The organism is Campylobacter concisus, from assembly GCF_902460705.1.
Classification (GTDB): Bacteria; Campylobacterota; Campylobacteria; order Campylobacterales; family Campylobacteraceae; genus Campylobacter_A; species Campylobacter_A concisus_Z.
Genome location: NZ_CABPUP010000004.1, coordinates 133728 through 222036, shown reverse-complemented (window position 1 = coordinate 222036; position 88309 = coordinate 133728). Strand labels below are relative to the sequence as shown.

The following is an 88309-nucleotide window of genomic DNA, read 5'->3' as shown; positions in this document are numbered from 1 at the left end:
ACGTATTTTAAGCATTTTTAACTAAAATTTGATTATTTTTAATTAAACAATTATTTTAATTTTAGTTTTTAAAAATATAGTTTTAAAAATAATGAAACCCTAAGGTAGACTTAACGATATAAATTTTAAAATCATCTTAATCATATACCAATAAATGATATTTTTTAAAGGTAGCATACATGGTTGTTGGGCTTTATTTAAGACATATAAAAGCATATGAGGGCATAAACTTTATTCCTATAGGGTATAAATTAGATTTTAACTTTATAAGTTATGTTGGTAAAAATGGAATAGGCAAAAGTTCTATTCTTGAAGGATTTGATAGTTTCTTTAATGAAAAAATCTACAACATTAATAAAAATGCAACTTCAGGAGAAAGAAATAAACCATTTTTTGTTCCAATTTTTTTAATTAAAAAATCTGATTGTATTTTTCCTGCTCATTGTATAAAAGATATAGATAAACTTAATGATTTTTTCTGGAATATAAAATCGTTATCCGGAAGTGCTGATATTAAAGGCTTTAAAAATATTAGGGATGATTTATTAAAACAAGGTATAACTAAAGAAGAGTATTATCTTCTAATGATCGGTGAAGAATTTATATCAAACAGTAGCCCAAAAATATCTTTTGGAACCTTCACTATAGCGCAAGAATTTCTCAGTAAGGTACTTGATAATAAGAATATAAACATAACAACATCAATATAAACAGAAGAAATTCAAGAGTACAAGAGTGAGCTCGCCAAAAAATATAATAAAATTCTACAAATCATAAAAGATCATTACTCATATATATATTTTCCGGTCGAACTTAATATAGAAAATTTTACAAAAATAGAAACAACAGAAATGCAAAAAGTTTTTGGAAAAAAACTAAAAAAAGAAATAGAAGGTATGCTATCCGGCATTAACCTAGAAGGTGCAAATGGAATTAATACAAGATTAAAGAATTTTATTAAAGAAATACAAAATAGCCTGCGTAATAATTATGAGTATAAAACGGGACGGCAAAGAAACAATAAAATAACAAAAAATGACATAGTAAATAAAATAATTGAAGCATATTTTCAAAAAAGAATTTTGTATAAAAATAATAAAAAAATTAGTGAACTAAGTGCAGGAGAAAAAAGACAAGCCCTGATAGACATAATATCCGCATTTTTAATAAAAACAGATAGAGATTCAGCAACAATTATAGCAATAGATGAACCAGAAAATTCACTCCATACTTCTGTTTGTTATGAGCAATTTGATAGATTAAATAAAGTTTCAAAAAAATTGTCAAGTGTTCATTACTACTCATTGGTATGGATTCTTGCCTATCCTAAATGAAGGCTTTGGTCATTTTTTAACAGAAAAAGAAACAAAAACTAAAAAGGAAATTCTTTTTGACACCTATGATTTATATGACTATAAGGCAAGAGTAAAAAACGATATACAAAAAAGCAAAAATGAAATTCCTCATGATTTTAATTTAAAAAGTATAAATGATTTAGTTCAAGCCATATATTACTCGCTATACTGTGAAAAACCGTATAACTGGCTTTTAGTAGAAGGCGTGAGTGAAAAAATATACTTTGAATATTTTTTTGAGGATGAGGTGAAAAATAATTTAAGAATTTTACCTCTTGGCGGAAATGCAAAAGTTTCAGAAATTTATGAACACTTAGAGCTACCTTTAAAAAAAGAAGATGACAGATTAATAGGCAAAGTTTTTGTCTAATTGATACAGATAAAATAAGACATAAAGAGTATATTAAAGATGGAAATAAACACTTAAAAATTAGAAGATTATGCAATATTGGAAACGATGAAACACGATTATATACACTTGAAAATTTAGATACTACTCAAACTGATATAGAACAATCTTTAAATCCTATAATTTTCAAAGAAACAATGGAAAGATTGGATAAATCAAACAAATATCAGATAAATATACAAAAAAATAATGGAAATACAAGTTTTATTGATAATTTAAAAAGTATTGATTTAAAAAATTATTTTGAAGAAAACGAAGGATCAAATAAAATTAAATTTGCTGAAAAATATGTAGAAATATCTAAAGAGAAGGAAAATAATAAAAAATTTATTCCAACCTGGATATTAGAAATAAAAGTTTTTTATAAAAAGTAAAGCATCAGTTGGAGCACTGATGCTTTATTAGCATTACTGACAACCTTCGCATTCGATCGAGCGGTCAGCCACGTCGTTTAGTTTTTCGCTATCTGGTGACTCAGAGCGTAGATAGTAGGTTGATTTTAGTCCAAGCTCCCATGCAAGTGTGTAAATTTCACTTAGATATCCGCCGCTTGCTTTGTCTAGGCTCATAAATATATTTAGACTTTGACCTTGATCGATCCATTTTTGGCGGATCGCGCCTGCTTTTATAAGAATTCTCTGATCAAGCTCATAAGCTGGCGTGTAAAACTGCCAAGTATCAGGGCTTAAATTTGGCACAACATTTGGGATCATACCGCTTAGGTTGTGCTCAAACCACTTGCGTTTATAGACTGGCTCGATGGTCTGAGTAGTGCCAACAAGGATCGAGATCGAGCTAGTTGGAGCGATCGCCATTAGGTAGCCGTTTCTCATGCCGTCACGCTTGACCTTCTCTCTTAGCCTGTCCCAGTCGCAGACATTTTCGTCAAATAGCCCACCTTTGTCGTTTAAAAGAGCTTTTGCGTTTTCGTTTGCAGTGTCTATCGGCATGATGCCTTTGCTCCATTTTGAGCCTTCAAATTTTGGATAGACGCCCTTTTCTACAGCTAAATTTGAGCTAGCGTAGATCGCGTTATAGCTTATATTTTCCATTATGCTATCAATGAGCGCCAAATGCTCATAGCTGCCCCATTTTACGTTTTTCTCAGCTAGCATTTGCGCCTCACCCATGACACCAAGGCCGATCGAGCGGGAAGCTAGGTTTGTGTGCTTTACCTTTTTATGTGGGTAGAAATTGAGATCTATAACATTATCAAGCATCCTAATGGCTATCGGCACGACACGCTCGATGTCTTCTTTGCTGTTTATTTTGCTTAAATTTATACTTGCAAGGTTGCAAACCGCCGTTTTGCCCTCGATGCTCTCTTTTTCTACGATAAAAATTTGCTTGCCTTTTAGGCTATCAAGTGCGCTAAGCTTTTTGGCTTTTTTAGTTATGCCACTATCAACGGTGATGTCTTCTTCTTCGTCAAATAGCTCTTCGCCGCCGTCTTCATAAGTGATCTTGATCTTATAGTAGTTTGGCGCTGTGTTTTGGAAAATTTCGGTGCACAAATTTGAGCTTCTGATGATGCCCTCGTGGTCGTTTGGATTTGTTTTGTTGGCATTGTCTTTAAAGCATAAAAATGGCATGCCAGTTTCAAAATAGCTAGTTAAAATTTTCTTCCAAAGCTCTTTTGCAAGAATGGTGTTTTTCTGGATATTTTCGTCGTTTTCATACTCTAAGTATCTCTTCTCAAACGCTTCGCCATAAAGGTCGCAAAGGTCGCTTACTTGAGCTGGGTCAAAGAGACTCCAGCGGCCATTTTCTTTGACACGCTTCATAAATAGGTCGTTTATCCAAAGCGCAGGGAAAAGCTCGTGTGCACGGCGTCTCTCTTCACCTGAGTTTTTACGAAGATCGAGAAAATCGCTCACGTCCATGTGCCAAGGCTCGATATAAACAGCGATCGCGCCCTTTCTAGTGCCTAGCTGATCAACCGCTACTGCGATGTCGTTTGTCACTTTTAAAAATGGTATGATACCGCCAGCTGCGTTTTTGTGTCCGTCGATACTGCCGCCCATCGCACGCACCTTGCTCCAGTCCCAGCCGATGCCACCACCAAATTTTGAAAGTAGCGCCATCTCTTTGTAGCTATCAAAAATGCCCTCGATATTATCAGGCGTGCTGCCTACGTAACAGCTACTTAGCTGGTGGCGTGTAGTCCTTGCGTTTGAGAGTGTTGGGGTGGCCAGCATCACTTCAAATTTAGAGATGAGGTCATAAAATTTCTTAGCCCAGCCTTGACTGTCTAGCTCATTTTGCGCAAGGAACATAGCAATCGCCATAAACATATGCTGTGGCAGTTCGATCGGCATGCCATTTTTGTCTTTGATAAGATAGCGGTCATAAAGCGTTTTGATACCAAGGTATGCAAACTGAAGGTCACGCTCAGGCTTGATGTAAGCGTTTAGATCCTCAAGATCGTACTTCTCTTTTAGCCCAGGGATGATGCGGCCTACCTTTTCGCCTTTTACTAGGTAGTCTTTTAGGTGATTGTAGCCGTTAAAGCCAGATACTTTGTGATAAAGATCGTATAAAAATAGCCTTGCAGCAACAAATGTCCAGTTTGGGCGGTCGATGTCGATCTTATCGACTGCTGTTTTTATAAGAGTCTGCTGAATTTCCTCAGTCGTTATCATATCTCTAAACTGGATTTTCGCGTCTACTTCAAGTTCACTAAGGCTTACATTGCTTAGTCCAAGAACTGCTTCGTTTGTATATTTTTTAATCTTACTTATATCAAGCTCTTCGGTTCTGCCATTACGTTTTATAACTTTCAAAAATATCTCTCCATGTTAAATTTTAATTTGGGATTTTATCCAAAAGGAGATAAAAACTCTCTTTGTTAAAAAAGTGATTTTAGATATAAAATTTAATTCGAAAAATAATATTTTATTTTTAAAAAATTAAAAAATTTGATCTTATTTTAAAATGATTGTAAAAATTTTTGAAGTGATATTTTGAAGCAAGAAGCATAAATTTGCTTCTTACATTTAAATTTACTTACCAAAGACTCTGGCGAAAATTTTATCTACGTTTTTTGTGTAGTAGTTGTAGTCAAAGCACTCTTTGATCTCATCTTTGCTAAGGCTCTTGGTTAGATCCTCATCGTTTAGCAAATTTTGTAAAAATAGGCTGTGACCTTGCTCATCTATCGCTTTTTTACCCTCTTGCAAATCCGCCCAGACCTTCATAGCATTGCGCTGAACGATCTTGTAGGCATCCTCTCTAGAGATTCCACGCTGTGGTAGCCGCAAAAGCACGCGCTGTGAAAAGACTAGTCCGCCTGTTAAATTTAAATTTTTCATCATATTTTCTGGATATACGACCAAATTTGCTATCAAATTTTTAATGCGAACCAGCATAAAGTCAGCCGTGATAAACATATCTGGCAGGATAAATCTCTCAACCGAGCTATGGCTGATGTCGCGCTCGTGCCAAAGAGCTACGTTTTCAAGTGCAGGCGTGACGTATGAGCGTAGCACCCTGCAAAGGCCGGTGATGTTTTCGCTAAGGACTGGATTGCGTTTATGTGGCATAGCGCTTGAGCCCTTTTGTCCTGGGCTAAAATACTCCTCTGCCTCATAAACCTCGGTCCTTTGGTAGTGCCTAATGGCAACTGCGATCTTCTCGCAAGTAGAGGCAAGAACTGCGATGGCGCTTACCACATGTGCATAGCGGTCGCGCTGGATCACTTGGTTAGATGCTGGAGCTGCTTTAAGACCTAGCTCCTCGCATGTTAGCTCTTCAAATTCCATCGGAGCGTGGGCTAAATTTCCCATAGCGCCTGAGAGTTTGCCGTAGCTGATCGTATCTTTTGCGTCTTTGATGAGCTTTAGTGCCCTTGCGATCTCGTCGTACCAGATGGCAAGCACAAGGCCAAAAGTTATCGGCTCGCCGTGGATGCCGTGGCTTCTGCCGACCATGAGCGTGTGCTTGTGCTCGTTCGCTCTGTTTTTGACCGCCTGCATGAACTCCTCTACGTCGCTGATGATAAGCTCTAGGCTCTCTTTCATCTGAAGTGCGACGGCTGTATCGATGCAGTCGCTTGAGGTCATGCCGTAGTGTACGAACCTGCTCTCCTCGCCAAGGCTCTCGCTGACGCTTGTTAAAAACGCGATGACGTCGTGCTTTGTCGTCTTTTCTATCTCGTCGATACGAGCCACTTCAAATTTAGCGTTTTTGCAAATTTTCTCGCAGTCGCCATCACTTATGAAGCCAAGCTTATTCCAAGCTTTAACAGCAGCTTTTTCTACCTTGAGCCAAGCGTCGTATTTTGCTTGCATACTCCACTTATCAGCCATCTCTTTGCGTGAGTATCTTTCGACCATTGTTGAACCTTTTTGTATTAGTTTTTCTTTATCATAAAAGTAAATTTTAGCCTTGAAAGCCAAAAATCACATCGTATAATTTTATAAAATTTAAGTTTGGATTATATAAAATCCGTGCTGAAATGTCGGTTATATACTTATAAATTTGTGCTTAAGATAGCTCACTCGTTTTTAAAAGGATTACCTTGCCATATGTAAATAAATTTATTGCCACTGCAAACAAACAAAAAGCGTATGAAATTTTAATGAAAACTGGCTTTAGTATGAGAGAGGCGCAACGACTAATAGATAAAGGTAGGCTGATATGTGGCGGCAGTGTCGTGAGTGAGAAAAATGCCATTTTGAGTGGCGATATTTTTTTGATCGACTATGAGGCTGAGCCAAAGGGACTTAAGCCGATCTTTGAGTGCGAAAGCTTTGCGGTATTTGACAAGCCAAGCGGGGTGCTGAGCCATCCAAATGGTAGACACTGCGAATACTCACTAAATGATGAAATTTACACGCTTTTTGGACGAGATGCGAGCGTGGCACATAGGCTAGACTTTGAGACGAGTGGCGTGATAGTCGTTGGAAAAGACAGAAATTCTACGATAAAACTAAAGAAAATCTTTGAAAATAGAGAGGTTTTTAAAAGCTACGTCGCGATGGTACAAGGTAAGATCAAGCGAGAATTTACGATCGATGCCAAAATGGATCTAGCAAATAACTACGACGATGTGAAAATGCGAATGCAAATTTGTGAGAACGGCAAGAGTGCTGTGACTAAAATTTTGCCGATCAGATATTTTGACGATATCGATACGACTTTACTTCGGGCTATCCCACTCACTGGAAGACAACATCAAATTCGCTTACATTTGTTTCATGTGAAACACAAGATACTTGGCGAACCACTTTATGGCTTGTCACGTCCGCAGATCGAGAAAATTTTAGATAAAGAGATGAGCGAGCATGAACGGATAAATTTAACTGGAGCAAAAAGACTCTTACTCCACTCAGATGAAATTTCTTTTAAATTTGATAATTTTTTTTATAACATAAAAAGTAAATTTGATGCTGAAAGCGAGTTTTATAGGTATGCAAAAGAGAGCTTACTTTAGTCTAAAATTTTTTAATAAATTTCTATTTCTCATAAACCTTTACCTACGTTTTGCCAAAGTTTATCGCTTTTAAATACCACAATGATAATTTTATAGTTTATGTAATTAGTGTTCTATTTTATTTCTTTATGAGAGCTAGGCTTTATCTTGATGTTAGGGCTTAGAATTTATGCCCATCTTTTTCATCTTTTAAAACTTTTAAAATAAGCCCTAATCCAAGTAAAACCACAACAGCAACAAAGACTATCTCGGCTATATCAAGTGCACTCATTCTAACTCACACTGGCTTTACTATTATCTTCAAGTGAATGTTTTTTTAAATTTTTATCGCTGGAAATAGCTTTAAATTTTGCATTTTCATTGCGTTGTTTTAATTGTCCACAAGCTGCACTTATATCAAGTCCTTTACTCTGTCTGATCGTGCAAGTAACACCGTGATCTCTTAGATATTCTTGAAATTTTAGCATGTTGGTAAGCTCAGGTCGTCCAAATTCACTGCCCTCATGTGGGTTAAAATATATAAGATTTACCTTCGCTTTTATACCATGAAGTAGTTTTACCAACTTTTTAGCATCGCTCACGCTATCGTTTAAATCCTTGATAACGAGGTATTCAAACATCACGCGTTTGCGCATATCGATAGGAAATCCCCTAACAGCATCCATAACAGCCTCAATATTATACGCCTTATTTATCGGCATTAGACGGCTTCTAAGCTCATTAGTAACAGCATGAAGCGATATGGCCAATAACACACCAAGATCCATCTCACCAAGCTTTTTTATCTGGCTGCCAAGGCCACTAGTTGAAACGGTTTGACGACGTGGAGATATGGCTAGACCCTCGTTAAGAGCTAAAATTTTGATCGCTTTACTAACGTTAGCAAGATTATCAAGTGGCTCACCCATACCCATATAAACGACATTTATGCGTCTTTCATAAGGTATCTTATTCTCTCTTTTTATCCATAAAATTTGCCCCACAATCTCGCCTGCAGTCAAATTTCTAACAAGCCCGCCCTTTGCTGTTAGACAAAAAGCACATCCCATTTTACAGCCAACCTGTGAGCTAACACAAACTGTATAACGAGCATGGCGACTAATCTTTCCATTCTCATCACTAATCTCCTCTTTCATCGGGAGTAAGACACTCTCTATCTTTAGCCCATCTTTTAGCTCAAAAAGATACTTGATCGAACCATCACTACTTTGCTCAAATTTTACACATTTTAAAGGATCGATATAAAATTTTTCAGCCAGATCTTGACGCATATCTTTAGGTAAATTTAGCATTTGGCTGAAATCGGTTGCATTTTTCTTATATATCCACTCGTAGATTTGTATTGCTCTAAATGGTGGAGAAACTAACTCTTTTAGCTCATCGATACTAAGATCAAGCAAATTTATCACATATTTTCCTTTATATATTTTGTTAGAATTTTCTTAGCCTCTGCGTGATTTTTTATAAAATCAGCATGTGCATTTTTATCACAAAAATTTGTTGCTACGAAAATTCCATAAGCTGGAATTTTAAAAATTTGAGCTACTTTTAGAACAGAAAAAAACTCCATATTTTCTAAAAAGTAGCCTTTTTCAAACATTTTATGAGCCAAATTTTTGTCTGTTGTTATGAAATTTGATGAATTTGTTTTGATAGTTCCACGTGAAACGATAGAAGGAATTTCACACTCGATAGGCGAGTAAGATCTATTTTCTACGCTAGAAATTTCTATATTTGCCCCAACCGAACTTTCATAAATTTGTAAAATTTCACCATCTTTATAAAGACCAGCTGAGCCAACGAAAACTATTTTTTCTGGCATCTGATATAAATTTCGTTCAGGATTTTTTGACAAATTTTGGCTTATATTTTTTAGCTCTGGATTTGATGAGTTTGCAAATTTAGCCTCGATCTTTGCAAGATATTGCGGATCGATATTTTTTAAATTTATACCCTTTTCATCCGCTCCAATACATGCTCGTTTCTGCAAAAATTTTGTCAAATTTATCGCCATATCAACTAGGCCCACACCCATTGGCAAAGCAAAGTCAAAAATTTCGTTTTTTCCAGCAGAGATAACTAACATCAGAGCCTAACCTCAACGCCATTTGCCTTGAGATACTCTTTTAGTTTTTTTATCTCGATTTCGCCAAAGTGAAATATCGAAGCAGCCAAACACGCATCAGCCCCGGCTTCAAAAGCCTCTTTAAAGTGCTCCATCTTACCAGCGCCGCCACTTGCGATAGTTGGTATAGAAAGCGTGCTAAATACCTTTGTTAGCTCAAGATTAAAGCCTTGTTTGACACCGTCATTATCCATGGACGTTAGTAATATCTCCCCCGCTCCGCGTAACTCAACCTCTTTAGCCCAAGAAAAGGCATCTTTTTTGGTATCAATCCTGCCACCATTTATAAAAACACTATAACCATTTTCAATCTTTTTAGCATCGATCGCCACTACAACACATTGCGAGCCAAATTTCTTAGCTGCCTCATTGATCAAATTTGGATCTTGTATAGCTGATGAATTTAAGCTTACTTTATCGCAGCCAGCATTTAAAAGGCGAGAGATATCATCGATCGTGCGTATGCCTCCGCCAACTGTTAGTGGGATAAAAAGCTTACTTGCGACCTTTTTTACGACATCAACTATCGTATCACGCCCAAGATGAGAGGCAGTGATATCCAAAAAGCAAAGCTCATCAGCGCCCTCATCATTGTATCTTTTAGCTATCTCGACAGGATCTCCAGCATCGACAAGCCCTACGAAATTTATACCCTTTACAACTCTGCCATCTTTTACATCAAGGCATGGGATTATGCGTTTTGCAAAATGATTCAAATCTGTCCTTTATCTATTTTTCTAGCAGCTACCTCGAAATATGGCAAATTAGACCAATTTTCTCGGTTACCAACTATATAAACAACCTCTTTTGCTCTTGTTAGTGCTACATTTAGTAAATTTGGCGTACTAGCAGCCCATGCTCTAGCACCTTTTGTAGCACCACCAAGGATAAAGATAACAACATCAGCTTCTTTGCCTTGCATGGTGTGAATGGTACCAGCCCCTTTTAAATTTTTACAAACATCTTTAAAAGGTGTTATTATTTTAACACTATCTTTTAGCTTGGCTAGCTTACCATCTAAAAGCCCTTTAACGATCATGCCTTCGGCTTTATTATAATTACCTATCCATTCATCACTACTAACATCAATCCATTCTGTTTTGATGTTAGGGTCACTAAGCTTACTTTCACTATCTCTGCCAAGTATCATCATATCATCATATGTTGTCTCGTTTGAAATTTTAAACATAGGGTTGGCGCACCTTCTATGAACGATAAGTGGCGAACCAACCCAAATGGACTTACCCTCTCCTTTTATATATGTACCAATATTTCGTACTTTATCGGCTCGAAGTTGAACTGATGATTTTAGTAGATTAAACTCATCTTTTGCATCACAGTAGCGTAAAATAGCATTATTTAAAGCTGGTGGTAATGTTACAACAGGCTCAAGTTGAAGTGGATCACCAACTACAACAGCCATGTTTGAGCGAAGCAGTGCGCCTAATGCGTTAGTTAAATTTGCCTGCCCTGCTTCATCTATTAAGAGCAAACCTATATCGCCATTTAGTAGCTCTTTAAAGGTATTATTAAAAGATGCGAAAGTAGAACTAACAACTGGTATTAGCAAAAACAATCCTTTTATTATTTCACGTCTATCTTTAGATTCAAGTCCGTTTTTCTCAGCCATTTTTTCATCATTAAATATAACGCTAAGAGCTCGTAAATTTGTTCTAACAGCTTCTTTGCAAGCAAAGATAGTGGCTTTATGCAGATTAAGCGCTTCTTTAAAAAGCTTGATTCTTGCGTTAAAAAGCTTTGTCTTATAAAATTTCTCATCAAGGCCAAGCTCCATCATAAATGGCATACTCTTTTGCATTTCTTCATTACTCTGATTAAAACTACCATTTAAAAAGTTATCAAGCTCTTCACTTCTGCCAATTAATTTTTGACGTCTAATAAAGTCATCATTAAGCTTGCTTAGATGGTCTATCTTGGTGTTAAGTTCTAAAATTTTCTCTTCAAGCTGAGTTATTTGAGCTTTTAGTTCATTTAATTTTGCTTCACTCTTCTCTTTGTTTTCACTATTTTGTTTGCTTGCTTTCAAATTTTGCTCAGCTATTTGGCGATTTATTTCACTAACTTTTTGCGCTTCATTGTTATATTTTTCAAAAGCTTGTGTCTTTAAAATTTGCTGGAAAATAAAAAATGATGGCTTTGGAGGCGCACTCAGATACTCTTGTAAAATTTCATTTTGTCCGATAAGCTTTGTTAGCTCGTTAGCTTCCGTAGCCTTTTGCTCTAGCTCATTTTTGCTCAAATCTAGCTCATCTATTAGTGGCCTTAAGAGCTCATCTATTTGCTTTGCTGAATTATAGTTATCAAGTCTTTTATCGATATTTATAAGCTCGCTATTTATACTTTTTAGCTCCTCTTCTTTGATCCTGATCTCACTAAAAAGTAGATTTACTTCGTGTAGGGCTTGATTAAATTTCTCCTTTGCCTCGTCGTAATCATCAACTCCTTCGCCAGTAGCCAAGTATTTGCCAAGCCCCATTAAAAAGCCATCTTGTTCTATAAATTCTTTAAATTCTTTTGAAATATCTTCAAACTGACTATGCGTTTTTTCGATCTTTACGCCATTAATCGCGTTAAAAACAAAATTTGACTTATTTTGCTTTGAGCCAAGAGGTATGCAAAAAAGCCCCCATGCAGGTTTTGAGATAAAAGATTTTTCTCCAAAATTTGTCTTTTCATCAGCCGAGAGAAGCCTTGTAGCTATAAATTTAAAATAATCAATCTCGCCTGCGTAGCTACCGATGCTTTTTAGTTGGCTAAGCTCTTTACTTAAAATTTCAACCGCACCGTTATTACAAGAGCTAACAACCATCTCATAGCCCTGAAGTTCTTTATTTAGAGTGAAATAAAGCACCTTATCGCTACTATCTCGAACTGGTGCAAAGATATCATGTCTACTCATTTGTGCGAGCTTTATCGCTCTAAGCGTAACGACTTCAGCCATTACGTCTTTTAAAAGCGTTGTTTTGCCAGTACCTGGAGCACCATTTACGCTATAAATTCCACCACTTTTTTCTTTAAATTTTTTAATGATGTTATTAACAGCAATTTGCTGCGAGAAATTTAAAGCAAAGTCGCTAGCAAAGGCCGATCTTGGATATTCTTCTGCTTTAAAAAAATCTCTAACAAGCCTTTTATTTTGCTCATCTCTTACATCAAGTCTTTCAAATTTATTCTCACTGCCCTCGTCCAAAAACTGATCCGTTAGCTCGTGCGTCCTACCTGACTCGTAAAATTTTATAAGCAAATTTATATCATCTATGAAAAAGCTATTTAAAAGGCTATCATTTTCTTTAAAATTTGGATCAGCGATCCTTACTTCAAGCCTTAAGAAATCATTACAAAATGGTGTTTTAAGCGCACTTTTTAGCTCATCGTTTATAAGCTTTATGTATTTACCAAATTCCATTTTTTCTTTATAGATAGATAGCTTATCTTTTATGTGCTCACACTCTTTGCTAAAGTCGCTTTGGCTTATCTCTTTTAGATGATCTAGGCGAGCCATTGCCCAAGGAGCTGTTGAGATGAAAAGATCATCAGACGAGTTTGGTGTAAAAAACGGAGTTAAATCATCATCTAAATCTACATCTTTTAAAGCAAAATTTTGATCATCTTTACAAAATACCAAATTACCAGCGAGCTTAAGCTTATAACAAAATGCCTTTTCAAAGCTCGTTTGCTCAGATCGTAGCTCATCTAAAATTTGCTCTTTTTCAAATTTTGAATTTGCTAGTTTTGAGATATAAATGGCAAGCAAGTCAGTCTCAAAAATACCGCCATAAATAGAAATTTCTATACCATTTTTTAAAAGCGACCTATCAAATACCCTTAAAATTTGTAGAAATTTCTCATCAAAATTTGCGATCTCAAGGTCTATTGATTTTTTAAATTTGGTATTTGTCTTTTTTGGCTCGTCTAAGGTTTTTGGCTCTAAATATTGTGATAATAAAAAGTATTTTAAGGTATTTGCTTTGCTCAAATTTATGCCCTATTTCGTTATTGTTTAGTGATTATAATCCATTTTATATATGATTAAACTAAACTTGTAATCATTGTATAAGTAATTTTTGGCTAATATCGCGGCTATGATAAAGGCAAAAAAGTACTTTGGACAGAATTTTTTACAGGACAAAGCGACACTAGATAAGATCATCCAAGCGATACCCAATGACGTAGAAAACGTTGTTGAGATTGGGCCTGGCTTAGGTGATTTGACATTTAGACTTTTGCAAATTTACAAGACGACCTGTTTTGAGATAGATTGTGAGCTGTTTCAAATTTTAAAGGCCAAATTTGCAAATGAGATCCAAAATGGACAATTAAAACTTTTTTGTAAAGATGCATTAGAGCAGTGGCAACAAGAGGGCGGACTAAGTAGCGAGAACTACTTTTTAGTCGCAAATTTACCCTATTACGTTGCTACGAAGATGATACTAAATGCAGTAGATGACGAAAAATGCCTTGGGCTTATCGTGATGGTACAAAAAGAAGTTGCTCTTAAATTTAGTGCAAAGAGCAAGGATAAAGAATTTAGCGCTTTATCGATCCTTGCTTCACTTCAAGGCAGGTGTGAGCTTTTGTTCGATGTGGATGCAAAGCTTTTTAATCCACCTCCAAAGGTAACATCTTCAGTCATCAAACTACAAAAAACAAAAAAGATTTTTGGCAAAGACGGGATTTTCAAAGATGCAAAACAATACGAGGCTTTTAAAGTATTTTTAAGAGCTGCGTTTGCTTCTCCAAGAAAGACGCTTTTGAAAAATTTATCTACAAATTTCGAGAAAAAAGCGTTAGAAGAAATTTTTGAAAGCCTGACCTTAAACCAAAATTTACGTCCACACGAGCTAGATGTCGATTCTTATCTAAAAGTATTTGAAAGATTAAAGGAAGATAATGAACGACAAAAACGAAGAGAAAGTTGTAACTAACCAAAGTAAAAACAACAAAAGACGAAGATTTAGACCAAAAAATAAACCAAAACAAGAGGGCGAAACTACTGGGCAAGCTTTACTAGCAAGTAAAAGTGTGATAGATAACTTCTTTGCAGCAGAGCAGGCTGAAACTGAAACGCACGCCAAGCCAAAGAGCCAAAATTCTCGCCCAAAAAAGCCAAAAAATAACAAAAATCAAAACAAAAATGGCGAAAACAATAAGCCAAAAGAGCAAAAACAAGAATCACAAGAAACAAAAACCACAACACAAGAACAAAAAGAAAAGCCAAAAAAGGCTAAAAAGCCAAAGAAAAATTTACCAGCTAAGCTAAACGGCAATGAACAATGGCAGCAAGATATCGCAAGTGCAATGGTAGCAAACAAGGCCGTTCACGAGCTTCGTCTGGAGCCGATGAAGTATCTAAACTCAAGCGAGCATAAAATTCGCATAACTCCACTTGGCGGTCTTGGCGAGATCGGCGGTAATATGACGATATTTGAGACCGATACGAGTGCTATCATCGTTGACATCGGCATGAGTTTTCCAGGCGAGAGTATGCACGGCGTGGATATACTAATCCCTGACTTTGACTACGTTCGCAAGATAAAAGACAAGATAAAAGGTGTCATCATCACTCACGCGCACGAAGATCATATCGGTGCAGTACCATATTTTTACAAAGAGTTTAAATTTCCGATTTACGCTACACCTTTGCCACTTGGTATGATAAACAATAAATTCGAAGAGCACGGCTTAAAGCAGGAGCGCTCACTTTTCCGCTCTGTCGAAAAAAGAAAGCCATATCTAATAGGCGACTTTGAGGTTGAGTGGATACACATAACTCACTCTATCATCGATGCTAGCGCTCTAGCCATCACGACAAAGGCGGGCACCATCATCCACACGGGCGACTTTAAGATTGACCATACGCCGATAGATGGCTATCCAACTGACCTTGGCAGACTTGCATACTACGGTGAAAGAGGTGTATTATGTCTAATGAGCGATAGCACGAACAGCTACCGCGAAGGATTTACCAAAAGCGAAAGCAGTGTTGGCAAAACCTTTGATGCGATTTTCTCAAAGGCCAAAGGACGCGTCATTATGAGCACATTTAGCTCAAACATTCACCGCGTCTATCAAGCGATCGAGTGGGGGCTAAAATACAACCGCAAAGTCTGTGTCATCGGTAGATCAATGGAGAGAAATTTATATACTGCAATGGAGCTTGGCTACATCAAGCTTGATAAGAAAATTTTCATCGATGCAAACGAGGTTGGCAAATTTAAAGATAACGAAGTGCTGATCGTTACCACAGGCTCTCAGGGTGAGACGATGAGCGCACTCTACCGAATGGCTACCGACGAGCACAAATACATCAAAATAAAGCCGACCGATCAGATAATAATCAGCTCAAAGGCGATCCCTGGTAATGAAAGCAGTATCTCAACTGTATTAAATTTCCTAATAAAATCAGGTGCAAGCGTCGCTTATCAAGACTTTAGCGAGATCCACGTCAGCGGTCACGCAGCACAAGAAGAGCAAAAGCTGATGCTACGTCTTATAAAACCAAAATTTTTCTTGCCAGTTCACGGCGAGTACAATCACATCGCAAAGCACAAAGAGACAGCTATAAGCTGCGGCGTAGACGAGAGAAATATCTATCTAATGAGCGATGGCGATCAAATGGAGATCTGTCAAAAATACTTAAAACGTGTAAAAACGGTAAAAACCGGCAAAGTCTTCATAGACAATCAAATAAATAAACAAATCTCAGACGATGTCGTCATCGATAGACAAAACCTTGCTGAAGCAGGTGTCGTCATGATAATCGCTCAAATTTCACGTCATGGCGCAAAGCTTATAAACAAGCCTCGTGTCATTAGCTACGGCCTTGTGGGCAATAAACAAGATGCGGAGTTTAGCAAGGAGATGCAAGAAATTTTGACGCAGTTTTTAAGCAACGTCAAAGAGGAGCTTTTGAAAGATGGCAGACTGCTCGAGTCACAAGTACGTCAAGTGATTAGAAAGCATATCTTTAGAAAGGTCAAAAAGTACCCAACTATCGTGCCGATCATCTATCTAATGTAAGGGAAATTTATGCAAACAATCAACCAAATCGCAGCCGAAGTTTTAAAGATAGAAGCAAACGAGCTTTTAAGACATGCTAAAAACTTAGAGATAGAAGATGCTGTAAATTTGATATTTAATACAAAAGGTAAGGTCATAGTCACAGGCGTGGGCAAGAGCGGTCATGTAGGCGCAAAGATCGCTGCCACGCTTGCAAGCACCGGCACGCCAAGCTTTTTCTTGCATCCAACAGAGGCTATGCACGGCGACCTTGGCATGATAGAAAAAGATGATGTTTTGTTAGCCATTAGCTTTAGTGGCGAAAGCGATGAGCTTATCAAAATTTTACCTCACGTAAAGCGCTTTGGCGTAAAAATCGTCGCCATGGCAAGGAGTAAAACAAGCTCGCTTGGTAAATTTAGTGATGCATTTATTAGCATAGATGTAAAGAAAGAGGCCTGCCCATTAAACGCTGCTCCAACAGCATCAACTACGCTAACGTTAGCTCTTGGCGATGCATTGGCTGTTTGTTTGATGAAAAAAAGGGGCTTTAAAAAAGAGGACTTTGCAAATTTTCATCCAGGTGGTAGCCTTGGCAAGAGGCTATTTTTAAAGGTAAAAGATGTGATGAGAAGCGAAAATTTACCGATAGTTCGCTGGAATGCAACCCTGAAAAGCGCGATCGATACGATGACGCATGGCAAGCTTGGCACGGTTTTAATAGTCGATAAAGATGGTGTGTTAGACGCCCTTTTAAGTGACGGCGATCTTAGGCGTGCGCTTATGAGAGAGGACTTTGATTTAGACGAGCCAGCGATGAAATTTGCAACCTTGCATCCAAAAGAGATAGATAACAAAGAGATGTTAGCTGTAGATGCGTTAGCCCTTATAGAAAAGTATAAAATTCAGCTTCTAGCCGTCGTAGAAAATGGCGTGCCTGTAGGCGTTTTACACATCCACGACCTTGCAAATTTAGGACTATAAAATGGAAAAAACAAGATTAAATAAATTTATCTCACATAACACAAACTACTCACGCCGTGAGGCTGATGAGCTGATAAAAGCTGGCAAGGTTAGCATAGCAGGACGTGTGGTGAGCGACCTTGCTACAAGCGTAGATGAAGATGACAAAGTGCGTATAAATGGCCGTTTGATAAAGCTAAAGAAGGAATTTACCGTTATCGTTTACCACAAACAAAAGGGTGAGCTAGTTAGCAAGAAAGATGACCGCGGACGAAAGACGATCTACGACACGTTAGATAAGAAATTTGCCAAATTTGTTAGCGTGGGACGCCTAGACTACGCAAGCGAGGGGCTACTTTTACTAACTGACGCCCCAGCGATCGCCACAGCGCTAATGAATAGCGACTTGGAGCGCGAATACTATCTAAAGGTAAAAGGCGAGGTGACAAAAGAGGTGATAGAAGCGATGACAAATGGCTTTTTCGCCAAGGACGCCACCAAAGGCGCTCACGCAAAAACAACTATAAAATCAATGGAATTTAAGCCATTTCTAGCCTATAAAGTCTTTGGCTCAAGCGGTGGTTACACAAAACTAAAAGTCATCATCAACGAGGGTCAAAATAGGGAGCTTCGTCGCTTCTTTGGCTACTTTGACCTTGAAGTGATGGATCTAAAACGTGTTAGTTTTGGGCGTGTTAGCCTTGATATGCTAAAGCCTGGCAAATGGCGCTACTTCGAAAATAGCGAATACGAAGACCTAAGAGACTTTTTAAAAGTTAATAACGTTAGATACTAACTTTTAGTTTGCCTTCTCTAATAAAGAGAGGCAAGCTAAATATATTTTTAAAACACACACCAGAATTACAAAAACTAATAAAATAATATATAAATTCATTTTACATATTAACCAAAAGATAAATAGATAATTAACAATAATCTAAGTTTTAAAAGGACAAAATATCGTTTAAGAATTTTGTAAAAGATGGAGTAAAAATGAAAAAAATTATCTTTTTGTTTGTAGTTTTGCTATCTACTGGTTTTTCCAAAGATCTTTTGCGGCTTGGAGCTGAAGCTTATATTAGAGGAGACTATAAGACAGCAGTCGAGCAGTTTGAAAAAACTTGTGATAGCGGTTATGTCGATAGTTGTGGTGTTTTAGGAATGCTATATATGAATGGTCAAGGAACAAAGCAAGACTATAACAAAGCAGCAGAACTATTTGAAAAAGCCTGCAATGGTAAGAATATTGAAAGTTGTAGTATTTTAGGAGTTTTTTATGAGAGTGGACAAGGAGTAAAACAGGATTACCTTAAAGCAGCAGAACTGTATAAAAAAGCTTGTGACAACAATTTTCCCGAGAGTTGTCACAATTTAGGAGTTTTGTATATAAATGGTCAAGGAGTAAAAAAAGATTACCTTAAAGCAGCAAAGTTACTTGAAAAAGCTTGCGATGGAGAATATGCTAAAAGTTGTCATAATTTAGGTTTCTTATATACAAATGGTCAAGGAGTAAAGCAAGACTATCACAAGGCAGCTAAACTATTTGAAAAAGCTTGCAATATTGACTTTGTTGAGAGTTGTCATAATTTAGGTTTCTTATATACAAATGGTCAAGGAGTAAAGCAAGACTATCACAAGGCAGCTAAACTATTTGAAAAAGCTTGCAATGGGAAAAATGCTCAAGGTTGCTATAATTTAGGATTTTTGTATGTAAAAGGACAAGGAGTAAGGCAAGATTATCGCATTGCAAAAGAATATTTTGGTGAATCTTGTGATCTGGGGCATCAAAATGGATGTGACGCCTATAAAAAACTAAATGAAAAAGGCTTTTAATACCAAAAACAACCTAGCGAGCTCTAACAAATTTAGAGCTTCGCAAATTTATATCTTATTTTCTGAAAGTAGGATGTTTATATATGGATTTAGTAGCGTCTCACCACGTGCTGCGTATAGTAAGACCTCTTTAAAATAGTTGTCATTTATGCCATATGTGTGAAACTCGTACGCCCCTATGCCATATCCCATAGGCGTGATATCAACCCTTGAATACCACGCATTTTGCGCTAGGATGTAGCGATTCGTATCTCTTGAATAGACATATAGCTTGATCTTATCTTTGCTCTTTTGCGCCATATACCAGATAAAAGAATTTGTGATGTCGTTAAAAAAGTAGATGTCGCCATTTGGCATGATGGCTTGGGCTGTGTCGTTGTTATCAGCGATAAGTGTCCTACTCTCATAACATATAAATTTATTTGGCATAAGTTGCTCGATCGGCTCTGATTTGCTGTTATTTAAAACTAAAATTTTATCATCACTTATGTCGGCATTATAGGCAAGTACGGCTAAAACTAGAGCCAATAAACACAAAGAAAAAATTTGTTTTATCAAAATAAAAATCCTCTTAGCAAATAGTATTTGAGTACATAAAGCGAGCATATCAGCACGCAAACGCCTAGCCAGATCGATGAAAATTTAAGCTTGTGCGAGTAGTTTGTCTTTGTGATGATCTCAACAAGATATGGCATAAGACCGTAAAAAACGCCCAGAAACAAACTGCCCCAAATGAGATAGCCAACATAAAAATAGTCACCTTTTAGCATGCAGTATGGACATTTATGGTTTGGTTGCTCGTAAACGTAAAGGCCAAAAAAGTAGGTGATGGCATAGTAGCTAAGCACCAAAAACAACAAATTTGCCACAAAGCTAGCCATACTTTGCTTTAAAAAATTTAGCACCAAAATGACAAAAAATAGTACATAAAATACGCTTACTAAGCCAAAATTTGTATAGCCAAATGGTAGCTTTGGAGCTTGAAAAGTGACAGAGCAGCAAAAGACCGGCACTTTTAGTGGAATATTGTAAAAAAACGAAATTTCTATACCAAGCTCAAGTAGTATCATGACAAAAAGGCAGATAAAAATGGCGTATTTTTTCTTTAGATAGGGGAAATTTAGAGCCTGCAAGTCAAGCTTATTTATAACTAACCAAATACCAAGCCCAAAGATCAGCAAAATTTTAGTGAGCATCAATATACCACCAAATTTATTTGAGCCGATCACGCCAGCTGAACACATAGCACCAGGCACAATATCAGAGAGTTCATTTAGGCAAAGTGCAAAGAATATAAACAATACGATCTTGATACAGACGCAAAAAAGCAAGATCGTATTTACAAGGTAGTTTTGCTTTTCAAGTGAGTATTGAAGCGATGTTAGTGCGTTATAGTCCCACGACCTCACGATCCTAACGACATAAAAGAGCGAAATACTCATCAAAACTAAAAGTACAAACTCCGCTAACAAAAAGGCAATAACGGCGTTTGATAAAAAGACACTCATACTATCTCTCCATTTTGCAAGCTGACAACCCTATCTGTTGCACTTAGCTCATCAAAAATGCTATCGTGAGTAGCAACGATAACACTCTTTTTTAGAGCTTTAAAAGACTCTAGTAAGCCCAAAAATGCACGTGCGTTTTGTCTATCTAAATTTGCCGTTGGCTCATCAGCCAAGATGATGTTAGCATCCATAGATAAAGCCCTAGCTACTGCACATCTTTGACGCTCGCCACCACTTAAATTTGATACGTTCTCATCTTTTTTATGAGCAATATTTGCGAGACTTAGAGCCTTTTTTATCATCTCATCTCGCACATTTGCCTTGAAATTTGTTAGAGCAAATGGAGCTAGTAAATTTTCATAGACACTTAGTCCCTCGATGAGGTTAAAATTTTGAAAGACAAGTCCAAGCCTTTTGTGCCTAAGCTCAGAGCAAAAGGCATCAGGTAGCTTTGCGATGTTAGTGCCATCTATCAAAATTTCTCCACTAGTTGGCTTTTGAAGTAGGGCGATAAGAGAAAGTAGGGTACTTTTACCGCTTCCACTAATGCCTTTTAGTATCACTAGCTCGCCGTCATTAATATCTAAATTTATATTTTTTAAAGCACAAAACTCATTTTGTTTGTTTTGGTTATAAACTAGGCTAACACCTCTTATATTTATCATTTTAGCCCCTCATTTATGTCACTACTTGCTACTCTCCATGAAGGTATGAGCACAAACGCTAAAAATGGTATCACACCAAAAACAAAGATCAAAAAGAGCTTATCAAACTCTAAAATAGGCGTGAAATTTGTAAAATTTAAAAGCTCATCACCTAAAAATATCCCTTTTAAAAGTGGAGCGTTTAATACAAAAATAAAGAGATAAGCCAGCATAACACCGAGTAAAAAAGCACTAACACTAACGATGAAATTTTGTATAAATTTTAAAAATATAATATCTTTTATACAAAAACCAATGCTCCTTAAAATAGCTATTTCACGCTTCTTACTACCATAAGCGAGTGAAATTTGGTTTTTAAGCAAGACAAAGAATATAAGCATAACGCTAACGTAAATGCTCATAAAAATTCCACCTTTATAATAGTAAAGGTGCCTAACCTTAGCCACCTCATCTTCTATACTAAGAGCGAAAGAATTTGGATATAAATTCTCTATCTTTAAAGCTACTTCACTGATCTCATCGGTATTTGGCACCTCAACGTAGAGCTTTGTATACTCTTCATCTTTTAAATTCAAAATAGCCCTTAGCGTATTTGGATGCAAAAATATAGCGTTATTTGAGATTAAACCACTTTGTACCGGCATAGTCTTTAATATCTTTACTGGTATCATGCGCTCTTCAGTTAGAAAATTAAAGCTCTCGTCGTAGTAAAGCTCATTCATCGCCGCCTTTACACCTTCTCCGACGATCATCTCATCCTCTTTTAAGCTATCATCTTCATATAGATGAAACCAAACATGCTTTTGAACGAAGTAGTACTCTCCATCAACTACACCCTTTACATCACTTACGCCATCAATCTTCGAGATATCGTAGATATAGCCAGGGTGCATGAGATCATTTTTGCCAGCACGAAATGCGCTCACTACGATACTTGATCTATCTTTTACTAGATTTATAAGATCATGTTGGATCGATCCAGAGATGAAAAGTACCGAGCTTAGCACAAAGATAATGAGTGCAAAGAGGCAAAAGCTAAAAAGGTGATCCTTTCTATCTTTAAAAAGCAGAACCACAGCATAGTTTATAAAATTTTTACCTATCATAGACAAAGCCTTTTTGTCCCTTTTGGTTAAAACTAAAAGCAGCATTTGCTCTTGTTATCTTAGAAATTTCTCTTAGCTCATCTTGCTTTGCTTTATGATCAAAGCTAAGATAGTGTGCCGCTAAAAGTGTATAAGAAAGTCCAAAAAATAACGCCAAAAAAACTAGAAATTTCACACTATTTACCGATAAAATTCTTTATCTCGTCAAATCTTATGACACCTTTGCCAGCATGATCTTTTAAAAAGCTCTCTGCCTTTGCTTCATCTTTAAATGGGATAAACTCATCACCCATTGGTCCATAAACGTTTGAGCCGTGAACATAAAACGCATATTTTGCATCAAGCTTTTCTAGCGTGTAATAATCGCTCACATAAGCATCTTTCATTTTGCCATCCGCAAAGTAAAATTGTGCCATATCTTTTACGCCATCAAAATAATAATCCTTGCCATCTGCTTTGATGAGTGTCGCCCATGGAGAATTTTTGACAAGCATGCCACATACCGCACATCTTGCGCCCTTTGGCACGACTATTCTCTCAGGTTTTTTTATTTCTTGTTTAGCTTTTGAAGCTTGGTTGCTAGTACCTAAATTTGCTGGAGCGTCCCATAGATAAAGAGCAGCGGCTTGCAAGTGCTTGTCGTACTCTGGAGCTTTGTTAGCCTCTTTTGCGTCGCATACTTTTTTAAGATGAGCTTTTAGCTCAGAGATAGCTTTAAAGCTTTTTGGATCTGTTTTTTCGCAGTTTGCTTCATAAAATTCTTTACCATGCGCATAAACGCCGTCCTCGCGCTTAGCTTTTATCATTTTATTATCGCCCTCGAAATCCTGTCCAGCGATCTCGTAAGCTTTAGCAAAATTCATTATCTCGCCGCCATTTTCTGCTTGAAATTCTTTTGCGTCAGCCTCAGTTGAGAAGGCATATTTGCTATTTCTAGTCATTGTGCCTTTAACACTACTACCAACTACGTAAAATGCCTTGTTTACATCGATCAAATTTAAATTTTTAGTATCTACAACTTGTGCGTCGCTTGGGATCTTACCTTCTGTTAGCTCGTATAAGCAGTGCAGAGATGCTACTTGCTTGCCGTTATATACGTGATTGGTCTTATAAAATTTAACCAAATTCATTCCACAAACAGCACAATACTCCTTACCCTCGCCACTTCCTACTAGTGTAGCCTTGCTAGGATCCACGCTTTGAAACATCGGTTTCATTTTGACAGTTTGCTCATTTGCCGAAGCACCAAAAATCAAGGTTGCTAGTAGTGCTGAACCCAAGATAGAACGTAAAATCATATTATCTCCTTTAGTATTTTTTATATTTATAAGCTTTAAATGCCACTAGGCTAGCTTTATCAAGCATCAATGCTTTCCTAAAATTTCTAAATTCTCACACGCTTCTTTTAAGCCATTTTTGCAGCTTCTAGTAAAAATTTCACGCGCTTTCTCCACGTCTTCTTTTACACCTTTGCCTTCAGCTAGCATGATAGCGTAATTATTGCAGCCCTTTTCATATCCATATATGCATGCTTGCTCGTAAAGCTTCGTGGCTTTTGTAAGGTTTTGATCAACGCCTTGTGCATATACATATAAAAAGCCGAGATTATCACACCCTATGCCAGCTTCGTTTGCACAAGCCATTTCGTAGTTTGCTTTGGCTTTTGCATAGTCTTTTTCTACACCTTCGCCCTGCGCGTATAGATAGCCAAGGTTACTACATCCTATGCCGTCCCCTGCTTTGCAAGCCTTTTCGTAAAGCTCTTTTGCCTTTTTAATATCCTTTGTTACGCCGGTGCCATTTGCATAAAGCAAGCCAAGCTCCGTGCAACCCTCATTATCCTTGCAAGCCTTTTCATAAAATTTAACTGCTTTTTCTAGGTCTTTTTCCACGCCTTCACCTTTTTCATAGACGTAGCCAAGGTTGCTGCAAGCCATAGAGAAATTTTGATCACAAGCTTTTTCATAAAGCATTGCTGCCTTTGCTTCGTCCTTTTTGACATTGCCGTCGCCCCTGCTGTAAAGCACAGCTAGATTGTAGCAGCCCGATGCTTTTTTCTCTTTATCGCAAGCATCTTCATAAATTTGTGCTAGCTTGTTGTGATCATCTTTTGCGCTTAAAGCCTCTTTGATATATCCAGCATTTAATAGCCCCAAACAAGCAAACAATAAAACCAAACTCTTTTTCATCATATCTCCTAAATCTCTTTTATATCCTTACCTCTATAAGCAAAGGCGATTAGCAAAGCCAAGAGTATTAAAAGTAAATAAAGCAAATTTGAAACGCTAAATCCATCGCCATTTGCGTATGAGTGAAGTCCGCTTAGATAGAAATTTACACCAAAATAGGTAAAAATAACTGAACCAAAAGAGAGCACGCTAGCTACTAAAAAGGTAAAAATATTTTTTAATCTTGGGACAAATCTTAAATGAAGCACAATGGCATAAATAATTATCGTAATGTACGACCAGCTCTCTTTGCTGTCCCAGCCCCAGTATCTACCCCAGCTCTCATTCGCCCAGACGCCACCAAGGAAATTTCCAATAGTTAGCAAGCTAAGTCCTATGATGAGGCTTAGCTCATTAGTTGCAGCAAGGTATCTTATCTGCTCGCTGAGCTTTTGCTCGTTTTTTTGATTTTTTATAGCCATTAAAAGAAGCCCAAGAAGCCCAAGCGCAAAGCCAAAGCCTAAAAAGCCGTAGCTTGCCGTAATAACACTTACATGCACACTAAGCCAAAATGACTTTAAAACTGGGACTAGATTTGTTATTTGTGGATTTATAAAATTTAGATGAGCGACAAGCAAGCTCACACTTGCAAAAAGTGAAGCAGCTCCAAGAGCAAAGCTTTGATGTTTAAAAAATAAAACTCCAGCTAGTACGCTCGCAAGCGAGATATATACTAAGCTCTCATAAGCATCACTCCAAGGTGCATGCCCTGAGATATAAGCACGAAGAGCTAAATTTAGCAAATGCACCGTAAAACCAAAATAAAATGCAAGGCTTAATGCGCTCTCAAATCTAAATTTCTTTCCAGAAAATAGCCTATAAAAGCCAAGAACGAGCGAAACTAGCCCAAGAATCATGTAAAAATATATAAGAAATTTAAAAATTTCCATTTGGTTATAAAGCACCTCAAGCTCAACCTTTGCCTCGCTTGGCGCAAGAGAGCCTAGAGTGTTTCTTTGATAATTTGAAATTTTCTCCAAGCTCCTATCAGCCTCTTTGCACTCACCACTTTTTACGCAAAGGCTTAAATTTTCTATATAAGCGCCCAAAATGCTTTTAAGCTCGTTTGAAATTTCACTTGAACCAAAGGCTTCATTTACGCCTAGCCACGTTAATTTATCACCATTTTTAGCTGGGATAAATTTTAAAATTTCTCCCTTTAATGCAAGGTATAAGACATTTAGTCTCTCATCAAATTTGATCACGTCATTATCAAATTTATCTCTTTTTGAGGCGGATTTTTCATTTGCAGCTTCTACAAATTTAGCCAGCTTATACTCGCCATTTTCGTTAAAGACATCGTTAAAACTAGCAAATTTCTCGCTAACTCCCAAAAGCTCGCCTACGCGCTCGCTTGTGATCTTTACTATCCTTTTGTCCATCCACTCTTTTGGCGAGATGGCAAAAGAGAGCATTAGCTCCTCGCTGCTAAGCCCAAATAGCGTAGTTTTGGTTGAAATTTTACTTATCACAGCTCTTGAGTAAGAGCCAGCTGGAGCGATTCTGCTATCAGCTTGAGTCAAAATTTTGGCAAATTTGCTTGCATGAGCGTCTAAATTTTTATTATTTTCATTAGCAAAATTTGGAGTAGCATTTAAAAGTAAAATCGCCAAAAATGCGATTTGCGAACCTTTTATAAAATTTAGCAGCCTAAAAAATCGGCTCTTTTTGCTAAATAAATTTGCCACAAAGCCAAGACAAAGCAAAAAATATCCGATATAAGTTGGGATTTTGCCAGGATCACGGCTGATCTCAAAAGCGCTTCCAAGCTCGTCAGGATCGTATGAAGACTGAAAAATTTTATAGCCATCAATCGTTAGTGGATTATTTAGTGAGATGTCGTACTTGCCGCCAGTGACACTTACTTTACTTGTATAAGATGATGGACTATTTAGCCCTGCATATCGCTCCAAAATGAACTCGTCAAGCTTTAATGAAAATGGCAAATTTAAGGCCTTTGAGCTAAAGTAAAATTTCGCCTCTTGCCCACCAAAACTTAGCACACTAGGCTCTAGCTCATATCCGGCTCCGCCTTTTAGCTTAACACTCTTTTTTTCGCCGTTAAAACTTATCTCTAAACTAAGCGTAGCAGGAGCGTTTTTCTCATCTTTTTTATACCCAAGCAAGTTAATTATAAATTCCTTGCCGTCTATAAAATTTTTAAACTCAAAGTCGTTTTTACCAAATAAGCTTAATTTTAATGGATAACTAAAATTTTCTCCAAGCATTTCGACTCTAAGATAAGGCTTAACGCTTTGCATTACATTTGAGCTTTGCAAGGTTCTAAGATGCATAACGCCCTCTTCGCCAAAATACCTTGTAAGCGCAGCCCCGATGAAGATAACAATAAAAGCAAGATGTATCAAAAATGCGCCAAATTTTTTATACATCTTGGTTTTTACGATACTAATGGCTAAACAAATGGTGCAAGCAAACATAACACACTCGTACCAAAGCGCTTCATAGACAAGCACTCTGGCCGTTTGTGTGTCATAAAAATTTTCTAAAAAAGTCGCAAGCCCTGCACCAAAAGCAAGAATAAATAATAATATCAAAGACAAGCGGTAGATATTTAAAATTCTCATCGCTCGCCTCTGCTTTAAATGCTATAAGTTTGTCCCGCATAAAGTATAAACACCCTAAGCAGTAAAACACCAATAACAGCCGCTAATGAACTGATATAAAAGCTAAATTTTAGACTAGCTACTTTTTTACTAAATGCAAAATTTAAAACAAAAGGCACAATAAAGCCAACTAGCACAACACCAAGCCAAAAGAAATTTGCCCAAACGCCACTATAAAAAGCAACAGCTGCATTTTGCTGATAACTTGAGCCGAGTAAAAGCGATACAAAAAGCATTAAAATGAGTAAAATTTCAGCTCCCAAAACGCTAAATTCTACGCTATGAAGCGAATGAAGGTCGCTTGAATGTGGATCTTCTTTAAATAAAGCTGCTGCGACCAAACTACTGCCACTTATGCCAGCACTTAGTCCTGAAGCTATAAATAAAGCTGGAAGCACAGCTGTGTTTAAGAGCGGGAATCTAATCAAAACTGAGATCAAAAATCCAGTATAAGCACAAATTATTACAGCAAAAATAAGACAAATACGACTTAAAAATGGATAAAGCGGTATTAAAATTTTCATTATTAGTGCAAAAAGAGCGCTAAAGGATTTTAAACTTTTGGCTAAGAAATTTGAAATCTCATCATTAAATGCATAAAGGCACATCAAAAAGCTAAGCGGTATAAATACACAAAGTCCAGCAACACCGATAGACATAACTGATGTGAAATTATAATTAATCAAAATTTTCCAAAACAAAAGTGGCTTTTCAAGATCAGCTATCAAGCAAACCATACCAAGCATGATGCTAACAAATGCTAAAAGCGAAGCAGCCTTGAAAAATGAGCTAAAGCTCTCTTGCTTTTTATAGTGTTTTAAAAGTATAGCAGCAATTAGCGCTCCACCACTCATACCAGCTAGCAAAAGATAAACAGCGATCGGCCAGCCCCACTCTACTCCATGCGAAAATGTTGCAGTAAAATTTAATGCACCATCCATCTTACACCCCCATTTTTACTTTAGGAATATATCTAAGGCTTGGTTTTGTGCCAAGCTCTGCTCTTAGCCTTATGCTATCTTTTACGGCTAGTAGCTTACTGATGTGCGAATCTTCATCGTTAAGATCACCAAAAACGATCGCTTCATATCTACAAGCTTCTACGCAGGCCGGCTCTTTTTCGTCCTTTAAATTTGTATCTACGCAAAAGTTACAGCTTTGAGCTGAATGAGTAACCTTATCGATATATCTCACGTCATATGGACAGGCTACGATGCAGTATTTACAGGCGATACAATCATCTATGTTTGTAGTTTGTATGCCCGTTTTTTCGTCTTTATGGCAAGCCTTGGTCGGGCAAACAGCTACACAAGGCGCATCGACGCACTGCTGACAAGATACTCTTACAAATCTTTTATCTAGTAAATTTTTAGGATTAGTCTTATCTTCTATAAAAAGTCTCATCTGTCCTTTTGGGACTAAATTTACCTTTCTACAAGCTATCTCACAGTCCGTACAGCCAACACATTTATTTTGGTCAAATATCATACCAAAGTGTGGTTTTTTTACACTTTCTTCACTCTTAAAAGCAAAACCACTACTTGCCGCACCAGCACCAGCAGCCGCAACTACTATGCTTTTTAAAAAGGCTCTTCTATTTTTTTGATTTTGCATTTTTAACTCCATTTTATATCTTAATGAGGCTTTTTAATGCCCTCATTTAGTTCTTTCTCGTGAATTTTCTTTGCAGCCTCGGCTAACTCACCTGGCTTTAAGACCTTAACAAGCTCTATCTCAAAAACAATAGTCTCGCCTCCAGGTATGCCCTCCATGCCGCTATTGCCATACGCAAGTTCTGGCGGGATAACAAATTTAAACTTATCGCCCTCTTTCATGAGCATTAAGCCCTCTTCAAGACCTGGGATCAAATTTAGCATAGAAAGATGAGCTGGAGCCTCTTTTGTCTCATCAAAGACCTTACCATCGATAAAGCTAGCTTTGTAGTTTGCTATGATGATACTCTCTTGTTTTGGAGTCGCTCCTTTTTTGCTTGATTTTAAAATTTCATATTGCAATTTTGATTTTGTCGTTTTTACATTTTTATTTTTTGCATTTTTATCCATAAAAGCCTTGCCTTGCTTTAAATTCTCTTTAAGTATAGCGGCTTCTTTTTCTTTTACTATCTTGTCTAAATTTTCAGCTCTTTTGTTTAGTAGCTTTGCTATCTCATCATCGCTTAGTTTTAGCTCTCCTTTTAGTGCATCACTAAAACCTTTGATAACGGCCTCAGCATCGTAGCTAATGCCTATTTGTTTTTGTTCAAGTAACCCTTTTAAAACATATCCACCACTTGTTGCTCCCATAGCATAAGACTCATTTGAATCTACATTTGCAAGCAAACCAGAAGTACTTAAGCTAAGAAGTAGTGTAAATTTTAAAACCTTATTTTTCATATCAAACCCTTAAGATTAAAGGGGCTAAAACTAGCCCCTAAATGCTATAAATTTTTATTCAAAATTCTTTGAGCTTCTTTTATATACTCTTTTGATGCATCGAGTTTTTGTTTAGTAAATTTAAATCCGTGCATACCCCACGAACCATCTTTTTCAACCATATCGATGATCTCTTGAGCATTTTGGATAAGCTCATAAACTCTTACTTTATCACTTGCATCAAGTTTTTTAGTCTCAAGTAGTGAGTAAAGTCCTTCAATACCAATCTTAACTTCAGAGAATTCATTCTTAACTGGAGTTTGCCAGCCCATAACTTCATCATAAACTTGTTTTTGGTTTTTGAAGTGAAGTGTTGGTTTTAGCTCAGATAGTACTGGGCTGTGGCAGCCTTTGGTATCTTTCATATCTTTATCAGCCCAAGATGTTCTAGCGCACGCCCACATCAAGTCAACGTAGTTATGGCCATTTTTATCTCTTTCAAAGTGCCAATCTTTAGCATCTCTTGGACCTTTAGCAGCATCGCCTGGTACTAGAGATTTCTCTTTTGGATCAACCATGATCTTCCAGATGTGAGATCTTCTTTGAGTATCAAAGCCAGCGTTGTCTTGGAACTGAACAGCGTAGAAATTCTCACAACTCATCATAAATGGCATGTGGCAAGATGCACAAGTGTTATCTTTGTGAGTATCTGCTTTAGATGCGATATATGCTTGAGTTTCGTGGCAATCTTTACACTCTTTTCTAATTTTTGGTTTAGTATAGAATGAGCTTAGATAGCCTTGCTCTGAGTTATAGTTCATACCTGTTACGCTCTTATCGCCTACAACTGGACCTGTGTTATCGTGTGGATCGTGGCAAGTAACACATCTCATACCTTTGTCATAGTGAGCTGTAAAGTATGATTGAGAACCTTCAGAACCACATCCTGGTCCCATTGATTTAAATTTAGAGCTAAGCGAGAGATCAAGCTTACCGTTATTAAGCGGATTAGCACGAGCTAGATCTGGGCTAAAGTTAAACCTTTGGTGGCAGCGTTCGCAGTTTGATGTTCTAAAATTTGTAGCCCCATCAAGGTGACCGCCAGCTCCGTGGCACTCCTCACAGCTTACACCTTTTGAGATGGTGTGTTTTTGAAGCTCTTTGGCATTACCAAGTGCTGCGTAAAATTCTGCTTTTGATTTGAAATCAAATTTAACTGGGTGACAAACTTCACAATATGATGAGTTTGCTTGGAAAAACATTGATTTTTTATGTTTTGCGGCGTATGAGGCAAGACCTCTAACATATCCGCCATTGTCGCCATACTCTTCAAGAGTGCCAGGAAATTCTGGGACAAGCTCTTTTATCTTTTTAACAGTTGCGTCATCTAAATTTAACGCCCATGTTCTTTGCCATTGGTTACCACCAGCTACGATCTGACCTGTACCATCTCTTAGCAAACCACCCTCAACATAGTAAGTACCACGAAGTAGCCACGCATCAACGTAGCCCATCTTGGTTCTTAAGTGACCAACAGTTGCATAAATAACATCTGGAGTAATACCTTTTGGAAGGATAGAAGCGGTATCTTTGTCAAATACTGGCTCAGTTAGGTTGTTATTAACCTCTGGGTGCTCACCAGGAAAACGCATAGTAGTTGCGTGGCGAGATCTGCTCCACACTTCATACTGAGCTGGGTGACACTCACCGCACTTTTCTGGTCCTACAAATTTGTTAGGAAATTGAAGTGATGAAGTGGCTGGAATTCTATACATCATAGAGCTATAGCCCTTACCGCCATCTCTTTTACTAAGCTTTGACATATCAAAGCCATGTCCCTCGGCAAGCCATTCTAAGCCACGGTCGTGAACGACCATTTTACCGACGGTTTTACCACCATACTTTGTAAAAATAGGGTGGTTTTTAAATAACCAGTTATACATCTCTTGCTCTTCTACAACGTAGTCTTGCAAGGAGATAACACCTCTACTTTGCAGTGTGCCTTTAGGATTTGCGATAACATCACGTGCTTTATCGGACATCTGCATATTATGCTCTTCGCAACAGGCTTGTGAAGCGAAGATGCTAACACCCATGAGCAAACCAGCTAAGGCTTTTTGTAGATTTCTCATGTGCCCTCCTTTAAATTTTTTATCCTAAAATCAAAATGATTTCATACTGATAATACTAACACCAAAAAAGGGTAGAAAAGGGGGAATTTTAATAAATTATAAATTTTCGAAACTAATTGTAAATGTAATACTATTTTCATCTACATTTCTAGCAAAGATTAGGGCGTTATTTTTGCTAGCGATTAGCCGGCTCATATATAAACCAAGCCCACTGCCAGACTCTTTCGTGCTAAAGTGTGGCTCAAAGATAACCTTTAAAAACGAAGCTTTTATCGCTCCTGCATTATTTTGCACGCATAAATTTTTACGATTATCTTTTATGAAAGTATAAATTTTTATTACTCTTGGCTTTACATAGCTTTGTTTAAATGCATCTTTTGCGTTGTTTATAATATTTATTAAAATTTGGATTATTTCATTAAAATTCGCAAAAATCGTAAAATTTTCTCTTATATCGATTTCTATTTCGATTTGATATTTCTTAAGTGAGGCGTTTAGAATTTTTATAGTCTGATTTACCACTTCCTCTACGCTAAACTCCCTTTTTAAAGTATTTGGTTTAAAAAAGTTTTTAAAATCATCAACCGTTTCAGACATAAAATTTATCTGTTTGCTAGTCTCTTCTATAAACTCATAAATTTTTGCTTCATCAAGCTTTTTTCGCTCCTGATAGAGTTCTAAATTTATTAAAGCTGAGCTGATTTGAGCTAAGGGCTGCTTCCACTGATGTGAGATATTGCCTATCATCTCGCCCATTGAGGCTAGGCGGCTTTGATGTATCATTAGCTGCTCAGTCTGTCTTTTACTCTCTTCTCCGCGCCTATGCATCTTATAAACAAGTAGTAAAAATATCCCAAATACAAAGGCTATCGCGCTCATTATGATGACAACCTCTTTTAAATGGTAAGAGAAAATGGCACGTAGTGGGATTTTAAAAGATAGCATTGCCATCATCTCACTTGCTTCAGAAATTTTTCCATTTGAAATTTCATAACGATCCAACATCTGTTTTGGAGCACTTTCGCTATTGTGACAGGCTAAGCAAGATGTATTTTGACTTTTTATAGGAAGTCCTACAAAAAATTGTGAGCCATTTTCATCTTTTATAATCTTTGAAAACTCACTAAATTTATTCTCTTTAAAGCCTCTTAACACCTGCGCTTCAAATTCATTTGGCTCATGAGCTTTATTTAAAGGTGCCATGGCGACTAGTTTGTAGTCAAAGTCAAGATTGTATTTTTTCTTTTGGATATTATAAATTTCACGGCTTATATATGAAGATGAGAGCAATCTCTCGTCAAAAAAATCCTCTTTTATAATGCCATCATGCTTTAGCTGCTCTATTAGCGGACGCTGAACGCCTGCAATGTACTCTCTTACAGAATTTATACTCTCAAGCACATAATACGCCTCTTTTTTGGCATCTTTCATTGCAAGATTATTATAAAAATTTAAAACAAGTGCGGATATTAAGAGATAAACAAAGATAAAAACACTAACGATTAGCTGAAATTTATATTTCACAAAGATAACCTACACCGTATAAATTTTTAATCACATCTTTGCCAAGCTTCCTTCTAAGCTCTTTTACGATCGTCTTTATCGCCTCTTTGCTTGGCTGCTCATACTCCCAAATATAATCAAAAATTTGTTCATAAGTTATAGTTTGATTTTTGTTGTTTAAAAAATACTCTAAAAGCCTACTTTCACTCTTACTTAGATGAGAAATTTCACCATTTATATAAAGTACTTTTTTGCCAAAATCGTATTCTAATTCATCATTTAGCCTAAGAGTCGGCTTGCGTCCAACAAGCTCTAAAGCAACGTCTTCTAGGGCTTTTATAAATGACTTTTTATCATATGGCTTTGCAAGATACCTTGTAATCTTTAGCTCAACTGCTCTCCACAAATACTCTTGCTCGATGTGGCTTGATAAGATCACGATAGGAATTTTTTGATTTATAGTTCTTACTTTTTTAGCGATCTCTAGGCCATCGATATTTGGCACGCTTATATCAAGCACCAAAACATCATAAGCATCGCTCATCGCTAGCTCAAGTGCATCATAGCCATCTGTTACGCCATTTACCTCGGCAAAAAATAACTCCAAAGAAGCACAAATATTTTTTAAAATCGCCTCTTCATCTTCAAGGCAAAGGACCTTTTTGTTTGATAAAACGTCTAAAATATCATATTCTTGCATAGCTTCATCTCGCTTTTTGAGCAGATATTATCACTTGGTAGCTTAAAAAATAAGATTATCTAAAAAATAATTCATACCAATATAAAAGACATATTACTTTTAAAAATTAAACTATAAATTTTTGCTGAAGTGATTTGAAGTCTTGATTAAAATTTTTCTATAAGTACTATTTTTGGATTTTTCTAAAAATTTTAGCTATCGATCAATTTAAAAAAGAAAGATAGCTATATTTAATAGTATAAATTTTAGTTGCCTCTGCTTCCAGGTTTGATCGCTTTGCTTCCATTTTTACAAAGTGGGCAATGCTCAGGCTCATAAATTTCAAACTCAAAATTTCCTAAAGCAAAAAATGGCTTATCGCTTGGTAGTTTTGCATTTGGCTTAGCCTTATTGTCTAAATTTGTAACCTTACAAAAGCCACGGTTCGCAAGTGCTGCAAAACCAACTACCTCGCCGCCAAGGCTCTCTATCACGTGCGCTGCTTCAAGTGCCGAGCCGCCAGTCGTGATGATATCCTCACAAACGATAAATTTCTCACCTTTTTTCACTTCAAAGCCACGCCTTAAGCTCATTACCTTTTCAACTCGCTCTGTAAATATAAAACGCTTCTTTGCTGAGCGAGCTAGCTCATAACCAGCTAAAATTCCTCCAAGTGCAGGAGAGCAAACGCTATCAAATTTAATGTCAAATTTCTCTATCACACGAGCAAGCTCGTCAGCTAGCTTTCCAGCCAAAGCTGGGTCTTCAAGCACCTTTGCACTTTGGAGATAAAACTGCGAGTGATTGCCACTGCTTAGTAAAAAATGTCCCTCTAAATATGCCCCAGCCTCTTTATAAATTTTCTCTAAATCCATCGTTTTTTCCTTTTAAAATTTACTCAAAATCTTAACACAAGCCCACTTAAGCCACTCTTTTTAAAATTTAATAAGCCACACATTTGTATAATCTCTCAACACTCACAAAAAGGACGCTCATGCTTATATTTAACCCTGTTGTTTTTAGCATTTTGGTAATGACGATACTTTGTCTATTGCGTTTTAACATTTTGCTTTCTATCCTTATATCTGCTCTTGTTGCGGGAGTAATGTATAAGCATGGATTTAGTGGATTTGAAAGTGGCATTGCAGATGGGATAGATAGCCTCTTTACAGCCCTAAAAGAGACTACACAAAGCCTCATAAGTGGCATGCAAGGCAATCTTGAGACATCGCTTAGTTATATTTTGCTTGGTGCTTTAGCAGCTGCCATCGCAAATACAAATTTAACTGCTATCTTGATAAATGCTTTGAGTAAATTCCTTAGCTCAAATAAAGTGATTTTTATACTAACTATTGCATTTATAGCATGCTTATCTCAAAATTTAATCCCAGTTCACATAGCTTTTATACCTATTTTGATCCCGCCACTTCTTGCTATTATGAACAAAATGGGAATAGATAGACGTGCCGTGGCTTGTGCTTTGACATTTGGTCTTCAAGCACCTTATGTAAGCCTTAGCGTTGGCTTTGGTCTGCTTTTTCACAATATCTTAAAAAAAGAGTTAGCAAATAACGGCATAACCGCATCTATTTCTGATATCTCTTCTGTTATGTGGATAGGCGGTGCTTCGATGCTTATTGGACTTATCCTTGCCATACTTTTTTATGGTAAAAAAAGAGCTTATAAAACTTCAAAATTTGAAAAAGAAGAGCTTGATGAGATCGAGCGCGCAAAAAGCCTTGAGATGACTAAAAAAGAGTGGGCGGTTTTAGCTGGTGCAGTTGTAGCTTTTGGTGTGCAAATTTATACTGAGCTGCTACCTCTTGGCGCATTACTTGGACTTTTGGTTATGGTCGTTTTTGGCGGTATCGAGTATAAAAAAGTAGATAGGATCATGGACAATGGCCTTGCTATGATGGGATTTATCGCTTTTATCATGCTAGTTGCTGCAGGTTATGGCACTATCTTAAGAGAGAGTGGCGGCATAGACGAGCTTGTAAAATACGCTAGCTTGGTATCTGGCGGCAAGATAGGCGGAGCATTTTTGATGCTTCTTATTGGTTTACTTGTAACAATGGGTATAGGCACTAGCTTTGGTACGATACCTATCTTAGCTTCTATCTATGTTCCACTATGCGTTAGCCTTGGCTTTGGCGTCCCAGCCATCATCTTGTTAGTTGGCATAGCTGCAGCTCTAGGAGATGCTGGAAGCCCAGCAAGCGATAGCACACTTGGGCCGACAAGCGGTCTAAATGCTGATGGCGAACATAACCACATATATGATACTTGTGTGCCTACATTTGTATTTTTTAATATCCCACTTATCATCGGTGGTATCGTAGGTGCAATGATACTTGGATAAAATTTGGCGTTAATTACGCCAAATTTCTTTTTTATTTTTCTTCTTTTTATCAATATAAATTTTTTGGAACATCTTTTGCTTTTGAAAAATATAAAAATTTAAAATGCAAAAAGGATAAGTCAATGATGAGATCACTTTGGTCTGGTGTTTCAGGCCTACAAGCCCACCAGATAGCCATGGACGTAGAAGGCAATAATATCGCAAACGTCAATACTTATGGTTATAAATACAACCGTGCAAACTTTGCTGATATACTAAGCCAAACTCCAAGAGTCGCTACTGCTCCACAAGGTCAGCTAGGCGGTCAAAATGCTATGCAAATAGGTCTAGGAACGACTATAAACTCAACTACGAGAATTTTCTCACAAGGCACACTAACATCTACTGATAAGCAAACAGACCTTGCACTTCAAGGAAATGGTTTCTTTGTCGTATCTCCAGATGGTGGAACTACAAGATACTATACAAGAAATGGTGACTTTGTCCGTGACAAAGCTGGAAATTTTGTAAACAATAGTGGCTATGTCGTTCAAGGCTGGACAAGAGATGAAGAGACTGGCACTATTGACTCAACAGGGCCGATAAAAGATATTGTGATCAAAGAGGGTCTTACTACTCCAGCAAGAGCAACAACAGAAGTAAAGATAAAAGGCAACCTTGACTCAGGCAACACCATAGGACAAAGAAGTACGCCTATTTATTCACTAGACTCTGTTGCTGGTGGACGTGACTATAACAATGACGGAATTTTAAATGCAAACGAAGTCCATAACGAGAATGATGTAAATAATGATCAGTTTTATACAAACTCGAAAAAAGAGCAAAATTTAACAGAGCGTGGCGTAGATCTTGGTGTTACATTTGATGAGCTTGGAAATGGCCTTGCTTTAAGAGATGGGCAAGGCATCTGGGTGAGCTATGCAAATGCTAAAACTGAAAAATTTACAGTAGGAAGTGGATTGCCACAAAGTATCGGACAGATAAACCCAGCAGCAACACTTGATATTACAATCAATGGCACAAACATCAAATCTCAAGCTAATACAATAACAAGTATTAGTGATGTTGCAGCTGCTATCAACGCCCAGTACAATAAAACTGGCGTTAGAGCTGAAATTTCAGAAGGTAATAAACTAACACTTATAAATAGAAATAACTCAGGCACCACTGAAGAGACAAAAAATATCCATCTAAAAGTAAATGGCGGAAATACTGTTACTGGTTTAGCTGATAAAGATATCATCACAGCTTATCAATATGTCTATACAAGCTCACAAACAACAGCTGTTCATCCAAATAACGATAAAATCGCAAGACAAGTAACAACAACAGAAGATCTTCGCGCTGCTATGCAAGAAGATGCTAGAAACCACGTTGACTACAACGGTGACGGCCAAATAAGAGCGAACTCGGATGCACTTGATGCTGCAAAACTAGCAACCGCAGCACATAGAATAGCACCTGGAACTGGTGGAGCAGCCATAACTAACACTGCATATCAAACAGCTTATAATACAGCATATGCCGCTGCAACTGGTACTCCAGATGCAAAACACGCAGCTGGTATCGCAGCACTTCAAGCACTTGCAGGCGATGATACAAACGATGGTGTAAAGATCACTGTAAATAAACTAGGTCAATTTCAACTAGAAAATCCATCAAATGAAGTAGCAGATCATGCACTTTACATGACAACAACTGGCCTTACAAAGCCAGCTCAAGGTACAAATAATTCAGCTATAAATGAAAATGTTAGACTTACAACTATTATGAAAGCACTTGATGGCGCACTAAGCCCGGGCCAAGCTCTAAGAGCAAGTGGCAAAATGATGATGTCAAGCCACGGCTCAACGGCAGAAATTTTTGACTCACTTGGTTCAAAACACACAGTTAGTATCAAATGGACAAAAACAGGCACCACAACAGATGGTGGAACTGAGTGGAGTATGGTTATACAAGTGCCAGAGCCAGCTAAGATAAACTACACAGGTGAAGGCCCAGATAACGTTATAACTGGAACAGCTAGATTTAACGCAAATGGCTCACTTGCAAGTTTCCATCCAGCAACGATAACATTTTCAGCTAACAACGGCTCACAAAGTGGCCAAAACATTAGCTTAAATTTTGGTCTTGGAACTGACTTTAACGGCTTAACAAGCTTTGATAAAGACTCATCAACTGAATCAATCTCGCAAGATGGCTACACAGGCGGCACATTAAACGGCATAAAAATAGATGAGACCGGAACGATAATAGGCTCATTTTCAAATGGCCAAAGCTTTGGCCTAGCTAAAGTAGCACTTGCTACCTTTACAAACAACGAAGGTCTTCAAAGCGAGGGTGGAAACGTATTTTCACAAACTGCAAACTCAGGTGAAGCAGTTATCGGTGCAGCTGGCACAGGCGATAAGGGAACGATTGCAGCTTCAAAACTTGAAGCTAGTAACGTCGATCTAAGCCGTGCGCTAACAGATCTTATTGTTATCCAAAGGGGTTTCCAAGCAAACTCAAAAACGATCACAACAAGTGATGAGATGCTAAATACACTTCTTCAATTAAAACAATAATAACTAAGACTTTTACAAAAGGGAGCATTTGCCTCCCTTTGAAATTTATGCTTTAAATTTACAAATAAAATCAGCCTTCTTTTTGTAAAATATTAAAAAATTTTACAAAAGAGAAAAAATGCAAGTAACACTACTAAATCACACTCCGCTAAATATCTGCTCACACGCTATCCGCACATGCTGGCAAAGCTTTGATAAAGGCGACAACGGCGGCGAAAAAGATGTTGAGCTAATAGATAGAGTAGGCAATAAATTTAAACACGCTTCGACCTTAGAGCACCTATACTACAACTTCTACATCCAAGGCATCTCTCGTGCGCTACTTCAAGAGCTAGCTCGTCACCGCTTGGCAAGTCTAAGCGTCAAATCAACCCGCTACACGCTAAAAGAGCTAAAAAAAGAGGAGAAATTTGAAGTAGGGCAGTTTGAGCGTGCGGCTAAATTTATCGCGCTAACAAATGATGAGTTAGTCGATAATGCAAGCATAAAAGCGCTTGAAAATTTGCGTGAAATTTTAGCCTCAACTACAAAAAGCCTTGACATCGTCAAATACTGCTTGCCAGAGTGTTATAAAACTGAGCTTACATGGAGCATAAATGCTAGAAGCTTGCAAAATTTCATCTCTTTAAGAAGCTCAAAATCAGCTCTTTGGGAGATAAGAAATTTAGCAAATGCCATCTACGATGTCTTACCTGAAGAGCATAAATTTATCTTTCAAAAATGCTTGCCAGAAGATGAGCAAAACTAACATTTACGTTAGTGTGGTTTGTGATTTAGAGGTAATGAAACGAGCGCGGTAATTTTACTTTTGTAAAACGTAAAGAAGCTCGTCTACGTGGATATTTCTAGCTTTTAAATTTCTGCTGCCGCGGTAGGCGTTATACTTTTGGCGCAATAGTTGAACTTTGCCCATTTTATTTAGATTTTGATCAAATTCATCTTGGTTGATAAAGCCCTCTGAGTTAAACGAAATGAGTACAAATTTTGCCTTTAAATTTGCTATCAGCTCGAAAAATGCCTCGCTTGCTGATGATTTTTTATTAAAGACTGATCTGTTCCAGTCCTTTGCGATGCCTGAAACTTTTGAAATTTTACTTGGTTCAGTGTTGCTTGCGATGAGATTTAGCATGAAGTAGTTTGAGCCGTATGGGTGCTGATTATAAGGCGGATCAAGATAAACTAGATCAAGCCCATCAAACTCTTTTGCGAGCAAATTTGCATCCTTTTGATAGACCTCAAATGGTACGCTGAAATTTGAAAAAATTGGCTTAGTCAAATTTATATCAGAAGTGATCCTTGAGATGGCGTTTTGCCCCCTGCCGCCAAACTGACCTATGCCCTCTTTATTTTTATGAAAACCTTTAAAAATTCCACTTGTATTTGCATGTACACTTGCATTATAAAGTAGTGGAGCTATGAAAAATTTTCTCATCTCCTCTGGCATTAGCTCATCTATGAGCCTTCTTGCGGTGTCAATGAATATGGCATTTTTTCTTGTGTAAAAGACCCGCTCGCCAAAAGCGATATTTTCATCATCTTGTGGGGCATAAAGCCTTGTTATAAAGCCCTCAGAAAGGCTATTTTTTATCTCTTTTTCAAGTCTTTTTTGCCAGAAATTTATCTCATCTCTTAGCTCATTTGTGGCGTTTTGCAGGTAGCATGAGTTTGTGATGAAGCTATAAAACTCCAAGTCGTTTGCAACTAGAAATTCGCTATTTTGTTTTAAAAACCTAGCTACCACGCCGCTTCCACTAAAGAGGTCGCAGCAGCTAAGCTTCTCTTTTTTAAGCTCGTCTTTTGCGTATTTTACGCCTAGATCTATAAAGCCTAAAAGAGAGCGTTTGTTACCAAGATAGGTTAAAATTTGCTCTTTTAAATAGGCTTGATTTTCTTGTTTTGTTGGCTTCAAATCAGTGCTTTTTTAGTCCCATAGCATCAACGTCAAGCTTGATCTCATCGTTGTTTATGATGACTAGACCAAGATCAAGAATTTTCTTTGCTATTGCGTGTGCTTCATCAAGTGAGTGCATCTTATAAGTACCGCATTGAAATTTATTTAGCTCTGGAATTTTATCTTGATCTTTGACCTCTAAGATATCTTTCATAGAGGCTAACCATGCTTTCTTTACAGCTTCTTCGCTAGGTGTACCGATCACACTCATATAAAAGCCAGTCCTACAGCCCATCGGTGAGATGTCTATGATCTCTACTCCATTGCCGTTTAGATGGTTTCTCATAAAGCCAGCAAAGAGGTGCTCTAATGTATGAGTACCTTTCTCTGGTAAAATTTCTTCATTTGGCTTGCAAAATCTCAAGTCAAAAACACTGATATCATCGCCCTTTGGCGTTTTCATACTTTTTGCTAGTCTTACTCCTGGGGCTTGCATTTTTACGTGATCTACACAAAAACTATCGAGTAGTGGCATATCTTCTCCTCTAAATTTTTGGTAATTCTAGCGTAAAAAATGTTTAAAATTTAAAGGCTCATGCAAAATTTCACATAAGCCTTGTAATATTTGAATGTTTGTGAGTATTAAAATAATAAAAATTTTACTTAATATTATAAATTTCTCATATATTCTGTACTATAAATACCTTGAATACGTCTTTCCATGTCACTATACCAACTTTTTGGAAGAGCGGTAAGAGAGTTAAATTTCTCTAGTAAATTTAAATTTTCATTTGGTGTGAAAAAGAGCCTATTTATCTCCAAAATGCTCATGCCAACTTCATCCTTTTTGATGATCTCTATGGTGTCACCTGCCTTGCACGATCCTGGTGTTATTACGCGGTAGTACCAGCCAGTAAGGCCAGTTTCAAAGATGTGGGTAGCCATATTTTCATTGCCCCATCTTTTTGAGAGCTTAAAGCAAGGCTTTCTTGGCTGTGATACTTGAAGGATTAGTGAACCGATTTTATGTATATCACCTACACAGACACTACTCTCATCAAGACCGTCAATGCATAAATTCTCACCCATAGCTCCATAAGCCATATTTTTTAATCCTAAAAAACTCTCCCAATCGGCGTAATTTGCAAATGAATTTGCAAAAACTGCCTTTTCAGGGCCGCCATGGTGCTTTGTATCAGCGACACTATCACCCTCAAAGCCAAGCTCATTTGCAAAAATTTCACCATTTTGAGCTACTTTAAAAATAGCTGAGCTCCAAGGTAAATTTAGCTTATCAGTCGCACTTTGCGAGCCGTAGTTTTTTACCTCGCCGATTAATAATGCTTTTACTATTGCCATTTTTTTCCTATCAAAATTTAGCTTACTCTTAAATTATTTGCGTGAGTTAGCGCGATTGCGATCGCATCGGTGATATCAAGTGGTTTTATCTCTTTGTTTATACCTAAAATTTTCTTCACCATAAACGCCACTTGCTCTTTGTCAGCTTTGGCCTTGCCAGTGACAGTTTTTTTCACTTGAAGCGGCGTATACTCGGCAAAATCGCCATGAAGCTGTAAAATTTTAAGGCTAAGTGCTCCGCGAAACTGAGCAAGCTTTAAAACAGTTTTTGGGTTGTAAGCGAAAAATATATCTTCGATCGCGACCTCGTCAAATTTATGATTTTTAAAGATGAGATCAAGCCCCTCGCAAAGCTCGGTAATCTGATATTGAAGTGTATTTGGTTTTATTTTTATGAGTCCTGCTTCAAGAAGAGTAGTTTTAAATTTATTTTTTTCAAGTATCGCGTAACCGCAATTCTTCGTACCTGGATCGATTCCTAAAATTTTCATCACTATCTTTTCAATACTTTTTCACGACTTTTTCACGATGTGAAAAAGTTTGTCGGAGTTTAACAAAGGTTTTATTAAAATTAAGATAGTATCACTATAAAAATTCTCGAAATTTAAGGCATAAAAATTTGATAGCAGACGAAATTTTAGAAAATCTTTCAACACAAATTTCACCTGAAGAATACCAAAGTTATATCAAGCAATTAAAATTTAACGAAAAGGCTTCAGACGATCATATTATCGTATTTACTGCACCAAATGAGTTAATGGCTAAATTTATAAATACAAGATATGCTGATAAAATCGCTCATCTATATGAAGTTAGAACAGGCATAAAACCAAATATAGAAATTTCATCTACTAAAAGTAGCAAGACATCAAAACAAAATCAAATAAATGTTAAGCAAATAAAAACACAAAGTAGCATTTTAAATCCAAGCTACACATTTGAAAATTTTGTCTGCGGTGCATCAAATCAATACGCATTTTTAAGCGCAAAAGCAGCCGCAGAAAAACCAGGCGTGCTCTACAACCCACTTTTTATCTACGGAACAACAGGACTTGGAAAGACTCACTTACTCCAGTCAGTTGGAAATCATTGTTTAAATAAAGGAAAAACCGTTATTTGCGTAACTAGCGAACAATTTATGATAGATTTTACCAGTCATATAAATAACCACTCAATGCCAAAATTTCGTGAAAAATATAGAAACTGCGATGTTTTACTAATAGACGATGTACAGTTTCTTGGTAAAACTGATAAAATCCAAGAGGAATTTTTCAACACATATAATGAACTTTTAGCAAAAAATGGTCAAATAGTTATGACTTCAGATCGACCACCAAAGACACTAAAAGGCTTTGAAGATAGGATGATTTCAAGATTTGATAAGGCTTTTATGGCTGATATTACGCCACCTGAACTTGATACAAAGATAGCTATTATCATCAAAAAATGTGAATTTGATAAAATCGATCTAAATAAAGACGTTATAAACTACATAGCTACAAATATGGGTGATAATATCCGTGAGATCGAGGGAGCTATCATAAATTTAAATGTTTTTAAAACTCTTATGAAAGAAGAGATAACACTTGATCTTGCAAAAAGTATATTAAAAGATCTGATCAAAGAAAAACGTGAAAATATAAATTTCGATACTATCGTTGAAATAGTTAGTAAAGAACTAAATATCAAACAAAGTGATATAAAAAGCAAATCAAGAGTTACAAATATCGTAGAAGCAAGACGAATCATCATATATCTTGCAAAGATGCTTACAACAAACTCAATGCCACAAATTGCAAACTATTTTGGTATGAAAGATCACAGTGCCGTTAGTCATAATATTAAAAAGATAAATGAGCTAATACAAACTAATGAAATTTTTAGTCTAAAAGTTACTGAATTAAAAAACAAAATTTTGACAAAAGGATAAAATACAATATGAAATTTGTGAATAAATGTGAAAAAGAAAATATAATTTTTCACATTTCAAATAGCTGTATTTCGGTGTTTAAAAGTACTTTTCACTTTTTAACATCACCTACTAAAACAAAAAAATTAAATTTAAAAATAGAAGGAAGTTTTTAATGAAAGTTTTAATAAACAAAAATATGCTTGAAAGCATAGTAACAAATACAAATCCATATCTTGAAAAAAGAGATCTTAGCGCTATAACTTCTCACATTTATATCTCAGCAAAAGATGGTGTTTTAAACATAAAAGCAACTGATCATGAAATAGGTCTAGCATATAAGCTAAGTAATGTAAAAATCGTTGATGAAGGTTACGCAACTGCAAATGGTAAAAAACTACTTGACATTATAAAAAGTCTAAAAGACGAAGAAGTGATGTTAGAAACCGTAAACAACTATCTTTATATAAAACAAAAAAACTCAAAATATAAACTTCCAATGTATAAATTTGAAGATTTCCCAGAGTTTCCAACGATTGAGGGCAAATCAAAATTTGATGTTGATGCTGTTATGTTAGGAAGAAGTTTAAAGAAAATTTTACCAAGTATTGATAGTAATAACCCAAAATTTGAACTAAACGGAGCTTTTCTTGATATTAAAAAAGACTTTATAAATATCGTTGGTACTGATACGAGAAGACTTAGTGTATTTAGATTTCAAACACCAACTGAAAAAGAATTTTCACTAATAATCCCTAAAAAAGCTATCAATGAAATACAAAAACTATTTTTTGACAAGATAGAAATTTACTATGATGAAAATATCTTAATCGCTCAAAGCCAAAATTTTGAATTTTTCACAAAACTTATAAATGGCAAATTTCCAGATTACGAGCGTGTAATACCAAAAGAGGTAAGAAAAAGACTTCAACTAAGTAGAGATAAGATGATAGAGGGTATAAAAACTATCTCAATGCTAAGTGATACAATGAAAATATCTTTTGCAAAAGACAATATAACATTTGAAAGTGTTATAGAAGATAATTCTGAAGCAAAAACTACGATAGATTATCAAACTGGTTTAGAGCTTGGAGATGAATTTTTCATAGGTATAAAAAATAGATATCTACTTGACTTTTTAAGTAGCATCGAGGACGAAAATTTTGAGCTTGGATTTAATGAAAGCTCACTAGCATTTGTTGTAAATTCAAAAGAATTAACAACAGTAATAATGCCGATAAATTTATAAGATAAGGCAAGATTATGGAAAATAATTACGGCGCAGAAAATATCAAAGTACTAAAAGGGCTTGAGGCGGTCAGGAAGCGCCCAGGCATGTATATAGGTGATACTAACATAAGCGGTCTTCACCACATGATCTACGAAGTAGTTGATAACTCTATCGACGAAGCGATGGCAGGATACTGCGATACGATAGATGTTGAGCTTACACGTGAGGGCTCAGCTATCATTAGCGATAATGGCCGTGGTATCCCAGTAGATATGCACCCGACTGAGAAAATTTCAGCTGCGACTGTTGTTCTAACCGTGCTTCACGCTGGTGGTAAATTTGACAAGGACACTTATAAGGTCTCTGGCGGTCTTCACGGCGTTGGTGTATCTGTCGTAAATGCCCTTTCTAAAAAACTAGTCGTAAATATCAAACGTGATGGCAAGCTTCACAGACAAGAATTTGCAAAAGGTATCCCTCAAAGCGATCTTGAAGTGATAAAAACTACAAATCGCACAGGCACGCAAGTCGAGTTTTGGCCAGATGATAGCATATTTGAAGTGACTGAATTTGATGATGAAATTTTAGTAAAAAGATTTCGCGAGCTAGCATATCTAAACCCAAAGATAACTATAAATTTCAAAGATCAAAGAAACGGCAGAAGCGAAAGCTTTCATTTTGAGGGCGGACTTGAGAGCTTTGTAACTGACATGAACAAGGCAAATGCTGTCAGCAAAGCAGTCTCATTTAGCGGCGGCGAAGATGATGTTATGGTTGATTTTGCACTGCTTTACAACGACACTTATAGTGAAAATTTACTAAGCTTTGTAAATAACATCAAAACTCCAGATGGTGGTACTCACGAGGCTGGCTTTAGAGCGGGTCTTACAAGAGTTATCACAAACTACGTTCAAGCAAACGCTGCTGCACGTGAAAAAGATACAAAGATAACTGGCGAAGATATCCGTGAGGGACTTATCGCAGTTGTAAGCGTAAAGGTGCCAGAGCCACAGTTTGAGGGACAAACAAAGGGCAAACTAGGCTCAAGCTACGTAAAACCTATCGTTCAAAAGATGGTTTTTGACGTGCTTACAAAGTATTTTGAAGAAAATCCTATCGAAGCAAGAGCGATAATGGATAAAGCTCTAATGGCAGCTCGTGGTCGCGAGGCCGCTAAAAAAGCTAGGGATCTAACTCGCAAAAAAGAGAGCATGAGCGTAGGCACACTCCCTGGTAAACTAGCTGATTGTCAGAGTAAAGACCCAGTAATTAGCGAGCTATACCTAGTGGAGGGCGACTCTGCGGGCGGTTCTGCAAAACAAGGACGTGATAGAGTTTTTCAAGCGATATTGCCGCTTAAGGGTAAAATTCTAAACGTTGAAAAGGCAAGACTAGATAAAATTTTAAAATCTGATGAGATAAAAAATATGATAACAGCGCTAGGCTGCGGCATCGGAGATGAATTTGACGCTGAAAAGCTTAGATATCATAAGATCATCATCATGACTGATGCTGATGTCGATGGTAGCCACATCCAGACACTGCTTTTAACATTCTTTTTTAGATTTTTAAATAAAGTTGTAGAAAACGGCCACATCTATCTAGCTCAGCCACCACTTTACCGCTATAAAAAAGGTAAGAAAGAAATTTATCTAAAAGATGAAAAGGCATTAAACGAATTCCTTATCGAAACTGGCATCGATGGCGTTGATATAGAGGGTATCGGTAGTGCAGATTTGATTGATTTTTTAAAGATCGTTGCAGCTTATAGAAGCGTCTTAAAAGAGCTTGAAAAACGCTTTAACGTCCTTTCAGCGATCCGCTATATGATAGAAAATCCAGACATCGTCTCAAAAAGCTACAATGAAATTTTTGAAATTTTAAGAGACTTCTTAAAAGCTGAGGGTCACAACATCCTAAATCACTATGTTAGCGATGATGAAGTTAGAATTTATGTCCAAACTGAAAGCGGCCTAGAAGAGCTTGTGGTAAATGAAAATTTATTTACAAATCCACTCTATGAAGAGGCACTTTACATCAGCCAAAAGATAAAAGAGCGCGGTTTAGACTTGCATAGTGACGTTATAGACGTGCTTGATGAAGTAGAGAAAAATGCGAAAAAAGGTGCATATATCCAGCGCTATAAAGGTCTTGGTGAGATGAACCCTGAGCAGCTTTGGGAGACTACGATGAACCCTGAGAACAGAAGACTTTTAAAGATCGATATAAACGACGCTATAAGTGCTTCTGATACATTTAATCTCTTCATGGGCGATGAGGTCGAGCCAAGAAGAAACTACATCCAAGATCACGCAAAAGACGTTAAACACTTGGATATTTAAAAGAAAAAGGATAAAAAATGAGCGAAGAGATGAAGTATGGCGAGAAAATTTTGAAAGAATTTGACGTAGAGAGTGACCTTGAGGTCTGGGAAAATAAGCAAACAAGGGACTATGTCATAAAGATCACTCTGCCTGAGTTTTGCTGCCTTTGCCCTCGCTCTGGTTATCCTGACTTTGCGACCATATACCTTGAGTATATCCCAAATAAGCTAGTTGTTGAGCTAAAAGCGATAAAGCTTTATATAAATAGCTTTATGAACCGCAACATCAGCCACGAAGATAGTATAAATGAAATTTACTCTGTTTTAGAGAAAAAACTTGAGCCTAAATTTATGAAGATAGTTGGCGACTTTAACCCACGTGGAAATGTCCATACAGTTATCGAGATCAGCTCTGATCTAGTGGTAAAAAAGCCAGCTGAAGAGAAAGAATACGCTCCAAGAAGTAGGGAGAGAAGCTTTAGCGACAAAGCGCGTGAGAGACGCAACACAAGCGATCGCGCTAGTAGTAGAGGCAGTAGAGATGATAAATTTAAAAAAGATGATAAGCCAAGAAAAAGCTCAAACAAAGAGGGTTTTAGAAAGATAAGCTACGCTGATGATAAGAAGCCAAAAGTAGTCAAAAAGGATAAATAATGATAAGTGCTAAGCTTATAGAACATATCTTTAAAGCAGCATCTATATCACGTTGGAACGACTATCCAAAGATGACAAATTTAGTCGAGCTTGACAAGCAGGCTCATAAATTTATCATCGCTTATTTCATAGCAAAACAAGAGCAAAATGCTGACATGAACTACATCATCGAGGCTGGGATTTTTGAGTTTTTAAGCAGGGTCGTAGTCACAGACATACGCCCTGACGTCTTTCACCACATCCAAAAGACAAAAAAAGAGCAGATAAATAGCTGGGTTTTAAGCAACCTTGAGACGCTCATCTCAGATATTGAGGACGGCGAGTTTTTGGAGAGATTTAAAAACCACTATAAAAACGACAAAACTCACGAAAAAGAGCGCCTTATACTAAAAGCAGCCAGCTATCTTGCTACAAGGTGGGAATTTTCTATCGTCTATCAAACGAGCCAGTTTTTAAGTGACATCAATGAGCTTAAGGCGAAGGTCGAGGAGGAGATGGAGGATTATTATGAGCTAATTGGCGTTAGAAAGATCGCTATGAATCAAAAATTAGCCCGCCTTGTTGATCTAAGCGGTAGGCTAAGGTTTCAAAAGCGTTGGGCACAAACGCCTCGCATTCCTGAAACTGCGGTCTTAGGACATATGCTAGTTGTTGCGATACTTAGCTATTTTTATTCACTAAAAGTAAAAGCTTGCAAAAAACGCCTAGAAAATAACTTCTTTTGCGCGCTATTTCACGATCTGCCAGAGAGCCTCACAAGAGATATCATAAGCCCTGTAAAATACGGCGTAAAGGGGCTAAATGAGATCATCAGCGAGTATGAGATGAGGCTTATTGATGAGAGGATTTTGCCATTTGTGCCTGAAAAGATCAAAGATGAGTTTAGCTACATCCTTGGTATCAGAAAAGATGGCGAGAAATTTATAAAAGATGAGTTTGAAAATAGAACTTATGAACGCAAGATCATCTGCCACGAAGGGACTATGGAGAACGTAAATGAGGATAAATTTAACCCGATCGACGGCAAAGCGCTAAAATACTGCGACAAGCTCTCAGCCTATATCGAAGCTGGAATTTCCATAAGCTACGGCGTCAAGTCAAAAGAGCTAACTGATGGCTTTAATAATATGTATAAATTTTTCAGTGAAAAACCTAAAATCGACGGAGTGGATTTTTTAGAAATTTGTGATGATTTTAATGAGCATTTTGGTTTAGAAAGACCCCCTCTCAGATGACTGCGGCACACACTTAATACAAGTGCTCTGCTGTGTTCCCACCCTGAAGCGGTGCTCATAAAAAGCATTGCACAGGTCTAAGAAGGAGCTTCGCAATCATACAGAAACTATACTTAAATTTTGTTTTATAGTTACATTTTTAAAAATTTAGCTTTAAAAGTATATAATCAGCCAAAATTTCACAAAAAGTAGAGTAATGTCTGGAAAGTTTAAACTTCGTTTTTTATCAGCTTTTAGAGATTTTTTTATCTATCATCACAAATCTTTAGAATTTCGTGCCAAAATTTTTGCCGCTATGATCTCCGCTAAATTTGACCCAGACGAAGATGATTTTTTTGTTTTAAACGACATTACAAATGAAATTTATGAAAATGACCAAACCAGAAAAGACTTTTTGATCCAAACTGTTAAAGAGTATGTAGCAAGAGTTAAAAGAAACGATAGAATCACACTTGATGCACTACTTTTAAGCATTGATAAAGACCTAAAAGATCACAAAAGATACGCCAAAAAGATAGATTTTTCTCATCTTCGTCGCTTGATGAGTGGCTGTGAGGAAGAGATTTTAGTTCAGCAAAGAGTTTATGAGTTTTTAATAAACGAAGTCAAACTCTATTCTTAAGATTATCATTCATTTTAAATTTTTAATCATCAACTAGCATAAAAATTATTTCTTCATCTGAATAGCAGTCTGGATCATCTCATCACTTGTTGTGATACTTTTTGCACTAGCCTCATAAGCCTTTTGTGTGACTATAACCTCACTTAGCGCTTGACCAAGATCGACATTACTCATCTCAAGCTTGTTTGCTAAAATTTGCGCTCCATAAATGGTCTCACCAGCTTTATTTTTATAAAAAAATGCTTCACCTGAATTTGGAGTTGCTTCATAGAGATTATCGCCCACTTTTGATACGCCCTGTTCATTTTGGAAGTGATATAGAGCTATTTTTGCAACTATAAATGAGCGAGAATTGTCAAAATTTGCCATGATATTTCCACGATCATCAACGCTATATTTTGAGAGATTTCCTTCGGCGTAGCCATCTGCTTTTATGACAAAGTCTTTTTTTGAATTGGCCGAGCTTGTTATGCCATTATAGACATTTGCATCTCCATCGCCAAGAAAATTTAAAGCCACGTTTCCAACGCTTGTTAATGTATTTGCCACAAGTCTACCGCTACCATTAAATGTAAGCGACCCCATGGCTGTATTTTGTACAGCACCATTTGCATCGGTTATCGTAGCTGTTGCATTCCAAATGGTTTGATCACCACCTTGAGGGATTTGTTTTGTGAAATTTATAGTTACTAAGCTCTTTGTACCATCACTATTATATATCTCTGAACTTAGTTTTTCTTTATTGGCCACTTCAACTAGTGACGTAACTTCAGCCTTCACATCTAAATTAGCAAAATCCATAAATTTTAGGCTTTTATTGTTTATATGCCAGCTGCCATCGCTCTCTAGCGTGGTTGAAAACTCACTAATTCTACCATCACCGTCTTTTACTTTTACCACCACGCTGTCACCTGCTTTTGCACCAAATCTTGTCTGACTTAGTGGGATTTGCCCATTTAGTGAGATAGTTTTATTTGTATTATCAAGTGTATAATTAAAATTTGCTGCATCAATAGCTGTTGTTTGTCTATTTGTTATTAGACTTGAGTTTAGGTTGCCTTTTAAATTTATATTTTTTGTTTGCTTGGCTGGCATATATAAAAAATGAGGTAAATTTATACCTTTTTGTGAGCCAGTATCGCCTAGTTTTAGATCTTCTTCTTTTGCAGTAAATGCCTGCGTGGTACCTTTTGTTTGACCATATTTTCTAAGAGCATTAGCACTTGGGGTGACTGGAGTAAAACTTGTTAACGTACCAAGAAGCAAGTTGCCTTTATTATCTACTAAATTTCCAGCCCCATCTATATCAAAGCTACCTGTTCTTGTATAGTAGTTTTTGCCATTTTTATCAACGACACCAAAAAAACCTTTACCACCTATGGCTAGGTCGAAGTTATTATCGGTATTTTGAAAACTACCATTTGTCATCTTCAAAGCTGTCGTTTGTTTCGTAGCTCCAAGACCTACTTGATTGTTAGTTGGACCACTTCCAGCGGAAGCCATATGTTGATTGATTAAATTTTTAAACTCAGGGATTGAAGCTTTAAAACCTATGTTGTTGATATTTGAGATATTATTTGCCCAAACATCCATGCCAAAGCTTTGTGTTTTAATGCCACTAATTCCGTTGTAAAAACCTCTCATCATGGCTTTTATCCTTCGTAAAATTCAGATATTTTATCCATTGGGACATATTCGCCTGCGATTTTTATCATGGCTTTGCCATCTACAAATTTTACTGCTTCGACTGGATAGCTACCTACTTGAGTCTTGTATGAATTACCATCTTTGCCAGTGTAATTAACAGAGACTGTATATGCGCCGTTTGGTAATTGTTTTCCAGAATCATCTTTGCCATCCCAAGATATTCTGCGAACTCCTGATTTTAGATCTTTTATATCGATTGAACGAACGACCTCTCCATTTGCATTTTTAATTTCGAGCTTACCATTTGCAAGATCTGATTTAAAATAAAGTGCAAAATTTACAGTTTTTTGCTCATCTGTTAGTAAAACTGAGTTTGAACCAGTTGAGACCATTTTTCCAAGAGCTGAGATAGCGTAGGCATTTGCATTTGATTTTAACTGATTTACAAGCTCTTTCATAGCTGAGTTTGTATTTTGTTGCATCTCTAGTGATGCTAGTTGGCTAGTTTGCGTAAGCATCTTTTCAGTATCCATAGGACTTGTTGGGTCTTGATACTGAAGCTCTGTTAAAAGTAGCTTCATAAATGCATCTTTATCTAGCTGCGCATTTGGGTTAGTTCCTGTACCAGCTGCTGCATCTTGCTTTGCTTTTGCCTTTTTCTCGGCGTTTTTTTGTTGAGTTGTTTGTGTAGTTATATCTGAAACTGAAGCCATAATCTCTCCTAAATATATCTTGGTATTACTAGCTCAAGCAAGCTTTGTTCCGCTTGAGCGTTTTCGCTCTCATCGCTTTGATTTGAGCTGTATTTATTCTTTGCTTGTTCTCTTTTGTCTTGTCTTTGATTCTGATCTGAGAAATTCATCTCAAGCTCGGTAAATCCCATATTTACAAGGCTATTTTTAAACTCAGCTTGATTTTGTAAAAATAAATTCATCGTAGCCGTGGTTGAGTTAAAATTTACATGTAAATTATTACCTCGATTTACCATCGTGATCTCGACCTCGCCTAAATTTAGAGGGTTAAGCGTTATGTTAAAACGAGTGATCGGAGCTTTGTAATTTTGCACCTGCTCTTTTAACGTAGAAGAGAAGTTACTAAGCGTCTCTTTTATCTCAGCCTTTGTTTGAAGCTGGTGTTTAGCACTGTTTGCGATATCTTTTACCATTTGATTTAGCTCTGATTTATTATCACTACTAAATGTCTCTTTGCTCTCTAAATTCTCATTTTTTTGCTGTTCTCTTTCAGGGAAGAGTAGCGACTCAAGAGTTGGAGCTTTTTGCACCTTTTGCTCGTGTAAATTTACCTTTACTTTAGGCTGCTCCTCTGGCTCAACATCCACTATCTCATCATCAAGCTTTACTTCACTATCTAGCTTTTTAGGCTCTTCTTTCACTAAATTTTTAGCTTCATTAGTTGGATTTGCCACTACCTCTTTTAATAAGGTATCAAGCTTTACGACCTCTTTTGGTTCATTTTTGATGATGGTTTGCTCGACCTCATTTTTTAGCTCTTTTAGGTAAAAAGGCTTCTCTTCGGTCTTTATCGGTGTGAAAAATTCTTTCTTGCCTAAATTTTTAAACATCTCGTTTAGTTTTGGCACATCTTCATTTGAAATTTCTATATTTTCAAGGCCAAGGTCAAATTTCTTAGCAAGGTCGATAAGATCGCTAACGCTTTTAACGTTGCTAAGCTCTTCAACGTTTTCAGGCATACTTAAGAAATTTGCTATTTTGTCGCTGAAATTTGGAAATTTACTTACTTTTTCATTGCCGTTTAGAATTTCTAAAACTTGCAAAAGCTGCATGAAATTTGCATTTTCATAGAGCTCATTTTTTGTATTTTCGTCTAAATTTTCTTCAAGTGCAGTTGAAATTTTTGCCGCGCTTTCGCTTTGAGATTTTTGCAGCGTCTCTTTTTGAGTTGTAACCGTTTTTACTATCTCTTTGACATCTTTTTCAGTGATTTTTTGGCCGCTATTTGCCTTGCTCGCAGCCGCATCCAAAACCATCGACAAAAACTCGCCGTTGTTTTGAGACTTCTTCGCAGCCGCAGGCTTTTTAGTAGCCGCAGGAGCTAACAAATCTACGTTGTTTTTCGCTGTATAAGCTTGCATTTAAACCTTTCAAATTTTTAAACTTAATGCCAAACATGCAAAATCTATTCCAAAAATTAATTTCTTGATATCAGCTTAAAATTTATAAAAATTTGGCTATAATCTGCCCCTATTTTAAAACTGACAAACAAAAAATAGCAAACTAATAAACGGAGAAAAATTTGGAAAAGATACGAAATATAGCCGTTATCGCACACGTCGACCACGGTAAAACAACAATGGTTGATGAGCTTTTGAAACAGTCAGGAACATTTAATGAGCATCAAAACCTTGGCGAGCGTGTAATGGATAGCAACGACATCGAAAGAGAGCGTGGCATCACGATTCTTTCTAAAAATACCGCTATTCGCTACAAAGATACAAAGATCAACATCATTGACACCCCAGGCCACGCCGACTTTGGTGGTGAGGTAGAGCGTGTTCTTAAGATGGTTGATGGCGTTTTGCTACTTGTTGATGCGCAAGAAGGCGTTATGCCACAAACTAAATTTGTCGTCAAAAAAGCACTTTCACTAGGGCTTCGTCCAATCGTTGTTGTAAATAAGATAGATAAGCCAGCAGGCGATCCAGACCGCGTTATAAATGAAATTTTTGACCTTTTTGTCGCACTTGATGCAAACGATGAGCAGCTAGAATTTCCAGTCGTTTATGCCGCTGCTAAAAATGGCTACGCAAAGCTAAAACTAAGCGATGAAAACAAAGATATGCAGCCACTTTTTGAGACCATCCTAGCTCACGTGCCAGCTCCAAGCGGTAGCGACGAGAACCCACTTCAGCTTCAAGTGTTTACTCTTGATTATGACAACTACGTCGGCAAAATCGGTATTGCGAGAATTTTTAATGGCAAGATATCTAAAAATCAAAATGTTATGCTTGCAAAGGCTGATGGTACAAAGACAACTGGTAGAATTTCAAAGTTAATTGGCTTTATGGGTCTTGAAAGAACCGATATAAACGAGGCTGGTACTGGTGACATCGTAGCGATCGCTGGCTTTGATGCACTTGACGTTGGCGATAGCGTCGTTGATCCAAATAATCCTCATCCGCTTGATCCTCTCCACATCGAAGAGCCGACACTTAGCGTTGTATTTTCTGTAAATGACGGCCCATTAGCAGGCACTGAGGGCAAACACGTCACATCGAATAAGATCGATGAGCGCCTTGCAAACGAGATGAAGACAAATATCGCGATGAAGTATGAAAATATCGGCGAGGGCAAATTTAAAGTAAGTGGCCGTGGCGAGCTTCAGATTACTATTTTGGCTGAAAATATGCGCCGTGAGGGGTATGAATTTTTACTTGGTAGACCTGAGGTCATCGTAAAAGAGATAAATGGCGTAAAATGCGAGCCATACGAGCTTTTAGTGATCGATGCACCTGATGATACGACAGGCACAGTCATAGAAAAACTAGGCAAAAGAAAGGCTGAAATGGTCTCTATGAACCCAACAGGCGACGGCCAAACAAGGATCGAGTTTGAGATCCCAGCGCGCGGACTTATCGGCTTTAGAAGTCAGTTTTTGACTGATACAAAAGGCGAGGGTGTTATGAACCACAGCTTTTTGGAGTTTAGACCGTTAAGCGGAACAGTGGAGCATAGAACAAATGGCGCGCTAGTTTCGATGGAAAACGGCGTAACGCTTGCTTATTCGCTATTTAACTTGCAAGATCGTGGTGTGCTATTTCTTGATCCGCAGGCAAAAGTCTATGTGGGCATGATCATCGGCGAGCACAGCCGTCCAAACGACCTTGACGTAAATCCTATCAAGGGCAAAAACCTAACAAACGTGCGCGCTAGCGGTAGCGACGATGCGATCAAACTTGTGCCACCTAGAAAGCTAAGCCTTGAGCGTGCGTTAGAGTGGATAGAAGATGACGAGCTAGTCGAGGTTACGCCTATAAATATCCGCGTTCGCAAGCGCTATTTAGACCCGACAGAGCGTAAAAGAAAAGCAAAACTTTAATCAAATTTTATAAATTTAGCCCCTTTGTAAAGGGGCTAATAATTAAACTCTAAAAACAGCAAAAAATTTACATAAATTTCTCATACTTTTTTTGCATTATTTATTTAAGTTGGCTTTGTTCAAGACGAAATAGAGCCATTCTTTCTCATTTAAAATTTATCAATCTTAAAACCATTTATACTTTAAAATACCATACTTACTTTTCTATTTTTGCTTTTAATGTAATCAATATGAAAATGCCTAGTTTATGCTAAAATCGGCGAAAATTTAAAGGAAACCGATGAAAAAACTAAAATTTATCTTCGCTCTCGCCGCGGCGTTTATTTTTAGCGGCTGCTACGAGACTACGCTGCTTACTCGTGTGCCGATCTCCGCGCTTGTTTCGGACAAAGGCGCGGACGTGAAATCAACGATCGTGCTAACGGGTATAACGCCGCAGACGTACGAAACTAAGACGGTAACGGACAACGTGCGGGTTTTCGTCCCGGACGCTAAATTTAAGGACTTCCCGACGGGAGAAACTGCCTATGAGATGAGCGTTAGCGTAGGCAAGGGTGAAAAAGGCGGCAAAAACTCGGATAAGCGCGCCGTGCGGATATATCTAAGCCAAGACGGCGACGTCTACGGCAAGCTTAGCAAAAACATACTCGAGCAGTACGCGGGCGCGGCGAAACAGAAAATGGAGCCGACGTTAAAAGCGGCGATCAAATTTGAAAACGACACGAACGTCGTTTGTGAGCTGGTCGTCGGCAACGAGTTTAAGGCGAGCGGCGAGGCGCAAACGGGCGGCGTTTATACCTTGGCGCCTGGGCAGGTTACGGGCGCGATATGGGCGGATAGCGCGGCGGTACGCGAGGCGATCGCGGGCAAAGCTGTCAAAATCGGTACTCTAAAAAAGGCGGCGAAATGAAAAACGTAAAAATCGGCTTCATCGGCGGCGGAAATATGGGCGGCGCGATGATAGAGGCGCTTTGGCGAGCGCAATGCGGTGAGGCTAACGCGGGGCGAAACTCGGCCGAGGACGAGCGAAAATTTGACGGCGGCAGCGAGACGCAAAGGGCGGGAAATTTAGCGCAAACGGATAAAAACGCGAGTCGGCGCGAATGCGAAAAAGAGGCAAAATTTGAAATCCTAGCCTGCGCCAGAAGCAAAAACGAAACTTTACGGCAGAGATTCGGCGTAAAAATAGCCGCGAAAGAAACGGATCTAGCGCGCGAAGCGGACGCGGTCGTGCTGGCTACTAAGCCCGCTAGCTACGAGGCTATCTTGCGCCTGATCGCGCCCGAGCTTGCGGGCAAAATTTTGCTTCTTTTGGCGCCGGGTTTTGGCATAAATCGCGCTAGGCAAATCGCCGGCGAGGGCGTTTATATCGCTCGCGCGATGCCAAACGTCGCAGCTAGCATCGGAGCGTCGGCCACGGCTCTTTGCTTTGACGTGGGTTTTAGCGATGAAGCGCGCAAGACCGTGCGCGAAATAATCGCAAAAATAGGCAAAATTTACGAGATAGACGAGTCCGGATTTGCCGCATTTACGGGCATCGCGGGAAGCCTGCCCGCGTATGTTTGCGCCTTTATCGAGGCTGCGGCCGATGCGGGCGTGCGAGGCGGACTGCCTAGGCAGCTTTGCTACGACGCCGTTGCGGCAGCCGTGGAAGGGGCGGCGCGCCTGATCCAAAGCGGCAAGCACCCGGCCGCGCTAAAAGACGAGGTCTGCTCGCCGGCGGGAACCACGATAGAGGGACTTGCCGCGCTTGAAAAAGGCGGATTTCGCGGCGCCTTGATGGATGCCGTCGCCGCTTGCATCGCCAAAGCGCGGGTTTAGGTAAATTTAAAGGATAAAAATGAAAATCTTATTATTTGCGCTACTTGCGGCGATAAATTTATTCGCTAGCGAGCCGAGCCTTTCGCCATTGCTAGCCGCAGATACGCTAGAAAAGGTCAAAAAATGCAAAAATCCCGACCTAAACGCTACCAAAGAGTGCGTGCAAGCTGGCATAGTAGCGGCAAACTTAAAGCAAGACTACGGCGCGGCGGAGGGGCTATTTAGCCTAGCCTGCGCCAAAGGAGACGGCGAGGGCTGCTTTTATCTGGGCGAGCTTTATAAAAATAATCTAGTAAAAGCCTCGGACAAGAGCGAGCGCGAGACTAAGATTAGCGCGTATTACAAGGCTAGCTGTGTCCTTTACGAGTATTTGCCCGGTTGCTTGGCGCTAGCTAATTTCATACAAGAAGAGCTGGGCGACGAGGTGCAGTCGTTTGCGATAAACAATACCCTATGCAACAAAAAATACGCTCCGGGATGCTACAACGTGGGCTGGATGATAGAGCGAACGGGAGGCGATATAGGCGAGATGATGGAGTATTACGAGCGCTCGTGTAAGCTAGGCTACGTAGGCGGCTGCGCGCGAGCGGCGTGGCTGTATGAGGGAAATTTCAACGAAAACAGATACGAGCAAGTAAAAAAAGACGCGAAAAAAGCAAAGCAAACGCGAAAAAGAGCGTGCGAGCTAGGCGATAAGCAAAGCTGTTAGATTGATAATAAGACGTTTTGATAAAAATTTTTAAAACGATAAAACCCTAGAAAGTCTTAACATAGCTAGCAATGCAGAGTAGTAACTTTTAGCATATTTTTGAATTCTGTAAGAAGTTTGCTAATTTATATTTTTAAGTTTATAAAAGCTCTGCCATACTTTTTTATAGTAGCCAGTGAAGTAAAGTTAAATTTTTTACTTCACTAGATCTAAAAGTAAAATTTTCACAGAGCTTGTGTTGGCTTATACTTTTAATCATTAAGACAATCAATAAAACTTGATAAATTTTATGCTAAATCTTATTTTTAACAAAAGCAAATATTAACTTACTTAAATAAAGCTAAATATAACAATGTAATTTTAAGTTATTAGGTTATTAAATTTTTTTAAATTTTATTTTTAAGGATTGCAACATGAAAATGCTATTTTTAGCCCCTGTCTTAGCATGTAGTCTTGCTTTTAGTGCCGATGTCATCGCAAAAGATGCCAATATAACGCTAGATGGCAATATGATCGGAAAGATCGAGGTTTTAACGCCAGTTGAGGTTATAGAAAAAGGTGAAAAGACGAGCAAGATAAAAGTTAATGGTGTGGTTTCAACGAACTATTTAGCCCAGCTTCAAAGAAGTATAGAAGATCCGGAAGTTTTTATTGCTTTTAATGATGAAAGTGAGACAAATTTTAAAAAAGTAAAAGATATTGAAGATGAGTATGGCGAAGTATGGTACCAAGCAGAGGGTGTTTATGAGATACCAAATGACGTGCTTGGTGGCGATACAAAAAATCTTTATGCAAAAGCACAAAAAATTTATGAGGAGACTTGTTCAGCATGTCATAGACTTCATGAGCCAAATAGCTTTACAGCGGCTCAGTGGCCAGCAAATTTAGCTGGAATGGTCGATGCAAAATTTGTAGCACTAGATGAAACTGACCTAAATTTAGTGCTCAAATACTTACAACACAATGCCAAAAAAGCAAAATAAATTTTTCATAAGGGAGAAAATATGAAAAGACGAGATTTTATAAAATTTTCTGCACTTGCAGCCACTGCGGCACAAGCGAACAGGATCGAAGGTGTGACAAAAACCATTTTTGACCAAAAGAAAACTTTTGGAGCAAATAGATTTGGTCTATTTTGGGCAAATACCAACTCAAATCAAATCGTCTCTGTTGATCCATTTGAAGGTGATAAATTTCCAAATACAATGAATAACAGTTTGCCAGATCTCATCCAAAATGAAAGTCGCGTACTCTATCCGTACGTAAGAAAAAGCTACTTAAAGGCAAAAGGTGTAGCAAAAAGCGAGCTTCGTGGCAAAGAAGAATTTGTACGTGTTAGTTGGGATACGGCACTTGACCTTGCTGCAAAAGCCTTAAAAGAAAATTTTGACAAATATGGCCCAGAAAGCATTTACGGCGAATGTTACTGGTGGGGTGGTAGTGGTAAGATCAGTTGGGGTAGGACTGTTGGTCATAGGATGTTAAAGGTTTTAGGTGGATACGTAGAAGAGAGCGGTGACTACTCAACAGGCGCTGGTCTTGTCATCATGCCTCACGTCCTTGGAAATAGTGCGGTCTATGACGCTCCTACAAAATGGGAGGCCATGGTTAAAAATGCTAAGAACATCGTATTTTGGGGTACTGATCCGCTTGTGACTGGTCAAATTTCATGGCAGCCTCCAACACACGATGGTTATCTTGGTATTAAAAAGATAAAAGAGGCAGGCATTAAAACCTATAGTGTTTGCGTCTTTAAAAATGACACCACAAGATACCTTGACTCTGAAACTATCATCGTTCGTCCAAACACTGACGTAGCAATGATGCTTGGTATGTGCCACTATCTTTATGAAAACAATCTTTACGACGAGGAATTTATAAAAAAATACACAGTTGGTTTTAATAAATTTAAAGATTATTTGCTTGGTGCCACCGACAAAGTGGTAAAAGATATAAACTGGGCTAGTAAAATTTGTGGTGTAAAAGCTGAAGAGATTGCAAAATTTGCTACTGTACTCGCAAAAGAGCCAAGCACTATTATCGCTGGCAGATCTCTTCAAAGACAAGACCATGGCGAAATGAGCTTTTGGGGTATCGTAACTCTTAGTGCGATGCTTGGCCACATCGGTAAAGAGGGTCTTGGATTTGAGTTTAACCTCTACTACGGAAACGGTAGCACTGATAAGATAGCACCTGCCCTAAAAGGTATCAGTACTAGGATAAGCGAGAAATATGAAAACGTAGATGGTGCTCCGTGGAAGAAATTTAAAAACGTAACAATCCCATCTTCAAGATCAATCGAAGCCTTGCAAAATCCTGGCAAAGAGATAGATTATGATGGCTCTAAGATCAAACTTCCACATATGAGAGTAGCTTATATGGCTTCTGGTTCGATGTTTACAAGACACCAGGATGTAAACAATGCAGTTAAAGCATGGCGTAAATTTGATACTGTTATCACAGCTGAGCCATTTTGGACAAGTACAGCTAAACTAAGCGACATCGTCTTACCAGTGGCACTTGAGGTAGAGAGAAATGACATCAACCAAAGTGTCCCATCAAGCGAATACATCGTGGCATACAAACCAGTAGTTGAGCCAATGGGAGAAAGCAGAAGCGACTACTGGATATGCTCACAAATTTGCAAACGCTGGGGCAGAGAAGAGGTCTTTACTGAGGGTAAAGATGAGCTTGGCTGGGCAAAAGAATTTTACGCAGATGCGGTGGAACAAGCCAAGGCACTAGATCTTAAAATGCCAAGCTTTGATGAGTTTTGGAAAGAGGGCTATGTAAAATTTGACAAAGACAATGAAGAGACAAAATACTACACAAGACTTAGTGCATTTAGAGAAAATCCACACAAAAATCGCCTTGGCACGCCATCAGGTAAGATAGAGATATACTCTCCAACTATTGCTAAATTTGGCTACAAAGACTTTGCTCCACACTTTGCCTGGATCGAGCCGTTTGAGTGGCTTGGTAGTGAAAAAGCTAAGAAGTATCCATTTAGCATCACAACCCCACACTCAAGATATCGCCTCCACTCTCAGCTAAATAACTCAATAATCAGAAACTACGCTGAAGTTTGTGCTAGAGAGCCGATGTTAATAAATACAAACGACGCTAAGAAAAAAGGCATCGCAACTGGTGATGTAGTGAGAGTCTTTAACGATAGGGGTGAAATTTTAGTAGGAGCGCTTGTTACTGACATCATCCCAGAGCGTGTCATCGCTATTTGCGAAGGCGCATGGTACGATCCTGAAGTGCTTGGCGAAAGAAGCCTTTGTAAGCACGGCTGCATCAATGTCCTAACACGCGACAAAGGCACATCTAGTATCGCTCAAAGCAACTGCGGACATACGATACTAGCGGATCTTGAAAAATATAAAGGCGAGATCAAACCAATAACTGCATTTTCTAAACCAAAAATTTTACAATCTTTGTAGAATTTATATAAACTTAGCCCTCGCTTGGGGGCTAAATTATTTTTAGGTCATTTATATCTTCAAATTTGATCCTAGTTTTTACAACCATAAGAGTTTTATTTTTGAAATTTACGTCAGAGATTAGCCCTCTAGCATTTGTATAGGTGTAGCCGTCATGATAGCTCACATATACTTCATCAGCTGGCCTTAGCTCGCTTATCTTTTTTAAAATTTCATCGACTTTGTTCTCATCAAGCTCTAGTTTTTCTCTTCTCTCACGCTCTTTTTGGCGGAGGGCTCGCTCTAAGGTTGATAGCGGATTAAACGAGCTAAAAATTTTCGCCCTATCTTTACTCGCCACTTTTGTGCCCTCCAATCTTTTTATTTCGGTCTTGTCCAGTGGCTTCTGGTAGTAGATCGATCGCTCTTAAAACCGAGTTTTTACCAAATTTTTCTTTTATTAGATTTAGGGATTTTAAAATCGCCTTTTCTTTAGTATCATCCTCAAAAAGACTAGAGTGAGCGAGGCTTTCTTTTACTACGTCATTTGCACTGATGCCAATTTGCCTAATTAGCCCAACATTTTTTATCTTGTTTAAAAGTAGCTCTTCGGCCAAACTCATCAGCACACTTGAGACATTTGTTGGTGTCTTAAACCGAACGCTTGCACGTTGTAATGGCTCAAGCTTGTCAGCAAATTTTATATTTATCGTTATTCCACTTGCCATTACTTCTTTGTTGATCATCCTAAGTGCTAGTCTATCCGCCATCTCTTTTAGCACGATCACTGCCTCACAACGTTCGTAGTCTCTTGGTAAAATTTCAGAGCTAAAGTAGGATTTTGTGCTTGGTTTATATGCTTTTATGTCAGCTATTGTCGTTGGCTCTATGCCATTTGCGTGATCTATCGTTATATATGCATCAACTCCAAAAAATTTCTCAAGCAGACTTCGCGGAGCATTTGCTATATCTTTCATACAAAAAATTCCATGTTTTTCCAGCTTTAGCCTAGTTTGCTTACCGATACGCCAAAAGTCATCTAGCGGTTGATGCGTCCAAAGACGTTCTTTATAAAGCTGCTCGTCTAAAAATACAATCCCATCATCACTGTGCTTAGCCAAGATATCAAGGGCGATTTTTGCAAGGTATAAATTTGTGCCCATGCCACAGGTGGCCGTCACGCCAGTAGTTTTTAAAATTTCATCCATTATCTTTTTGGCTATGGATTTTGCATCGGTATTATAAAATTTAACATAAGAAGTAAGATCGATAAAGGCCTCATCGATAGAATAGACATAGATATCATCTTTTGAAACATATTTTAGGTATATCTCATAAATTTTAGCCGCATAGTCGATGTAAAACTGCATTCTAGGCGGTGCAATGATAAAATTTATAGCCTTTGGTATTTCAAAAAGCCTGCATCTATTTTTCACACCTTTGGCTCTAAGAGCTGGGCTAACGGCTAGACAAACACTTCCGTTGCCGCGACTATCGTCAGCCACGACCAGATCGGCTTTAAACGGATCAAGTCCTCGCTCCACGCACTCAACTGAGGCATAAAAGGACTTTAGGTCAATGACGGCATAAAATTTTTCTGATCGTTTTTGCATTGTAGTTTTGGAAATTTATTTGTTTATGAGAGTTTTTTTATCTCATAAACAAAATTTGATAATTTTTAGTCATCTTCTAATCTAGTATTGCTGTTTTCAGGTACTAAAAGAGGATCCTCTCCAAACCTATTTGTACCAGGAGTACCTTTAAATGTGCACATGATAAGTAAAAAAATATTGCCAATAAGCGGTATAAGGACTAATAAAGACCACCAGCCACTTTTATCTGTGTCGTGAAGTCTTCTTACTTGTACTGAAAGAGACGGCAAGAATAAGACCAAACCTGCTATTGGTTGTGCTATGTTTTGACGGGTTACATCATCTATAAATATGACAATAAAATATACTAAAAATACAAAAAGAGTAAACCACCAAAATTCAGATCTACTCGCTCTTCCTTGGAAATTTACATACTTGTTAAAGCAAGTTGTTACAGATGTTCCAAATGTCATTGTTTATCCTTTATTAAAAAATCTTTGTATTTTATAATATTTTCTTAACACAAATATTAAAAATAATTTTTATATCAATTTTTTAATGTAGGCTCTATGAAAAAATATTTCTAGTAAAAATATGATTTAAGGGCATTTCTGCCCTTAAAATTTATTATCTTGTTGGTGAAAGATATGGTTTTTCAGAGTGCATAGTCATCTCGTTTTCTTTTCTAAATGCTATATACTCATCTTCGCTTAGCCGCTTAATGTTTGCTATTGTCATCTTAAGCGGTGTGATGCCTGATAGTGGGCTAAACTACGCACTCTCTTATGTCGGTAGCGATGAGGCAGATATCGGACAAAGTACATTAAAATTTAGCAGCGTTACATCAAGTAGAGCCAAAATTTACTCAAAAATAGCCTATGATGCTGGTAAATTTAATCCTTATGGGAAAATTAGTGCCGAGTATAAATTTAATACAAAATCAAAAATAGCAGTAGTCCAAGAAGACGAGGATATCAGCCTAACTCAAAAAGGCACAAGCTCGGAGGTTGAGCTCGGTCTAAGATATACGCCAACTTATGCAACACTCATAAATTTTGGCATAGCACAATCTTTTGGTAAAAAAGATCAAAGCAGCGCAAAACTTCAGTTTGCTTATAGATTCTAAAAATTTAGTGGCTTTTTGGCCACTAAATTTTACTTATTTTTATAGATTTAGCCATAAATTTTCTTTAAATTTTCAAGCTTTGTGCTAGCATTTAGTAGTAACATATCGGCGATAACTAGCCTTATCATCGCGGTTGCAACGACACTACCACGTATGCCTATACAAGGATCATGTCTGCCTCTTAGCTCAAAGTCCACAACTTCGCCTTGCAAATTTAGTGTCTTTTGCTCTTTAAATATCGAAGGTGTAGGCTTGAAATGGCTCTTTAGTACGATATCTTCGCCACTACTTATACCGCCAAGTATGCCTCCTGCGTTGTTGCTTAAAAATCCAAGCTCATCCATCTCATCGTTATTTACCGACCCAAATGTCTCACTTGCTTTTACGCCAGCACCTATCTCGACGGCTTTTACACCATTTATGCCCATTAAAGCCGCTGCTAAAGCACTATCAAGCTTATCATAAAGTGGCTCTCCAAGACCAGCTGGAGAATTTTTAACCACGCTTAAAACAACTGCACCGACACTATCGTGGTCATTTCTAGCTTTATTTACCGCTTCTTTCATCGCCTCTTCGTTGCCAAGAGCATAAATTTGTGAATTTTTGGCAAAATTAAAGTCTACTTTGTTGCTAAAAACCTTGCCAATGCTAAATACCCCGCTTAAAACCTCAATATTAAACTCATTTAGAAGTAGCTGTGCAAAGGCTCCGCCAGCTACCCTGATAGCTGTTTCTCTAGCACTTGAGCGTCCGCCGCCCCTGTGATCTCTAAAACCATACTTTTTAAAGTAGGTAAAATCAGCATGGCCTGGGCGAAAAATTTCACGTAAATTGTCATAGTCGTTTGACTTTTGGTTGTTGTTAAAAATAGTAAAACCTATAGGCGCTCCAGTGCTCTTACCATCAAAGACGCCGCTAAAAATTTCTATCTTATCGGCTTCATCTCTTGCGGTTGTGAAGTTGCTTTGTCCAGGACGGCGTTTATCTAGCTCACTTTGGATGAAATCTGTATCGATCTTTAGCCCAGCTGGAAGTCCATCTATCGCGCCGCCGATCGCCACTCCGTGGCTCTCGCCAAAGGTTGTTAAGGTTAGTTTTTTGCCAAATGTATTCAAAATTTTTCCTATTTATTGATTTTTTCTAGTGCGATTTTTGCTGCGAGCTGTTGGGCTTGCTTTTTAGAGCTGCCAACGGCACGTGAAATTTCTTTGCCATTTAGAAGTAGGGCTATCTCAAATTCTTTCTTGTGATCAGGACCTGACGTGCCGATGAGCTCGTATGTTGGTATGACGCCAAGGGTTGCTTGAGTGACCTCTTGAAGAGCGGTTTTGTAGTCCTTTTCGAGGTGTGCAAAGTCGATCTGTGGATAGCAAAGTTCAAGCAGAGCGATCGAAATTTCTCGCACCTTATCAAGTCCAGCCTCAAGGTAGATAGCGCCCATCACAGCCTCAAATGCGTCGCTTAAAATGCTATCTTTCTCGCGTCCGCCATTGTTCTCTTCGGCCGTGCTTAGCCTTAAAAATTTACCCATTTTTAGATGCCTTGCCATATTTGCAAAGCTTTTTTCATTTACAAGTGCGGCTCTTAGCTTACTCATGTCGCCCTCTGCGATCTTGCTAAATTTTTTAAAAAGATACTCAGCCACAAGTAGATCCATCACCGCATCGCCCAAAAACTCGAGCCTTTCGTTATTTAACGCCTGCTTGGTGCTCTTATGCGTTAGTGCCTCTTCTAAAAGTTCAGTTTTTTTAAATTTATAGCCAAGACTCTCTTCAAATTCTTCTAAAATTTTCATCTTTCATTCTCATCTTTTATTTTTAATGCCTCATCTCTTGCCATCTGGTCGCACTCCTCGTTTTCAGGGTGTCCAGCGTGCCCCTTAACCCAGCTTGCTACGACTTTGTGAGGCTTTGAAATTTCTAAATACTCTTGCCAAAGCTCTACATTTTTTACGTTTTTAAAATTTCTCTTTTGCCAGTTAGAAAGCCACTCATTTATGCTATTTACTACGTATGAGCTATCGGTAAAAAGCCTTACCTCGCAGGGCTCTTTTAGCGCTTTTAATCCCATTATCGCAGCTTTTAACTCCATTTGATTATTTGTAGTATATGCCTCGCCGCCACTCTCTTTTTTCTGCGCTTCGTTAAATCTCAATATATACGCCCAGCCGCCAGCTCCAGGGTTCCCAAGGCATGAGCCGTCGCTAAAAAGTGTTACTATCTTCACTTGCTTTTTCTGTGATGTGGGATAAAATTTTAACACTTCCTAGCTCGTGACAGACCGGACATCGGTAAAAATGCATAGGAAATGAGTTTTTGCAGCTTTTGCAAACGTAGTTAAAGCTTAGCCCAGCCGCATCAAATTTAGCGTCTTTTAGTTTTTTGATGACGTTTAGCTCAAAGCCATAAATTTCACATGGCTCATCTATATCGCCCTTTGCATAAAAGAGTGATTTGTACTTTGGATCGCTTAAATTTATAGGCGTTTTTAGGTTGTAAAGCAGATCGATCACATCTTCAAAATGAGCAAAATCTTTTAAATTTTCTAAATTTTCGTTGTGTCTTATGAAAAGGGCTAAGATCATGCGCTTTAAAAGCTCAAAATTTTGGCTAAGATGGGAGAGAATTTCTACCTTTTCATTAAAGCTTAAATTTCTATCATCAAGCGTGCTGATCGCCTTTATATAGGCTTTTTGATCTTTTACATTTACACCAAGCTCTTCAAGAGAATTTAGCGCATAAAGGGCTTCTTTGTAGTTTTTAAGTTTTTCATCTATCATCGTTAAAAAGCGAAGTGCAAGCACATTTCTTGGACTTAGTTCAAGCACTTTTTCAAAGACTTCGCTAGCTTTTTTTAAAAATCCAGCCTTAAAATAGACCTCTCCAAGCTCGTTTAGGATAAATTCTTTTTCATTTTTATCTCTAACTTTGCCAAGTGCTATGAGATAAACACTAATTGATTTTTCAAAATCACCATTTTTAGCAAAAGTTTGCCCTAGCATGCAAAGGCTTTGGGCGTCTATCTCTGGGCTTTGTAGCATCTGTTTATGCTCGCTACTTATGCCATCTTTGCTATCAAATTTTCTTATAAATTTTTCAATGCGTTTTTTCTCATCTTTGCTCGAAAAGATACCCCAAGCATAGCTTAATGCGGCTATCATCAAAATAATGCTAAATAAAATAATAAGGCTAAATATCGGATCTCTGTGCCCAATGAAAAAAATATCCACGCTCATACTTTGTAATAAAATTTTACTTTAATTATAACAAAGCGGTTGTATAATTTTGCTTATGATAGATCCAAAATCCATAGAAAAACTCAAAAATCAAATCGATATCGTTGACATTATAGAGCACTATTTGCCAGTTAAAAAAATGGGTGCAAACTATAAATGCGTCTGCCCATTTCACGATGATAGAAATCCTAGTATGAGCATAAGCCAAAGCAAGCAAATTTTTCACTGTTTTGCTTGCAAGGCTGGCGGAGATGCGATCAAATTTGTAATGGATTATGAGAAATTAACCTATCCAGAAGCTATCGAAAGAATAGCTAGTCTTGTAAATTTTAGCCTTGAATACACAAGCGACAAAGCCCCAACACAAAAAGAAAATAAGCATATTTTAGAAAAGGCAAATGCCTTTTATAGGAGCGAATTTTTCAAGCATGAAGCCGCTGTGAGATATATCTATTCTCGTGGTATAAATGACGCGATGATCGAGAAATTTGAGCTTGGCTGGGCAGGGGAGAGCGCTAGTACCATTAGACTTTTGCAAAATGAAAATATCGAGCCAAAAGAGGCGCTTGAAGTTGGCATAGTAAAGCAAAACGAGAAGGGAATTTATGCTAGTTTTATCGAGCGTATCACATTTCCCATATATGCACACACGGCAAAACTAGTTGGCTTTGGCGGTAGAACGATCTCAGATCATCCTGCAAAATATGTAAATTCTCCACAAAGCATGGTTTTTGACAAGTCAAAGCTGCTTTACGGCTATCATTTAGCTAGACAAAGTATTTTTGAAAAGAAGCAGATCATCATCACAGAGGGATATCTGGACGTTATCATGCTGCACTTTGCAGGCTTTACAAACGCTGTTGCCGTGCTTGGGACTGCGCTTACGACTAATCACTTACCACTTTTAAAAAGAGGAGAGATAAGTGTTGTGCTTTGTTTTGATGGTGACTCGGCTGGTATAAATGCCGCTATAAAGTCATCTCGTCTTTTGGTTCAAAACGAAATAGATGGAAGCGTTGTAATCATAAAAGATGGTGCAGACCCTGCAGATATGGTCTTTGCAGGCAGAAGTGACGAGCTAAAAGAGATGTTTGGCTCTGGGACTGAGCTTGGCGAGTTTTATATCGAGCAAGTTGTCAAGAAATACGATATATCACGCCCAGTACAAAAGCAAAAATGCTTGGAAGAGATAGTGGAATTTACAAATTCTCTAAAGCCAATAATCGCAAAAAGCTACGAATTGCTGGTATCAAATTTACTCAAAATAGAGCTAAATACTTTTAGCCTTCATGGACAAAGATATATAAATAGACAAGACCAAAATTTTACAAATGCTGTAACAACAAACAAACAAGTGGCTCAAAAAAAAGATAAAACTGATATTTTGGAATTTAGTGTTTTAAAGAGCATGCTAGCAAATAAAAATTACGAAGCTATCGTTTTAAACGAGCTTGAGGAGAAATTCTTCTTGCACCATAAAGATTATTTTCAGGCTGTTTTATTGCCAAATATTGAAGATAATGCGGTGCTTGTTAGAGAAATTTATGTTGATGAAAGCTCAAATGTAGCTTCGAGCGAAGATAGCCTTAAAGAGGCCATTTTAAAGCTAAAACTAAAATACTATGAGAAGTTTCGCGAAGATACTAGAAAATCACAAAAGCCAAATAAAATCGAAATAATGCAAAAAATTTCAGAGATTATTAAAGGCTTACACAACAAGCTACAAAAAAATTAGATTTAAAAATTTAACACTTATTCAGCTTTAAATCATAAAACTAAATGTAAAATGTTCAAAGTAATAAATGTTTTTAAGATTAGTTTTATTTTTAAGGATTTATTATGATAAATTTTAAAAGATTTGAGGCGAATTTTAATGCTATAAGTAGATTTGGAGCATTAAAAGGTGGAGGGCTAACAAGGCTTGCATTTAGCAAAGAAGACTTGGAAGCTAGGAATTTTCTTATAAATTTAATAGAAGAAAATGGCTTTAAACTTAAAATTGATAATGTTGGCAATATCTTTGCCATCTATGATGATGGCTGTGAGCCAGGTGAAAAGCCAGTTTGCGTGGGCTCTCACATAGATAGTGTGCCAAATGGTGGCTTTTATGATGGTACGCTTGGCGTTATGGCTGGACTTGAAGCATTAACCTCGATAAAAGAAGCTGGCATTAAACTAAAGCGTCCGCTTTGGCTGATAAATTTTTGCTGTGAAGAGTCAAGTAGGTTCAAGACAGCGACCATTGGCAGCAAGATAATAAGCGGCAAACTTGGTCTACAAAGGCTTCATGAATTAAAAGACGAAGATGGCATTTCGCTTTTTGAAGCGATGAGTAAATTTGGACTTGAACCACAAAATTTAAATGATTCTCTTTTAAAAGAACACTCACTTCATTCATATTTAGAACTTCACATTGAACAAGGTCCAGTGCTTGAGCGAAGCGGCATAAGCGTTGGTGTAGTAAGCGGTATCGCCGCTCCTATAAGATTTGAAATTATTATTCATGGCAAGGCAGATCACAGCGGTGCAACGCCGATGAATATGCGTAGTGACGCGCTGCTTGCCGCTTCACACATCATAATTGCTGCCAATAAATTTGCTAAAAACAAAAAAACAGCTGTGGCTACTGTTGGTTACGCACATGCAAAACCAGGCGTTTTAAACGTCGTACCAGGCGAGGCAAGGCTTGGAGTTGATCTAAGAGATATAGACAAAGCGAGCTTAAATGAGCTAAATAATGAGCTTAGAAATTTTATAAAAGAGCTAAGTGATGAGCTAAAATTTAGTTATGAGATAAGAGAACTAAGTAGTGATGAGCCAGTAAAACTTAGTGAGCATGCTATAAATTTACTAAGCGAAGAGGCTGCTAAGCTTGGCATAAAAACGCTTACTTTGCCAAGCGGAGCTGGACACGATGCGATGAATCTAACAAAACTTGCAAGTAGTGTTGGAATGCTTTTTATACCTTGTGTTGGTGGCATAAGTCACAATATAGCAGAGGCTATAAATTTTGATGATGCTTTCAAAGCTACACAAATTTTAACAAATGCACTAATTAAACTATCAAATGAATAAGGAGAAACCTATGGATAAGATAGCAAATTTGGCTCTTTCTTTAAAAGATGAGCTGATAAAGGATCGCAGGTATTTTCACTCGCATCCAGAGACTGGCTGGTTTACATTTTTTACAACCGCCGTGCTAGCAAAGAGGCTTAGTGATCTTGGTTATGAAATAAGCCTTGGTGACAAGGTGGTTAAAGCGGATGCAAGGCTTGGTCTTGGTTCAAAAGAGCAATGCGAAAAAGCAATAGAAAGAGCTAAAAAGCTTCTAAGTCCTGAAGAAGCAAAATATCTTTCTTATATGAAAGATGGCTTAACTGGCCTAACAGCTTTTATCGACACAAAAAGGCCTGGTAAATTTACAGCATTTAGGTTTGACATTGATAGTGTTGATGTGACAGAGAGTGACGAGCCTACTCACAGACCTTGCAAAGAGGGTTTTGGTGCAGATATCGCTGGTATCACGCATGCTTGTGGGCATGATGGTCACATGTCAATAGGTCTTGGTGTGGCAAAACTTATAGCTGAAAATTTAGATGAGTTTAACGGTAAATTTAAATTTATCTTCCAAACGGCAGAAGAGGGCACAAGAGGTGCTGTGGCTATGGAAGCTGCTGGTGTGCTTGATGGTATAGAGTATCTATTAGGCGGACATATCGGCTTTCAAGCAAAAACCAATAGAGGCATCATCTGTGGAACAAATAAGCTACTTGCAACTTCAAAATTTGACGTACATATCACCGGTCGTTCAGCTCACGCAGCAGGAGCACCACAAGATGGCGCAAATGCCCTTTTAGCCGCATCTCAAATGGCACTAAGCATGCATGGTATCACAAGACATGCAAAGGGCGTGACCAGGATAAATGTAGGCGTTTTAAAGGCAGGTGAAGGCAGAAACGTCATTGCTCCAAATGGCTATCTAGCTTGCGAAACAAGAGGCGAAGATACAAATTTAAATGATTTTATGTATGAAAGATGCATGGATATCGTTAAAGGTGTGAGCGAAATTTATGGTGTAGAGAGTAAAGTCGTAAAAACTGGTGGCACAAACGGAGCCGATAGCGATAAAGAAGTAACAGAAATTTTCTATGAAGCTGCAAAGCAAAGTCCATTTATAGATGACGATAAGATCGTAAAAGAGCTTGATTTTGGTGCTTGTGAAGATTTTGCTCATTTTATGAGAGCTTTACAAGACAGAGGCGCAAAGAGCGGCTATATGATGATAGGAACAAATTTAAAAGCAGGCCATCACAACTGCAAATTTGACTTTGATGAGGAGTGCTTGGTAGCTGGAGTTGATGTCTATCTAAGATCTGCTTACAAACTAAATGGAGTAAAAAAATGAAAAACGCTTTACTAATCAGTGCTTCAAGCTATCAAGATACTGGCTATTTAAGGCACTGCAAAAACTGGGTTAAGGAATTTTTAGGTGAATGCGACAAGGAAGAAATTTTATTTATCCCTTACGCTGGAGTTAGGCGAACAAATGACGAGTATGAGCAAAAAGTAATTGATAGATTAAAAAATAGCAATATAAAATCAATCCATCACTATGAGGATAAAATTTCTGCTATCAAAAATGCAAAAAGCATTGCAGTTGGCGGCGGAAATACCTTTATGCTGCTTTACACTCTTTATAAGCTAAATTTAGTCGAGCCTATAAAAGAAGCTGTGGCAAATGGCGCAAAATACTTTGGCTGGTCAGCTGGCGCAAACATAGCTGGCAAGACGATGATGACGACAAATGATATGCCCATCATCATGCCAAAGTCATTTGATAGCTTAAATATCTTCCCTTATCAAATAAACCCGCACTTCATAAGTGGCAAACTAGCAGGCCATAACGGCGAGAGCAGGGAGGAGAGATTGGAGGAATTTTTGATAGCCAATCCAAAAGAGACTATCTACGCTTTGCCTGAAGGTACGGCTTTGCTCATAGAGGGTAGCGAGGCCCAGGTCATAGGACATAGTGAAATTTTAAAATTTGAGTATCAAAAAGAGATAGAAAAAATAGAAGTTGGAACTAAATTTAAAATCTAAACAAGGAGAGAGGTATGGAAACATTTAAGCTAATTGCTGCCATTCTTGGCATTGCAGTTGTTGTGGCACTTCTTGTCTTAAAAAAAGAGACAAGAACGGTGCTAATAGGTGTTGGTTTGGTGCTTTGTTTAATCGCACTAAAACCGATGGGGGCACTAAGCGCTTTTACTGACTATATGACTAAAGCAGGGCTTATAAAGGCGATTTGTGCAAGCATGGGTTTTGCGTTTGTTATGAAATACACGATGTGCGATAAACACCTTGTTGCGCTTCTTACAAAGCCACTTAAAAACGTGGGTTTTATCTTGATCCCCGCAACAACCGTGCTAACTTATTTTATAAATATTGCTATCCCTTCAGCTGCAGGATGCTCCGCTGCTGTTGGTGCGACACTTATACCGCTTCTAATGGCCTCAGGTATCCGCCCAGCTATGGCTGGTGCTGCTGTTTTTGCAGGGACATTTGGTGGAGTTTTAAGCCCAGGATCGGCTCACAACGTCTATGTGGCTGATCTTGTTAAAAAGACGGTTGAGGGCTACACAGTTCAAGATGTCATAAAAGTGCAAATTCCAAGTGCATTTACTGCTCTTGTTATCGTAGTGATCGCATTAGTTATTGTTGCGATACTGCTTAAAGACTATCAAAAAAATACAAATTTCACTCTTGAAAGTAGTACTGCTAGCGAAGAGAAGCCGCTATTCAAAGTAAATTTCATCTACGCTATTATGCCTCTAGTTCCACTTGTTATCTTGGTTATTGGCGGAACAAGCCTTGCGAAAGATTATAGCTTTCTTGCATGGACAAAGATGGGCGTTGCTGAGGCGATGATACTAGGTGCCATCATAGCTATCTTTGCTACACTTACAAATCCGCAAAAGATCACAAAAGAATTTTTTAACGGAATGGGGCACGCTTATGCTGATGTCATGGGTATCATCATCGCAGCTGGTGTCTTTGTCGCTGGTTTAAAGGCATGTGGAGCCGTTGATGTGGTCATCGCATGGTTAAAAACAGATCAAAGCTACGTTAAATTTGGCGGAACATTTGTGCCATTTATCATGGGTATAGTTACAGGTTCAGGCGACGCTGCTACATTTGCATTTAACGAAGCTGTCACAACAAATGCCGCTGCACTTGGTTTTGAGCAAGATAAGCTTGGTATGGCTGCAGCTATTGCTGGTGCTTTAGGTAGATCAGCTTCTCCGATCGCTGGTGCTGCTATCGTTTGTGCAGGCATTGCGATGGTTAGTCCAGTTGAAATCGCTAAAAGAACATTTTTAGGTATGTTTGTCTCTGTTGTAGCGATTGCATTTTTTGTCATCTAAAAGGATGAAAAATGGATATCGTAGAGAGATTTTTAAACTACACAAAATTTAACACCACGACAAATAAAGAGAATGGATTAAAAGGCGTCATGCCTTCTAATCCAACCGAGTATGAGCTGGCTCTTTTTTTAAAAGATGAACTTAGCTCATTAGGTATAAAAGATATCATTTTGCAAGACAATGCTATCTTGATAGCAAAAATTCCTGCAAACTGCGAAAATGCTCCAAGTATCGCCTTTTTTGGGCATTTAGATACAAGTAGTGAGCAAAAAAATGATACTAAAGCCAAGATAGTAAAATACACAGGTGGCGACATCTGTCTAAACGAAGAGCAAGGAATTTATCTAAAATTTAGCGACAATCCAGAGCTTAAAAAATATGAGGGTGACGACATAGTCGTGACTGACGGCACTAGCTTGCTTGGGGCTGATGATAAAGCTGCGATCGCAAGCATCGTAAATATGGCTAGCTATTTCATGCAAAATCCTGATGTAAAGCACGGTAAAATCGTGATCTGCTTCGTGCCAGATGAAGAGCAGGGCTTACTTGGGGCAAAAGCACTTGATGTAAATTTACTGGGAGCCGACTTTGGTTACTGCTTAGACTGCTGCGAGATAGGCGAGCTAATATATGAAAACTGGAATGCGGCTGACTGCACGATGGTCTTTAAAGGCGTTTCGGCCCATCCGATGAATGCAAAGGGCAAGCTTGTAAATTCGCTACTTCTTGCGCATAAATTTATCTCGCTTTTACCAGGCGGCGAAGTGCCAGAGTGTACCGAGGGCAAAGAGGGCTATTTCTGGGTAAAAGAGCTTAGTGGAAACAGCGCAAAAACAACTCTTAAGATCGATATAAGAGAATTTGACGAAGCGAAATTTCAAAAAAGGCTTGAGTTCTTAAGCGATATGGCAAATTCTTTTAACAAAATTTATGGAGATCGTTGCGAAATCACACTAAAAACACGCTATGAAAACGTCTTTAAATTTTTAAAAGATGAAAACTCACTGCCTATAAAATTAGCAAAAGATGCCTTTAGCGAGCTAAATATCGCGCCAAATATAAAGCCGATGCGTGGCGGATATGACGGCGCTGTGATATCTGCAAAAGGTGTGCCAACACTAAATTTATTCACAGGAGCTAACAACTTCCACTCGATATATGAGTACCTGCCGGTTAGCAGCCTAAAAGCCTCAAGCGAAGTGATCAAAAAAATCATAATTAACGCTGCTAAATAAACTTCATAAAAGCCTAGATTTAGTAAATTTAGGCTTTAAATTTTTACTTTCAGGATAAAAATGAAGGCTTTAGCTTTATTTAGCGGAGGGCTTGACAGCATGCTCTCAATGAAATTAATAAGCGATCAAAATATCGAAGTGGTCGCACTTTATATGGATACTGGATTTGGCGTGGATGAAGAAAAACATGAAATTTTAAGACGCCGCGCAGCTTTGGCTGGGGCTAGCTTAAAAGTGGTTGATATGAGAAATGAGTATCTTCGTGATGTACTTTTTAACCCAAAATACGGCTATGGCAAGCAGTTTAACCCTTGCATCGACTGTCACGGATATATGTTTAAAACAGCTCTAAATATGCTAAAAAGTGAAAATGCAAATTTCATCATCACAGGCGAAGTCGTAGGTCAAAGACCGATGAGCCAGCGTAGAGATGCACTCTTTCAGGTTAAGCGCCTAGCTGATGATGAGGATGATTTGGTGCTTCGTCCGATGTGTGCTAAACTCTTGCCGCCAACTAAGCCAGAGCGCGAGGGCTGGGTCGATAGAGAGAAGCTGCTTGATATAAGCGGGCGCGATAGAAAGCCGCAGCTTGCTTTGGCAAAGGAACTTGGCTTTGAGGACTTTGCCACGCCAGGAGGCGGATGTTTGCTAACGATCGAGAGCTTTGCTGTGAAGATAAAGGATTATCTAAATTTTGATAAAGAGATGCGAGATATCGATGTGACGTGGCTAAAGCTTGGTAGGCATCTGCGCTTACCAGATGGTGCAAAAATGATAATAGGCCGTGACGAGAGCGATAATAACGCACTTTTGTCTCATCCAAATGATAAATTTGAACAGGTGAAATTTAAAGAGAGCGATGACATCGTGGGAGCTATTAGCTTCATAAGTAAAAATGCTAGTAAAGCTGACAAAGAGCTGGCCGCAAGGCTCGCATTAGCTTATACAAAAGCAAGTAAAGAGAATGAATTTGAAGTTAGCGTCGCTGGCGAGGAATTTAGTATCACACCTGAGGATAAATCTCTAGCTCAAAATTATTTCGTAAAATAGACGTTTTATTGATTCTTGGTGCTTTTACCTTGTGTTTGTAGATAAAGATGGTTTTTATCTACAAATAAGTTTAAAAATTATATAATCCGAAACTTATTTTAAAGTGTCACGGTAGCTCAGCTGGTTAGAGCGCTGGTCTCATAAGCCGGAGGTCGGGAGTTCAAGTCTCCCCCGTGACACCAGAATACACTATTTTAGGCACTAACAGTGATGCTTTTGTTCTTTCCCTTTCTTTAAAATTTCCTTTAAGAGTGGAGCACTTAGTTACTAAAGTGGGACAGTCTCTTAAAAATTCCAACGATTATAAAGTCATCACCCTTTTAATACCATAAAAATAAATTTGTTTTAAATTCTTGCTTCTAGCTTTTATTTTAGGTCACCTTTAAAATACCCCAAGGAATATCCAGCTACTGCCAATAGTTAAGCTTCAGTAAGCTTAATAGTAAAGATGAAGAGCTTCATAATAGAGCCTTTGTAAAGAATTTTCTTAAAGGCTTTCAAGAAAGCTTTGAGAAAGACTATACCTCGCAGTCTTACATACAAAAAATGAAAGAGGATATAATGGCGAAGAAATAAAAGGTTTTACAAGCTTGCAAACCGGCACTAGCTATATAAATTTCAAAAACATAACCAATATGAAAGATCTTGTAAAGACCATAACCCATGAAAACCAAAGATCTATGGATATACAAGATCATAGAGATATAGATAAAAATAGAGATGATGATACTAAATACGCATCAAATTTCTCAGACTTTGCAACTAGATATTTCTCTCACGCCCTATGGCTAAATAATAAAGGTTTTTCTAAGACACCTTTAACAACAGCTGTAGCATCAAGCATAGTAAATAACAATAGAGAATTTGCAAAGCTGGATAAGAATTTGGGGGTGAATAGGCCATTGCATAATGATGAGAAACAATGGATTGATAAAAATGTGGATAATTTTAAAGATTTTTATAAAGATCAAACAGGAATTTCATTAAATAATTTACAAGTAAAGAAACTGTTGGATCACTTAGCAAATTCTATGGTGGACGCCGATGAAAATATCGGCTTAGTTGGTAAAATATTTGGCAAACCACAATTTGACAAAAACGACGAAGCATTAGCAAACAAATTTATCATCGAAAATTCGCAAGGACTTAAATTTGAAAACTATTATGATGGCGATGAGTTACTACGCCGTCAAGACTATTTCACGGCTACGAAAAAAACAATTTTATAAAGGTGAAGACTTTAACCAAAATGTTCCAGGAGCCTTAATCGATATGTCGGGTATGTTTTTGGGGGCAGGCGGTAGTGGCTTTATTGCAAATGCAGGAACAAAAGGATTGTCAAGACTTATACTAAATCAAGAAGCTAAGACTTCGGTTAAAGCCGGATTAGTTGGTGCCACGATAGATACTAGTTTGCAAGTAGGAACTCAAATTTATGATCAAGCTATAAATAATAATGGATATGTAGACTTATCGCGGATCGATTTGAATTACAACAGTATAGTATTTAATGGGATTGCCTCAGCTGTTACGATACCTAAATTCATTGATAGTTATAAAACTGTGAAATATTCGTATAGTGCACAAAAAACTTTAAATAATCAATTAAAAACAACAGTATCACCACAAAAAATACAAAAAATTAAAGATAATATTAAAAAGCATAATACCATTATGTATCAGCATGGCATTTTTCAGGGTTTAAATTATGGTAATAAAAAAGTGATTGAAGGTATATTTGTAGAAAAGGAAAATGAAAATGAGTAGTATCATAAATGCTTTTATAGATATAGCCCTAAGGAGTGACTTTCCGTTTTTTCATTATATTTTTTATAATTTTTATATTTTATTTTTTTTGCGCATAAGTGTTGATTGTTTAAAAGATGAAGTAAAAGAACAAAAAAAATTAAAAGAAGTTTTTAAATGGGGAAGCCTTATTCTGATAGCTTTTATAGTTTTAATTTGTCTTACAATTTTTGAAAGCAACGGAATATTCTTTTATTTTTGCATTTTTTCGTGGATTTCTACTATCGGTGTGATTTTTTGGGCTTTTCGACCTGAAAAATTTATACCAGATAAACCACAAAATAGAAACCCTAAAAAACAAAAGAAGCAAAAAGTTAAATTTGAAAAAAGTAAGAATTCGTTAAATTTTACAAATGTAAAATTAAAAAATAAACAAAGCAGCGGCGATAAATAGAAATTTTAAAAATATCTCTAAAATAGGAACGACTGAAAGAATAAACGAAAAACTATTAGCCAATACTCCAAAAGGAGGATGGTATATTAAGACGTAACGACAAAGGGTATGTAGCTCATAGTATGGATATAACGGGAAATAAAGTGATATATCAACAATTAGGTAAAAATAATAAACCGGTAGAGGTTTATAAAATTACTAATGATAAAGGTTATTTAGTGACAGCTTCTAAACCAAAGCTCTATGCTTCGCAAAGCAGTCCTAGTACTTTAATAAAAGATGCAACAAAAGATATTAAATTTTATGATAGCTCAAAAACCCCTGGTATAGTAGCAGGCGCCACCATAGGCGGAGGTATAGATATTGGATCGCAGTATATAAATAACGGCTATAGTTTTAAAAATATTGACCATACAGAAGTAGTAATAAATGCATTAGGCGGTGCATATGGCGGAGCTGCTAGCGGTTTATTCTCAGCAATAGTCAGAGGCAATTTTGTTAACTCATCTACCGAGTTATACTCTCAACTTAAAGATAGATCAAAGGATGTGGATAAAGATAGAGTGTTTAGTAAATTATTTTTAGGTGGAACTTTTGGTGCATTCGGCAATATAGCAGGAAATTTTGGTAAAAACATAAAAGTTGGCAATGGAGATTTACGGACTGAGGCTGAAGCTGGGGCAAGTATATTTACCGGAATAACACAGGTGGCTGTAGATAGTATGAGTAGCAAAGATAATAAAAATAATAAAGACGATAAAAAAAGAATGAGAACTGATATAAAAGTTTTGTTTAAGAACATTAATTTTAAAATGAGCATCATCTAAATTTTTTAGATATAATTACGCAAAAGTTATATTATTAAAATCAGGTAAAGGAACTCATGAAAAAAATATTTAAATTTCTATCTTTTTTAGTATTTATGCTATTTCTTACAGGATGTGCAAAAGATCTTATTATAAGCAATATGCCAAATTCAAATTTGAACTATCATGGCGATAATGTTCCTATAACTATCATAGCTTATAAATTAAGGGATGTGGCCAAATTTAAAGAAGCTAGCATTATCGATCTAGCTGAGAGAAATGGTGAAATACTAGGCTATGACAAGATTGACTCTATAAAAACACAAATTCAGCCAAATACAAATAGATACGCTTTTACAAATGTATATCCTGACGAGGTTCCGTATGTCGGTATTTTGGTACTTTATGCTGATCAGAGCAAGACAAATATCAAGGCTTATAAAGCTACAAAAGAGATAAAAGAAAAAAATATAGTTTTTGAAATAACAAAAAATGGCGTAAATGTTTTAGACGCTAGTAGCTCTAAAATACAAGCAAGCAAATAAAATGTCTGAAAAGCTAAAAGTCGTTTGGTATAACGGAATGAATGTTGATAAGGTTCATTTCGAGCAGCAAGAAAGATATTTTGAGAGAAATTTAAACCTAAAAACTATCTCTTCTTTTTCAAATTTATATGGTGTTTTAAATTTAGAAATTTCAAGCGATCTTTTGCTTCAAGGCAAAATAGGGCTAACTAAAATTTCTTGTATCTCTCAAGATGGTACGATTTTTAACGCGCCAGATCAAGATGAATTGCCAGAACCGCTTGAGATAAGCCCAAGTGAGCTAAACTCAGCCATTATAGTGCTAAAACTACCTATTAGCTCAGGTTTGGTTGATATTAGCTTGCAAAATAATTTACCAAATCTAAAATTTACGGCCAAGCAAGCACTTATCGGCTCAAGAGTGCATGATGAAGCTAACAATGATATATTAAATGAGCTAGATGATAAAGATGATTTTGAGCTATCTTCGGCCTTTACGCAAGATAAAGAAAATCTAATCTTGGCAAGCCAAAGATCGTCTCTTGGAGTATTTGGCTCAAAGATGCCTTATGAGCTTAGCATACCAATTTGTAAAATAAAAAATATAGACCTAAACAAACAAATAACACTTGACGAAAAATTTATTCCAACTTGTATTGACATCAGTAAAAACACCTTTATAATAAATTTTGTAGAGGAGCTTAGCTTTGCTACAAAGCAACATCAAGAGAGTTATTTTGGGTTGTTAGGAGGTGTTGATCAAGCTAAAAATAGACTTGATTTTTCAACATATTTAACACTAAATATGCTAAAAAAATGGTATTTGATATTCTCTTATTTACTAAAGAAAGATAAATTTCACCCAGAGTATTTGTATGAAAAATTAGTTGATTTTCAGGCTGATCTGTTGGCACTTAGTCATGATAATAGTTTTAGCGAATTTATCGCCTACGATCACAATAATCTAACTCAAACTTTTGTGCCTTTGATAAATAATCTAAGACTTTTATTCTCACATATCTTATCTCCAAAATATATAATGGCACAGATTGTTAAAAATAATCACGGCTTTTATGACTGTATTTTTGATAATCCAAGTATTATTGAAAACTCAGAAATTTATTTTGCTATTCACAGCGATACAAAAAATGAGTATCTTCTTAAAAATTTCAAAGAGCAATGCAAGATCCATACTCAATCAAATATAAAAGGCATAGTTTCTTCACAGCTAAGGGGTATAAACGTAGAGCAAATTTCTGTTGTTCCTAGTACTTTACCGAAGTTAAACGATTATATCTACTATAAGATAGACAAAAAAGACGAAATTTTTAAAAGCTTTGCAAATCAAAATGTGATTAGCGTTTATATAACGGCAAATTTACCAAATGCTGACATTAAAATGTGGGCTTTATTATAAGGATAAAAATGAACGAAAATCAAAATGAAACCTCAGTTTTAAGTCAAACAAATCTTTTGGGTCTTGGCACAAATCTTGCACTAGATCACGTGTTGCCATTACTTCTTTTGGCAAATAGGGTTTCAAAATTACAAAATTTTTCACAAAGTGAAATGGCAAATTTACGTGAAAAATTGATAAACGATATCTTAAGCACTACTTCAAAGATATCAAATCTAGGCATTTATGAGGAAGACGATATTATTAGGCTTAGATATTGCCTTTGTGTTTTTATAGATGAGAGCTTGCTAAAAAATGAAATTTTTATGAACAGCTTTTGGGCCAATAATACCCTGACAACAAGATTTTTTAATGAAAATCTAGGTGGAAATAAATTCTTTGGCATTATGGATAAGTGGTTTGAAAATGTTGGTAAAAACAAAGATTTCTTAGAATTTATATATGCTTGTTTGGTGCTTGGTTATAAAGGAAAATATGAAACCCAAGAAGATTGCAATGAAAAAATCTCTTATCTTTGTGAAAATATAGCTGCGGCCGTTTCTCCGCTCATAAAGGCCGATGAAAATGTATTTGAAAAGAGTTACTTAAAACAGACAAAGAAAAGCTTTCTTGAGGTATTTTCACTAAAGCGCTTAAAATTTTATTTCATTTTGCTAGCTATTGCCATGATTGCAGCTGCATTTTTATATAGTACATATTCTATGGATCAAAACAATATCAGAAACGATAGTGTCCTAAATAATAAGATAGAGAATTTTATGGATAACAAGTAAGTGCAAGATAATTTTTGTAATAAATTTAATGAAGATTTTTTAGAGAATGAGCTTTATATTAGTTTAACTGATGAAATGTCAAAGTATAAAACTTTGATGCATGATAGCATAAAGTGGGATTATGTATTTAGCTCATCTTTAAAGGCATTAAGTGAATTTAGTCTTGACGCCAAGCTTTTAAATTTCTTAGCGATTTCTGCTATAAATTTAAATGACAAAGAGGCTTTTAAGACACTTATAAAAGCTTTTGCCTTTTTTCTATCTATTTTAAAAAAAGAGCCAAATTTACTTGCAAAAAATGAAAAACAACTACCTACTAAAAAAAAGATAATAGCTCAAACAATAGAGCTTTTTACGCAAGCTAATGATAAAGCTTTGGATCAAGCTGAAGCAAAAGCCTTTAATGATCTTGTGCCTGAGCTTTCGCAAGAGCTTGGTACACATTTTGATACACTTTATATAGAAGAAAAAAAAGAAGAAATTTTAAAAGCTAAAGAGCCAAAAGTAATTACTAAAACTGAGCCAACTTACTATCAAAGCATTTTATTTAGTAGCAATGACATTAGTACATTTAATGATAGAGAATTTAGAGAATATTTTATAAATTTATCACTAATGCTTTTAAAGAGTGATATTAAAAATTTTACCGCTTATGCTTTAATTTTTGAAGCAATGTGGGGTAGAATAAAGGCACTTCCATCAAGTAGCGATCAAATGACGCAGATACGTTACCCTGATGAAAATCTGATTATGCTTTTTAAAAAAAGTAATGAACTAAATCTTGATAATTTAGAAAAATTTATAAGAAATTTAGCACTTAATCCATTTTGGATAGAAGGCATTAAGATATTTTGCGAGTTTTTAAATAGTGCTGGACTTGCAAGGCAAAGTGATCTTGTTTGCGATATGGTTTTAAATTTTATTGATAAATTTCCAGATATAAAAAAGCTTAAATTTCAAAGCGGAGAAGCTTTTTTTAGTGAAGATATAAGTAAATTTTTTATTAAAAGTAACTCTTTGGAATTTACTTCCAGCAGTGATAGTAAAAAAGATATGAGTTTTGAAGATCTAATAAAAGAACTAGACAAAAGCAAGCATGCTTCAAGTGCTCAAAGCGAGCTTAATTTTATGCTTGAATTATCAAAAATTTTTACTGCTCAGGGCATGAATAATAATGCAAAAGCTACCTATGCACAAATAGTTAATTTTATAGAAAACACCGAGCTTAAAGATTATTTATCAGACGTATATATAAAGGCAAAAACATTTGTGTGATAAAATATGTTTTTTTAAATCACCTTTAATTTTATTTAAATATAATTCTTAAATCATTTATGAAAAAAGGATGTTACTATGGCAGATAATCTAATCCCACCAAAAGAACGCATAAATATAGTTTATAAAACTAAGACAAATGACCAAGAGGCTGATGTAGAGCTTCCATTAAAACTTATGGTAGTTGCAAATTTAACTGGTGAAAACCAAACTCCACTTGAAGATCGTGAAGTAATTTCTATCAATAAAATAAATTTTGATCAGGTTATGAAAAGCTTAGATATTCATACAAATTTCTCTGTAAAAAATAAGCTAAATTCTAACAATGAAGATTTAAATATTGATCTTGATTTTGAGAGCATCCATGATTTTAATCCAGATAATATTATAAATCAAATTCCTGAGCTAAAAAAACTTTTACAGCTTAGAAAGGCTTTAGTTGCGCTAAAAGGTCCTATGGGCAATATGCCTGATTTTAGAAAAGCGGTTTTAGAAGCTATAAAAGATGAAGATAGCAGAAAACAACTTCTTTTAGAGATTAAAGACGAACAAGATAAGGAATAAAAATGTCTGAAACTAAAGTTAAAACTCCTATCATTGAAAGCATAATGCAAAGGAGTAAATATTCAAAAGATGACGAGAGTTATAGCGTTGTAAAGCAAGGAGTTGCTGAGTTTATTTCAAATATAATCACAACAAATAATGCTGAAGATAAAATAAATAAGCTCGCACTTGATGAGATGATAGCTCACATTGATACCCTTTTATCTGCTCAAATGGATGAAATTTTACACAATAAATCTTTTCAAGAGCTAGAATCAACTTGGCGTGGAATTAGATTTTTGGTTGAGAGAACAAATTTTAATGAAAATGTAAAAATCGATCTTTTAGACGCTACAAAAGAAGAAATTTTAGATGATTTTGAAAACAACCTAGACATAACTCAAAGTACACTTTATAAACAAATTTATTCAGCCGAATATGGACAGTTTGGTGGCGAGCCAGTTGGTGCGATAGTGGCTGATTATGAGCTAGATAAATCAAATCAAGATATGACTTTTTTAAATAAAATGTCATCAATTGCTGCAATGAGCCATTCACCGCTTCTTACATCTCTTTCTGCTAAATTTTTCGGACTTGACAATTTTGGTGAGCTTGAAAATATAAAAGATCTAAAAAGCATGCTAGAAGGCCCGCAATATACAAGATGGAGAACTTTTAGAGAAAATGAAGATGCAAAATACACAGGATGTATGGTAAATAGATTTCTTACAAGATCTCCTTATGTGCCAGAGGATAACCCTATAAAGAGCTTTAATTATAGAGAAACTGTAAATAATCACGATGATATGCTTTGGGGCAATGGGGCTTATGCGTTTGCTACAAGGCTTACAGATAGTTTTGCTGATTATAGATGGTGCGGCAATATCATTGGGCCAAAAGGTGGCGGTGCTGTAAAGGATCTTCCAACTTACACTTACGAAAATTATGGAAGTGTCCAAACAAAAATTCCAACCGAAGTTTTGATCACAGATAGAAGAGAATTTGAACTTTCAGAAAATGGATTTATCGCTCTTACTTTAAGAAGAGATAGCAATAACGCTGCATTTTTCTCTGCAAACTCTGCGTTAAAGCCTAAGATTTTCCCAAATACTCCAGAAGGTAAAGCTGCTGAGACAAATTTTAGGCTCGGAACTCAACTACCTTATGTGTTCTTGATCTCTCGTTTGGCTCATTATCTAAAAGTGCTTCAAAGAGAAGAGATAGGTACATGGAAAGAGCGTAGCGATGTTGAGCGCGGCTTAAATGAATGGCTAAGACAATACATCTCAGATCAGGAAAATCCACCAGCAGATGTTAGAAGTAGAAGACCATTTAGAAGTGCAAAAGTAATCGTCAGTGATATAGCCGGCGAGCCTGGATGGTATAAAATAGAGCTTTTGGCTAGACCTCACTTTAAATTTATGGGAGCAAATTTCGAGCTTTCTTTAGTCGGAAAACTAGACAAAGAGTAAGCTTGCTATGTCGCTGATAGATAAAATTTTATATGAATTTAGTGATGAATCAAAACTACGTCCATATTTTAAAGATCTAGACAGCGACATAAAAGATCACATTGATACCATTTTAAACTCTAGACTTGGTAACTACGGCCGATTAAATGATAGCATTATTGATCTTTGGTCGATGGGTGTCGAAATAAATGAGCTTGGTCATAAACTTGGCATGGCGATATATGAACTAATCAGCTCAAATGAGAATAGAATAGAAGTAACATCTATCGGATACGATGACTCACTAAAGCCTTGGCGTATCATCTTTAATATAAACTACAAGCATAAAAACGATAATTTCAAAGAGTATTTGCTAAAAGTTATTTTTAAAAACAATAGATATTGTGAGATTTTATAATGGATTATAATGAAAATAATCTAGCTTATTTTCAAAAAGAGATGGCATATCTTGATGAAACAAGAGCCCTTTTTATTAAAAATTTTCCAAAAGTAGCACCCTTTTTAGATACTAAAAGCAAAGATCCTGATGTTGAGAGCATAATAGAAAATATGGCTATTTTAACATCTAGGATTAGGCAAGAACTAGATGAAAATATCCCACTAATCGCTGAGTCTTTAGTAAATATCTTAATGCCAAGCTATACAAATCCTTTTCCATCAGTTTGTATGCAAGAATTTACCTTAAGAGATGACTTCTCTGGGGTAAAAGAATTTATACCAAAAGGAAGCATAGTTGAGTCAAAGCAGATCAATGGCATAACGTGCAAATTTCAAACAATCTTTGACATAAATTTGCTTCCCTTAAAGATAACAAAAGCTTTTATGTCAAACAATAAGAGTGATTATCTTCTAAATTTAAATATAAGCGTTACAAAGGACGAGTTTAGCACTAAAGAACTTGATATAGACTTTTTAAATTTATATCTTGGAGATAATGTTTACTTCTCTTCTACGCTCTTAATGTGGCTAAAAAATTACTTAAAATTTATTACAATAAGTTTTGAAGATAGCGATCAAGAGATAAAGTTAAGCCCTGATAAACTTAGTTTAGATGAGTTTGACAAGCGTTTGATAAAGAGTGATGAGTTTGGATTTGAAGCATTTGAGCTTTTAAAAGAGCTATCATTTTTTCCTTCAAAGTTAAATTTTGTGCGATTAAATGGTCTTAGCTTTCTTAAAAATTTTTCTGCAAAAAGCTTTAATATTAAATTTATATTTTCAAAAGATATGCCAAGTGGATATGTGCCAAGGCTAGAGTATTTTTCTCTTTTTGCTACGCCTGCAATAAATTTATTTGCAATGAGTGCCGAGCCTATTTTGAATAACAATAGGCGAAGCGAATATAGAATTTTTCTAGATCGCTCAAATATCGATGCTTATGAAATCGTTTCAATCAGTAAGGTGGTCGCCCACAGCAGCAATAATGAAAAAAGGATATTAAAAAACTATAAAAGTTTTGAGAGATTCGAATTTTTAAATGATGAGCGAGCAAAAGATTATTATTTTGTCAGCAATAAAACAGATATAAAACTAAACTCTTATAAAGAAATTTCTTTTTTTAAAAGTGACTCTAAAGATCAAACCATCAGCATAGATGCACTTTGTTGCAATGGTGATTTGCCTTGTAAGCTAAGACTTGGCGAGATAGATAGAGTGTTATCTCATCAAGGTGTAACAACTAAAAATTTAACCATTCCAACTAGCGTAAAGCGAGTAAAAATAGATGGAAATCTTCTTTGGAAACTAGTTAGTATCTTGTCTTTTAGCTATCAAAGTATACTAGAGAAGGGCTCTTTTTTAGCACTTCTTAATACCTTTAGCGCGTCAGATGATGAGTTTTTTAAAAAATTTGCAAACTCGCTTTATGATATAAAAACAAAGCAAATTTATAGAGTTGATCAAGGTTTCGCAAAAAGAGGGTTGCTCTGCATATTCTATATAGATGAAAGTGAATTTGAGAGTATTGGAAATGTCTATGCTTTAGGTATAAATTTGGCTAAATTTTTATCAAAATTTGCATCAATTAATTCATTTTGCGAGCTTAAAATAAAGTGTATAAAGAGCAAAATTTTGCTTAATTATGACTTTTTAGGTGGTACAAAAAAATTAATATGAACAAAGAACTAAATCAAGCTTCTTTTTTTAAGTTAGTAAAAAACTGCCTAAAGCACCACGATAGAAGAGATATTTTTTTAAAAAATAGTCCAAGTTTTGCTTATCCGATTAATGAGCTTGAGAGCTTAAATAAAGAGGATGCAGTAAAAATCGTCGTAAATTTTATGGGTCTTTTGGGGAGTGGCTCACATCTTACAAGCTATATTTTAGAAAAGATCTCAAAGAGTAGCGATAATAATTTCGAGAAATTTTTTGACTTTTTTGACAATTACTTGCTTTGGCTTTTCTTTGATAGCATTAGTCTGAAAAATTATGCAAGATCCTTTGAAAAAGAGCTTGATGATAAAATTTCAAAGATTTTATTAGATATACTAAACATAAGCAATAAAAAATTAGCAAAAAAATTCTTACCATTTTCTCCGCTTATTATTAGTCAAAGAAGGCCTAAAAGAGAGATCGAATTTGCCTTGCAGCGCCATTTTAATTTAAAAAATAAACTATTTTTGCTGGAAAATTTACCAAATCAAATTTTCATAGCACCTTCAAATTTAAATTCGCTTGGTATCAAAAATAGGACTTTGGGTAGAAATTTTATACTTGGTAAAAAGCTTTTTGAGAAACAAACTAAGATAGCAGTTTATATAAATGGTATAGATTATGAAGAAGCTATTGATTTTTTCCCAAAAAGAAGAAAATTTAAAGAGCTTCAAGATACTCTTATCTTTTTTACGAA

The 88309-nt window shown here is 37.0% G+C and carries 81 protein-coding genes, 1 tRNA gene and 1 other RNA gene; 47 read left to right on the top strand and 36 right to left on the bottom strand.

Annotation, left to right across the window (positions count from 1 at the left end; all coding sequences use genetic code 11):
* Nucleotides 1-179 precede the first annotated feature (179 nt).
* The 4 genes from F3G75_RS07365 (at nt 180) to F3G75_RS07350 (ending at nt 2138) form a co-directional block, all read left to right on the top strand.
* Nucleotides 180-710 carry an ATP-binding protein gene (locus tag F3G75_RS07365; protein ID WP_149717097.1) on the top strand — a complete coding sequence of 177 codons (531 nt, stop codon included), beginning with the start codon at nt 180-182 and terminating at the stop codon, nt 708-710.
* A gap of 141 nt (nt 711-851) precedes the next feature.
* Nucleotides 852-1334: an OLD family protein gene (locus tag F3G75_RS07360; protein ID WP_149717096.1), complete on the top strand. Its 483-nt coding sequence runs from the start codon at nt 852-854 to the stop codon at nt 1332-1334.
* Complete coding sequence (locus F3G75_RS07355) at nt 1318-1725, top strand: hypothetical protein (RefSeq protein ID WP_149717095.1); 408 nt, start codon at nt 1318-1320, stop codon at nt 1723-1725. Before F3G75_RS07360 ends, F3G75_RS07355 begins: the two co-directional genes overlap by 17 nt.
* Nucleotides 1726-1901: 176 nt before the next feature.
* Nucleotides 1902-2138: a hypothetical protein gene (locus F3G75_RS07350; RefSeq protein ID WP_149717094.1), complete on the top strand. Its 237-nt coding sequence runs from the start codon at nt 1902-1904 to the stop codon at nt 2136-2138.
* Nucleotides 2139-2171: 33 nt separating this feature from the next.
* Here the strand turns inward: F3G75_RS07350 and F3G75_RS07345 are convergent, their stop codons facing one another.
* Together F3G75_RS07345 and purB are read right to left on the bottom strand one after the other, a co-directional pair.
* Nucleotides 2172-4547 carry a ribonucleoside-diphosphate reductase subunit alpha gene (locus tag F3G75_RS07345; RefSeq protein ID WP_149717093.1) on the bottom strand — a complete coding sequence of 792 codons (2376 nt, stop codon included), beginning with the start codon at nt 4545-4547 and terminating at the stop codon, nt 2172-2174.
* A 219-nt stretch (nt 4548-4766) separates the two neighbouring features.
* Nucleotides 4767-6098 carry an adenylosuccinate lyase gene (purB, locus tag F3G75_RS07340; RefSeq protein ID WP_149717092.1) on the bottom strand — a complete coding sequence of 444 codons (1332 nt, stop codon included), beginning with the start codon at nt 6096-6098 and terminating at the stop codon, nt 4767-4769.
* A 185-nt stretch (nt 6099-6283) separates the two neighbouring features.
* On the opposite strand from purB, the gene F3G75_RS07335 reads away from it, so the two are divergent.
* The gene (locus tag F3G75_RS07335) at nt 6284-7198 is read left to right on the top strand and encodes a pseudouridine synthase family protein (RefSeq protein WP_149717091.1); all 915 of its coding nucleotides are present in this window, start codon (nt 6284-6286) and stop codon (nt 7196-7198) included.
* Between the two features lie 272 nt (nt 7199-7470).
* Here the strand turns inward: F3G75_RS07335 and rlmN are convergent, their stop codons facing one another.
* From rlmN to F3G75_RS07315, 4 genes are read right to left on the bottom strand one after another with little or no spacing between them, the layout of a single operon-like run.
* On the bottom strand, nt 7471-8607 hold the full coding sequence (gene rlmN / locus F3G75_RS07330) for a dual-specificity RNA methyltransferase RlmN (protein WP_149717090.1): 1137 nt from the start codon (nt 8605-8607) through the stop codon (nt 7471-7473).
* On the bottom strand, nt 8604-9284 hold the full coding sequence (locus F3G75_RS07325) for a purine-nucleoside phosphorylase (protein ID WP_149717089.1): 681 nt from the start codon (nt 9282-9284) through the stop codon (nt 8604-8606). Before F3G75_RS07325 ends, rlmN begins: the two co-directional genes overlap by 4 nt.
* On the bottom strand, nt 9284-10039 hold the full coding sequence (hisF, locus tag F3G75_RS07320) for an imidazole glycerol phosphate synthase subunit HisF (protein ID WP_149717088.1): 756 nt from the start codon (nt 10037-10039) through the stop codon (nt 9284-9286). Before hisF ends, F3G75_RS07325 begins: the two co-directional genes overlap by 1 nt.
* Nucleotides 10036-13320: a DEAD/DEAH box helicase gene (locus tag F3G75_RS07315; RefSeq protein ID WP_149717087.1), complete on the bottom strand. Its 3285-nt coding sequence runs from the start codon at nt 13318-13320 to the stop codon at nt 10036-10038. The genes hisF and F3G75_RS07315 overlap by 4 nt, the downstream gene beginning before the upstream one ends.
* Before the next feature lie 106 nt (nt 13321-13426).
* On the opposite strand from F3G75_RS07315, the gene rsmA reads away from it, so the two are divergent.
* The 5 genes from rsmA (at nt 13427) to F3G75_RS07290 (ending at nt 19139) form a co-directional block, all read left to right on the top strand.
* A complete protein-coding gene (gene rsmA, locus F3G75_RS07310; protein ID WP_149717130.1) occupies nt 13427-14269 on the top strand; it encodes a 16S rRNA (adenine(1518)-N(6)/adenine(1519)-N(6))-dimethyltransferase RsmA in 843 nt (280 codons plus the stop codon).
* Nucleotides 14235-16364, top strand: a complete 2130-nt coding sequence (locus F3G75_RS07305) for a ribonuclease J (RefSeq protein WP_188115404.1) — start codon at nt 14235-14237, stop codon at nt 16362-16364. Before rsmA ends, F3G75_RS07305 begins: the two co-directional genes overlap by 35 nt.
* 9 nt (nt 16365-16373) lie before the next feature.
* Complete coding sequence (locus tag F3G75_RS07300) at nt 16374-17327, top strand: KpsF/GutQ family sugar-phosphate isomerase (protein WP_149717086.1); 954 nt, start codon at nt 16374-16376, stop codon at nt 17325-17327.
* A gap of 1 nt (nt 17328) precedes the next feature.
* Nucleotides 17329-18102 carry a pseudouridine synthase gene (locus F3G75_RS07295; protein ID WP_009295179.1) on the top strand — a complete coding sequence of 258 codons (774 nt, stop codon included), beginning with the start codon at nt 17329-17331 and terminating at the stop codon, nt 18100-18102.
* 197 nt (nt 18103-18299) lie between these two features.
* Nucleotides 18300-19139 carry a tetratricopeptide repeat protein gene (locus F3G75_RS07290; protein ID WP_149717085.1) on the top strand — a complete coding sequence of 280 codons (840 nt, stop codon included), beginning with the start codon at nt 18300-18302 and terminating at the stop codon, nt 19137-19139.
* Nucleotides 19140-19187: 48 nt separating this feature from the next.
* Here F3G75_RS07290 and F3G75_RS07285 read toward each other — a convergent pair whose 3' ends face one another.
* From F3G75_RS07285 to pyrE, 15 genes are all read right to left on the bottom strand, one after another.
* The gene (locus F3G75_RS07285) at nt 19188-19667 is read right to left on the bottom strand and encodes a hypothetical protein (RefSeq protein ID WP_223154453.1); all 480 of its coding nucleotides are present in this window, start codon (nt 19665-19667) and stop codon (nt 19188-19190) included.
* 26 nt (nt 19668-19693) lie between these two features.
* Nucleotides 19694-20647, bottom strand: coding sequence for a hypothetical protein (locus tag F3G75_RS07280; protein WP_107695824.1), 954 nt, complete (start codon nt 20645-20647; stop codon nt 19694-19696).
* The gene (locus tag F3G75_RS07275) at nt 20644-21312 is read right to left on the bottom strand and encodes an ABC transporter ATP-binding protein (RefSeq protein ID WP_107775657.1); all 669 of its coding nucleotides are present in this window, start codon (nt 21310-21312) and stop codon (nt 20644-20646) included. Before F3G75_RS07275 ends, F3G75_RS07280 begins: the two co-directional genes overlap by 4 nt.
* Entirely contained in the window at nt 21309-22418 is a 1110-nt protein-coding gene (locus F3G75_RS07270; RefSeq protein ID WP_149717083.1) for an ABC transporter permease, read from the bottom strand. The genes F3G75_RS07275 and F3G75_RS07270 overlap by 4 nt, the downstream gene beginning before the upstream one ends.
* Nucleotides 22408-22593, bottom strand: a complete 186-nt coding sequence (locus F3G75_RS07265; protein WP_054197437.1) for a hypothetical protein — start codon at nt 22591-22593, stop codon at nt 22408-22410. The genes F3G75_RS07270 and F3G75_RS07265 overlap by 11 nt, the downstream gene beginning before the upstream one ends.
* A gap of 1 nt (nt 22594) precedes the next feature.
* Nucleotides 22595-23716, bottom strand: a complete 1122-nt coding sequence (locus F3G75_RS07260) for a nitrous oxide reductase accessory protein NosL (protein WP_149717082.1) — start codon at nt 23714-23716, stop codon at nt 22595-22597.
* Between the two features lie 66 nt (nt 23717-23782).
* Entirely contained in the window at nt 23783-24607 is an 825-nt protein-coding gene (locus F3G75_RS07255) for an SEL1-like repeat protein (RefSeq protein WP_149717081.1), read from the bottom strand.
* Nucleotides 24608-24615: 8 nt separating this feature from the next.
* Entirely contained in the window at nt 24616-27231 is a 2616-nt protein-coding gene (locus tag F3G75_RS07250) for a cytochrome c biogenesis protein (protein ID WP_149717080.1), read from the bottom strand.
* 14 nt (nt 27232-27245) lie between these two features.
* On the bottom strand, nt 27246-28211 hold the full coding sequence (nrfD, locus tag F3G75_RS07245) for an NrfD/PsrC family molybdoenzyme membrane anchor subunit (RefSeq protein WP_149717079.1): 966 nt from the start codon (nt 28209-28211) through the stop codon (nt 27246-27248).
* A 1-nt stretch (nt 28212) separates the two neighbouring features.
* Nucleotides 28213-28884: a 4Fe-4S dicluster domain-containing protein gene (locus F3G75_RS07240; protein WP_149717078.1), complete on the bottom strand. Its 672-nt coding sequence runs from the start codon at nt 28882-28884 to the stop codon at nt 28213-28215.
* 20 nt (nt 28885-28904) lie between these two features.
* Complete coding sequence (locus F3G75_RS07235; RefSeq protein ID WP_149717077.1) at nt 28905-29663, bottom strand: FKBP-type peptidyl-prolyl cis-trans isomerase; 759 nt, start codon at nt 29661-29663, stop codon at nt 28905-28907.
* Between the two features lie 44 nt (nt 29664-29707).
* Nucleotides 29708-31774: a multiheme c-type cytochrome gene (locus F3G75_RS07230; protein WP_021090404.1), complete on the bottom strand. Its 2067-nt coding sequence runs from the start codon at nt 31772-31774 to the stop codon at nt 29708-29710.
* A 96-nt stretch (nt 31775-31870) separates the two neighbouring features.
* Nucleotides 31871-33205 (bottom strand): c-type heme family protein, encoded by a 1335-nt coding sequence (locus F3G75_RS07225; RefSeq protein WP_223154451.1) that lies wholly within the window; start codon nt 33203-33205, stop codon nt 31871-31873.
* A gap of 82 nt (nt 33206-33287) precedes the next feature.
* On the bottom strand, nt 33288-33977 hold the full coding sequence (locus F3G75_RS07220; protein ID WP_054197345.1) for a response regulator transcription factor: 690 nt from the start codon (nt 33975-33977) through the stop codon (nt 33288-33290).
* 245 nt (nt 33978-34222) lie between these two features.
* A complete protein-coding gene (pyrE, locus tag F3G75_RS07215) occupies nt 34223-34831 on the bottom strand; it encodes an orotate phosphoribosyltransferase (RefSeq protein WP_149717075.1) in 609 nt (202 codons plus the stop codon).
* Nucleotides 34832-34950: 119 nt separating this feature from the next.
* Between pyrE and F3G75_RS07210 the strand changes: the two genes are divergently transcribed.
* The 3 genes from F3G75_RS07210 (at nt 34951) to thyX (ending at nt 39633) form a co-directional block, all read left to right on the top strand.
* Nucleotides 34951-36318, top strand: coding sequence for a Na+/H+ antiporter NhaC family protein (locus F3G75_RS07210; RefSeq protein WP_149717074.1), 1368 nt, complete (start codon nt 34951-34953; stop codon nt 36316-36318).
* Between the two features lie 122 nt (nt 36319-36440).
* Entirely contained in the window at nt 36441-38885 is a 2445-nt protein-coding gene (gene flgE, locus F3G75_RS07205; RefSeq protein WP_149717073.1) for a flagellar hook protein FlgE, read from the top strand.
* A 118-nt stretch (nt 38886-39003) separates the two neighbouring features.
* Nucleotides 39004-39633, top strand: a complete 630-nt coding sequence (gene thyX, locus F3G75_RS07200; protein WP_149717072.1) for an FAD-dependent thymidylate synthase — start codon at nt 39004-39006, stop codon at nt 39631-39633.
* Between the two features lie 54 nt (nt 39634-39687).
* Here the strand turns inward: thyX and F3G75_RS07195 are convergent, their stop codons facing one another.
* From F3G75_RS07195 to ruvC, 4 genes are all read right to left on the bottom strand, one after another.
* A complete protein-coding gene (locus tag F3G75_RS07195) occupies nt 39688-40794 on the bottom strand; it encodes a DNA adenine methylase (protein ID WP_149717071.1) in 1107 nt (368 codons plus the stop codon).
* 1 nt (nt 40795) lies between these two features.
* Nucleotides 40796-41311 (bottom strand): S-ribosylhomocysteine lyase, encoded by a 516-nt coding sequence (luxS, locus tag F3G75_RS07190; RefSeq protein WP_072595298.1) that lies wholly within the window; start codon nt 41309-41311, stop codon nt 40796-40798.
* Between the two features lie 134 nt (nt 41312-41445).
* On the bottom strand, nt 41446-42135 hold the full coding sequence (locus F3G75_RS07185) for an MOSC domain-containing protein (protein ID WP_149717070.1): 690 nt from the start codon (nt 42133-42135) through the stop codon (nt 41446-41448).
* A gap of 17 nt (nt 42136-42152) precedes the next feature.
* Nucleotides 42153-42632: a crossover junction endodeoxyribonuclease RuvC gene (gene ruvC / locus F3G75_RS07180; protein ID WP_188115405.1), complete on the bottom strand. Its 480-nt coding sequence runs from the start codon at nt 42630-42632 to the stop codon at nt 42153-42155.
* 122 nt (nt 42633-42754) lie between these two features.
* On the opposite strand from ruvC, the gene dnaA reads away from it, so the two are divergent.
* The 5 genes from dnaA to F3G75_RS07155 all read left to right on the top strand — a co-directional run bounded on the left by dnaA (nt 42755) and on the right by F3G75_RS07155 (nt 49487).
* Nucleotides 42755-44065, top strand: coding sequence for a chromosomal replication initiator protein DnaA (dnaA, locus tag F3G75_RS07175; protein ID WP_149717069.1), 1311 nt, complete (start codon nt 42755-42757; stop codon nt 44063-44065).
* A gap of 154 nt (nt 44066-44219) precedes the next feature.
* Nucleotides 44220-45293, top strand: a complete 1074-nt coding sequence (dnaN, locus tag F3G75_RS07170) for a DNA polymerase III subunit beta (RefSeq protein WP_084041987.1) — start codon at nt 44220-44222, stop codon at nt 45291-45293.
* 14 nt (nt 45294-45307) lie between these two features.
* Complete coding sequence (gene gyrB, locus F3G75_RS07165; protein WP_149717068.1) at nt 45308-47617, top strand: DNA topoisomerase (ATP-hydrolyzing) subunit B; 2310 nt, start codon at nt 45308-45310, stop codon at nt 47615-47617.
* A gap of 17 nt (nt 47618-47634) precedes the next feature.
* A complete protein-coding gene (gene queF / locus F3G75_RS07160; RefSeq protein WP_223154357.1) occupies nt 47635-48252 on the top strand; it encodes a preQ(1) synthase in 618 nt (205 codons plus the stop codon).
* Nucleotides 48252-49487: an HD domain-containing protein gene (locus F3G75_RS07155; RefSeq protein ID WP_149717067.1), complete on the top strand. Its 1236-nt coding sequence runs from the start codon at nt 48252-48254 to the stop codon at nt 49485-49487. Before queF ends, F3G75_RS07155 begins: the two co-directional genes overlap by 1 nt.
* On the opposite strand, the gene ffs is transcribed toward F3G75_RS07155, so the two are convergent.
* Nucleotides 49474-49571: signal recognition particle sRNA small type (ffs, locus tag F3G75_RS07150), an RNA gene on the bottom strand. The two genes, F3G75_RS07155 and ffs, sit on opposite strands and share 14 nt — an antisense overlap.
* A gap of 112 nt (nt 49572-49683) precedes the next feature.
* On the opposite strand from ffs, the gene F3G75_RS07145 reads away from it, so the two are divergent.
* Nucleotides 49684-50109, top strand: a complete 426-nt coding sequence (locus tag F3G75_RS07145) for a hypothetical protein (protein WP_072595304.1) — start codon at nt 49684-49686, stop codon at nt 50107-50109.
* A 45-nt stretch (nt 50110-50154) separates the two neighbouring features.
* Here the strand turns inward: F3G75_RS07145 and F3G75_RS07140 are convergent, their stop codons facing one another.
* The 3 genes from F3G75_RS07140 to fliK are packed head-to-tail and all read right to left on the bottom strand — an operon-like array spanning nt 50155 to nt 53869.
* Complete coding sequence (locus F3G75_RS07140; RefSeq protein ID WP_223154449.1) at nt 50155-51756, bottom strand: flagellar hook protein FlgE; 1602 nt, start codon at nt 51754-51756, stop codon at nt 50155-50157.
* 5 nt (nt 51757-51761) lie between these two features.
* On the bottom strand, nt 51762-52469 hold the full coding sequence (locus F3G75_RS07135) for a flagellar basal body rod modification protein (protein WP_021090228.1): 708 nt from the start codon (nt 52467-52469) through the stop codon (nt 51762-51764).
* 8 nt (nt 52470-52477) lie between these two features.
* A complete protein-coding gene (gene fliK / locus F3G75_RS07130) occupies nt 52478-53869 on the bottom strand; it encodes a flagellar hook-length control protein FliK (RefSeq protein WP_149717065.1) in 1392 nt (463 codons plus the stop codon).
* Between the two features lie 161 nt (nt 53870-54030).
* Here fliK and typA point away from each other — a divergent pair, with 161 nt between their 5' ends.
* The 6 genes from typA to F3G75_RS07100 all read left to right on the top strand — a co-directional run bounded on the left by typA (nt 54031) and on the right by F3G75_RS07100 (nt 61809).
* Complete coding sequence (typA, locus tag F3G75_RS07125) at nt 54031-55833, top strand: translational GTPase TypA (protein WP_072595308.1); 1803 nt, start codon at nt 54031-54033, stop codon at nt 55831-55833.
* 280 nt (nt 55834-56113) lie between these two features.
* The gene (locus F3G75_RS07120) at nt 56114-56743 is read left to right on the top strand and encodes a ubiquitin family protein (RefSeq protein WP_149717064.1); all 630 of its coding nucleotides are present in this window, start codon (nt 56114-56116) and stop codon (nt 56741-56743) included.
* Nucleotides 56740-57654: a pyrroline-5-carboxylate reductase gene (proC, locus tag F3G75_RS07115; protein WP_149717063.1), complete on the top strand. Its 915-nt coding sequence runs from the start codon at nt 56740-56742 to the stop codon at nt 57652-57654. Before F3G75_RS07120 ends, proC begins: the two co-directional genes overlap by 4 nt.
* 19 nt (nt 57655-57673) lie before the next feature.
* Nucleotides 57674-58363 (top strand): tetratricopeptide repeat protein, encoded by a 690-nt coding sequence (locus tag F3G75_RS07110; RefSeq protein ID WP_149717062.1) that lies wholly within the window; start codon nt 57674-57676, stop codon nt 58361-58363.
* A gap of 413 nt (nt 58364-58776) precedes the next feature.
* Nucleotides 58777-59346, top strand: a complete 570-nt coding sequence (locus F3G75_RS07105) for a hypothetical protein (RefSeq protein WP_149717061.1) — start codon at nt 58777-58779, stop codon at nt 59344-59346.
* Nucleotides 59347-59367: 21 nt separating this feature from the next.
* Nucleotides 59368-61809 carry a molybdopterin-dependent oxidoreductase gene (locus tag F3G75_RS07100; RefSeq protein ID WP_149717060.1) on the top strand — a complete coding sequence of 814 codons (2442 nt, stop codon included), beginning with the start codon at nt 59368-59370 and terminating at the stop codon, nt 61807-61809.
* A gap of 31 nt (nt 61810-61840) precedes the next feature.
* Here the strand turns inward: F3G75_RS07100 and F3G75_RS07095 are convergent, their stop codons facing one another.
* The 3 genes from F3G75_RS07095 to F3G75_RS07085 form a co-directional block, all read right to left on the bottom strand.
* Nucleotides 61841-62149 carry a YolD-like family protein gene (locus tag F3G75_RS07095; RefSeq protein WP_149717059.1) on the bottom strand — a complete coding sequence of 103 codons (309 nt, stop codon included), beginning with the start codon at nt 62147-62149 and terminating at the stop codon, nt 61841-61843.
* Nucleotides 62139-63401 (bottom strand): Y-family DNA polymerase, encoded by a 1263-nt coding sequence (locus tag F3G75_RS07090; RefSeq protein WP_149717058.1) that lies wholly within the window; start codon nt 63399-63401, stop codon nt 62139-62141. Before F3G75_RS07090 ends, F3G75_RS07095 begins: the two co-directional genes overlap by 11 nt.
* Nucleotides 63402-63466: 65 nt before the next feature.
* Nucleotides 63467-63853, bottom strand: a complete 387-nt coding sequence (locus F3G75_RS07085) for a DUF805 domain-containing protein (RefSeq protein ID WP_149717057.1) — start codon at nt 63851-63853, stop codon at nt 63467-63469.
* A gap of 248 nt (nt 63854-64101) precedes the next feature.
* Between F3G75_RS07085 and F3G75_RS07080 the strand changes: the two genes are divergently transcribed.
* Nucleotides 64102-64506 (top strand): autotransporter outer membrane beta-barrel domain-containing protein, encoded by a 405-nt coding sequence (locus F3G75_RS07080; protein WP_149717056.1) that lies wholly within the window; start codon nt 64102-64104, stop codon nt 64504-64506.
* A 47-nt stretch (nt 64507-64553) separates the two neighbouring features.
* Here the strand turns inward: F3G75_RS07080 and aroC are convergent, their stop codons facing one another.
* The 4 genes from aroC to F3G75_RS07060 are packed head-to-tail and all read right to left on the bottom strand — an operon-like array spanning nt 64554 to nt 67741.
* Nucleotides 64554-65621, bottom strand: a complete 1068-nt coding sequence (gene aroC / locus F3G75_RS07075; RefSeq protein ID WP_149717055.1) for a chorismate synthase — start codon at nt 65619-65621, stop codon at nt 64554-64556.
* An 8-nt stretch (nt 65622-65629) separates the two neighbouring features.
* Entirely contained in the window at nt 65630-66301 is a 672-nt protein-coding gene (gene rnc, locus F3G75_RS07070; RefSeq protein WP_149717054.1) for a ribonuclease III, read from the bottom strand.
* On the bottom strand, nt 66298-66732 hold the full coding sequence (gene rnhA / locus F3G75_RS07065; RefSeq protein ID WP_107769958.1) for a ribonuclease HI: 435 nt from the start codon (nt 66730-66732) through the stop codon (nt 66298-66300). Before rnhA ends, rnc begins: the two co-directional genes overlap by 4 nt.
* Nucleotides 66710-67741: a tetratricopeptide repeat protein gene (locus tag F3G75_RS07060; protein WP_223154356.1), complete on the bottom strand. Its 1032-nt coding sequence runs from the start codon at nt 67739-67741 to the stop codon at nt 66710-66712. Before F3G75_RS07060 ends, rnhA begins: the two co-directional genes overlap by 23 nt.
* 55 nt (nt 67742-67796) lie before the next feature.
* On the opposite strand from F3G75_RS07060, the gene dnaG reads away from it, so the two are divergent.
* The 21 genes from dnaG to F3G75_RS06955 form a co-directional block, all read left to right on the top strand.
* Nucleotides 67797-69476 (top strand): DNA primase, encoded by a 1680-nt coding sequence (gene dnaG, locus F3G75_RS07055; protein WP_149717127.1) that lies wholly within the window; start codon nt 67797-67799, stop codon nt 69474-69476.
* A 104-nt stretch (nt 69477-69580) separates the two neighbouring features.
* The gene (locus F3G75_RS07050; protein WP_149717052.1) at nt 69581-70816 is read left to right on the top strand and encodes a M20 family metallo-hydrolase; all 1236 of its coding nucleotides are present in this window, start codon (nt 69581-69583) and stop codon (nt 70814-70816) included.
* 10 nt (nt 70817-70826) lie between these two features.
* On the top strand, nt 70827-72146 hold the full coding sequence (locus F3G75_RS07045) for an amidohydrolase (protein WP_149717051.1): 1320 nt from the start codon (nt 70827-70829) through the stop codon (nt 72144-72146).
* Nucleotides 72143-72841: a dipeptidase PepE gene (pepE, locus tag F3G75_RS07040; RefSeq protein WP_149717050.1), complete on the top strand. Its 699-nt coding sequence runs from the start codon at nt 72143-72145 to the stop codon at nt 72839-72841. The genes F3G75_RS07045 and pepE overlap by 4 nt, the downstream gene beginning before the upstream one ends.
* Nucleotides 72842-72855: 14 nt before the next feature.
* Entirely contained in the window at nt 72856-74166 is a 1311-nt protein-coding gene (dcuC, locus tag F3G75_RS07035; protein WP_149717049.1) for a C4-dicarboxylate transporter DcuC, read from the top strand.
* An 11-nt stretch (nt 74167-74177) separates the two neighbouring features.
* Nucleotides 74178-75401: a peptidase T gene (pepT, locus tag F3G75_RS07030; protein ID WP_149717048.1), complete on the top strand. Its 1224-nt coding sequence runs from the start codon at nt 74178-74180 to the stop codon at nt 75399-75401.
* A gap of 60 nt (nt 75402-75461) precedes the next feature.
* Nucleotides 75462-76451: an argininosuccinate synthase domain-containing protein gene (locus tag F3G75_RS07025; RefSeq protein WP_149717047.1), complete on the top strand. Its 990-nt coding sequence runs from the start codon at nt 75462-75464 to the stop codon at nt 76449-76451.
* 105 nt (nt 76452-76556) lie between these two features.
* Nucleotides 76557-76633: transfer RNA gene (locus F3G75_RS07020), tRNA-Met, on the top strand.
* A gap of 453 nt (nt 76634-77086) precedes the next feature.
* Nucleotides 77087-77680 (top strand): hypothetical protein, encoded by a 594-nt coding sequence (locus tag F3G75_RS07015; protein ID WP_223154447.1) that lies wholly within the window; start codon nt 77087-77089, stop codon nt 77678-77680.
* Nucleotides 77625-78218 carry a hypothetical protein gene (locus tag F3G75_RS07010; protein ID WP_188116940.1) on the top strand — a complete coding sequence of 198 codons (594 nt, stop codon included), beginning with the start codon at nt 77625-77627 and terminating at the stop codon, nt 78216-78218. The genes F3G75_RS07015 and F3G75_RS07010 overlap by 56 nt, the downstream gene beginning before the upstream one ends.
* A complete protein-coding gene (locus tag F3G75_RS07005) occupies nt 78211-78651 on the top strand; it encodes a hypothetical protein (protein ID WP_149717045.1) in 441 nt (146 codons plus the stop codon). The genes F3G75_RS07010 and F3G75_RS07005 overlap by 8 nt, the downstream gene beginning before the upstream one ends.
* A 122-nt stretch (nt 78652-78773) precedes the next feature.
* Nucleotides 78774-79478 carry a hypothetical protein gene (locus tag F3G75_RS07000; protein WP_149717044.1) on the top strand — a complete coding sequence of 235 codons (705 nt, stop codon included), beginning with the start codon at nt 78774-78776 and terminating at the stop codon, nt 79476-79478.
* A gap of 56 nt (nt 79479-79534) precedes the next feature.
* Nucleotides 79535-80002 carry a type VI secretion system lipoprotein TssJ gene (gene tssJ, locus F3G75_RS06995; protein ID WP_054195914.1) on the top strand — a complete coding sequence of 156 codons (468 nt, stop codon included), beginning with the start codon at nt 79535-79537 and terminating at the stop codon, nt 80000-80002.
* Between the two features lies 1 nt (nt 80003).
* The gene (tssK, locus tag F3G75_RS06990) at nt 80004-81398 is read left to right on the top strand and encodes a type VI secretion system baseplate subunit TssK (protein ID WP_149717043.1); all 1395 of its coding nucleotides are present in this window, start codon (nt 80004-80006) and stop codon (nt 81396-81398) included.
* An 8-nt stretch (nt 81399-81406) separates the two neighbouring features.
* Entirely contained in the window at nt 81407-82171 is a 765-nt protein-coding gene (gene icmH / locus F3G75_RS06985; RefSeq protein WP_085658354.1) for a type IVB secretion system protein IcmH/DotU, read from the top strand.
* Complete coding sequence (locus F3G75_RS06980; RefSeq protein WP_149717042.1) at nt 82172-83446, top strand: type VI secretion system domain-containing protein; 1275 nt, start codon at nt 82172-82174, stop codon at nt 83444-83446.
* A 78-nt stretch (nt 83447-83524) separates the two neighbouring features.
* Nucleotides 83525-84010, top strand: coding sequence for a type VI secretion system contractile sheath small subunit (gene tssB, locus F3G75_RS06975; protein WP_054195918.1), 486 nt, complete (start codon nt 83525-83527; stop codon nt 84008-84010).
* 2 nt (nt 84011-84012) lie between these two features.
* Entirely contained in the window at nt 84013-85461 is a 1449-nt protein-coding gene (gene tssC / locus F3G75_RS06970) for a type VI secretion system contractile sheath large subunit (protein WP_054195919.1), read from the top strand.
* Between the two features lie 7 nt (nt 85462-85468).
* Entirely contained in the window at nt 85469-85858 is a 390-nt protein-coding gene (locus F3G75_RS06965; protein WP_054195920.1) for a GPW/gp25 family protein, read from the top strand.
* The gene (gene tssF / locus F3G75_RS06960; RefSeq protein WP_149717041.1) at nt 85858-87576 is read left to right on the top strand and encodes a type VI secretion system baseplate subunit TssF; all 1719 of its coding nucleotides are present in this window, start codon (nt 85858-85860) and stop codon (nt 87574-87576) included. The genes F3G75_RS06965 and tssF overlap by 1 nt, the downstream gene beginning before the upstream one ends.
* On the top strand, nt 87573-88309 hold a 737-nt coding region (locus tag F3G75_RS06955; protein ID WP_149717125.1), incomplete at its 3' end, for a type VI secretion system baseplate subunit TssG. The genes tssF and F3G75_RS06955, both read left to right, overlap by 4 nt.

Excerpts from the sequence above, each read along its gene's own strand:
- F3G75_RS07305 (WP_188115404.1), top strand. The coding sequence starts at position 14,235 with ATGAACGACAAAAACGAAGAGAAAGTTGTAACTAACCAAAGTAAAAAC.
- pepE (WP_149717050.1), top strand. The coding sequence starts at position 72,143 with ATGAAAAACGCTTTACTAATCAGTGCTTCAAGCTATCAAGATACTGGC.
- F3G75_RS07360 (WP_149717096.1), top strand. The coding sequence starts at position 852 with ATGCAAAAAGTTTTTGGAAAAAAACTAAAAAAAGAAATAGAAGGTATG.
- F3G75_RS07100 (WP_149717060.1), top strand. The coding sequence starts at position 59,368 with ATGAAAAGACGAGATTTTATAAAATTTTCTGCACTTGCAGCCACTGCG.
- tssJ (WP_054195914.1), top strand. The coding sequence starts at position 79,535 with ATGAAAAAAATATTTAAATTTCTATCTTTTTTAGTATTTATGCTATTT.
- F3G75_RS07270 (WP_149717083.1), bottom strand. The coding sequence starts at position 22,418 with ATGATAGGTAAAAATTTTATAAACTATGCTGTGGTTCTGCTTTTTAAA.
- F3G75_RS07365 (WP_149717097.1), top strand. The coding sequence starts at position 180 with ATGGTTGTTGGGCTTTATTTAAGACATATAAAAGCATATGAGGGCATA.
- tssC (WP_054195919.1), top strand. The coding sequence starts at position 84,013 with ATGTCTGAAACTAAAGTTAAAACTCCTATCATTGAAAGCATAATGCAA.
- dnaN (WP_084041987.1), top strand. The coding sequence starts at position 44,220 with ATGAAAGTTTTAATAAACAAAAATATGCTTGAAAGCATAGTAACAAAT.
- F3G75_RS07060 (WP_223154356.1), bottom strand. The coding sequence starts at position 67,741 with ATGAGCGTGGATATTTTTTTCATTGGGCACAGAGATCCGATATTTAGC.
- F3G75_RS07325 (WP_149717089.1), bottom strand. The coding sequence starts at position 9,284 with ATGTTAGTTATCTCTGCTGGAAAAAACGAAATTTTTGACTTTGCTTTG.
- F3G75_RS06965 (WP_054195920.1), top strand. The coding sequence starts at position 85,469 with ATGTCGCTGATAGATAAAATTTTATATGAATTTAGTGATGAATCAAAA.
- rsmA (WP_149717130.1), top strand. The coding sequence starts at position 13,427 with ATGATAAAGGCAAAAAAGTACTTTGGACAGAATTTTTTACAGGACAAA.
- icmH (WP_085658354.1), top strand. The coding sequence starts at position 81,407 with ATGAACGAAAATCAAAATGAAACCTCAGTTTTAAGTCAAACAAATCTT.
- F3G75_RS07155 (WP_149717067.1), top strand. The coding sequence starts at position 48,252 with ATGATAAGTGCTAAGCTTATAGAACATATCTTTAAAGCAGCATCTATA.
- F3G75_RS07230 (WP_021090404.1), bottom strand. The coding sequence starts at position 31,774 with ATGAGAAATCTACAAAAAGCCTTAGCTGGTTTGCTCATGGGTGTTAGC.
- flgE (WP_149717073.1), top strand. The coding sequence starts at position 36,441 with ATGATGAGATCACTTTGGTCTGGTGTTTCAGGCCTACAAGCCCACCAG.
- F3G75_RS07250 (WP_149717080.1), bottom strand. The coding sequence starts at position 27,231 with ATGAGAATTTTAAATATCTACCGCTTGTCTTTGATATTATTATTTATT.
- F3G75_RS07110 (WP_149717062.1), top strand. The coding sequence starts at position 57,674 with ATGAAAATCTTATTATTTGCGCTACTTGCGGCGATAAATTTATTCGCT.
- F3G75_RS07225 (WP_223154451.1), bottom strand. The coding sequence starts at position 33,205 with ATGAAAGATGCCAAAAAAGAGGCGTATTATGTGCTTGAGAGTATAAAT.
- F3G75_RS07135 (WP_021090228.1), bottom strand. The coding sequence starts at position 52,469 with ATGGCTTCAGTTTCAGATATAACTACACAAACAACTCAACAAAAAAAC.
- queF (WP_223154357.1), top strand. The coding sequence starts at position 47,635 with ATGAGCGAAGAGATGAAGTATGGCGAGAAAATTTTGAAAGAATTTGAC.
- F3G75_RS07045 (WP_149717051.1), top strand. The coding sequence starts at position 70,827 with ATGGATAAGATAGCAAATTTGGCTCTTTCTTTAAAAGATGAGCTGATA.
- nrfD (WP_149717079.1), bottom strand. The coding sequence starts at position 28,211 with ATGGATGGTGCATTAAATTTTACTGCAACATTTTCGCATGGAGTAGAG.
- F3G75_RS07015 (WP_223154447.1), top strand. The coding sequence starts at position 77,087 with ATGAAAGATCTTGTAAAGACCATAACCCATGAAAACCAAAGATCTATG.
- F3G75_RS07140 (WP_223154449.1), bottom strand. The coding sequence starts at position 51,756 with ATGATGAGAGGTTTTTACAACGGAATTAGTGGCATTAAAACACAAAGC.
- tssK (WP_149717043.1), top strand. The coding sequence starts at position 80,004 with ATGTCTGAAAAGCTAAAAGTCGTTTGGTATAACGGAATGAATGTTGAT.
- F3G75_RS07280 (WP_107695824.1), bottom strand. The coding sequence starts at position 20,647 with ATGAGTGTCTTTTTATCAAACGCCGTTATTGCCTTTTTGTTAGCGGAG.
- F3G75_RS07300 (WP_149717086.1), top strand. The coding sequence starts at position 16,374 with ATGCAAACAATCAACCAAATCGCAGCCGAAGTTTTAAAGATAGAAGCA.
- F3G75_RS07120 (WP_149717064.1), top strand. The coding sequence starts at position 56,114 with ATGAAAAAACTAAAATTTATCTTCGCTCTCGCCGCGGCGTTTATTTTT.
- F3G75_RS07290 (WP_149717085.1), top strand. The coding sequence starts at position 18,300 with ATGAAAAAAATTATCTTTTTGTTTGTAGTTTTGCTATCTACTGGTTTT.
- F3G75_RS07275 (WP_107775657.1), bottom strand. The coding sequence starts at position 21,312 with ATGATAAATATAAGAGGTGTTAGCCTAGTTTATAACCAAAACAAACAA.
- F3G75_RS07000 (WP_149717044.1), top strand. The coding sequence starts at position 78,774 with ATGGATATAACGGGAAATAAAGTGATATATCAACAATTAGGTAAAAAT.
- F3G75_RS07090 (WP_149717058.1), bottom strand. The coding sequence starts at position 63,401 with ATGCAAAAACGATCAGAAAAATTTTATGCCGTCATTGACCTAAAGTCC.
- F3G75_RS07085 (WP_149717057.1), bottom strand. The coding sequence starts at position 63,853 with ATGACATTTGGAACATCTGTAACAACTTGCTTTAACAAGTATGTAAAT.
- luxS (WP_072595298.1), bottom strand. The coding sequence starts at position 41,311 with ATGCCACTACTCGATAGTTTTTGTGTAGATCACGTAAAAATGCAAGCC.
- gyrB (WP_149717068.1), top strand. The coding sequence starts at position 45,308 with ATGGAAAATAATTACGGCGCAGAAAATATCAAAGTACTAAAAGGGCTT.
- F3G75_RS07145 (WP_072595304.1), top strand. The coding sequence starts at position 49,684 with ATGTCTGGAAAGTTTAAACTTCGTTTTTTATCAGCTTTTAGAGATTTT.
- F3G75_RS07350 (WP_149717094.1), top strand. The coding sequence starts at position 1,902 with ATGGAAAGATTGGATAAATCAAACAAATATCAGATAAATATACAAAAA.
- F3G75_RS07235 (WP_149717077.1), bottom strand. The coding sequence starts at position 29,663 with ATGAAAAATAAGGTTTTAAAATTTACACTACTTCTTAGCTTAAGTACT.
- F3G75_RS07220 (WP_054197345.1), bottom strand. The coding sequence starts at position 33,977 with ATGCAAGAATATGATATTTTAGACGTTTTATCAAACAAAAAGGTCCTT.
- F3G75_RS07185 (WP_149717070.1), bottom strand. The coding sequence starts at position 42,135 with ATGGCAATAGTAAAAGCATTATTAATCGGCGAGGTAAAAAACTACGGC.
- tssB (WP_054195918.1), top strand. The coding sequence starts at position 83,525 with ATGGCAGATAATCTAATCCCACCAAAAGAACGCATAAATATAGTTTAT.
- F3G75_RS07255 (WP_149717081.1), bottom strand. The coding sequence starts at position 24,607 with ATGAAAAAGAGTTTGGTTTTATTGTTTGCTTGTTTGGGGCTATTAAAT.
- pepT (WP_149717048.1), top strand. The coding sequence starts at position 74,178 with ATGGATATCGTAGAGAGATTTTTAAACTACACAAAATTTAACACCACG.
- F3G75_RS07005 (WP_149717045.1), top strand. The coding sequence starts at position 78,211 with ATGAGTAGTATCATAAATGCTTTTATAGATATAGCCCTAAGGAGTGAC.
- F3G75_RS07260 (WP_149717082.1), bottom strand. The coding sequence starts at position 23,716 with ATGATTTTACGTTCTATCTTGGGTTCAGCACTACTAGCAACCTTGATT.
- pyrE (WP_149717075.1), bottom strand. The coding sequence starts at position 34,831 with ATGGATTTAGAGAAAATTTATAAAGAGGCTGGGGCATATTTAGAGGGA.
- F3G75_RS07050 (WP_149717052.1), top strand. The coding sequence starts at position 69,581 with ATGATAAATTTTAAAAGATTTGAGGCGAATTTTAATGCTATAAGTAGA.
- F3G75_RS07295 (WP_009295179.1), top strand. The coding sequence starts at position 17,329 with ATGGAAAAAACAAGATTAAATAAATTTATCTCACATAACACAAACTAC.
- tssF (WP_149717041.1), top strand. The coding sequence starts at position 85,858 with ATGGATTATAATGAAAATAATCTAGCTTATTTTCAAAAAGAGATGGCA.
- fliK (WP_149717065.1), bottom strand. The coding sequence starts at position 53,869 with ATGCAAGCTTATACAGCGAAAAACAACGTAGATTTGTTAGCTCCTGCG.
- F3G75_RS07210 (WP_149717074.1), top strand. The coding sequence starts at position 34,951 with ATGCTTATATTTAACCCTGTTGTTTTTAGCATTTTGGTAATGACGATA.
- proC (WP_149717063.1), top strand. The coding sequence starts at position 56,740 with ATGAAAAACGTAAAAATCGGCTTCATCGGCGGCGGAAATATGGGCGGC.
- thyX (WP_149717072.1), top strand. The coding sequence starts at position 39,004 with ATGCAAGTAACACTACTAAATCACACTCCGCTAAATATCTGCTCACAC.
- dcuC (WP_149717049.1), top strand. The coding sequence starts at position 72,856 with ATGGAAACATTTAAGCTAATTGCTGCCATTCTTGGCATTGCAGTTGTT.
- rnc (WP_149717054.1), bottom strand. The coding sequence starts at position 66,301 with ATGAAAATTTTAGAAGAATTTGAAGAGAGTCTTGGCTATAAATTTAAA.
- purB (WP_149717092.1), bottom strand. The coding sequence starts at position 6,098 with ATGGTCGAAAGATACTCACGCAAAGAGATGGCTGATAAGTGGAGTATG.
- F3G75_RS07010 (WP_188116940.1), top strand. The coding sequence starts at position 77,625 with ATGAGTTACTACGCCGTCAAGACTATTTCACGGCTACGAAAAAAACAA.
- F3G75_RS07240 (WP_149717078.1), bottom strand. The coding sequence starts at position 28,884 with ATGCAAAATCAAAAAAATAGAAGAGCCTTTTTAAAAAGCATAGTAGTT.
- F3G75_RS07080 (WP_149717056.1), top strand. The coding sequence starts at position 64,102 with ATGTTTGCTATTGTCATCTTAAGCGGTGTGATGCCTGATAGTGGGCTA.
- dnaG (WP_149717127.1), top strand. The coding sequence starts at position 67,797 with ATGATAGATCCAAAATCCATAGAAAAACTCAAAAATCAAATCGATATC.
- F3G75_RS07105 (WP_149717061.1), top strand. The coding sequence starts at position 58,777 with ATGAAAATGCTATTTTTAGCCCCTGTCTTAGCATGTAGTCTTGCTTTT.
- F3G75_RS07025 (WP_149717047.1), top strand. The coding sequence starts at position 75,462 with ATGAAGGCTTTAGCTTTATTTAGCGGAGGGCTTGACAGCATGCTCTCA.